Annotated in this window: 109 protein-coding genes, 2 pseudogenes and 1 riboswitch (2 of these 112 cut by a window edge); of the genes and pseudogenes, 76 read left to right on the top strand and 35 right to left on the bottom strand. The window is 36.6% G+C overall.

The annotated features are described in order from the left end of the window. The 4 genes from ACIQ7L_RS12975 to ACIQ7L_RS12960 form a co-directional block, all read right to left on the bottom strand. Window positions 1-761: the 5' portion of a glycosyltransferase family 2 protein gene (locus ACIQ7L_RS12975; RefSeq protein WP_400569640.1), read on the bottom strand. 178 nt of this gene lie to the left of the window's left edge; only the first 761 of its 939 coding nucleotides appear in the window; the start codon lies at window positions 759-761; its stop codon lies off the left edge, out of view. Between the two features lie 117 nt (window positions 762-878). Further along, window positions 879-3,560, bottom strand: a complete 2,682-nt coding sequence (locus ACIQ7L_RS12970) for a YfhO family protein (RefSeq protein ID WP_400569638.1) — start codon at window positions 3,558-3,560, stop codon at window positions 879-881. A 356-nt stretch (window positions 3,561-3,916) separates the two neighbouring features. After that, on the bottom strand, window positions 3,917-5,338 hold the full coding sequence (locus ACIQ7L_RS12965) for an oligosaccharide flippase family protein (protein WP_400569636.1): 1,422 nt from the start codon (window positions 5,336-5,338) through the stop codon (window positions 3,917-3,919). A gap of 93 nt (window positions 5,339-5,431) precedes the next feature. Next, window positions 5,432-6,412, bottom strand: a complete 981-nt coding sequence (locus ACIQ7L_RS12960) for a glycosyltransferase family 2 protein (protein WP_400569634.1) — start codon at window positions 6,410-6,412, stop codon at window positions 5,432-5,434. Here ACIQ7L_RS12960 and ACIQ7L_RS12955 point away from each other — a divergent pair. Both ACIQ7L_RS12955 and ACIQ7L_RS12950 read left to right on the top strand, forming a co-directional pair. Then, complete coding sequence (locus ACIQ7L_RS12955; RefSeq protein ID WP_400569632.1) at window positions 6,335-6,643, top strand: primase-like DNA-binding domain-containing protein; 309 nt, start codon at window positions 6,335-6,337, stop codon at window positions 6,641-6,643. The two genes, ACIQ7L_RS12960 and ACIQ7L_RS12955, sit on opposite strands and share 78 nt — an antisense overlap. A 28-nt stretch (window positions 6,644-6,671) precedes the next feature. Continuing rightward, window positions 6,672-7,964: a glycosyltransferase family 39 protein gene (locus ACIQ7L_RS12950; RefSeq protein ID WP_400569630.1), complete on the top strand. Its 1,293-nt coding sequence runs from the start codon at window positions 6,672-6,674 to the stop codon at window positions 7,962-7,964. A gap of 82 nt (window positions 7,965-8,046) precedes the next feature. Here ACIQ7L_RS12950 and ACIQ7L_RS12945 read toward each other — a convergent pair whose 3' ends face one another. The 3 genes from ACIQ7L_RS12945 to ACIQ7L_RS12935 all read right to left on the bottom strand — a co-directional run bounded on the left by ACIQ7L_RS12945 (window position 8,047) and on the right by ACIQ7L_RS12935 (window position 9,862). Next, window positions 8,047-8,391: a DUF2304 domain-containing protein gene (locus ACIQ7L_RS12945; protein ID WP_097894457.1), complete on the bottom strand. Its 345-nt coding sequence runs from the start codon at window positions 8,389-8,391 to the stop codon at window positions 8,047-8,049. 6 nt (window positions 8,392-8,397) lie between these two features. Beyond that, on the bottom strand, window positions 8,398-9,126 hold the full coding sequence (locus ACIQ7L_RS12940) for a glycosyltransferase family 2 protein (RefSeq protein WP_400569628.1): 729 nt from the start codon (window positions 9,124-9,126) through the stop codon (window positions 8,398-8,400). 223 nt (window positions 9,127-9,349) lie between these two features. After that, complete coding sequence (locus ACIQ7L_RS12935) at window positions 9,350-9,862, bottom strand: acyl-CoA thioesterase (RefSeq protein ID WP_400569626.1); 513 nt, start codon at window positions 9,860-9,862, stop codon at window positions 9,350-9,352. A gap of 475 nt (window positions 9,863-10,337) precedes the next feature. On the opposite strand from ACIQ7L_RS12935, the gene ACIQ7L_RS12930 reads away from it, so the two are divergent. Continuing rightward, window positions 10,338-11,651: a glycosyltransferase family 39 protein gene (locus tag ACIQ7L_RS12930; protein ID WP_400569624.1), complete on the top strand. Its 1,314-nt coding sequence runs from the start codon at window positions 10,338-10,340 to the stop codon at window positions 11,649-11,651. A 126-nt stretch (window positions 11,652-11,777) separates the two neighbouring features. Here ACIQ7L_RS12930 and ACIQ7L_RS28165 read toward each other — a convergent pair whose 3' ends face one another. The 3 genes and pseudogenes from ACIQ7L_RS28165 to ACIQ7L_RS12920 all read right to left on the bottom strand — a co-directional run bounded on the left by ACIQ7L_RS28165 (window position 11,778) and on the right by ACIQ7L_RS12920 (window position 13,852). Further along, on the bottom strand, window positions 11,778-12,479 hold the full coding sequence (locus ACIQ7L_RS28165; protein WP_483861805.1) for a methyl-accepting chemotaxis protein: 702 nt from the start codon (window positions 12,477-12,479) through the stop codon (window positions 11,778-11,780). Between the two features lie 51 nt (window positions 12,480-12,530). Then, window positions 12,531-13,046 (bottom strand): annotated as a pseudogene (locus ACIQ7L_RS28160) (protoglobin family protein); the annotation flags it as partial. A gap of 173 nt (window positions 13,047-13,219) precedes the next feature. Continuing rightward, window positions 13,220-13,852, bottom strand: coding sequence for a trimeric intracellular cation channel family protein (locus ACIQ7L_RS12920; protein ID WP_400569620.1), 633 nt, complete (start codon window positions 13,850-13,852; stop codon window positions 13,220-13,222). A 762-nt stretch (window positions 13,853-14,614) separates the two neighbouring features. On the opposite strand from ACIQ7L_RS12920, the gene ACIQ7L_RS12915 reads away from it, so the two are divergent. The 7 genes from ACIQ7L_RS12915 (at window position 14,615) to ACIQ7L_RS12885 (ending at window position 22,678) form a co-directional block, all read left to right on the top strand. Continuing rightward, the gene (locus ACIQ7L_RS12915; protein ID WP_400569618.1) at window positions 14,615-16,063 is read left to right on the top strand and encodes an O-antigen ligase family protein; all 1,449 of its coding nucleotides are present in this window, start codon (window positions 14,615-14,617) and stop codon (window positions 16,061-16,063) included. Window positions 16,064-16,161: 98 nt separating this feature from the next. Further along, window positions 16,162-17,271, top strand: coding sequence for a glycosyltransferase family 4 protein (locus ACIQ7L_RS12910; protein WP_400569617.1), 1,110 nt, complete (start codon window positions 16,162-16,164; stop codon window positions 17,269-17,271). A gap of 20 nt (window positions 17,272-17,291) precedes the next feature. Further along, entirely contained in the window at window positions 17,292-18,032 is a 741-nt protein-coding gene (locus tag ACIQ7L_RS12905; protein ID WP_400569615.1) for a WecB/TagA/CpsF family glycosyltransferase, read from the top strand. 183 nt (window positions 18,033-18,215) lie between these two features. Beyond that, entirely contained in the window at window positions 18,216-19,415 is a 1,200-nt protein-coding gene (locus ACIQ7L_RS12900; protein WP_400569613.1) for an MFS transporter, read from the top strand. A gap of 152 nt (window positions 19,416-19,567) precedes the next feature. Continuing rightward, window positions 19,568-20,284: a LytR/AlgR family response regulator transcription factor gene (locus ACIQ7L_RS12895; RefSeq protein ID WP_400569611.1), complete on the top strand. Its 717-nt coding sequence runs from the start codon at window positions 19,568-19,570 to the stop codon at window positions 20,282-20,284. A 122-nt stretch (window positions 20,285-20,406) separates the two neighbouring features. Beyond that, window positions 20,407-22,482 (top strand): carbon starvation protein CstA, encoded by a 2,076-nt coding sequence (cstA, locus tag ACIQ7L_RS12890; protein ID WP_400569609.1) that lies wholly within the window; start codon window positions 20,407-20,409, stop codon window positions 22,480-22,482. Next, the gene (locus tag ACIQ7L_RS12885) at window positions 22,475-22,678 is read left to right on the top strand and encodes a YbdD/YjiX family protein (RefSeq protein WP_400569607.1); all 204 of its coding nucleotides are present in this window, start codon (window positions 22,475-22,477) and stop codon (window positions 22,676-22,678) included. The genes cstA and ACIQ7L_RS12885 overlap by 8 nt, the downstream gene beginning before the upstream one ends. Window positions 22,679-22,927: 249 nt before the next feature. Here the strand turns inward: ACIQ7L_RS12885 and pdxK are convergent, their stop codons facing one another. Next, a complete protein-coding gene (gene pdxK, locus ACIQ7L_RS12880) occupies window positions 22,928-23,752 on the bottom strand; it encodes a pyridoxine/pyridoxal/pyridoxamine kinase (protein ID WP_400569605.1) in 825 nt (274 codons plus the stop codon). Window positions 23,753-23,910: 158 nt separating this feature from the next. Here pdxK and ACIQ7L_RS12875 point away from each other — a divergent pair, with 158 nt between their 5' ends. The 3 genes from ACIQ7L_RS12875 to ACIQ7L_RS12865 all read left to right on the top strand — a co-directional run bounded on the left by ACIQ7L_RS12875 (window position 23,911) and on the right by ACIQ7L_RS12865 (window position 26,975). Next, window positions 23,911-25,488: a GAF domain-containing protein gene (locus ACIQ7L_RS12875; RefSeq protein WP_400569603.1), complete on the top strand. Its 1,578-nt coding sequence runs from the start codon at window positions 23,911-23,913 to the stop codon at window positions 25,486-25,488. A 20-nt stretch (window positions 25,489-25,508) separates the two neighbouring features. Next, entirely contained in the window at window positions 25,509-26,156 is a 648-nt protein-coding gene (locus tag ACIQ7L_RS12870; RefSeq protein ID WP_400569601.1) for a response regulator, read from the top strand. A 192-nt stretch (window positions 26,157-26,348) separates the two neighbouring features. Continuing rightward, the gene (locus tag ACIQ7L_RS12865) at window positions 26,349-26,975 is read left to right on the top strand and encodes an FMN-dependent NADH-azoreductase (protein ID WP_400569600.1); all 627 of its coding nucleotides are present in this window, start codon (window positions 26,349-26,351) and stop codon (window positions 26,973-26,975) included. A gap of 121 nt (window positions 26,976-27,096) precedes the next feature. Here ACIQ7L_RS12865 and ACIQ7L_RS12860 read toward each other — a convergent pair. Further along, window positions 27,097-27,285, bottom strand: a pseudogene (locus ACIQ7L_RS12860) (transcriptional regulator YeiL); the annotation flags it as partial. Window positions 27,286-27,408: 123 nt separating this feature from the next. On the opposite strand from ACIQ7L_RS12860, the gene ACIQ7L_RS12855 reads away from it, so the two are divergent. Then, on the top strand, window positions 27,409-28,149 hold the full coding sequence (locus ACIQ7L_RS12855) for a YjjG family noncanonical pyrimidine nucleotidase (RefSeq protein ID WP_400569598.1): 741 nt from the start codon (window positions 27,409-27,411) through the stop codon (window positions 28,147-28,149). A 149-nt stretch (window positions 28,150-28,298) separates the two neighbouring features. On the opposite strand, the gene ACIQ7L_RS12850 is transcribed toward ACIQ7L_RS12855, so the two are convergent. Continuing rightward, window positions 28,299-29,543 (bottom strand): chloride channel protein, encoded by a 1,245-nt coding sequence (locus ACIQ7L_RS12850; protein ID WP_400569597.1) that lies wholly within the window; start codon window positions 29,541-29,543, stop codon window positions 28,299-28,301. 807 nt (window positions 29,544-30,350) lie between these two features. Beyond that, window positions 30,351-30,456: riboswitch (SAM riboswitch) on the top strand. 91 nt (window positions 30,457-30,547) lie between these two features. On the opposite strand from ACIQ7L_RS12850, the gene ACIQ7L_RS12845 reads away from it, so the two are divergent. From ACIQ7L_RS12845 to thrC, 4 genes are all read left to right on the top strand, one after another. Continuing rightward, window positions 30,548-31,846, top strand: coding sequence for a bifunctional O-acetylhomoserine aminocarboxypropyltransferase/cysteine synthase (locus tag ACIQ7L_RS12845; protein WP_400569595.1), 1,299 nt, complete (start codon window positions 30,548-30,550; stop codon window positions 31,844-31,846). Next, a complete protein-coding gene (metA, locus tag ACIQ7L_RS12840; RefSeq protein WP_400569593.1) occupies window positions 31,830-32,735 on the top strand; it encodes a homoserine O-acetyltransferase MetA in 906 nt (301 codons plus the stop codon). Before ACIQ7L_RS12845 ends, metA begins: the two co-directional genes overlap by 17 nt. Before the next feature lie 143 nt (window positions 32,736-32,878). Next, the gene (locus ACIQ7L_RS12835) at window positions 32,879-34,174 is read left to right on the top strand and encodes a homoserine dehydrogenase (RefSeq protein ID WP_400569591.1); all 1,296 of its coding nucleotides are present in this window, start codon (window positions 32,879-32,881) and stop codon (window positions 34,172-34,174) included. Further along, a complete protein-coding gene (thrC, locus tag ACIQ7L_RS12830) occupies window positions 34,174-35,232 on the top strand; it encodes a threonine synthase (RefSeq protein WP_400569589.1) in 1,059 nt (352 codons plus the stop codon). The genes ACIQ7L_RS12835 and thrC overlap by 1 nt, the downstream gene beginning before the upstream one ends. 36 nt (window positions 35,233-35,268) lie before the next feature. On the opposite strand, the gene ACIQ7L_RS12825 is transcribed toward thrC, so the two are convergent. Beyond that, on the bottom strand, window positions 35,269-35,883 hold the full coding sequence (locus tag ACIQ7L_RS12825) for a YczE/YyaS/YitT family protein (protein WP_400569587.1): 615 nt from the start codon (window positions 35,881-35,883) through the stop codon (window positions 35,269-35,271). Between the two features lie 119 nt (window positions 35,884-36,002). On the opposite strand from ACIQ7L_RS12825, the gene ACIQ7L_RS12820 reads away from it, so the two are divergent. The 5 genes from ACIQ7L_RS12820 to ACIQ7L_RS12800 are packed head-to-tail and all read left to right on the top strand — an operon-like array spanning window position 36,003 to window position 40,470. Beyond that, window positions 36,003-36,980 (top strand): LacI family DNA-binding transcriptional regulator, encoded by a 978-nt coding sequence (locus tag ACIQ7L_RS12820; RefSeq protein ID WP_400569586.1) that lies wholly within the window; start codon window positions 36,003-36,005, stop codon window positions 36,978-36,980. Between the two features lie 10 nt (window positions 36,981-36,990). Next, a complete protein-coding gene (locus ACIQ7L_RS12815) occupies window positions 36,991-37,872 on the top strand; it encodes an SGNH/GDSL hydrolase family protein (RefSeq protein WP_335358358.1) in 882 nt (293 codons plus the stop codon). Further along, complete coding sequence (locus ACIQ7L_RS12810) at window positions 37,869-38,786, top strand: ABC transporter ATP-binding protein (protein ID WP_400569583.1); 918 nt, start codon at window positions 37,869-37,871, stop codon at window positions 38,784-38,786. The genes ACIQ7L_RS12815 and ACIQ7L_RS12810 overlap by 4 nt, the downstream gene beginning before the upstream one ends. Continuing rightward, window positions 38,779-39,771: an ABC transporter permease gene (locus ACIQ7L_RS12805; RefSeq protein ID WP_400569581.1), complete on the top strand. Its 993-nt coding sequence runs from the start codon at window positions 38,779-38,781 to the stop codon at window positions 39,769-39,771. The genes ACIQ7L_RS12810 and ACIQ7L_RS12805 overlap by 8 nt, the downstream gene beginning before the upstream one ends. 21 nt (window positions 39,772-39,792) lie before the next feature. Then, the gene (locus tag ACIQ7L_RS12800) at window positions 39,793-40,470 is read left to right on the top strand and encodes a uracil-DNA glycosylase (protein WP_400569580.1); all 678 of its coding nucleotides are present in this window, start codon (window positions 39,793-39,795) and stop codon (window positions 40,468-40,470) included. A gap of 51 nt (window positions 40,471-40,521) precedes the next feature. Here the strand turns inward: ACIQ7L_RS12800 and ACIQ7L_RS12795 are convergent, their stop codons facing one another. From ACIQ7L_RS12795 to ACIQ7L_RS12785, 3 genes are all read right to left on the bottom strand, one after another. Further along, entirely contained in the window at window positions 40,522-40,812 is a 291-nt protein-coding gene (locus tag ACIQ7L_RS12795; RefSeq protein ID WP_400569578.1) for a DUF3817 domain-containing protein, read from the bottom strand. Window positions 40,813-41,207: 395 nt separating this feature from the next. Further along, complete coding sequence (locus tag ACIQ7L_RS12790; protein ID WP_400569577.1) at window positions 41,208-42,029, bottom strand: Cof-type HAD-IIB family hydrolase; 822 nt, start codon at window positions 42,027-42,029, stop codon at window positions 41,208-41,210. Between the two features lie 225 nt (window positions 42,030-42,254). After that, window positions 42,255-43,538 carry a purine/pyrimidine permease gene (locus ACIQ7L_RS12785; RefSeq protein WP_400569575.1) on the bottom strand — a complete coding sequence of 428 codons (1,284 nt, stop codon included), beginning with the start codon at window positions 43,536-43,538 and terminating at the stop codon, window positions 42,255-42,257. Window positions 43,539-43,826: 288 nt separating this feature from the next. Between ACIQ7L_RS12785 and ACIQ7L_RS12780 the strand changes: the two genes are divergently transcribed. The 3 genes from ACIQ7L_RS12780 (at window position 43,827) to ACIQ7L_RS12770 (ending at window position 45,545) form a co-directional block, all read left to right on the top strand. Next, on the top strand, window positions 43,827-44,807 hold the full coding sequence (locus tag ACIQ7L_RS12780) for a potassium channel family protein (protein WP_400569758.1): 981 nt from the start codon (window positions 43,827-43,829) through the stop codon (window positions 44,805-44,807). An 18-nt stretch (window positions 44,808-44,825) separates the two neighbouring features. Then, a complete protein-coding gene (locus ACIQ7L_RS12775; RefSeq protein ID WP_097898498.1) occupies window positions 44,826-45,113 on the top strand; it encodes a YwdI family protein in 288 nt (95 codons plus the stop codon). Window positions 45,114-45,176: 63 nt separating this feature from the next. After that, window positions 45,177-45,545: a DUF423 domain-containing protein gene (locus tag ACIQ7L_RS12770; RefSeq protein ID WP_097898497.1), complete on the top strand. Its 369-nt coding sequence runs from the start codon at window positions 45,177-45,179 to the stop codon at window positions 45,543-45,545. Window positions 45,546-45,575: 30 nt separating this feature from the next. Here the strand turns inward: ACIQ7L_RS12770 and gerQ are convergent, their stop codons facing one another. The 4 genes from gerQ to hemQ all read right to left on the bottom strand — a co-directional run bounded on the left by gerQ (window position 45,576) and on the right by hemQ (window position 48,888). Next, a complete protein-coding gene (gerQ, locus tag ACIQ7L_RS12765) occupies window positions 45,576-46,028 on the bottom strand; it encodes a spore coat protein GerQ (protein ID WP_400569574.1) in 453 nt (150 codons plus the stop codon). A gap of 27 nt (window positions 46,029-46,055) precedes the next feature. Next, window positions 46,056-46,478, bottom strand: coding sequence for a cell wall hydrolase (locus tag ACIQ7L_RS12760; RefSeq protein WP_400569572.1), 423 nt, complete (start codon window positions 46,476-46,478; stop codon window positions 46,056-46,058). A gap of 191 nt (window positions 46,479-46,669) precedes the next feature. After that, entirely contained in the window at window positions 46,670-47,950 is a 1,281-nt protein-coding gene (locus tag ACIQ7L_RS12755; RefSeq protein WP_400569571.1) for a serine hydrolase, read from the bottom strand. A 194-nt stretch (window positions 47,951-48,144) separates the two neighbouring features. Beyond that, on the bottom strand, window positions 48,145-48,888 hold the full coding sequence (gene hemQ / locus ACIQ7L_RS12750) for a hydrogen peroxide-dependent heme synthase (RefSeq protein WP_400569569.1): 744 nt from the start codon (window positions 48,886-48,888) through the stop codon (window positions 48,145-48,147). Window positions 48,889-49,177: 289 nt separating this feature from the next. Here hemQ and pta point away from each other — a divergent pair, with 289 nt between their 5' ends. Next, the gene (gene pta / locus ACIQ7L_RS12745) at window positions 49,178-50,149 is read left to right on the top strand and encodes a phosphate acetyltransferase (protein ID WP_097898492.1); all 972 of its coding nucleotides are present in this window, start codon (window positions 49,178-49,180) and stop codon (window positions 50,147-50,149) included. Window positions 50,150-50,181: 32 nt separating this feature from the next. On the opposite strand, the gene lipL is transcribed toward pta, so the two are convergent. Next, complete coding sequence (gene lipL, locus ACIQ7L_RS12740; protein WP_400569567.1) at window positions 50,182-51,027, bottom strand: octanoyl-[GcvH]:protein N-octanoyltransferase; 846 nt, start codon at window positions 51,025-51,027, stop codon at window positions 50,182-50,184. A 75-nt stretch (window positions 51,028-51,102) separates the two neighbouring features. Then, entirely contained in the window at window positions 51,103-51,768 is a 666-nt protein-coding gene (locus ACIQ7L_RS12735) for an RsfA family transcriptional regulator (protein ID WP_400569565.1), read from the bottom strand. Between the two features lie 279 nt (window positions 51,769-52,047). Here ACIQ7L_RS12735 and ACIQ7L_RS12730 point away from each other — a divergent pair, with 279 nt between their 5' ends. The 6 genes from ACIQ7L_RS12730 (at window position 52,048) to ACIQ7L_RS12705 (ending at window position 58,419) form a co-directional block, all read left to right on the top strand. Next, the gene (locus ACIQ7L_RS12730) at window positions 52,048-52,272 is read left to right on the top strand and encodes a YuzB family protein (RefSeq protein WP_335358351.1); all 225 of its coding nucleotides are present in this window, start codon (window positions 52,048-52,050) and stop codon (window positions 52,270-52,272) included. Between the two features lie 520 nt (window positions 52,273-52,792). After that, complete coding sequence (locus tag ACIQ7L_RS12725; protein ID WP_400569563.1) at window positions 52,793-53,848, top strand: FecCD family ABC transporter permease; 1,056 nt, start codon at window positions 52,793-52,795, stop codon at window positions 53,846-53,848. Then, window positions 53,845-54,861, top strand: a complete 1,017-nt coding sequence (locus ACIQ7L_RS12720) for a FecCD family ABC transporter permease (protein WP_400569561.1) — start codon at window positions 53,845-53,847, stop codon at window positions 54,859-54,861. The genes ACIQ7L_RS12725 and ACIQ7L_RS12720 overlap by 4 nt, the downstream gene beginning before the upstream one ends. Before the next feature lie 15 nt (window positions 54,862-54,876). Beyond that, on the top strand, window positions 54,877-55,689 hold the full coding sequence (locus ACIQ7L_RS12715; protein WP_400569559.1) for an ABC transporter ATP-binding protein: 813 nt from the start codon (window positions 54,877-54,879) through the stop codon (window positions 55,687-55,689). Window positions 55,690-55,887: 198 nt separating this feature from the next. Next, window positions 55,888-56,829, top strand: coding sequence for an ABC transporter substrate-binding protein (locus tag ACIQ7L_RS12710; protein WP_400569557.1), 942 nt, complete (start codon window positions 55,888-55,890; stop codon window positions 56,827-56,829). 285 nt (window positions 56,830-57,114) lie between these two features. Next, entirely contained in the window at window positions 57,115-58,419 is a 1,305-nt protein-coding gene (locus ACIQ7L_RS12705; RefSeq protein ID WP_400569555.1) for an HD domain-containing protein, read from the top strand. Between the two features lie 41 nt (window positions 58,420-58,460). Here the strand turns inward: ACIQ7L_RS12705 and ACIQ7L_RS12700 are convergent, their stop codons facing one another. Further along, window positions 58,461-58,646: a 2-hydroxymuconate tautomerase gene (locus ACIQ7L_RS12700; protein WP_001147172.1), complete on the bottom strand. Its 186-nt coding sequence runs from the start codon at window positions 58,644-58,646 to the stop codon at window positions 58,461-58,463. Window positions 58,647-58,758: 112 nt separating this feature from the next. Between ACIQ7L_RS12700 and ACIQ7L_RS12695 the strand changes: the two genes are divergently transcribed. Both ACIQ7L_RS12695 and ACIQ7L_RS12690 read left to right on the top strand, forming a co-directional pair. Beyond that, entirely contained in the window at window positions 58,759-59,433 is a 675-nt protein-coding gene (locus ACIQ7L_RS12695) for a site-2 protease family protein (RefSeq protein ID WP_400569553.1), read from the top strand. A gap of 25 nt (window positions 59,434-59,458) precedes the next feature. After that, entirely contained in the window at window positions 59,459-59,968 is a 510-nt protein-coding gene (locus tag ACIQ7L_RS12690) for a YwhD family protein (RefSeq protein ID WP_400569551.1), read from the top strand. Window positions 59,969-60,129: 161 nt separating this feature from the next. Here the strand turns inward: ACIQ7L_RS12690 and ACIQ7L_RS12685 are convergent, their stop codons facing one another. After that, window positions 60,130-62,181 (bottom strand): transglycosylase domain-containing protein, encoded by a 2,052-nt coding sequence (locus ACIQ7L_RS12685; protein ID WP_400569550.1) that lies wholly within the window; start codon window positions 62,179-62,181, stop codon window positions 60,130-60,132. Window positions 62,182-62,276: 95 nt separating this feature from the next. Next, the gene (locus ACIQ7L_RS12680) at window positions 62,277-63,002 is read right to left on the bottom strand and encodes a glycerophosphodiester phosphodiesterase (RefSeq protein WP_400569548.1); all 726 of its coding nucleotides are present in this window, start codon (window positions 63,000-63,002) and stop codon (window positions 62,277-62,279) included. Window positions 63,003-63,345: 343 nt separating this feature from the next. Between ACIQ7L_RS12680 and ACIQ7L_RS12675 the strand changes: the two genes are divergently transcribed. The 3 genes from ACIQ7L_RS12675 to speB all read left to right on the top strand — a co-directional run bounded on the left by ACIQ7L_RS12675 (window position 63,346) and on the right by speB (window position 65,930). Further along, window positions 63,346-63,768: a MerR family transcriptional regulator gene (locus tag ACIQ7L_RS12675; protein ID WP_400569546.1), complete on the top strand. Its 423-nt coding sequence runs from the start codon at window positions 63,346-63,348 to the stop codon at window positions 63,766-63,768. 185 nt (window positions 63,769-63,953) lie between these two features. Continuing rightward, window positions 63,954-64,781, top strand: coding sequence for a polyamine aminopropyltransferase (gene speE / locus ACIQ7L_RS12670; RefSeq protein WP_097897431.1), 828 nt, complete (start codon window positions 63,954-63,956; stop codon window positions 64,779-64,781). Between the two features lie 276 nt (window positions 64,782-65,057). Next, window positions 65,058-65,930, top strand: coding sequence for an agmatinase (speB, locus tag ACIQ7L_RS12665; RefSeq protein WP_097897432.1), 873 nt, complete (start codon window positions 65,058-65,060; stop codon window positions 65,928-65,930). 226 nt (window positions 65,931-66,156) lie between these two features. Here speB and ACIQ7L_RS12660 read toward each other — a convergent pair whose 3' ends face one another. Beyond that, on the bottom strand, window positions 66,157-67,194 hold the full coding sequence (locus tag ACIQ7L_RS12660) for a PTS sugar transporter subunit IIC (RefSeq protein ID WP_400569544.1): 1,038 nt from the start codon (window positions 67,192-67,194) through the stop codon (window positions 66,157-66,159). Between the two features lie 235 nt (window positions 67,195-67,429). Here ACIQ7L_RS12660 and ACIQ7L_RS12655 point away from each other — a divergent pair, with 235 nt between their 5' ends. Continuing rightward, window positions 67,430-67,786, top strand: coding sequence for a YxeA family protein (locus ACIQ7L_RS12655; RefSeq protein WP_400569542.1), 357 nt, complete (start codon window positions 67,430-67,432; stop codon window positions 67,784-67,786). A 27-nt stretch (window positions 67,787-67,813) separates the two neighbouring features. Here ACIQ7L_RS12655 and ACIQ7L_RS12650 read toward each other — a convergent pair whose 3' ends face one another. Beyond that, complete coding sequence (locus tag ACIQ7L_RS12650) at window positions 67,814-68,800, bottom strand: S66 family peptidase (protein ID WP_400569540.1); 987 nt, start codon at window positions 68,798-68,800, stop codon at window positions 67,814-67,816. A 205-nt stretch (window positions 68,801-69,005) separates the two neighbouring features. Between ACIQ7L_RS12650 and ACIQ7L_RS12645 the strand changes: the two genes are divergently transcribed. Further along, on the top strand, window positions 69,006-69,443 hold the full coding sequence (locus ACIQ7L_RS12645; RefSeq protein ID WP_400569538.1) for a YwiB family protein: 438 nt from the start codon (window positions 69,006-69,008) through the stop codon (window positions 69,441-69,443). Further along, a complete protein-coding gene (gene argS, locus ACIQ7L_RS12640; RefSeq protein ID WP_097897437.1) occupies window positions 69,443-71,113 on the top strand; it encodes an arginine--tRNA ligase in 1,671 nt (556 codons plus the stop codon). Before ACIQ7L_RS12645 ends, argS begins: the two co-directional genes overlap by 1 nt. 820 nt (window positions 71,114-71,933) lie before the next feature. Here argS and map read toward each other — a convergent pair. Further along, window positions 71,934-72,728: a type I methionyl aminopeptidase gene (gene map, locus ACIQ7L_RS12635; protein ID WP_400569536.1), complete on the bottom strand. Its 795-nt coding sequence runs from the start codon at window positions 72,726-72,728 to the stop codon at window positions 71,934-71,936. A 157-nt stretch (window positions 72,729-72,885) separates the two neighbouring features. Here map and ACIQ7L_RS12630 point away from each other — a divergent pair, with 157 nt between their 5' ends. The 4 genes from ACIQ7L_RS12630 to ACIQ7L_RS12615 are packed head-to-tail and all read left to right on the top strand — an operon-like array spanning window position 72,886 to window position 76,249. Next, the gene (locus ACIQ7L_RS12630; protein WP_400569535.1) at window positions 72,886-73,788 is read left to right on the top strand and encodes an ABC transporter ATP-binding protein; all 903 of its coding nucleotides are present in this window, start codon (window positions 72,886-72,888) and stop codon (window positions 73,786-73,788) included. After that, window positions 73,785-74,519, top strand: coding sequence for an ABC transporter permease (locus tag ACIQ7L_RS12625; protein WP_097897439.1), 735 nt, complete (start codon window positions 73,785-73,787; stop codon window positions 74,517-74,519). Before ACIQ7L_RS12630 ends, ACIQ7L_RS12625 begins: the two co-directional genes overlap by 4 nt. Beyond that, complete coding sequence (locus tag ACIQ7L_RS12620) at window positions 74,520-75,650, top strand: sensor histidine kinase (RefSeq protein ID WP_400569533.1); 1,131 nt, start codon at window positions 74,520-74,522, stop codon at window positions 75,648-75,650. Continuing rightward, window positions 75,647-76,249 (top strand): response regulator transcription factor, encoded by a 603-nt coding sequence (locus ACIQ7L_RS12615; RefSeq protein ID WP_400569532.1) that lies wholly within the window; start codon window positions 75,647-75,649, stop codon window positions 76,247-76,249. Before ACIQ7L_RS12620 ends, ACIQ7L_RS12615 begins: the two co-directional genes overlap by 4 nt. A gap of 222 nt (window positions 76,250-76,471) precedes the next feature. On the opposite strand, the gene ACIQ7L_RS12610 is transcribed toward ACIQ7L_RS12615, so the two are convergent. Beyond that, entirely contained in the window at window positions 76,472-78,229 is a 1,758-nt protein-coding gene (locus ACIQ7L_RS12610; protein WP_400569530.1) for a M4 family metallopeptidase, read from the bottom strand. Between the two features lie 169 nt (window positions 78,230-78,398). On the opposite strand from ACIQ7L_RS12610, the gene ACIQ7L_RS12605 reads away from it, so the two are divergent. Then, window positions 78,399-79,259, top strand: a complete 861-nt coding sequence (locus ACIQ7L_RS12605) for a helix-turn-helix domain-containing protein (RefSeq protein ID WP_400569528.1) — start codon at window positions 78,399-78,401, stop codon at window positions 79,257-79,259. An 87-nt stretch (window positions 79,260-79,346) separates the two neighbouring features. Next, window positions 79,347-79,493, top strand: coding sequence for a quorum-sensing peptide PapR (locus ACIQ7L_RS12600; RefSeq protein ID WP_400569527.1), 147 nt, complete (start codon window positions 79,347-79,349; stop codon window positions 79,491-79,493). Between the two features lie 42 nt (window positions 79,494-79,535). On the opposite strand, the gene ACIQ7L_RS12595 is transcribed toward ACIQ7L_RS12600, so the two are convergent. Beyond that, complete coding sequence (locus tag ACIQ7L_RS12595; RefSeq protein WP_400569525.1) at window positions 79,536-82,214, bottom strand: DUF4084 domain-containing protein; 2,679 nt, start codon at window positions 82,212-82,214, stop codon at window positions 79,536-79,538. Between the two features lie 228 nt (window positions 82,215-82,442). Then, window positions 82,443-83,636, bottom strand: coding sequence for a cardiolipin synthase (cls, locus tag ACIQ7L_RS12590; RefSeq protein ID WP_400569523.1), 1,194 nt, complete (start codon window positions 83,634-83,636; stop codon window positions 82,443-82,445). 254 nt (window positions 83,637-83,890) lie between these two features. Between cls and ACIQ7L_RS12585 the strand changes: the two genes are divergently transcribed. The 8 genes from ACIQ7L_RS12585 to pyrG all read left to right on the top strand — a co-directional run bounded on the left by ACIQ7L_RS12585 (window position 83,891) and on the right by pyrG (window position 94,009). After that, entirely contained in the window at window positions 83,891-85,999 is a 2,109-nt protein-coding gene (locus ACIQ7L_RS12585; RefSeq protein ID WP_400569521.1) for a (Fe-S)-binding protein, read from the top strand. 12 nt (window positions 86,000-86,011) lie between these two features. Further along, window positions 86,012-87,295 (top strand): acetyl-CoA C-acetyltransferase, encoded by a 1,284-nt coding sequence (locus ACIQ7L_RS12580; RefSeq protein WP_400569755.1) that lies wholly within the window; start codon window positions 86,012-86,014, stop codon window positions 87,293-87,295. Window positions 87,296-87,313: 18 nt separating this feature from the next. Then, complete coding sequence (locus ACIQ7L_RS12575; protein ID WP_400569520.1) at window positions 87,314-88,165, top strand: 3-hydroxybutyryl-CoA dehydrogenase; 852 nt, start codon at window positions 87,314-87,316, stop codon at window positions 88,163-88,165. A gap of 95 nt (window positions 88,166-88,260) precedes the next feature. Further along, entirely contained in the window at window positions 88,261-89,391 is a 1,131-nt protein-coding gene (locus ACIQ7L_RS12570) for an acyl-CoA dehydrogenase (protein ID WP_400569518.1), read from the top strand. 146 nt (window positions 89,392-89,537) lie between these two features. Then, window positions 89,538-90,677 (top strand): acyl-CoA dehydrogenase AcdA, encoded by a 1,140-nt coding sequence (gene acdA / locus ACIQ7L_RS12565; RefSeq protein ID WP_400569516.1) that lies wholly within the window; start codon window positions 89,538-89,540, stop codon window positions 90,675-90,677. A gap of 63 nt (window positions 90,678-90,740) precedes the next feature. After that, on the top strand, window positions 90,741-91,370 hold the full coding sequence (locus ACIQ7L_RS12560) for a TetR/AcrR family transcriptional regulator (RefSeq protein ID WP_335358455.1): 630 nt from the start codon (window positions 90,741-90,743) through the stop codon (window positions 91,368-91,370). A gap of 255 nt (window positions 91,371-91,625) precedes the next feature. Continuing rightward, the gene (gene rpoE, locus ACIQ7L_RS12555; RefSeq protein ID WP_400569514.1) at window positions 91,626-92,144 is read left to right on the top strand and encodes a DNA-directed RNA polymerase subunit delta; all 519 of its coding nucleotides are present in this window, start codon (window positions 91,626-91,628) and stop codon (window positions 92,142-92,144) included. 257 nt (window positions 92,145-92,401) lie between these two features. Further along, on the top strand, window positions 92,402-94,009 hold the full coding sequence (gene pyrG, locus ACIQ7L_RS12550) for a CTP synthase (RefSeq protein WP_400569513.1): 1,608 nt from the start codon (window positions 92,402-92,404) through the stop codon (window positions 94,007-94,009). 37 nt (window positions 94,010-94,046) lie between these two features. Here the strand turns inward: pyrG and ACIQ7L_RS12545 are convergent, their stop codons facing one another. Continuing rightward, window positions 94,047-94,574 (bottom strand): DUF2529 domain-containing protein, encoded by a 528-nt coding sequence (locus ACIQ7L_RS12545; RefSeq protein WP_400569512.1) that lies wholly within the window; start codon window positions 94,572-94,574, stop codon window positions 94,047-94,049. A gap of 205 nt (window positions 94,575-94,779) precedes the next feature. Here ACIQ7L_RS12545 and spo0F point away from each other — a divergent pair, with 205 nt between their 5' ends. From spo0F to ACIQ7L_RS12470, 15 genes are all read left to right on the top strand, one after another. Next, on the top strand, window positions 94,780-95,148 hold the full coding sequence (spo0F, locus tag ACIQ7L_RS12540; protein ID WP_400569510.1) for a sporulation initiation phosphotransferase Spo0F: 369 nt from the start codon (window positions 94,780-94,782) through the stop codon (window positions 95,146-95,148). A 209-nt stretch (window positions 95,149-95,357) separates the two neighbouring features. After that, window positions 95,358-96,215 carry a class II fructose-bisphosphate aldolase gene (locus tag ACIQ7L_RS12535; protein WP_017153575.1) on the top strand — a complete coding sequence of 286 codons (858 nt, stop codon included), beginning with the start codon at window positions 95,358-95,360 and terminating at the stop codon, window positions 96,213-96,215. 446 nt (window positions 96,216-96,661) lie between these two features. Next, window positions 96,662-97,951 carry a UDP-N-acetylglucosamine 1-carboxyvinyltransferase gene (murA, locus tag ACIQ7L_RS12530; protein ID WP_400569508.1) on the top strand — a complete coding sequence of 430 codons (1,290 nt, stop codon included), beginning with the start codon at window positions 96,662-96,664 and terminating at the stop codon, window positions 97,949-97,951. A gap of 161 nt (window positions 97,952-98,112) precedes the next feature. Next, complete coding sequence (gene glpX / locus ACIQ7L_RS12525) at window positions 98,113-99,078, top strand: class II fructose-bisphosphatase (RefSeq protein WP_400569506.1); 966 nt, start codon at window positions 98,113-98,115, stop codon at window positions 99,076-99,078. A gap of 383 nt (window positions 99,079-99,461) precedes the next feature. Further along, on the top strand, window positions 99,462-100,733 hold the full coding sequence (gene rho, locus ACIQ7L_RS12520) for a transcription termination factor Rho (RefSeq protein ID WP_097897460.1): 1,272 nt from the start codon (window positions 99,462-99,464) through the stop codon (window positions 100,731-100,733). Between the two features lie 355 nt (window positions 100,734-101,088). Then, entirely contained in the window at window positions 101,089-101,334 is a 246-nt protein-coding gene (locus tag ACIQ7L_RS12515; RefSeq protein WP_000643436.1) for a type B 50S ribosomal protein L31, read from the top strand. 109 nt (window positions 101,335-101,443) lie between these two features. Beyond that, window positions 101,444-102,028: a thymidine kinase gene (locus ACIQ7L_RS12510; protein ID WP_400569504.1), complete on the top strand. Its 585-nt coding sequence runs from the start codon at window positions 101,444-101,446 to the stop codon at window positions 102,026-102,028. Between the two features lie 351 nt (window positions 102,029-102,379). Beyond that, window positions 102,380-103,447, top strand: coding sequence for a peptide chain release factor 1 (prfA, locus tag ACIQ7L_RS12505; protein WP_400569753.1), 1,068 nt, complete (start codon window positions 102,380-102,382; stop codon window positions 103,445-103,447). Continuing rightward, window positions 103,447-104,298, top strand: a complete 852-nt coding sequence (gene prmC, locus ACIQ7L_RS12500) for a peptide chain release factor N(5)-glutamine methyltransferase (protein WP_400569502.1) — start codon at window positions 103,447-103,449, stop codon at window positions 104,296-104,298. The genes prfA and prmC overlap by 1 nt, the downstream gene beginning before the upstream one ends. Before the next feature lie 475 nt (window positions 104,299-104,773). Continuing rightward, complete coding sequence (gene spoIIR / locus ACIQ7L_RS12495) at window positions 104,774-105,667, top strand: stage II sporulation protein R (protein WP_400569751.1); 894 nt, start codon at window positions 104,774-104,776, stop codon at window positions 105,665-105,667. 50 nt (window positions 105,668-105,717) lie between these two features. After that, a complete protein-coding gene (locus ACIQ7L_RS12490; protein ID WP_400569501.1) occupies window positions 105,718-106,161 on the top strand; it encodes a GNAT family N-acetyltransferase in 444 nt (147 codons plus the stop codon). Between the two features lie 123 nt (window positions 106,162-106,284). Beyond that, window positions 106,285-107,328, top strand: coding sequence for an L-threonylcarbamoyladenylate synthase (locus ACIQ7L_RS12485; RefSeq protein ID WP_400569499.1), 1,044 nt, complete (start codon window positions 106,285-106,287; stop codon window positions 107,326-107,328). Window positions 107,329-107,431: 103 nt separating this feature from the next. Further along, window positions 107,432-107,980, top strand: coding sequence for a manganese efflux pump MntP (locus ACIQ7L_RS12480; protein WP_400569497.1), 549 nt, complete (start codon window positions 107,432-107,434; stop codon window positions 107,978-107,980). Window positions 107,981-108,019: 39 nt separating this feature from the next. Next, window positions 108,020-108,151: a hypothetical protein gene (locus tag ACIQ7L_RS12475; protein WP_400569495.1), complete on the top strand. Its 132-nt coding sequence runs from the start codon at window positions 108,020-108,022 to the stop codon at window positions 108,149-108,151. Window positions 108,152-108,236: 85 nt separating this feature from the next. After that, window positions 108,237-108,512: a DUF3935 domain-containing protein gene (locus tag ACIQ7L_RS12470; RefSeq protein ID WP_400569494.1), complete on the top strand. Its 276-nt coding sequence runs from the start codon at window positions 108,237-108,239 to the stop codon at window positions 108,510-108,512. A 254-nt stretch (window positions 108,513-108,766) separates the two neighbouring features. Here ACIQ7L_RS12470 and ACIQ7L_RS12465 read toward each other — a convergent pair whose 3' ends face one another. Together ACIQ7L_RS12465 and ACIQ7L_RS12460 are read right to left on the bottom strand one after the other, a co-directional pair. Then, entirely contained in the window at window positions 108,767-109,378 is a 612-nt protein-coding gene (locus ACIQ7L_RS12465) for a flavin reductase family protein (RefSeq protein WP_400569492.1), read from the bottom strand. Between the two features lie 196 nt (window positions 109,379-109,574). Beyond that, the gene (locus ACIQ7L_RS12460) at window positions 109,575-109,961 is read right to left on the bottom strand and encodes a DoxX family protein (RefSeq protein ID WP_400569490.1); all 387 of its coding nucleotides are present in this window, start codon (window positions 109,959-109,961) and stop codon (window positions 109,575-109,577) included. 381 nt (window positions 109,962-110,342) lie between these two features. On the opposite strand from ACIQ7L_RS12460, the gene ACIQ7L_RS12455 reads away from it, so the two are divergent. From ACIQ7L_RS12455 to upp, 6 genes are all read left to right on the top strand, one after another. Beyond that, a complete protein-coding gene (locus ACIQ7L_RS12455; protein WP_400569489.1) occupies window positions 110,343-110,840 on the top strand; it encodes a PTS sugar transporter subunit IIA in 498 nt (165 codons plus the stop codon). 458 nt (window positions 110,841-111,298) lie between these two features. Beyond that, entirely contained in the window at window positions 111,299-111,739 is a 441-nt protein-coding gene (locus ACIQ7L_RS12450) for a low molecular weight protein arginine phosphatase (protein WP_400569487.1), read from the top strand. Window positions 111,740-111,869: 130 nt separating this feature from the next. Then, window positions 111,870-112,313, top strand: coding sequence for a ribose 5-phosphate isomerase B (gene rpiB / locus ACIQ7L_RS12445; protein ID WP_400569485.1), 444 nt, complete (start codon window positions 111,870-111,872; stop codon window positions 112,311-112,313). Window positions 112,314-112,379: 66 nt separating this feature from the next. Beyond that, the gene (locus ACIQ7L_RS12440) at window positions 112,380-112,952 is read left to right on the top strand and encodes a TIGR01440 family protein (RefSeq protein WP_400569483.1); all 573 of its coding nucleotides are present in this window, start codon (window positions 112,380-112,382) and stop codon (window positions 112,950-112,952) included. Window positions 112,953-113,201: 249 nt separating this feature from the next. Further along, window positions 113,202-114,443 (top strand): serine hydroxymethyltransferase, encoded by a 1,242-nt coding sequence (gene glyA / locus ACIQ7L_RS12435; protein WP_400569481.1) that lies wholly within the window; start codon window positions 113,202-113,204, stop codon window positions 114,441-114,443. A 531-nt stretch (window positions 114,444-114,974) separates the two neighbouring features. Further along, on the top strand, window positions 114,975-115,343 hold the 5' portion of the coding sequence (upp, locus tag ACIQ7L_RS12430) for a uracil phosphoribosyltransferase (protein ID WP_003202275.1). It continues 261 nt past the right edge of the window; the window shows 369 of its 630 coding nt (coding positions 1-369); it begins with the start codon at window positions 114,975-114,977; its stop codon lies beyond the right edge, outside the window.

Raw genomic sequence — 115,343 nt, 5'->3', positions numbered from 1 at the left:
CCACTGATGATAATTTGTATAAATGTAGTGATTACATATAAAATCCCGACAAGTGTAGTTAGTAATCCAAGGTATATAGATAGGCGTAATGGTTTATTATTAAAGGAAATAACGCCGTCTATTCCGTAATTTAATAGTTTTGAAAAAGTCCACTTACTCTCTCCATCAGGGCGTAGCACATTTTCATATTCGATAATTAGCTCTTTAAATCCGATCCATGAAAATAAGCCTTTCGAGAAGCGATTGTATTCACTTAAAGATAGTAATGCATCAACGGCTTGTCTGCTTAAAAGTCTAAAATCACCGATGCCATCCACTAATTCAATATCAACAAACTTATTCATAACTTTGTAGTATAAACGAGAGATGACAGAACGTACAGGAGAATCACCTGTTCTCGTTCTCTTTGCAATAACTTGGTCATACCCTTCATTATAACCATCTAACATTTCTTTTATTAGAGAAGGCGGGTGTTGTAGGTCAGCATCCATGATAACAACTGCATCGCCTGTAGCATACTTTAGACCTGCTAGCATTGCAGCCTCTTTTCCAAAGTTTCTGCTAAACGATATATAATGTACAGCTGAATCCGAATTTGCTAAATCTCGTAGAATATCTAATGTACTGTCTTTACTGCCATCATTAACAAAAACAAATTCATAATCGGTAGTTAATTTATGGATTTCAAGAGAAGCCTCTGAGTAAAAAGCTCGAAGTACTTTTTCTTCATTGTAACAGGGTACTACTATTGAAAAAACCATCTTTGAACCTCCTTGTTTGTAATGGTTTATAGCAGTGATATAAATAGTGTGTCTTGTTATATTAGGTTCTGCCTTATGATTAGATAAAGGGAGAACCTAAATTTGTTTCATGTGCGTTTATTTTTTCTGAAAAAACATAAGTCTTGTATCTCTATTTTTATTTTCGAAAAATAGTAAAGTTAGGCAGATGATTAATGAAATGATAGATATAACCATACCCAATTTGAAGTAAGGTGTGACATAATTCATTTCAATTACATGAGCCCCTTTTTGAATTGGAACACCGATAAATGTAGAGTTTGCCTTCGTAAACTCTGTCTCTTTCCCATCTACCTTTATAGTCCAACCTTTACTATATGGTACTGATAGGTATAGTAATCCATCTTTGTTCGAGTTAACTTCACCTTTTAAATAGTTATTCTTATAAGAAATATTTTGGAGTCTATTCTCAGTTAATTTTTTTGTCTTTTCTTGGATATTTTCATAATTCACAATGTTTGCTTGTACGTCTTGTAACTCATATACACCTGGCCCAGGAATTGCATCACGAATAGAAATAGTTAATTCGTTAGGGCGATCATTTTTCCCTAAATTGTAAACGAACCTTTCCAATGGATATGAATATACACCAGTGTCAGTTCCTTTATACATATCTTTTCCATTAACAATGGCATGGAAGGAACCTTTATTTTTAATTTTTAATTCCACAATCAAGTCTCCTGGAATATTAGGAGGATCAATAGGTACGATTATACGTCCATCGTCATGAACAGTAAGCATATTGTTATTTTTTTCGATATTTTCGAACTTCATTTGCTCTCTTTTAATAGGTACTGGTTTAGAATCAAGTGTTTTTGTATCAAAGTGAGTTAATGAAAAATCCTTAATATTATCAACGACTACAGCATCTAATAATAGCTGATCCCTTTGAGCAAAGTTTAATTTAGAAAACTCCTCATCGCTTATACCTGATTGGTATACATATCCTAGTGGTAACGCATATTCGTTTTTGTAAATATTATAAGGACCTACTTGTTTTAATAGTTTATAGCCATAAGGAATGTTTGTCTGATCAGTATCTACACTTAATACGTAATACTTTACGCCTAACATGTTTTCAAGAAATAGTCGATGATCTAATTGGAAGAACATAGAAGGCGTATCGATTCCTTGAAAGACATTATATTTATTTTTCATAAAGTCATGAACATTAAAATTAATTAAGCTATGATAGGCACTTGTACCATGATATCCCTGAAGCATCGGTGTATTACGAATGCTATTTGGGTTAATAATGCGATAAAAGTCTTTATCATGATCTTGTATATAACGAATAGCAGCAATTTCATCGTTATTATCATATCCAGATGCATGTAGGGATTCCTCTGTAACATTTCGCTGTCCAAAAGCTTTGCTAAGTACATCTTCAGCATACATGTAATTGATAAAGATTATATTAACAAGGACATTTATAACAATTAAAAATTGTATGAAAATTTTAGATAAATAGCGCCATAGACATATTGTAAGAATAGAAATTAAGATGACACTTATCAACATGTTGTCAACTTCGTTTAAAGGTTGCTCGTTTATGTTTACTTTTCTGTTGAATGCATAGATGAATAAGCCAGTAGCTAATATCGTGCTTATTACATATGCAATTTTATTCTCTTTTTTATGAAGGAACATCCAATCTAAAATGTATGCAACTGCTTGGGCAACCACAAACGCAAATAAATAAAACCAGCGATATTGCATGGCAGAAAAGCCATTAAATACAGAATATGTATACGGAAGCATGTAAAGGACAAGCATAAAGAATGTAAATAATACCTTATTCAATACTAATTTATCACGTATAAATAGTCCGATCCCAATTAAGAATAAAATCAAGACAGGAAAAGCTAGTTGATAGTATTCCGCATTATTTATGAAGAAAATACTTTCCATTAAATTTTTATAAAAGGTATCTTCAAAGAATAAAGGAATATCAAATTTCTTTGATAGCCTATCGGCACTAAATACAGCATTTACAGACGGAAGAAAGCAAACAGCTGCTAGACCAAGCGATAATCCGTATAAAAAGGCAATCTTAATATAATAAGTCAGAAAAGATACTATAGTTTTATTTTGCTGTGTAGCAAAGTATTGAAAAAATGCATACATATAAATGAAAATACTTGTTATAAAAGCAAAGTAAAAGTTTGATGCTAGCATGAAAGCGGTAGCAAATAAGAATAGCCCTTTTTTTCTTTCTAGAATATATCTATCGAGCCCCCAGATTACTAATGGTAGAAAAACGATAGCATCTGCCATGAAATCCCAAAGCAGAGAGTGACGAATAAAAGTAATACAGCCGCCGTATATAACAGCAGCAATAAAAGATGAAAATACTGTTTTATTGTGATAACGCAAAGAGCCATACATAAAGAGCATTGCCAAAAAGCCTTTTAAAATACTCATGTATAATTTCAAATCATAAATTTGTTCAATATTTAATTTTGGGAGAAGTAATGTAATCCAAAAGAATGGGGCCGTACTATAGTAATAGCTGAATTCACCGAATAAATCTCCGCCTAATCCATAGTCCCAAGACCAAAAGAAATTCCCATCTTTAAATGCATGTTGCAGGAGAAAAGTAAAAAAACCAAATTGGGATAATGCATCCCCTGAACTAGAGAATATTTGATCTGATGTTAAAAAGAAGTAATGAAAAACAAAAGCACATAATAGTAATAATGGAACGATAATAAGAGTGCTTCTGTTGAAAAAGGTCTTATTATTGTGCTCTAAATCCATGGAATTCGTAAACCTCCTCTAAATAAGTAGTTGCGTATCCTATACAAATTATGTAAAAACATACCGTTGATGAAAAGGTGTGTTTTTTAGTTTTAGACATAAAAAAATACATTTTTCCCTTTATCGTATATATTTTACAATCATTGGTTTACATGGATTGCTCGTCTCTCAGTATAATCATTCCAAAAAAGTAAGTCAATTTAGCTTAGAAGGTAAAAGAACTTTTACGGATAGCTTATCTTACACGTATTTTTTTGTTGCTGCAATTTGAGCCGTAAATAGCGAAATGAATTACAAGTTATAAAAAAACTCCAAGTTCTTCTTCACAGTAATGAATGCGAAAAAGAACTTGAAGCTTAAGCTTTTTTACTAGCTAACTTTTTATTTACAAATCCTAAAATTAATCCACGTATTTGCGGATCAATTGCGAGACCAATAATACCGTATAGTACACCAGTAAGCGTTAAAGCAACTAGTGGTGGTAGGCTGATAAATACCGTACGATAAATACCGTAACTAATTACAAATGCTATGGTATTAAATATAACCCCTTTAAATAATAGTTGGAATCCTTTATGAACAAATAAAGTAAACCCTAATAATAAAGTAACTTCTGTAAGGACGGCAGCAACAGCAGCACCCATCATTCCGAATTTGCTACCTAATACGATATAGCTGATTACGGCAACAACTAAACCAATTGTCATTGTTGTCGTACGTTTCCACTGTTGGCCAATCGTTGTTAAATTGTCAGCAAGTGGATAGTTGATGGATTGCAAAATAACCATAAAGGCTAAAATAGCAAGAGCGTCACCTGCTGGTGCGTATTTTTCTCCTAATAAAGTAACAATCCAAAAGCTTGGATCAGCGATAAATGGAATAGAAATTCCCATTCCTAAGAAAGACATAAGCTTTAATTCAAAATGTGATAATTTTCTATGCTCATCAATATTTTTTTCATTTCCAAAAGCGAATAGTTTTGGGTAAAAGGCAGCTGCAATTACACCAGGTATTTGATAAAGTACTGCTGGGATTTTCGATGCAGCTCCAAAGAATCCAACTTGCTTTAATGTTGAAACCTTCTCTAATATAATTGGACCTAATTGCGGTAAGAGCATAATGATGATTCCATTGATTGTGAAAACAAGTAATTGATCTAAAATACCTCTATCCCAACCTTTATGAATGGTTGTATAGCGGATTACCATTATAAATGCGATAAGTCCTGTTACAAGGCTTGATATCCCATACATGGCTGCAACCATCATAAGTGACCATTTAAAGGACATTCCTAGTAAAAGAGCGGCAGCAGCTGTTAAACCTTGTAATACAGAGATGATAGCAGAGAATTGCATACGTTCTGTTACTTGGAAGTAAGCCATTCCGACGCCTTGTAAAGTTGCTCCGAACATTGTTGGTAACACGACCCAATATACCATTGCACGTAAATAAGCATCGGTATAGAAAAACTGTGCAAAAATAGCAAAGAGTACAGAAATCACGACAGCTAATACTAAACGGACGCGTAAATAGCTACTTATTAATTCGCTAATACTAGCACCTTGTTTCGTTCCTTCGCGCATAAAGGTATGTGTTAAACCTGCATCTGTAAAATAACAGATAACAGCTGAAACAGCTAATGCGGTTGTAAACATACCATAATCTGTTGGTGAAACATATCTCGCAAAGAGAATCGTAGCAATAGCGAGTACAAATTTAACGATAATATTTCCTACAAAGAGATAGGAAGCGTTTTTAAGGATTTTATTTGTTTTCATCGAAAATACCTTTCTATTCTTCAGGACATAGCTCGTCCTATTTGTAAGAGCGATTTATTTACAAAAAAGAATGTTTAGAATCATATTTTTTGTTTAAGAAAACATAAATTTAATTCGAACGAACCAAAGCATTGCATATAATTTTTTGCTTCGTTTTCCGTTTTTAGAATAAATCTTACGGCAATATTTCTTTAAGTCTTTTTTAATTAAGTTAATCTGTGATTTGTCTAATTTTGAATTCTCTTTAATATAGATACAGGCATTATTAATGACTGTATATGGAAATAGATAGGTCTCAAGAATTTGGATAAGCTCTTCAGAATCTGTTGTTATCAAATCTTGAGATTTCTGATGAACCCAGTCTTTCATCCGATTGAATACTTCTAATTCCTTTGTTGTTTTTAATTCATAATCTTTATATTTAGAAGAAAGATTTCCTTCTGATAAGATTCGATAATATGTTAAGTATTCATCTACATAGCATACTTGTGTTACACTCATCAGTTTAAATAAGAATTCTAAGTCTTCTCCCCAACTGCAACCAGGTGTAAAGCGAATGTCATGATCCATGACAATAGAGCGTTTAAAAATCCATGTGCTTGTTTGCGCAACAACTTGATGTGTTAAGAAAGCCTTTGTCATATCGCCTTTAATAAAGTTTGTTGTATGCTCAACTTTTTCTCCATTTTCTTCGTAGAAGTTCATATAACCGCAATAACAAGCATTCATATTGTTTTTATGCATGCTTTCAACTTGTTTTTCTATTTTTGTTGGATGCCATAAATCATCACTATCAAGAAAAGCAACATACTCACCACTAGCATTTTCAATTCCTGTATTACGAGCAACAGATACACCTTGATTTTTCTGATGAACGTATTTCACTTGCTCCGGATATTTTGTCTGAAGTTCTTTTACAATAGAAGTTGATTGATCTTTACTTCCATCATCTACAATTACAATTTCAATGTTTTTATATGTTTGATCTAATATCGATTGCATCGTTTCTTCAATATATTTCTCCGCATTATACAGCGGGATAACAACAGAAACGAGTTGTTTTTGGTCCATCATAGCATTTTATCTCCTCTAGTTTTTTATGTTTTGTATCATATATACAAGTCTTTTTTAAAGGACGACGATTACAAGAACATCTGTATAAGTTTACCGCATATAAACTTTGTAAATCAACTTTCTATCATAATTCTTCTCATGAAAAAATGGAAATTATATAACAAAATAGGTTATAATGACAAGAAATATGTAAATATTTCCAACCGGAATAATAAATCTAACAATAAATAGATTATATAAAAAGGGAGGAAAGCCTGAAATGTTACGTAAGTATATTCAAAGGTATGAATGGGTTTTATTAAGCATTATCTTAGTTATCGGTCTAGTATTTCGGCTAATGACCTTAAATACATATGGTGTAGATTTAACACTTGGTAGTGATGATTTAATGTATCAAAACAATGCAGTTAATCTATTAGAAACGGGTATGTTAACTTATCATGATCCGACAAAACCAACTATTCATATTATGCCGGGACAAGTATTTTTGTTAGCAGGTATATTCTTTATATTTGGACACGGTAGTTTAGGTGTTTTATGTGCAAAATTAGTCATGATAGCTTTTGGTATCTTAAGCATCTATATGACTTATAAGATTGGTACATATATTTTAAATCCAGCAGTGGGGTTAATTGCTGCATTGTTATTAGCGTTATACCCTCCCGAAGTGATAGTGGAGAATTTAACATTAACTGAAAGTCCATTTTTATTTCTTTCACTTGGATTGTTATACTGGAGTTTAAAATTAGCAGATACCCATTCAATGAAAGACTTCTATATTGTTTTATTATTCTACTTTGTAACGTTATATTTCAGAGTACAAATCGCTTTATATCCAATTCTTCTATTTGTATATCTTTTAATGAAACGTTATCCATTCCGCCTTATGATAAAACAGGCCCTTATTAGTGTAATGCTATTATTTGTTGTGCTTGGTCCTTGGTGGGCACGTAATTATATTCAATTTCACAAGTTTATTCCACTTACAGCAGGTGCAGGGAATCCGTTATTACTTGGTACATATCAAGGGGAAGGATATCCAGGTGGAAAGAGCATGGAGGAAATTGATGCAGAGATTCATGCGAAGTATCCAAATATAGAAGCACATGAATTGATGGAAAAGCAACAAGAAATAGCGATGGCCCGTATTAAGGAATGGTGGCATACAGATAAACGCTCAATGATAAAAAGTTATTTAGTTTTAAAGCCACAAATTTTCTGGGAAAAGGCATTCTATTATCCAGGCACTCCAATAAGTATTTTTAATATATCCGGAGAGGATATGAAGAATATTTATGAACCAATCAAGACTGGCTTCATAGTTTGCTCCATACTGGCATTTACTTTGTTCTGGAGAAGATGGAGAGAGTATTCATTCTTATGGATGATTGTTCTATTCCAAACTTACTTTAATTGTTTATACTTTGCATATGAGCGTTATACGTTACCATTGATGCCAATGTTATTTATAATGATAGGGGCAGGTATTGTGGTAACTGTAATGAAAGTAAGTGAACTCTTGTTTAAAAAAGAGATAGTTTTGAAAGGCTAATAGAAAAAAACGCCTTGATTCCTTCGCGGAAAATCAAGGCGCTTCTTCTGTTATATTAAATTTGTTAAAAGTAAGATGGATGTTACTCCTCATCCTTTACTTTTAACTTTTGTTTTAATAGTGCATAATCTTGCGTTAATGTAACAAGTTGATGATGAAGCTTAGAAATCTTTCGTGTTAAATCAAAAATTAAGATGAAGCAGAATAAAAGCCCAAATAAGAATAAAACGGATGGTGGATATTCTACTTTCAACAGTTTACCAATCCAATTTATGATCTTATCGGTAGAACTTAAAATAGCCATTGAGATACAAACAAAAATCCATAGAATAGCATATTTTGTTTCTAAAGCTCCACGGCGAATGGAATTAATAATTAGAAAAAATAATAATAGAATAAAGATAAATGAAAAGGTAATTACAGGCATTCATTATCAACCTTTCACGATTTTTTGCATTAATATAGCTAGACTTACTTTAATCATGTAATATGCAGATTTAAGCGGTGTGATAGAAGATTGTCCGCCTTGTCTCTCTTGCATATTTACAGATATTTCGTTAATACGAAGCTTTTTCTTTTTTAAATGGATGAGAACTTCTGGTTCTGGATAGTCTTTTGGATAATTATGTGCAAAAATCTTAATTACTTCGCGATTGATAGCACGGTATCCGGACGTTGGGTCCATAAATGTTTGGCTTGTTAATAATTTTAATAAAGCAGTGAAATAGAAAATGCCAATTCTTCGCGAAATACTACCTTTATATGCTGTTTTTTCTGTGAAACGGGAGCCTAATACCATATCGCATTGATCTTCAGCGATAGGTTGTATGATTTTGTATAAATCATCCGGATTATGTTGTCCGTCAGCATCGAACTGAATCGCAATGTCGTATCCGTTTTCATAAGCATATTTATAACCGGTTTGTACAGCCGATCCAATACCTAGGTTATATGGTAAGTTTACAAGGTGAACAGGGAAATCTTGTACGATTGCAGACGTTTTATCTTTTGAGCCATCATTAATGACACAAATACTAAGTTGTGTAAAGTGTTGTTTTAATTCTAATAATCTAGTTAATGTATCAGCAATTGCTTCTTCCTCGTTATAAGCGGGAATAATAATTAAAGTTTTTGGTATTGAAATTGGTACTTCAACAGACATTATCGCACCATCCCTTATGTATTTAATCAATCTTTATAGTCATAGTAAAAACACTTTATCTAATATACCATTAATAGTATAACAAAATAAAGAACAAGCTGGTGGGTTATTTTGTAAATTTAGAAGGGGGTGAAAAAAGTTTGTAGAGAAATTACCATCCTTTTAACAGTGGAAAAAGATACATGCAAAGAAGGATGAGAATCTTTGCATGCACAGAAGTGTATTACATGTTCCATGGCTTATTTAAGGTTAATACCGATGCCATTTCTTTACTTTTCAAACGACCTCTTTTGCGACTTTCTGCACGTTCCGATCCAGTCGTATATAACCAATGCTCTTCTTCAGTTTCTGGCAGCACTTGTGGCACAGAAGCAGGTTTTCCATCTTTTAATGCAACAAATGTAATGAAGCAAGTCGCAGCAATGCGACGCTCTCCTGATAGTAAATTTTCTGCAACGACTTTCACGAATACTTCCATAGATGATCTGCCCGTATAGCATACAAATGCTTCGTAACAAACAGAATCAGCTTGATGAATTGGAGTTAAAAAATCCACAGAATCAATAGATGCTGTTACGCAATGTTCACGGCTATGTCTAGCTGCTGCAATAGAAGCAATACTATCAATTTCTGCCAATAATTTTCCGCCAAATAATGTTTCGTGATTGTTTAAGTCATTTGGAAAAACACGTGTCGTTTTAATTGCTTTTGATTCTCTCATAAATTTTTTTTCCAATATAATCAACTCCTATTTTACGTTTTCAATCAGGATGACATGTTTTTAATGATATAAAAGGAAGGGTAGTTCCTATCGAATTTTACTTGATGTTTAGACGAGTAAAATATGTTAGGGAAGGTGCATAAATATATTTGTATTCGTATGCATGTAACTGAAAGAAATTTTATTTTGTCTAAATTGTAGTGTAAAAGAGATTTCGCTTACATTGCAAGTGAAAAATGATGACCATACATTTGTCATATAAATTCCCTATCAGCCGTGCGTCTATTCGTGATAGAATCGTTGTGTCATAAAGAGAAACTTTAATCAGTGTAGGCTGCACTGCAGCCCACACTGATTATTAGCTCTCACCAATCGTGCTTTTACTGGCAGTTCATTTCTCACCTAACTTCTTTGCCTTCGCTGAATTTTGAGGTGGGGGTGTTACTACTAGTTAATGCGGGATAAATGGAAATAGAGGTGCAATGGACATATGAAACACATACAAACGGGTTTTTCATCTTTTTTTAGTAAAATGATTATTGGAATACTGCTTGTGTTTTTCGGCTATTCTTGTTGGACGGCCTTTGAAGCAGGGAAGCAATTTTTTGGAGGAAGTACAACGAGTTTAACAATTGTATTAGCAATTTTCGTCATACTTCTATTACTGATTGCGTCTATTTTACAATATCGTTTTACAGATAAACAATTTCTCATTTTCCTTATTAGCGTATCTATCCTTGTTAGACTTGGTGTCGTTCTGTTTGTAGATACTCCACTTGTAGGTGATATGAGATCTATGTATGAGTCTGCAAAGCAAGTTGCGCTTGGGAATAATATAGATGTTGTTACGCAGTTGCCTTTTATTATTTATCAGTCCTTACTAATTCGTGTATTTGGCGATACAGTATTTATTTTACAAATATGTAATATTTTATTTTGTGCAGGAACGTCATTTTTCATTTATCGAATAGCTGCCATTATATTTCAGGAAGAGTGTGGCCGTATTGCTTCGGTATTTTATGCCTTGTATATTCCAAACATTCTTTTATGCTCGTTACTAACGGCAGAACCGCTGGCAATATTTTTATTTTACTTTGCGTGCTACATACTCTTACATAAAGGGCTAAATCATTCTTATATGTGGGTATTTTCTGCGATTTTGTTTGCTTTTAGTAATATGATTTATCCTGTAGGTTTGTTTTTACCTATTTTCATAATTGTATATGTGTTGCTGGTAGAAATGTTCCAAAGTGCAACAAAGCAAGGTGTGTTTTTAAAAATGATGGGGTTACTTGTTATATTTTATGCAACTCACTTTGGTGTGAATTATGGAATCAAAGCAATGGGGATGTCGCAATATACCATCTCTAATCAGGCATACGTACAATCCGTTCTAATTGGAGAACAAAGTAATAACCAGGAAAAAGTTCAAAATCAAAATATGAAAGAACGTATAGATCAAAAGTTAAACGAGATAGAGGCAGAGCGATTTGCTTTTCTTAAGCCGAGTATAGATCAATTATCAAGTGAAGGAATGAATTCTATACTTTTCAAAGGTGAAAAGCTTATATACATAGCTGTAACCTTATTTATGTCAATTGCGCTTTTACATCTTCTTATTAGGAAACAACAGAGTGAAGAGTATATGTTCTTTGTACTACTTATTATGGGGTATATTGGAATGGAACTTTGTAATACAAGTATTGCATACAGTAACCTAACAATACCAAGTTTGTTTATTTTACAAAGTTTTGGTGTTTATATGAGCTATTTTTATTGTCAAAAAATCTTTTTCAAAAAATAAAAGAATCCGTTCAGGATTCCTTTATTTTTTCTATGATTCATAGACAGTAATACTTTCGCTTTAAAATTCAAGCGGGTGCAAGGAAGTTAGGATGGGATAAAGTGCCCGTCTGATTAAAGTTGCATTTTACCTGCTTAATTCCGTTTGTAAACTATCAGCTGTTAAAGCCATTTGAGAAGAATCGTCTTGGATGCTCTTCACAACTTGAGATATGACTTCTAGTTCATTTTCAATTTTTTTGTTTTGTTCTTTTGAATTAGACATATCTTTAACGATTTCTTGGAAATATTGATCTGTCTCATGCATGCTGTCTGTTCCATCAGATACAAGAGAACTAATTTGTTCCACAGATGAAGAAACATGTATAATTTGTTCGTTTGTTTTCCCGACAAGTTTTGTGACGTTTGAGATAGATTCCTTTGTTTGTTCAGATAACTTCCGAATTTCTCCAGCAACAACGGCAAAACCTTTACCAAATTCCCCAGCGCGTGCAGATTCAATGGCTGCATTTAATGCAAGCAAGTTTGTTTGTTCAGCAATTGATTTCACGATATCAATAATTTCATTAATTTTTTTTGAGATATCAAGAAGTTCTCGGGTATCCTCAATAATTGTCTCCATATTAGATTGAATGCTTTCCATTCGCTTATTCTGAATATCTAGTTGCTCTTTTCCTTTATTCGCTTTTTCTTCTGATGTTGTGGCTAATGATGTACCTGTTTTTGCAATTTCAACAATATTTTCTGATTGAGTTGTTAATTGTTGAATGGAAGCGCTTGTTTTTTCAGAAACAGCTGCGAGCTCTGTTGCAATATGTGTAATTGTCATTGCTGTGATTTCTTTTTCTTTTTCATGTTCTTTTTGAATTCTTTCGTATTCGGACTCATAGGCGCTAATAACAAGCTCTTGTTCAAGTGTGAATAATTTATTTATCACGTTTACAGAATAAGAAAAGTCGTCCATTGTAGAAATTCTTGTTTTTAAAATCTTGAGAATGGAACGGAATAATTCTTGATAAGCGGCTGTATACCATTTTCTGTGTAAGCCAATTTTAACGTGTCTTCTTGCAATTTGAACACGTCGTTCAATAAAGCCTTGATCAATATCACCACTAAATAGTTCCTTAATATGTTGTTTTAAGGTTTGTTTTAATTTAGTTACTGAACTATAACGTTCAATGATTTCGATTAAGTGCGGTTGCTTTGTAATATTGGTATAAAATTGTTCTGTAATCCAGTCTAGTTGTTCGTAAATGAAGGGCTGCAATACTTTCACGATTTGTAAATCTTCTTTTGTAATGTGAAGCATGTCCATTTGTGTTTTTAATTCAGAATTAGCAGGCACATTGAATGTTATTTGCTGTGTTTTACTCAATTCAATGATACTTGTGTCCATGTTATCGTTCTTTTTTTTGAAAGCCCCAAACATTATTCTTCCCCCTGTTATATAAAGCGTTTTCAATTGTAGTTCTTTTTTAATTATACCTATTTATGTAAAATTACTCTATATAATTATCCCTATGTATATGTTGTAAAACATAAAATAAGAGAACTCCATTTGGAATTCTCTTATTGTCCCTTATCCATTTTTGCATGAGTTTTAAAGAAAACTGGGAAATGGACATTATATATAACAGTGACTACACGTATAGTGAACGTTACAAGTAAACAAACATAGAAAGCTAATACGTGTGCTCCCATTTCATATGTAATCAGGAAGCTAATTGCACCAAGAATAGAAGCAATTGCATAAATTTCTTTGCGGAATACATAGGGAATATCTTGTGTGCAAATATCACGCAGAATCCCTCCGCCAATACCTGTAATAACACCCATCGAAACAACTACAAATGAGGCGTTGATGTGATGTGACATTGCTGCATTTGCACCGACAGCGGTGAAAACGCCTAAACCAACAGCGTCAGAAAGCATAATAACAACTTGAAGTTTATTAATGCGCTCAAAAAACATACAAGTAAATAGTGCTGATAATACACTGACAAAGAAGTAAATCGGTTGTACAAATGCAACGGGAGGTAGGTTACCAATCATAATATCTCGAATAATTCCGCCACCGAGTGCAGTAGCTACAGCTAAACAAAGGACACCAAACAAATCTAGATCTTTCTTTAAACCAACTAATGTACCAGAAATGGCAGCGGCGACAAGGCCAATAAACGTAAATATTTCGATTAATAACATGGCTCTATTCCCTTCCTCCTAAAGATGTTCCAGAGAAAAAATATACACTAAAGTTTTGGAAATAACAATTACTTTTCGTTACATGTAAAAAAATGAAAGAAATACATGAAGAAAGCGTTTGAAAATGTGGAAAATAAGCTCTAGACACAAAGAGTTATTTTAATAAGAAAGTCAATGTTTATTCTGCAATATTTGATCCTTGAGGAAGAAAGCTTTGCTTTATTGGGGAATGTTGATTTGAAAAATGCAAATAAATAGATTTTAAATGTATGTAAGTTGATATTATGGTTGAAATCGGAAATTCATCCTGAGATTTGGAGGTAGTAGTAATCTCGTCTCACAATTTAATGAACGTAAGGTAATTATATAAATCCATTTTCATTTTTCGACATCTACATCCCTGCTATGCAGAATACAAAGTAACTTACACTCGTTTGCTCTTTCTGTTTTTACTTCGCATATGGCAGAAAAAGGCTCTGACTGCTTCTATGCATGGCCAGGTGCTCTCTCCCACCTAAAAAGAGGGGGGATGTCGGTTTTTTAATTGATGTATATATAGATGTGGATATTTTTCTTTTTAAAGGATAGATAGAAAGTAAGGAGATAATATCTTTATCATATTTGGAGAAAACTCTGTGATTAATGCTTGTATAAAAATATTTCTCAAATTAAATATGAGTTATGTTATAATTGCTAGGTGTATTTTAAATGATATAAACAATGTTTACATGATAATGTAATGATTTTTATGGAGGTCTAAGAATGTTGGCAAATCAAGCTAGGATTAGATTTGAGCAATTTTTGCTCTTTTTTATTATTTTACAGCCTGTTTTAGATTTATTAACGTCGCTTAGTATTATGGTATTAAAAATAAATGCGACATTTGGAATAATGGCAAGATTTCTTGTTATGGCAATCTGTGGTGTTTATATCCTGTTACAAGCAAGAGAAAAAGAAAATAGAAAGTTTTTGATTTATCTAGTAGTACTAGGAGTAGTACTATGTCTTGGATTTATTAATAATAAACTTAACAAGAGTCCAATTATAATGGGTGAAGAAGTTAAATTCATTGGGAAAGCATTGTATATATATATTATGTTGGGTTCATACATTTTAGCTTTAAAATCATTGAAGAAGATGACAAATATTAGTGATAAAGTTAGAAACAGCATTGTGTATTCTTCATTAATTATTAATATTGTTATGGTCGTTTCTATTACAACATCTACAGACCTTGGTAGTTACCAATGGATGAAGGTCGGTTCTCGTGGTTGGTTCTATGCTGGGAATGAGTTAGGATCAATTTTAGCGATTATCTTCCCGATTGTAGTACTATACTCTATTCAGAAAACAAAAGGTATTACTAGCGTTTTATACTGGATTCCATCTTTGTTAATGATTTATTCTTTAATTCAAGTTGGTACGAAAGTAGGAATGGGTTCAATTGGTGCAACTTTAGGTGCGGCAATTGTTATTATTCTACTTCAATTATTATTTGATAGAAGAAATCCGAACAAGAAGGTTCTTTTACTTAACGGAATAATTGCTATCGTCCTATTGGCTGGTGTTGTTGGGACGTTTAAAAAGACACCATTAGCGCAAAATATGGGTATTCATAATGGTTATTTAGCTGAGCAAAATGCAGCGCAGCAACAACAAAAAGAAAAAGAAATTAAAGAAAAGCTAAAAGAACAGCAACAACATAAGAAAGAGAAACCTGAAGAAAAGGCAAAAATTGAAGCTGAGGTTAAGAAAGAACTTGAGAAAGAGCAAAAGAAAGAAAATCAAGAAAATCTTATATTCAGTGGACGTCAAGTATATGCAGAAAGGCATAAGCAGTTCTTTAAAGAAGCGCCAATGTCACAAAAACTGTTAGGAATGGGTTATGCGGGTAACTATAAATACAATGCACAAAAACAGCCAGATCCAAAGCTAATTGAAATGGACTTCCATGATTGGTTTTATGATTTTGGAATTATCGGTTTTATATTGATGATGATTCCGTTCATCTATTATGGCTTAAAGATTTTACTAGCATTTATTACAAGATTTAAAGACATATTTAATATAAAATATGGAATGCTTGCAACGAGCTTATGTTTATCATTAGGTATTGCATATACTGCAGGACATATTTTAACAGCACCAGGGGTTGGAATTTACTTTATAGTGGTGTTAGCTTATCTAATTGTAGATCTAGAAATTGAATGATTAAAAATAAAAGCTAACTTTTGTTAGCTTTTATTTTTTAGTACAGTAAAATAAAAGGTAGATGGAAATGTGGCGAGGATTTAAAGGAGGAAAAAAGTATGAAGATATTGCATATGAATGCAGGAGCAGAAGATGGAGGAGGAAAGACACATATTATTTCACTTCTCGATCAGTTCCCAACCGATGAAGTAGAACTGGCGGTATTTGAAGACGGAATTGTTGCGAGGGAAGCAAGAGAGCTAGGGATCAAAGTTCATGTGTTTTCACAAAAATCTCGCTACGATTTATCCATTTTGAAGAATATAAGTGGATTCATCAATAAGGAAAAGTTTGATGTTGTCCACACACATGGCCCTAGAGCAAACTTTTATGTTTCTCTTATGAAAAAGAAGATTGCTGCAAAGTGGGTTACGACAATTCATAGTGATCCATTTCAAGACTTCACAAAGCAAGGCTTAAAAGGCTGGATTTTTACGAAATTAAATTTAAAGGCTTTAAAAAATATAGATTTATTCTTTGTTGTAACAAATCGATTAAAAGCGAGTCTAGCACAATTAGGCATTTCAAGCGAAAAGATGCACGTTATTTATAATGGAATTGAATATGACAAGGAAAAAGCACAAGGTTATAATAAAAAAGAAATGTTTAACATTGATGAGGATGTGTTTACGGCAATTCAAGTTGCGCGCCTTCATCCTGTTAAAGGTCATGAAGTGTTGTTTGATGCATTACAGCAGACGAACTTGACAAAAATTAAAGTATTATTGGTAGGCGACGGTCCATTAGAGAAAGAACTGAAGGCGTTAGCTGCGGAAAAGGGAATTGAAGATAAGGTTGAGTTTTTAGGACATCGTCAAGATGTGAAACAATTATTTGCATCGTCTCATATTAATTTATTAACATCTCATAGTGAAGGCTTCCCATTGGTTTTATTAGAAGCGGCGAATCAGCGTGTGCCATCTATTGTAACAAGAGCGGGAGAAATCGAGCCGTTAATTGTAGATGAAACGTATGGCTGGATTGTTCCAGTTGGAGATGGGAAGGCGTTGGCTGGCGCTTTAGAAGAAGCGTATAAAAAGTGGAAAACAGGAGAGCTAGGTGTAATAGGGAAACATATTTATGATCATGCTGTAGCGAATTTCTCATTACACAAGCTATATGAAGATACAAAAGAAACGTACAGACAATTAATAGCGAAAAACCTTTAATAATAGAGAGGATTGTAATTATGGCAGTACAAACAGTTGATATTTTAGGTGTCCCTTTCTCTACGATGACGATGGAAGAGACAATCCAATATCTTATGAAGCAGCTAGAAACAGAACAAACTCATACATTTCAAATTGTAACAGCAAATCCCGAAATTGTAATGTGTGCGAAAAAGGATCCAAGTTTTCATCAAACACTTTTGAAAGCAGATTTAATTACACCAGATGGCATTGGTGTTGTAAAAGCTAGTGGTATGTTAGGAACACCGTTAAAAGAGCGTGTAGCAGGCTTTGATTTGATGAGTGATTTATTCGCGGCGTTATCGAAAGAGAATAAATCTGTATCTGTTTTCTTACTAGGTGCGAAGCCACATGTTGTGAAAGGAGCTGCTGATCATTTAACAAAAACATATTCAGCTGTCTCCATTGTTGGTATGCAGGATGGGTATTTTAAACAAGAAGAGGAAGAGAATATTATTTCTCGTATTCAAGAAGCAAAGCCTGATCTATTACTTGTTGCTCTTGGTTTCCCAAGACAAGAAAACTTTATTCAAAATAATAAGCATCGCCTGCAAACGAAGATGGCTGTCGGTGTAGGTGGTAGTTTGGATGTTTGGGCTGGTGAGGTAAAGCGTGCACCAAAATGGATTCAAGCAATTCATTTAGAGTGGTTTTATCGCTTATGTAGTAACCCTACTCGTTGGCGTCGTCAGCTTGTGTTAGCTGAGTTTTTAAAAGAAGTAATGCGTTCGAAAAAGTAGCGAAACCTCGCTACTTTTTTTATTTTATAAACATTCATACAGTATTTCTCACTAATGGTAGCATCATCTTATGGGAAATTTAAAGGTAAACTTTATAATCAGTATCGCGATAAAATCATTTTACTTATGTAATACACACGTGTAAAATGATGTGTAAAGACACCTGTGTAAGGAGGGCTTCCAGTGGGGAAGGTAAAAGAAATTTCAAAGAGAAAGCTTCTTGGAATAGCGGGACTTGGCTGGCTATTTGATGCAATGGATGTTGGGATGCTTTCATTCGTCATCGTTGCACTGCAAAAGGAATGGGGCCTAAGTAGTCAAGAGATGGGGTGGATTGGCAGTATCAATTCCGTCGGTATGGCAGTGGGGGCGCTTTTATTTGGTATATTAGCAGATAGACTAGGGCGAAAATCGGTCTTTATTATAACTTTATTATTGTTTTCTATCGGTAGTGGTTTAACAGCCTTATCAACAACGTTAGCCGTGTTTCTTATCTTGCGCTTTTTAATTGGAATGGGGCTTGGAGGAGAATTACCAGTTGCATCTACGCTTGTATCTGAAAGTGTTGAGGCACATGAACGTGGGAAAATTGTTGTCTTGTTAGAAAGTTTTTGGGCGGGTGGCTGGTTAATTGCAGCCCTTATTTCTTATTTTATTATTCCAAAGTATGGCTGGCAAGTAGCGATGGTATTAAGTGCAATTCCAGCTATTTATGCTCTGTATTTAAGATGGAATTTACCAGATTCACCAAGATTTGAAAAGGTTGAAAAAAGACAGTCTGTTATTACAAATATAAAGGCGGTTTGGTCTAGAGAATATCGTAAAGCGACAATTATGTTATGGGTTTTATGGTTCTGTGTGGTCTTTTCTTATTATGGCATGTTCCTTTGGCTGCCAAGTGTAATGGTATTGAAAGGATTTAGTCTAATCAAGAGTTTTCAGTACGTGTTAATTATGACATTGGCACAGCTCCCAGGGTATTTTACTGCAGCTTGGTTTATTGAACGCCTTGGTCGTAAGTTTGTATTAGTTACGTATTTAATTGGTACAGCATGCAGTGCTTACATATTTGGGATAGCAGAGTCATTGACGACATTAATGATAGCAGGAATGCTCTTATCCTTCTTTAATTTAGGGGCGTGGGGTGCATTATACGCGTATACGCCTGAGCAGTATCCAACAGTAATTCGTGGTACAGGATCAGGCATGGCAGCTGCATTTGGGCGTATCGGCGGTATCCTTGGACCGTTATTGGTAGGTTATCTAGTTGCTTCACAGGCTTCTCTTTCGCTGATCTTTACAATCTTTTGTGCGTCCATTTTAGTTGGAGCATTTGCAGTGGTTGTACTCGGTCAAGAAACGAAGCAGCAAGAGTTAGTATAAGAAAGGGAGCCAAAATGGCTTCCTTTTTTGTTATTTTTAAATGGAATGATGGTATAGTAAATAGAAAATACGGTTAGAAAAAGGGATTATTTCCTACTAAAGCGAATGTATACAACAAGACATATGGTCAAAACAATTAGGTGGTTGGGCAAATGAAAATTTTACTTATCATGGAAGAGGTAGAACATAGAAATAGATTAATTAAGACATTTACAGAAAATATACGGAATGTAGAATGCTTTGAAGCGCGAACTGGAATGGAATCTTTACAAATAGCGAAAAAGCATACGCCGGATTTCGTTTTTTTAGATACGCAACTAACAGATGGTACGGGATTTGAATTTTCTAGCTTATTACAACAATTAAGTTGTTATGCAAAATTTGCCTTTATTGGTGAGGATATAGAAGGAGCAATTACAGCTTTCCGATTTCAAGCATTTTATTACTTATTGCGACCATTTCGTGAAGAAGATTTACAATTTCTCTTATATAGAATGGAGCAAGAGATAGGAAAGAAAACAAGAAGCCATTTACGTAAACTTCCGATTGAAAGCCATGAAGGAATCACATACATTTTTCCAGAGGATATTGTATATGTAAGTAAGAATAAAGAAAATAAAACAGTCTCAATTTATACAACAAATAATCAGTATATTTCAACATATACACTTCAAGAATTGGAAAATAAATTAACAGCATATGACTTTTTGCGTGTTCATAAGAGTTATTTAATTAATGTCACATATGTACAGGAATTAAAACCTTATTACAACGGGACATATAACCTTTATTTAGAAAGATATAACGAGCAGCCAATTCCTGTTAGCCGGAATTATGTAAAACGACTTCGAAATAAAATTGAACTATGACAAGTTGTGAAAGAATATCAACATGATAATATAGGAATCCTTCATGATAAGGAGGATTTAAGTTAAATATTCAGAAATTTTAGTACAATTTCTTCTAAGAAATGATATAGGGGGGATTGTATGTGAGGGCATTTAAGTCAATTTTACTTTGGGGTGTTATTGCAGCATTAGGAGCGACCGGATTTGGTATGCTTGCGTTATCACAGGGTGAAACGATTAATGCTGTATGGCTATTAGTAGCAGCTGTTTCTGTATATGCAGTTGCGTATCGCTTTTATAGTAGATTTATTGCAAGAAAAGTATTTGAACTAGATAATAATCGGCAGACACCTGCTGAGACGTTAAATGACGGGAAAGATTACGTTCCAACAAATAAATGGGTATTATTCGGTCATCACTTTGCAGCAATTGCTGGTGCTGGTCCATTAGTAGGTCCAATTTTGGCGGCGCAGATGGGATACTTACCAGGAACGATTTGGATTATTGTTGGTGTTGTCATTGCTGGTGCTGTACAAGATTTTGTTATCTTGTTCGCTTCAATGAGACGGAATGGAAAATCATTAGGTGAAATGATTAAGGATGAGATTGGTCCTGTCACAGGATTAATCGCGATGATAGGTATTTTAGGTATTATGATTATTTTATTAGCGGTATTAGCTTTAGTAGTTGTGAAAGCGCTTGTTGGAAGTCCATGGGGAATGTTTACAATCGCAGCGACTATTCCAATTGCTATTTTAATGGGAGTTTATATGCGCTACATTCGTCCGGGCCGAGTTGGTGAGGGATCAGTTATCGGTATTATTTTACTTATTTTATCCCTTGTGGGCGGGCAGTACGTAGCCGAAAATCCAACACTTGCAAGTATGTTTACTTTTAGTGGAGAAACGATTGCTATTATGCTTATCGTATATGGCTTTATTGCATCTGCATTACCAGTTTGGATGCTTCTTGCTCCACGTGATTACTTAAGCACATTTTTAAAGGTTGGTACAATTGTTGGGCTTGCAATTGGGATTGTAATTGTAGCACCAGAGTTAAAAATGCCAGCTGTATCTCAGTTCATTGATGGAACGGGACCAGTATTTTCTGGTAACCTATTCCCATTTTTATTTATTACAATTGCCTGTGGTGCTGTATCAGGATTCCATGCCTTAGTTTCCTCAGGTACTACACCAAAGATGATTGAACGGGAAGGACATGCACAGCCGATTGGCTATGGAGCGATGTTAATGGAATCTTTCGTTGCGGCAATGGCAATGATTGCAGCGTGTGTGTTAACACCAGGAACTTATTTCGCTATTAACAGTCCAGCAGCTCTTATTGGTACTGATGTATCCCAAGCGGCTCAGGTAATATCTTCGTGGGGATTTACAGTTACACCGAATGAATTAAAAGAAATTGCTGTCAATGTTGGTGAACAAACGATATTATCCAGAACAGGTGGTGCACCAACGTTAGCGATAGGGATGTCCTATATTTTTTCACAAGTCTTAGGTGGAACAGCGATGATGGCATTTTGGTATCATTTTGCTATTTTATTTGAAGCATTATTTATTTTAACAACAATTGATGCTGGTACACGTGTAGGTCGATTTATGATTCAAGATATTTTAGGGCATGTGTATAAGCCGTTTGCAAAAACAGATTCTACATTAGCGAATGTAATTGCAACGACACTATGTGTATTAGGATGGGGATATTTCTTATACCAAGGCGTAGTTGATCCGCTTGGCGGGATTAATACGTTGTGGCCGCTCTTTGGAATTGCCAACCAAATGTTAGCGGGAATTGCCTTATTACTTGGAACAACAATTTTGTTCAAAATGGGGAAAAAGGCATATGTTTGGGTAACGCTTATTCCAACAGTAGGATTGCTTATTGTCACAATGACAGCAGGTTATCAAAAACTATTTCATGAGAATCCGAAAATTGGGTTTTTATCACATGCAAAGGTATTTCAAACTTCCTTAGACAAAGGGAAGGTGTTAGCGCCAGCTAAAAACGTAGCACAGATGAAACAAATTATCTTAAATGATTATATTGATGCAGCACTTTGTGGGATTTTCATGTTAGTTGTTATCGCAGTTCTGATTTCTGCTATTCGTATTTGGATTCAAGTGTTGCAAAATAAGGCAATGCCATTAAAAGAAGCGCCATACATTTCAAGGGATGAAAGTGAGTCGAGAAATTATGCTTAAAAAATTAGGAAAGGTATGGAAAACGCGAAAGCAATTTATTAGTTTGCTTGTTGGAGTTCCAAGCTATGAAACATATGTGAATCATATGAAACTCCACCATCCTGAAGAGCCAGTTTTATGTCGGAAGGAATTCTTCGCTGAAGCACAAGAAGCTAGATTTAATGCAAAAGGCGGGAAAATATCACGATGTTGTTGATGAAAGGGCGAGTTTTCGCCCTTTTTTGTTTCCTTTGTTCCACGTGGAACAACAAAATATAAAAGCTTTTGGAATGATAGGGATTTTACATACAATGAGATAAGGAAAGAAGTAGTTTGAAAAGAAAAAGGTAGGTAGAATATTTTATTCAATCGGCGAATGAGTATACGATTCAAAAAGAAATGGCAGAAGGTAAGTTGAGCATCATAAAAAATCAAGCTATCCACGGATAGCTTGATTTTTTATTTCTTATACAAGTTCTTTTCCAGTAGCCAATTTACGATATGCACCGTGGTGTGTTGGTCCTACATATTCGTTAATTTTGAATGAATGACGGATTGCTGCAGTGATGAAATCTTTTGCAGTTTTTACTGCTTCTTTTACAGGTTTACCTTTTGCAAGTTCAGCTGTAATTGCGGCAGAGTATGTACAACCTGCACCATGTGTATTTGTTGTATCGATTTTGTCTGATTCTAAAAGATCAAATGTTTCTCCATCGTACAATACATCGATTGCAGTTTCTGTACCTAGTTTGCTACCACCTTTAATTAGTACATATTTTGCACCTAAAGCATGGATTTTCTTAGCAGCTTCTTTCATGTCTTCAAGAGAATTAATTTTCACACCACTTAGCTGATATGCTTCAAATAAGTTTGGTGTTACGACTAATGCTTTTGGGACAAGTACATCGCGTAAGCAGTCATTTGTTTCAGGATGCAATGCTTCATCTGCCCCTTTACAAACCATAACTGGGTCTACTACTACGTTTTGTAGATTGTGCTTTTCAATTGTTTCTGCAACCATCTCAATGATTTCAACAGACCCAAGCATACCTGTTTTTAAAGCATCTACGCCAACACCTTCAATTGTTGTTTCTAATTGTGGTTTTAGGGTAGAAGCAGGGATAGGGAATACGTTATGTGCCCAGCTATTATGTGGGTCCATTGTTACGATTGTCGTAAGAGATGTCATTCCGTATACACCAAGTTCTTGGAATGTTTTTAAATCAGCTTGTATCCCAGCACCGCCACTTGTGTCAGATCCAGCGATTGTAAGTGCTTTATTTAATGTCATTGTGAAAGCCCCCTTTAGGTCATATAATGAAAACTACATTTTTAATCATTATATCAATGTTATGAATAAGTACAAAGTGAAAAAGTAGATAGTTTGGTTGAAAGGATATTGAATTTGTTACAATAAGAAATATAAATATTGTATGTAGGAGACACATTATGTTTCAAGAGAATCGTACAAATGAATTGGTAATATTGAAAGAGATTGCAGAAACATTAAATACATCAAATGATACGTATCATGTTCTGCAGGCTGTATTGGAAAAGTTATTGCATATAACGGGTTTAACAACAGGATGGATCTTTCTTGCTGATGAAAATGGCAGATATACAAAATTAATTGATTATCATTTGCCAGCAGCGCTTACCTTTCAAAATAAAAAGCCAATGTGTGAAGGAGAATGTTGGTGTTTGCGCCGCTTTGTAGAAGGAAAATTAGAGCGAGCAGTTAATATTATTGAATGTAAACGAATTAATAATGCAATTGAAAATAATTGGGGTGATACAGAAGGAATTCTTCATCATGCAACAGTTCCGTTAAAGGCTGGCGGAGAAGAATTTGGAGTACTAAATGTAGCAAGCCCAGGAAAAACACATTTCTCTGAAGAAGAACTTGTGTTACTACAATCGGTTGCATTGCAAATTGGAACAGCTTTAAAACGAACGAAATTATATGAAAGTGAAAAGAGACGCGCTCATTATTATGTAAAACTAGAGCGTTTTATCCAGGCACTGAGAACGATTCATAAATTAAATACATTACCAGAAGAAGTTGTAAAACAAGTGGGAGATGTATTTCTATGGGAACAAGTCACCTTTTTGATTCAGGAAGAAAAGAAATTATCCATGCGAGCTTTCTATAAGAAGCATACATCACAAGAGGAAGTAGGTTTAGAGAGAGCGGCAAAAGAAGCGATAGAAAAGGACCGACCTGTCTTATTGAAAAGACAGATGGGAAATATTGTTCATCCGAATGGCTCTATTATTGCTGCCCCAATACATATTCGAAATCATATGTTTGGCGTTTTATGTGTGAGCTCAAATCAGGGTGATTTTGATACAAATACGATAGATATCGTACAAGCGTTAACGAATCACATTTCATTAATGATTGAGAATTTAAGATTAAATCAGCAGCGCCGTGAGCTTGTCCGAATGGAAGAGCGTAATCGTTTAGCAAGAGATCTGCATGATTCAGTTTCACAAAAACTATTTTCATTAACATTCATGGCGAAGGGCGCAGAAGCTGTTTTGAAGGGACAAAATGAAAAGGTGGATCAATCTCTTCATGAGATGAGGGAATTAGCGCAAGGTGCTTTAAAAGAAATGCGGACGCTTATTTGGCAGCTTCGTCCAGCAGGGCTAGAAAAGGGATTGCTACCAGCTTTAAAGCAGTATGGTGAAAACTTAGGATTGAACATTCGTGAGCAGGTCAAAGGTGTACGTGACTTACCACGTGTAGTAGAAGAAACTTTATGGCGTATTGGACAAGAAGCATTAAATAATGTAAGTAAGCATGCTGGTGTAAGAGAAGCGACAATTTATTTCAAAGTAACAGAGAAGGATGTATCCTTAGAGGTAGTTGATCACGGCATTGGTTTTATAGAAGCAAATGTAAGAGAGAAGAAATCGCTCGGTATGACAACAATGCGTGAACGAGCAGAATTAATCGGGGGATATATTAAGGTTGTAAGTGAAAAGAAACGGACAAGTATAAAAGTTATCGTGCCATTATGATGTGAAAATGAGGGAAACTTGTGAGAATAAAAGTATTATTAGTTGATGATCATACGGTTGTTTTAAAAGGGTTAGCGTTTTTCTTAAGCACACAAGAAGATTTGGAGCTAGTAGGAGAAGCAAATAATGGGAAAGAAGCGTTAACGAAAGTAGGAGAGACTCAGCCAGATGTAGTATTAATGGATTTATATATGCCAGAGATGGATGGTATAGAAGCAACAACGTATATTAAAAAGAAATATCCACATGTGAAAGTACTTGTATTAACTAGTTTTTCCGATCAAGCTCATGTGTTACCAGCATTAAAAGCAGGGGCGAGTGGATATATTTTAAAAGATGTGGAACCAGATCAACTTGTCGAAGCGATTCGCAGCGCATATAAAGGAAATATTCAACTCCATCCTGATATAGCAAATGCGCTTCTTTCCCAAACATTACCTCAAGAAGAGAAAGAGGAAACGTCAAATATTCATATAGATGTACTAACTGCGAGGGAGAATGAAGTGCTGCAGCTCTTGGCAAAAGGGATGAGTAATAAGGAAATTGCTTCCGTTTTAGTCATTACAGAAAAAACAGTAAAGGCTCATGTAAGTAGCATTTTAAGTAAATTAAATTTATCCGATCGTACGCAAGCGGCTTTATATGCAGTGAAAAAGGGAATTGTATAAGACAAAAGTCTTAGGACTAAGTTCGCCTTTAGAAGGTAGACTTTTTTTATGAAAAGATACGTCTATGTGAGGAAGAAATTGTTGGAATAAGAGGATAGAATATATTTGTAAGCAACAACAATTACAAGGGATTGTCCCTTTTTAACGAGTAAATAATAAACAACGTAAGAGTGAGTAACAGGAGGAAAAAGCATGACAACAGTGTTATTTGTAAAAGCTAACAACCGTCCAGCGGATCAAGCAGTTAGCGTGAAATTATATGAGGCATTTTTAGCAAGCTACAAAGAATCACATCCAAATGATACAGTGGTAGAACTTGATTTATATAATGAAGAATTGCCATACGTTGGTGTAGATATGATTAATGGTACGTTTAAGGCTAGTAGAGGGTTTGATTTAACAGTAGAAGAAGCAAAAGTAGTAGCTGTTGCGGATAAATATTTAGATCAATTCCTTGCAGCTGATAAAGTTGTATTTGGTTTCCCGTTATGGAACTTAACAATCCCAGCTGTACTTCACACATATATCGATTACTTAAACCGTGCTGGTAAAACATTTAAATATACACCAGAAGGACCAGTAGGCCTTATTGGTGATAAGAAAATTGCTTTATTAAATGCACGTGGTGGCGTATACTCTGAAGGACCAGCAGCTGAAGTAGAAATGGCTGTTAAATACGTAGCAAGTATGATGGGCTTCTTCGGTGCAAAAGATATAGAGACAGTAGTAATTGAAGGTCACAACCAATTCCCAGATAAAGCGGAAGAGATTATTGCAACAGGTCTTGAAGAAGCTGTTAAAGTAGCAAGCAAATTTTAATTAAAAGCATAATTTTTACTCAAAGAAAGCAGTATTAACGTTAATAAAATGTTAATGCTGCTTTTTATTATCTAGTAAGCTCGTCAGCTAGTTTTTTTAATTGATTTCTGTTTTGTATGTAATATATTTTTGCTTTTCCAGAGATTAAGTAATAGAGGTATGGGAAATCCTCTCCTTCACTACATATAGTTTCTTTCTTTTGAAAGGAGTGAAGTTCTATATACGGTAAAACATCAAAGGAAAAGAGTGTTTGGAAGTCGTAAGCTTGTACATAATTGTAAATTTCTTCTCTATTTTTTTCGATGTTCATTTTTTCACCTCATATTTAGTATGAGATATCTCCTATTATTTTTACAAGAAAGAATGATACGATTTAGATGAAGGTAAATTAAACTAGTTTTTGGTAGAAGAGAGGCAGAATGTGAAGGGGATTATGACAAAATTAAAGAAAAAGTATAAAACATTGTTATTTGATGTAGATGACACATTATTAGATTTTAAGAAAGCTGAAAAAAAGGCATTACGTAAGCTTTTTGAGGTGGGAAATATACCTTTAACTACTGAAATTGAAGCCCATTATAAAAAAATAAATAAAGGTCTTTGGAAATCTTTTGAAGAAGGGGAAATAGACCGTGATGAAGTAGTGAATACTCGATTTTCAATTTTATTTCAGGAATATGGTCAAGAGGTTGATGGGCCTTTATTCGAAAAAAATTATCGTAGTTATTTAGAAGAAGGAAATCAGCTTATTCATGGAGCGTTTGAATTCATACAAAATATTCAAGCCCAATATGATTTATATATTGTGACAAATGGTGTTTCTAAAACGCAAGATAAACGTCTGCGTAATTCGGGATTACATTCACTCTTTAAAGGTATTTTCGTTTCAGAGGATACAGGTTTTCAAAAGCCAATGAAAGAGTATTTTGATTATGTCTTTGAACGAATACCTAATTTTTCTGTAGAGGAGGGACTCATTATTGGAGATTCGCTAAGTGCGGATATTAAAGGAGGACAGTTAGCTGGGCTAGATACTTGCTGGTTTAATCCTGAAAAAAAGTTAAACGATAGCGGGATAGTTCCGACTTATGAAATCCAAACTTTTGATGAGCTATATGAAATTTTAACAGTACTCCAACAGAAGTCCCTTTCCTCAAGCACGTGCAGGGCATAGTCCAGGTGGTAGGGAGGGGATGAATGTTGGGCGGGCACAGCACGAAGTTTCTGTTTCCTTTTAATTAATAAAACAATCTTCACTCAATAAGCAGTACCAACACTTTTATAGCGGTGGTACTGCTTTTTTATTCATTTGTTAGTTTGTCTTTATACTAGTCCCTCTTGTTTATTCTCATTATGATTAGGGAGTGGAAATAGATTACCAATCATTGCAGCTCCAATCATTGGTAACAATAAATTAATTGGGAAGAACATAAGTAATAATAATGTAATAGCAATTGGTTTTCGTACTGCATAGCTTGAAATGGCTGTCGTTACAATTGCTACAGAAGCAACTGGATCTAACGATGGTATGACAGTAGCCACAGCATATCCAATACTTGCACCAGCAAATACAATTGGGAAAATATGTCCACCACGCCAACCTGTACTTAAACAAACTGCCGTTACACATAATTTTAAAACTCCTGAAAGAAGCAACATCCAAAATGATAATTCTGTCCACTCATGGACTAAGTCTTTTAATTGGTGTTCTCCTGAAAACATTGTATAAGGCAGTAAAGTTCCTGCAATTCCTAAAAGAATGCCACCTATAACTCCTAACGTTACTTTATATTCTTGAAAAGGATGAACTATTTTTTCCAGCATATGTTCTACTTTGAAATAAAAATAGCCTACACCAGCTCCTATACAAATTAGAGGTAAAAAGGCAAGCCATTCATGGAGTGAGAAAGACCCTTTCCCAAAATCAACAATAAAGGATCCTCGATTATCAAACTTACTAAGCAATAAATAAACAGAAAAGCCAGCAAAAGTAGTAGCGAGATATACAATAGTCTTTTTTCCTTTAGAAATTTCGTTAATTGATTTATTCTCATTTTCATTGGGAGCTAAATAACCGAATAATGGTGCATTAAAAATAACACTTAAAGTAGCGCCAATTCCAATTTCCGTTAGTCCCTTCATTCCTTTTAAAGCGAAATGAAAACGATCTCCAACCCATGTACAAAGTCCACCGATAATTCCAACAAGTGCTGCTTCCGGTCCTAAACTTGCACCAAATATTAAAACAATAATCGCTGTTAACGTAGATTTATGTACAAAACTATACTCAATTCTACCTGTTTTCTTATATTCCCCCATTACTTCTGGCATTAAACGCGGGTATGTACCAAAGTACTTTTGTGTCAGTCCGACAAGAATACCACCAATTGTTGTTACAAAAATTATGTAATACGGTGGTAATGAAAATTCTTTCGGTAAATACCCCCAAATAAGCTGAATTCCAGCGTTTGTGGTAACTAAAAATAACCAGACTGTAGCCCCAACTATAGCACCTAGAAAGATACCGTACATGATAAGTAAAGAGTGCATGCCTCTTCTAATAGTCATTTTTTATGTCTCCTTTATGTTATATTCTATTATGAAAAAGTTAGAGATTCTGATACGAAAACAATTGGATAACTAATTCAATATGCATATTATCTTTTTAAGAGAACGACTTATTCAAAATATATATACATCAATTAAAAAACCGACATAAACCCCCTCTTTTTAGGTGGGAGAGAGCATCTGACCATGCATAGAAGCGGTCAGGGCCTTTTTCTGCCACATGCGAAGTTAAAAACAGAAAGAGCAAACGAGTGTAGGTTACTTTTTATTCTGCATAGCAGGGATTTAGATACCGAAAAATTAAAATGGATCTATATATGACCTAAATCAGCATTATTATTTTATAAAGCTCCGAAACATTCGTAATTTTAATCATATATATACATCAATCAAAAAACCGACATAAACCCCCTCTTTTTAGGTGGAAAAGAGCATCTGGCCATGCATAGAAGCGGTCAGAGCTTTTTTCTGCCACATGCGAAGTAAAAACAGAAAGAGCAAACGAGTGTAGGTTACTTTTTATTCTGCATAGCAGGGATTTAGATGTCGAAAAATGAAAATGGATTTATATAGCATTGTTAAAAATAGTATGTTGATGGTCACTAAAATTAAATATAACTCTTTAATTTTACATAGTAAGTAAGGTTTTTAAAAGGCATTCTTTGTCTTTAGGTAGAGCATTTCCTTTTATATTTCAAATTTAAATTTTAAGAATAAAGAATCGAATTATTGACATTTGATTTAGAACATTCAGAAAAGTGATTGACATTAGGAAATGATTGCTATAAAATCAACGGTAATTGAATAGTCTTATCAAGAAAAGGTGGAGGGACAGGCCCTATGAAACCTTGGCAACAGCCGTATCACGGAATTGTGCCAAATCCTGCAGGTAATAAACCCTGAGAGATAAGAAAGAGACTCTAGAGCGTGTTTTTAAACTGCTTCTTTCTTGTTCAGGAAAGAAGCAGTTTTTTTATTTTTTATAAAAGAAAGGGGTATGGAAAATGAGTGAATCATGGGGGAAAGGAACAATATGTGTGCAAGGTGGTTATACACCAAAGAATGGTGAACCACGTGTTTTACCACTCTATCAAAGTACAACTTATAAATATGATACGTCGGATGATTTGGCAGCGCTCTTTAATTTAGAGGCAGAAGGTTACATTTATACACGTATTGGAAATCCTACACTTGCAGCATTTGAACAGAAGTTAGCAGAATTAGAGGGCGGTGTTGGAGCTGTTGCGACAGCTTCGGGTCAGGCAGCTATTATGCTTGCTGTTTTAAATATTTGCAGCAGTGGTGACCATTTACTTTGTTCTTCAACTGTTTACGGGGGAACATTTAACTTATTTGGAGTAAGTTTACGTAAATTGGGGATTGATGTTACGTTCTTTAATCCGAACTTAACTGCAGATGAAATTGTGGCACTTGCCAATGATAAAACAAAGCTAATTTATGCAGAATCGCTTGGGAACCCAGCGATGAATGTTTTAAATTTTAAAGAATTTTCAACAGCTGCGAAAGAGTTAGAAGTACCGTTTATCGTTGATAATACTTTAGCGACACCGTATTTATGCCAAGCGTTTGAGCATGGCGCAAATATTATTGTTCATTCTACAACGAAATATATTGATGGTCATGCAAGTTCATTAGGCGGGGTTGTCATTGATGGTGGAAACTTTGATTGGACGAATGGTAAATATCCAGAGCTTGTCGAACCAGATCCAAGTTACCGCGGTGTAAGCTATGTGCAGAACTTTGGAGCAGCAGCGTATATTGTAAAAGCGCGCGTTCAGTTATTAAGAGACTATGGAAACTGTATGAGCCCATTCAATGCGTATATTAGTAATATTGGTTTAGAAACATTACACTTACGAATGGAACGCCATAGTGAAAATGCTCTTGCAGTTGCAAAGTGGCTAGCCAATCATGAACGTATTGAGTGGGTGAATTATCCGGGGTTAGACAGTAATGAAAATTATCCATTAGCGCAAAAGTATTTAGCAAAAGGTGCGAGTGGTGTCTTAACGTTTGGTATTACAGGAGGGGTGGAAGCTGCGAAAGAGTTTATTGCAAATGTGAAATTGGCAACGCTTGTGACACATGTAGCAGATGCAAGAACATGCGTAATTCACCCTGCTAGTACAACGCACAGACAGTTAAATGAAGAGGATCAGCGCTTAGCTGGTGTTACATCTGATTTAATTCGCCTATCGGTTGGGATAGAAGATGTTTCTGACATTATTGCTGATTTGCAAACAGCTTTAGTTGGAGGAAAAGAACATGCCAATCATAGTTGATAAAGATTTACCAGCTCGTAAAGTATTGCAAGAAGAAAATATTTTCGTAATGACAAAAGATCGAGCTGAAACGCAAGATATTCGTGCTTTGAAAATTGCAATTTTGAACTTAATGCCAACAAAACAAGAAACAGAGGCGCAATTACTTCGGTTAATTGGTAATACGCCACTTCAATTGGATGTACATTTACTCCATATGGAGTCTCATGTATCCCGTAATGTAGCACAGGAGCATTTAACAAGTTTTTATAAGACATTTCGTGATATTGAAGGAGAAAAATTTGATGGGCTCATTATTACGGGAGCACCAATTGAAACACTTCCTTTTAAAGATGTAGATTATTGGAAAGAGCTTGAGCGTATTATGGAATATTCAAAAACGAATGTAACATCTACGCTGCATATTTGCTGGGGTGCACAGGCTGGTTTGTATTATCATTATGGAATCCCCAAATACCTACTTGAAGAAAAAATGTTTGGTGTGTTTGAACATGAAGTGCGTGAGCAGCACGTAAAGCTGCTGCAGGGGTTTGATGAACTCTTTTTTGTACCGCATTCTCGTCATACGGAAGTACGTGCGGATGATATTGAAAAGATAGAAGAATTAACGTTACTGGTAACGTCAGAAGAAGCCGGTGTTCATCTTGTTATCGGGCAAGATGGTAAGCATATTTTTGCTCTTGGTCATAGTGAATATAGCTGTGATACTTTAAAACAGGAATATGAACGAGATAAACGAAGAGGGCTGGATATTACAGTTCCAAAAAACTATTTTAAATATAATAATCCAGACGAAAAGCCGCTTGTAAGATGGCGGAGTCATGGGAATTTATTATTTTCAAATTGGCTGAATTATTATGTGTATCAAGAAACCCCTTATGTTTTGTAGATGATGATTATATAACACGTGGTAGCGTTTTCTTTGTAGAGATTAACTTATATTTTTCCGAATGTTCAAAATACATTGTTTTTCAGAAAAATAGCTTATATAATGGCATCTAAATACAAATTTCTAGAGGGGTGAACAGTATCATGAATGAAATTCAAGTGGGCTTATTAGGCCTTGGGACAGTTGGCAGCGGTGTGGTGCGCATTATTACGGACCATCAGGATCGATTGATGCACCAAGTAGGTTGCCCAGTGAAAATAGCAAAAGTATTAGTGCAAAGTATTGAGAAAGAGAGAGAGGTTCAAGTACCCTCTACTCTATTAACGAAAAATGCAAATGAAATTATAGATCATCCTGATATTGATGTTGTCATTGAAGTGATGGGTGGCATAGAGGAAGCGAAAGCATACATTTTACAGGCATTGAAAAATGGTAAGCATGTTGTTACTGCTAATAAAGATTTAATGGCATTACACGGAGCGGAGTTGCTCACTGTAGCAAAGGAGAATAACGCTGATTTATTTTACGAGGCAAGCGTGGCAGGAGGTATTCCGATTTTACGAAGCATTGTAGAGGGGCTTTCTTCAGACCTTATTACAAAGGTAATGGGAATCGTGAACGGTACAACAAACTTTATTCTAACAAAAATGTCTGACGAGGGGAGGGCATATGACGACGTGTTAAAAGAAGTGCAGCAGCTTGGATTTGCGGAAGCAGATCCAACATCAGACGTAGAAGGTTTAGATGCAGCAAGGAAAATGACGATTCTAGCTACTCTTGGCTTTTCTACAAATGTAGAGCTCGGAGATGTGAAGGTGAAAGGGATTACTTCCATTACAGAGGAAGACATTGTATATAGTAAAAGTTTAGGGTATACAATTAAATTAATTGGCCTCGCCAAGCGTGATGGTGAAAAGTTAGAGGTAACTGTTGAGCCAACGTTACTTCCTAATACGCATCCTCTCGCAGCTGTTCAAAATGAATATAACGCCGTATATGTATACGGTGAAGCGGTAGGAGAAACGATGTTTTATGGACCTGGTGCAGGAAGTTTGCCGACCGCAACAGCAGTCGTTTCTGATTTAGTTGCAGTGATGCAAAATGTGCGCCTTGGTGTAACTGGAAATAGTGCTGTTTCCCCGCAGTATGAGAAAGTGTTAAAAGAGCCAGATGAAATTTTTGTGAAAAAGTTTTTACGCCTACATGTAAGCGATGAGATTGGTGTATTTGCAAAAATTACATCCTTATTCTCTGAACGCGGTGTGAGCTTTGAAAAAATTATTCAAATGCCATTACAAGAGAAAGGAAAAGCTGAGATTGTCATCGTAACACATCGTGCATCTCTTGCAGATTATGAATATATTTTACATACATTACAAGCCTATGAAGAGATAGATTGTGTGAAAGCAAACTATCGAATTGAAGGAGATGCGAAGTAATGTGGAAAGGTTTGCTTGCTGAATATAAGGAATTTCTACCTATTACAGAAAAGACACCTTCTTTAACGTTACATGAAGGCAATACACCACTTATTTTATTAGAGAACTTGTCAGCTCGGTGGGGCGTGACGATTTATGGAAAAATAGAAGGCGCAAATCCAACTGGGTCTTTTAAAGACCGCGGTATGGTAATGGCTGTAGCAAAGGCGAAGGAAGCTGGAAGTGGTGCGGTAATCTGTGCATCAACAGGTAACACGTCTGCATCTGCAGCAGCCTATGCAGCTAGGGCCGGATTATCATGTATCGTTATTATTCCGAATGGGAAGATTGCATATGGTAAGTTAGCGCAAGCTGTTATGTATGGTGCTGAGATTGTAAGTATTGATGGGAATTTTGATCATGCGCTGCAAATTGTACGTAATCTGAGTGAGTCTTCACCAATTACGCTTGTAAATTCTGTTAATCCATATCGGATTGAAGGCCAGAAAACAGCTGCATTTGAAATTTGTGATGCGTTAGGAAAGGCTCCTGATATTTTAGCCATCCCAGTTGGGAATGCCGGTAATATAACAGCATATTGGAAAGGCTTTACGGAGTATCATGAAAGGATAGGTACCGGTTTACCAAAAATGCATGGCTTTGAAGCAGAGGGTGCGGCTGCGATTGTACGCGGGTATAAAATTGAAAATCCTGAGACAGTCGCAACAGCCATTCGTATTGGAAACCCTGCAAGCTGGAAGCAAGCTGCCTTAGCTACCGAGCACTCTCAAGGTAAGATTGACGAAGTAACAGATGTTGAAATTCTTGAAGCGTATGAATGGTTAGCGAAGTACGAAGGGATTTTTGCTGAACCCGCTTCCTGTGCATCTCTTGCTGGTGTTTATAAGCAATTGCAAAACGGAGAAATTGAGAAGGGAAGTCAAATCGTGGCCGTTTTAACAGGGAATGGTTTGAAGGATCCCGATATTGCTATTGATACGAAGAAAATTCAGCCAGTTGTGTTACCAAATGATGAGAAGGCTGTCTTTGATTATATTCAAGGAGCAGTCTTTCAATGAAATAGATGAAAAAGGACCTATTGGAGCTTTATTTGCTCAATAGGCCTTTTTTACGTGGAGAATTTTTGTACCCATATGAATAAATGCTTGAATAATCCATCCTGTTGTAAAGGAAAGAATAATGGTTCCAAAGTAAATAGGTCCATCTAATAAGAAACTAAGTGTCAAAAATAACAAAGCTAATGAAATTTCTGTTCTACGAAACGTCCATTTCTTCTTTTCAGCCATTGTTAAGACAAATGCTTCCTGTGGTGCTGCACATAATTGTGTGGAGACATAGATCCCAATTCCAGCGCCAACGAATAGATTTCCGCACACAAGTGTTATATATTTTGGAAGAGAGCGGATAGAATCCATAATAATAGTAATAGAACCAATCCAATCAACAAAAACAGAGATCAGAACCATAGTAACAATTGTTCCGATTGTAATATGCTTTTTATTCAAAAAGAGCACAATAAGTGTAAAAGCAAAGTTAATCATAAAAATCCAAAAGCCAATACTTATACCAAAATTTTGATATAGTGCAATAAAGAATGAATCATAGGGACTAAGCCCAAAAGAAGTGATGGTTGTCATCATATTAATTCCGAGGGAAAGAATGAGTAAGCCACCAATAAAAAATATATATTCTAGTTTGCAGCGTATCATATGTTACAAATCCTTTCTGAATGTGTTTGTTAGGAAAGGATATAATGTGGAAAGCTTACCAGGTCAAGGGAGAATTTTGAATGTAATTGATGTAAATGATGGGAAGGGAAGAATATAAGATGACAAATATAAAAAAGATTGCTGAAATTGCCGGGGTATCCGTTTCAACAGTTTCACGTGTGCTCAATAATCATCCTTATGTAAATGAGGAAAAGAGGAAAGAAATTTTAGCGATTATTGAAGAGTTAAATTATACTCAAAATGTCAATGCGATTCACTTAGTAAGGGGAAAAACAAATGTAATAGGTGTGCTATTACCACATGTAAATAATCAATATTACAGTGCTATTATTGAAGGAATCTCGAAGGAAACAGCAAAGAAAAATTATAATATGATGCTTTGTCAGACGAATTATAGCGCTGAAAGAGAACTTGAAATTTTACACATGTTAAAAATGAAAAAGCTTGATGGTTTGATTATATGTTCAAGGGTGAATCATCAAGAGAAAATTGAAGAATATACAAAGTTCGGGCCAATTGTAACATGTGAGGAAATAGAATCAAAATTAATTTCTAGCGTACATATTGATCACTATAAGGTGTTTTCACAAGGCATGAAATATGTACTAGATAATGGGCATACTCGCATTGGATATTGTATTGGAAGAAACAATAGTATTAATAGTAAAAAGCGAAAGCAGGCTTTTGAAGATGCACTTCAGGAAATTTCTACTGAGTCTCAAGCAGAATGGAAGTTTAAAGAATGCTTTACAGTGGAAGATGGACGTAATGTGACAAGGGAATGGATAAAGATGCCGTTGAAACCGACAGCCTTTCTCGTTTCGTGTAATCCAATTGCGGCAGGTATGGTAACAGAAGCGAAGAAGCAGGGCATTCGTATTCCAGAGGAACTCGCAATTATTGGATGTGATGATCAAGAAGTGGCTGATATATTAGGGATTACGACGATTGCTCATTCTAGTAAAGCTGTTGGTAGAAAAGCGTTTGAATTATTATATGAGAAAATTACGGATGAAAAAGTAATTGTGAAAAATATAGAGTTATTACCACAATTAACGGAGAGAGAAACAACATAATAGGGAAAGTGTGGAAATCGCTTTTCAAAAGGGCGTTTGGTATAATTATGGACAATCTATGAGGGCTAAAAGGGGTTTTGATATGAGATCAAAATTAGTTAAGGCAATTCTACTCATTACAATTGCATCTTTCTGTTTGTTTGCATACGGTTTTATTTCGGGTGTTAACGATGTATTGAATCCGAAAGCTTCAAAGTTAGTTACGAAAACAGAAGCGCAAGTTAAGGAGAAAAAAAAATCTGGAACGCTACAAGTAGTTAGTTTAGGCGATTCGTTAACGCGTGGCGTTGGCGATAAAGAGGGAATTGGTTATGTTGGGCGCATGAAAGAAGGATTGCAAAAAGATTATAAACAAAAGGTTGCGCTAACAAACTTAGCCGTTAGTGGTGCCAAGATGCCAGATTTGTTAAAGCAGATAGAAAGCAGTGGGGCTCAGTACTCTATTAAACAAGCGGATCTAATCGTTTTAACAATTGGAGGTAATGATTTATTTCCAGGCTGGGAATCACTTGGGAATATAGATCTAGAGAAATATCGCCCAGATACCGAAACATTTCAAAATGAAGCGAAGAAAATTATAACGGAAATTCGCAAGTTAAATTCAGATAGCCCTATCTTTTGGCTCGGGTTATACAATCCTTTTGAAGATGTGGAAGATTTAAAAGGTTCTTCAGCCATTGTTATTGATTGGAATGCTTCTTTAGAGAAATTAGCAGTAAATAATAAAAATGTATATATTACACCGACGTTTGATCTATTTCAAAATCGTGGAAAAGAGTTGTTATACACAGATCATTTTCATCCGAATGAAATAGGTTACTCATATATGGCCGAACGCTTATTACAAGATGTTGTAAGTAAGATGAAGCTAGATGAAGGAGGTGCCAAATGACGACGATACTTTCAGTACGGAATGTAAAAAAGGTAATTGGGAAGAAGACGCTTGTAGAAAATATTTCATTTGATGTTAAGCAAGGAGAAGTGTTTGGCTTCCTCGGTCCAAATGGAGCAGGAAAAACGACGACAATTCGGATGTTAGTGGGATTGATTAAAGCAACTGAAGGTGAGATTTCTATCGGTGGCTATCATATTAAAGAAAATTTTCGGGAAGCGATGCGACAGATTGGCAGCATCGTTGAAAACCCAGAGCTCTATACGTATTTAACAGGATTTGAAAATTTAAAGCAATTTGCACGGATGCTTGGTGGTATATCGGATGAACGTATTTTAGAAATTGCAAAAATGGTTCATTTAGATGAGCGTATTCACGATAAAGTAAAAACGTATTCTCTTGGTATGAAGCAGCGCCTTGGAATTGCGCAAGCTCTTCTTGGGAGTCCGAAACTTCTTATATTGGATGAACCGACAAATGGATTAGATCCTGCTGGTATAAGAGAATTGAGAGAGTTTATACATAAGCTTGTCAAAGAAGAAAATATGAGCGTATTTATTTCGAGTCATTTGCTGAGTGAAGTGCAAATGATATGTGATCGTGTCGCTATTATTCATAAAGGTAGAATGATTACAGTTGCACCTATTGAAGAGTTGATGAAAACCGCAAGTGATCGTGTTGAGTGGATTGTTACACCAATTTCAAAAGCAAAGGACATATTAAAAGCAGCAGAAGGAGTAAGTGAAATCAGTATAGACAATGAACGTTTATTGTGCCGTATGAATATTGCATCAATTAGTATGTGGAATAAGCGTTTTGTTGAAAATGGGATAGACGTACATAGTGTGAAAGAGCTTGTGTTTACGTTAGAAGATTTATTTATTGAACTCACAAGGAGTGAGCTGCATGCGTGAATTTGCAAATCTTGTTTTAAATGAATCGGAGAAAATTTATCGGAAGAAACGTATTTTTGTTGTCATGCTCATATTGGCAATCTTAATTCCTTTGTTTGTCTATGCCCAGTATCGTGAAATAGAAACGACGCAAAAGCGACTTGGTACAAGCGATTGGAAGGTCTCACTTCAACAGCAAATTGTTGATTCGCAAAATCGTTTGAACAACTCTAGATTGCCAGAAGAGTGGCGTGATTGGATCAAGGTAAGGGTGGAGCAACAACAATATTATTTAGATCATGATATTAATCCAACTGCACCAGGAGCACCGACGTTTGTCAGGGCATTTATTGAACAAGGAATTACCTTGTTTATTCCGCTTCTTGTAATGATTGTGGCAATCGATATTGTATCGGGAGAACGAAGTGATGGGACGATGAAAATGCTCCTGACGCGGCCGATTCGGCGCTGGAAAATCCTTCTTAGTAAGTATGTGACGATGCTATTATTTGTTTCACTTATATTACTCCTTGTAGGTATTTTTGCTTATGTATTATCGGGTGTTGTTTTTGGATATGCTGGATGGGATTTACCTGTGTTAACAGGGTTTGTGATCGATAAAGAAGCGTTGAATACAAATTTTGTTCACCTTATCCCGCAGTGGCAATATATCTTAATGGCATATGGATTGGCATGGTTTGTGGCAATTGTTGTTGGAACAATCTCCTTCATGGTTTCAATTCTAATTCGGAACACACCAGCAGGTATGGGAGTTATGCTTGCAGCGTTAATTGCAGGTGGCATATTAAGTTCCTTTGCAACATCTTGGGAAGGGGCAAAATATATTTTTAGTGTGAATTTATCACTGACAGATTATTTATCAGGGCAGTTACCAGCACTGCAAGGTTTATCGATGAGCTTCTCATTAATGAATTTAACAGTTTGGGCTGTAGCTGCCCTTATCGTTTCATTTGTAGTATTTACGAAGCAAGACATGGTCAATTAAGTGAATAGGAAGTGAAAAGAGATGGAACATATTTTAAAGAATGACTGGGAGCCATTACTCGCACCAGAATTTGAGAAACCATATTATCAAAAGTTGAGACAGTTTCTAAAAGAAGAATACAGTACACATGTGATATATCCAAATAAAAATGATATTTTTAATGCGTTACATTATACAAGTTATGAAAATACGAAGGTTGTCATTTTAGGACAAGATCCGTATCATGGGCCAGATCAGGCGCATGGCTTGAGTTTCTCTGTACAACCGGGTGTAAGAACACCGCCATCATTGCAAAATATGTATAAGGAATTACAGTCTGATGTTGGATGTGAAATCCCGAATAACGGTTATTTAGTGAAATGGGCAGAACAAGGCGTATTGTTATTAAATGCCGTATTAACTGTTCGTCAAGGTGAGGCTAATTCTCATAAAGGAAAAGGGTGGGAGCATTTCACAGATCGTGTAATTGAGTTATTAAATGAACGCGAAAAACCTGTGATATTTATATTGTGGGGACGCCATGCACAAGCGAAGAAAAAATTGATTACAAATTCTAATCACCATATTATTGAATCTGTGCATCCAAGTCCGTTATCAGCAAGACGAGGTTTCTTTGGAAGTAAACCGTTCTCAAAAGTAAATGAATTCTTATCTAGCATGAGTGAGAAGGAAATTGATTGGCAAATTCCAAATCTATAATGCAGCATAAAAAAGGTAGCTAACAAAATAGTTGTTAGCTACCTTTCATTATTATTGTTCATTTTTTAGTTTTGCATCTAGTACAAAAGTGCCAAATGGGATAACGGATGCGATAAGTGCACCAAGAGCCCATGAAGTGGATTTGTTATGTACGATTTTTACTTGAATCACTGCAAAGATGAATAGTATAAATAGAACGCCGTGAGCCATACCTGTAATTTTAACGGCTGTTGCAAACCCTGCGAAGTATTTTAACGGCATTGCTACGAATAATAGTATTAGAAAAGAAATCCCTTCAACTAATCCAATTGCTCTTAATCTTCCGATTGGTGTAGATAACATGAAATGGCCTCCTTAGAATATGAGCTTGTATATAGTAATTTTGAATTCTTATTTAAAATAAAATAGTCTGTTTGTTTCATTATATACAAAAACAAACTTTGCACTATGGAAATGGTGCAAAGTTCAAAATATCTTCACAAAGCTACTTGTATTTAAAGAAAAACCTATTTGAAGTATTTGACTTCAAATAGGTTTTGTGCACGGATTTATATAAATACGGATTGAAAAACTGATATAAAACCTCTCTTTTTAGATGGGAGAGAGCATCCGCCCATGTATAGAAGCGGTCAGTACCTTTTTTAGCCCCATGCCGAGTGAAAACAAAAGGAGAAAGTGAGTATAGGTCACCTTTTGTTCTCCCTAGCCGTGACTTGTATGTTGAAAAATCATATATATTAAACAAGAACTTCGGTTTTTAGTACAAATTTCTCTACAACTTTTGCAACACCATCGTTCATATTTGTATCAGTTACGTAGTTTGCAATTTCTTTAATATCATCTGGTGCATTACCCATCGCAACGCCAAGACCAGCGAATTCAATCATTGCTTGATCGTTATAGCTATCGCCCATTGCGATTACTTCTTCACGTTTAATACCAAGTTTTTGAATGAGTTGGTGTAAGCTTGTTCCCTTTGTAACACCAGCTTCCGTGAACTCTAAGAAGTATGGTTTTGAACGCATTACACTTAGTTTTCCTTCTAGTTGTTTTTGAAGTTTCTTTTCTACTTCTACAAGGCGTTCAGCTTCTTTATTCATTAATACTTTTACAACAGGCTCTTGTACAGCAGCGATAAAGCTGTCTACTTCAATAATTGGCATACCTGTAAGATTGCCTTCAATTTCTGTATATGGATTATTTTCTTCAGTTACAATATCATCGCCCATATACGTATGGATCCAAACATCTTCTTCTTTACTAATTTCATATAGATTATGAACGATTTCAGGAGATAGTGTACTGCTGAATAGTTCCTCATTTGTTTTACAATTAATAATTTTTGCGCCGTTAAATGATAGGATGAAACTTCCGTATTCTTCTAAACGAAGTTCCTCTGCAACATGACGCATACCAAATGTTGGGCGGCCAGAAGCAAGTACAACTTTTACACCTTGTTCTTGAGCGGTCATTAAAGCCTGTTTTGTACGCTCTGAAATCGTATGGTCATCACGTAGTAAAGTATCATCTAAATCTAAAACAATCATTTTATAAGACATATAGAAAGTTCCTTTCTTTGTTTAAATAATAATTGGTGTTGCTAAAAATTTTTGATGAAGAGATTGAGGAATAAATAATAAATAGTAAGACATCGAACCTCTTTAAATGAAGTTAAGAAGGTGACTGTATTGTTAGTATAAATTATCATGGGCGTATTGCCCATGATAATTTATACCTATCGTAACAACTCTGAAAATAGAGTGCAATAATGGAAGTTTTCCAATTTATGATGGTTGTTTTTCCTTTGAACGGGAAAATAAAACTTCAAGTAAAATAGCCATGACAGAACCGAGTACAAGGCCATTGCTTAAAAAGGATGCTAAAAATGGCGGAAGGGTAGAAAATGCCTGTGATGGAACAAACATAACTCCGATTCCTGTGAAGAGAGATAGGCCAGCAACGCGGAATAAACGCTCTTTATTTTCCACAGTGTCATATTCACGGAAAGCAAGACCAATCATACTTGCAAATACAGGATAAATGGCCGCATATCCAACAGCAACAGGAATCGCTGCAAAGAATGAAGTAATCTTTGGAAATATACTAATTAAAATGATGAAAATTGATCCTAACATAAAAGGAAGCCTCTTATAAATATTTGTTGTTGCGATAAATCCAGCTGATCCTGAAATAGCTACAGGACCAATCGCGGAGAAAAGTCCCCCTAGCAATTGATTAATCCCTGTTATAATACCAGCCTGTTTAAAGCGGTCTTGAACTGTATCTTCTTCATATTTAGAAACAACCTTTTGAACAACACGAATACTTGCTAACATGTTTGTTAGGAGAAGTAGTGTGACAAAGATAACGGTAATTGCCATATTCCATTCAATGCGAGGTGTTCCAAAAACAAATAGGGATGGGAGACGAATGATATCTGTTACAGGTGCAATTGGATTGGATAATCCAAAGCATGCAAATAAAATCCATCCAAAGACAATGCTAAAAAGAACAGAGTATTGCCCAATAATAGGTAGCTTCATAATGAAAAAAGATAGTAAAATAACAATGAGTGAAAGAATGAATACGTTTACTTGCACTTCAGTATGTTGTCCGTCAAGGCCAAACATTCCTTTTAAGAAAGAGCCACTAAGCTGAGCAACAAGAAGAAATAAATAAGTTCCAATTACTGTTGGTGTGAAATAACGAACGAGCTTATCAACAAGTCCAAAAATACTAAGGATAATACAAATGATACCGCTTAACAGGAAAGCGTACTGCAAGACGCGGAGTGTTTCATTATTTGATCCAAATAGTACGATTCCTAAACTTGTATAAAGAGAGAAGACACCCCACCAAAGACCAGCAGGACCTTCTTGAATAGGTAGCTTATGACCAAATATAGCTTGCAGGAGGCCCGCAAAACCAAGAACAAATAATGTTCGTTGTACAAATGCAATAGCTTCAGCGCCATCGAGTCCATAACTAGTGGCTACACTAATTGGTACAATGAGACTTCCGGCCAAAATAAATAATGCCCATTGCACGGCGGAAAGAAATGTTTTCATGATATCAACCTCTTTCATAGATTCCGTTTCTAGTATATACGTATTTCATTTCCTCTGGCAAAGATTGTATATATACATCAATTAAAAAACGACATAAAACCCCTCTTTTTAGGTGGGAGAGCGCATCTGGCATACATAGAAGCGGTCAGGGCACTTTTCTGCCACATGCGAAGTAAAAATAGAACGAGCAAACGAGTGTAGGCTACTTTTTATTCTGCATAGCAGGGATTTAGATGTCGAAAAATTAAAATGGATTTATATAGATAGGGAAAAGAGTTGAAGAACGATATGAATGCACGCAGGCAATTATTGATAGCAGTGATATGTATGTGTTTCGTTGTAACCCTTGGAACAACTGGATTTATGATAATAGAAGAAATCAGTTTGTTTCAAGCTTTTTGGATGACGATGATTACAGTATTGACGGTTGGATACGGGGATGCAGTTCCGCTAACGCAAGCTGGGAAGATTTTCGCACTTCTCATCATACCAGTTGGGGTAGGAATTGTTACATATGCAATCGGGGTAGTAGCGGCGATGATTATTGAGGGGAATTTATTTCATGCAGTGAGGAGGAGAAAAATGGATAAGCAAATCGCACAGTTACAAGATCATATTATTGTATGTGGTTGTGGTAGAGTAGGACTTCAAGTTGTAAACGAATTACAGGAAAAGAAGATTCCTTTTGTGGTTGTTGATAGAGATGGAGAGGTACTAGAGAAGGAAAAACTTTTGTATGTACATGGTGATGCTACTGAAGATCAGGTATTAATTAAGGCTGGAATTACGAGGGCTGCTGGCTTAGTGGCGATTGTTGCAAATGATGCTGAAAATGTATTTATTACATTAACGGCAAGGGGGCTTAATAGTAAGATTAAAATTGTAGCTAGAGCCGAAAAGCCAGAAACGGAAGGGAAATTACGTCGTGCTGGTGCGACTAAAGTTATTAATCCATCTAGTATGGCTGGAATCCATATTGCAAAAGGTATTGCAAATCCACTAACGGTTCATTATATTGATACAGTGCTTTATGGAATAGAGCAGTCCTTTGCGATAGAAGAAGTTCAAATTGGAAAAGGCTCTATTTTAATTGGAAAAACTTTGCTGGAAAGTAATGTAAGAAATCAATTTGATGTTACAATTTTAGCGATTTTAAGGGATGGGGATATTATCCATAATCCAACAGGGCAGGAAAAATTACAAGAACGTGATATGATAATAGTATTTGGTCCAGTAGAAAGATTGGAGCAATTTGATAAAGAACTATAAAGTAAGAGGTGACAAGGGATGCAAGTATCTAGCGAGAAGATTTTAAATAAAATGGCAAATGAAATTGCAAAAGCAAAAAGTAGTGAAGGACAAAAAGCGAAGGAACATCTATCAGTTGTTCGTGCTTTATGCGATTTACTGTTAGACGAACAGATTGATTCTAGTAGGTATGTAGAACCAAAACTACAGCCACAAGTGATAACATCTCATCCAATGACAACAACTCAGCAGGTAGTATCAGTTTCCGGAGAACCTGTATATATGAAAGAAGCAGATGCAAATGGGAGTTCTTTATTTGATTTTTAAAGGTTAAATTGTTTGGCTTATATGTGAAAATTTCTTATCATAAAGATAAAAAGGGGAATTCTAATGAAAATTTTCTTCTTATTAGGTTGTATTGCAGCTGGTTTATCTGTCGCATTAGGGGCTTTCGGGGCGCATGGCTTAGAAAACAAGATTTCTGCAAAAATGTTAGAAGTGTGGAAGACAGGAGTTACATATCAAATGTTTCATGCGGGGGGATTGTTCGTTGTTGCGTTATTAATGGATAAAATTCAATCTTCTCTTTTAAGTGCGGCAGGCTGGTTTATGGTAGCTGGAATTATCATGTTCTCTGGTAGCCTATATGCATTAAGTACAACGGGTATTAAATTTTTTGGACCGATTACACCGCTTGGTGGTGTAGCATTTATTGTAGGATGGATTTTACTAGGAACCGCAGTTGTAAAAGGTTTATAAAAACAAAAGCTGGCATTTGCCAGCTTTTGTTTATGATCTTGGAGCATAGGTTGCTGGTTGGGTAGGAAAATACGTAATTTCTCCAGGGAATTCTACATAATCCAAGTAAATCATAAGTAGTAAGTATCTTTTTCCGGATTTTGGTTCACTGACGATAATGTGATCACGTCCAGCTGCTTCAATAATACCTGTATAGGATTGTGTGCCAAGCGAACTACCGCGCTCATATGTCATAACAAAAGTTGCTGGTTTTCCTTTGTTTAAGCGAAGGATATTTTCAATATACGATTGTTCTAGTGGGAGCATACCTTGAGATGCTGCAAGTTGTGCTTGAGCAGTTGGTTGCTGCATAGCTTGTTGCTGCATAGCTTGTTGTTGCATAGCTTGCTGCTGCTGGGGCGTCATTTGTTGTTGTGGTTGCATATATCCCCCTGAAGGTTGATAAAACCCCGTTCCATAGTATGGATTTTGTTGCTGTGCCATTCAAAAATCCCTCCCTGTTTTCATTCTTTAATATACACCTGGGCAGTCCTCGCCGGATGGTTGAAAGAAGCAGTGGTTTTTAAAACGCCCTGAATTTTCCTGGTTATACCAAGTTGGTGGACAAGCACCAGCCGGACGAAAGAACCATAAGGCGAAATTTGCAGGCCAAAAGCGTTGCCCTTGAATTGTACGTCTTGCAAGGGCGATGTCTTGTTCTCGTGCCCGTTGATAAAAGTACCCTTTCTGAGTTGCTTCGAATCCACCAGGACTTTGAAAAACCATTTGGCGTAAATTTCGGATTGATTTAAAATCTAAACAATTTCCAAGAACGCGATTGACACCAACATTTCCAACCATCAACATGCCTTGTTGCCCTTCCCCTTCAGCTTCAGCACGCATAAGCCTAGCTAATAATTTTACTTCTTCGCCTGTATGGGCGATAACAGCCATTATGTCTCACCTCTCTTTTGGGATTGCATTAGAGAAAGAGGTTTATTTCTAGGTGAAGTGTGGAACAATTACTAGTTCATACGTATGAGGAAAAGGACTCAGATATGACAATCAAACAAACTTTTAGGGAGAGTAATTTTAGTATTAGAAGGAGAAACATAATAAAAAAGCTAGCAATGCTAGCTTTTTTATTATCCAAATAATTTTGACCACATATTTGAGAAGAAGCCACCAATGGACCGCATTGTTAATACGAACCAATGTGCCTTTTCTACTTCTTCTGTTGTTTTTGCAGTGATTTTCATGTTTTTACTTCCGTCTAGGAATCCATATTGATCAGTTGATTCTAAAACAAGTGAACCTACTTTTGCATCTTTTTTAATAGGTGCGACTAATTTCCCATCCTCAGCAAGTGATTGATCCGCCTCAGTAGAAATTTTGTAAGGTGGTTTGCTGCCCTTTTTTGTGATTACCGTTATTTCTTTTTCAGGTGTCACAGTTACATAATCTTCTTTCCCTTTTACAACAGGAATTGTGTTATTTCTATCTATTTTTAATTTCTGTTTTTCAAAGTTATTAAAACCGTAATCAATTAACGCACGAGATTCTGTGAAGCGTTCGTCCATTGATTTTGTCTTAATAATAACGGAGATAAGACGTAAGTCACCGCGTTTTGCGGTAATTGTAAATCCATACCCAGCTGTATCTGAACTTCCCGTTTTTAAACCGTCTGTCCCTTCGTAAGCAAAGGCAGCGCCTGGTAGCATCCAGTTCCAGTTTTCCATACGAATTGGAAGTGGGTGGTTATCTGGAAAGTTTCTAAATCTTTGTTTTGTATCCTCTAGTATTTCTGGATACTTTGTAATAATTGTTCTCGCTAAAATACCCATATCGCGAGCTGATAAGGAGTTTTCTCCGTTCGGATCTGTTCCTTCAGGGTGTTTTCCTTTTAAATCAGCATTATTTAATCCTGTAGCGTTTACAAATTTATATTTCTTTAACCCTAGTTTTTTCGCATGTTCATTTGCAAGATTCAAGAAATTTTTTTCACTTCCTGCAAGAAGTTCTGCTAGCGCAACACTAGATCCATTTGCAGAGAAGATAATAATAGAATGATATAATTCTCTCACTGTATATTGTCTTCCTTTTTCGAAAGGAACGTTCGAAAATTCATTGTTACGGGAAATTTCATAAGCATAATCAGAGATGTTTACTTTTGTATCCCAGGTAATTTTTCCTTCTTTAATCGCTTCTAAAACGGAATAAATAACCATGAGTTTTGACATACTAGCAATGGCCAGTAGTTCATCTGGGTTTTGTTCGTGGAGTACTTTTCCTGTGTCTGCATCGAAAAGAATAGTAGCGGCAGCGTCTATATGTATTTTTTCTTCTGCATGGGAGGTTGTTACTCCTAAGGAAGAAAATGACAATAGAAACACTAGTAAAATAGATAAGATTTTCCTCATATACATTATCACCTTCGCATCGTTATTAGCATATAGCTCGTACCATTTTAGCATAATTTTGAATATGAAAAGGTTATAATTTAACAGGAAATTTGACAAGATTTTGTCCATTCTTGTTTTAATTTGACGAAAATAGCGGATTTTTGGAGAAGAATTGTGGAATATAAAGAAAAAGGAACGAATTTCGTTCCTTTTTTGTATTATACGTATAAAAATTTTGCCACTTTTTCGCTTGGTAAAATGTTTCCAACGAAGAATGTTCCAAATTCACCATAACGAGCACTTACTTCATCGAAGCGCATTTCATATACAAGTTTTTTAAATTGAAGGATGTCATCAGCGAATAGTGTTACACCCCACTCATAATCATCAAAACCAACAGAACCTGTAATAACTTGGCGTACTTTACCTGCATATTGACGACCGATTTTGCCGTGACTGTACATAAGCTTTTTGCGTTCTTCCATCGGAAGCATGTACCAGTTGTCATCACCTTGACGACGCTTGTCCATTGGGTAGAAGCAAATGTGATTTGCTGCTGGTAATTCAGGGTATAAGCGTGCTAAGATTTGTGGGTTTTGGTATGGATCTTCATCAGCTGGAAGGTAGTTACTTAGTTCAACAACAGATACGTAAGAGTATGCAGGAACCATATATTCGGCTAATGTTGTTTTGTTTAATTCTGTTTCAATTTCATTTAATTCTTCCATTGTTGGACGTAAAATCATAAACATAATATCAGCTTTTTGACCAACAACGGTATACATTGCATGGCTACCTTGTTTTGCAGACGCAGTTTTATTCCATTTCTCGATGATGTTTAAAAATTCAAACATTGCTTGTTCACGTTCGTCACTAGATAATGTTTTCCATGCTGCCCAGTCGATAGAACGTAAATCATGTAAACAATACCAACCATCTAACGTTTTTGCTGCTTCGCTCATTCGATTCACCTCAGTTAATGATATTTTACACGTTAACTATAGCATATATAGTTTTAAAGTTACCTATGTAAAGCTTTGGTGCATAAAATTGTCACAATTGAAAATGCTAGAAAGAGGAGTGTATATGTCTTTATATCCATAGATAGATGGAAAATCAACCAACTGAATTTTGCGAAAATATAATCATTTTAATTTTGCCTATTTTTTAGGAGCTATAAGTTTAAAATATAGATGAAAAGAAGTATTCTTAAAGGTAGAGTTTTTTTAACATTTGTAGGAGGGTTTATTTGTGAGCGATTTATTTACAACAGTAAAAGAAAAAGTTCAAGGAAAAGGCATTTCTATTGTACTTCCTGAAGGAACTGATGAAAGAATCTTAGGCGCTGCAGAGCGTTTAGCAAAAGAAGAATTAGTAAAACCAATCTTAGTTGGTAATAAAGAAGAAATTAGCGCAAAAGCTGCTAGCATGAATTTAACATTAGCAGGCGTTGATATTTACGATCCAGCTACATACGAAGAAATGGATGCGATGGTAGCGTCTTTCGTTGAACGCCGTAAAGGTAAAGCAACAGAAGAAGATGCTCGCAAAATCCTTAAAGACGAAAACTACTTCGGTACAATGCTTGTATACATGGGTAAAGCACACGGTTTAGTAAGTGGTGCAGCTCATTCTACAGCTGACACAGTTCGTCCAGCACTTCAAATCATTAAAACAAAACCAGGCGTTACAAAAACTTCAGGCGTATTTATCATGGTACGCGAAGATGAGAAATATGTATTCGCTGACTGTGCAATCAATATTGCACCAAACAGTCAAGATTTAGCTGAAATTGGTATTGAAAGTGCAAAGACAGCTGAATTATTCGGCATTGATCCACGCGTTGCAATGTTAAGTTTCTCTACAAAAGGTTCTGCGAAATCTCCAGAAACAGAAAAAGTTGTAGAAGCAACTCGCATTGCAAAAGAAATGGCTCCTGAATTAACATTAGATGGAGAGTTCCAATTTGATGCTGCATTCGTACCATCTGTAGCTGAGAAAAAAGCACCAGGTTCTGTTATTAAAGGTGATGCTAACGTATTCGTATTCCCAAGCTTAGAAGCTGGTAATATCGGTTACAAAATTGCACAACGCCTAGGTAAATTTGAAGCAGTAGGACCAATCTTACAAGGCTTAAATATGCCAGTAAACGATTTATCTCGTGGTTGTAACGAAGAAGAAGTGTACAAGTTAGCTTTAATTACAGCAGCTCAAGCACTATAATTGAAAAACCCCGCTATGTAGCGGGGTTTTTCTTATTTCTCAAGATTAAGTGCTTTGTTATTACGATCGATGATACGCTGTAAATTCATTTCGTATAATGGAATTTCATCAACTGTTAATTGTGATGGTGTTAATTTTGGTGCGAAATGCTGTAATGTTTTTAAAAGGCGCATCATTAAGTCTTGAACGGTAATCGTTTCACCAAGTAGTTCAGATAATGAAGCCATTGTACTTGGTACAATTTCTGGATACGTAAATTTTGTTTCTTCACCTTGGATTGCTAAGTTGTAAAAATCACGAACAAGTGCCGCGCGTTCGGAGCCACTTCCTGTAGCACATAAGTAAATTTGTACAGCTACACCTCCGCGAATGCGGCGCTGTGAAATACCCGCGAATTTCTGATTGCGAATGCTTAAATCATAGCTGCCAGGACAATAAGAGCCAACGATTTCTTTTGCCTCGATATCGACATCGTAATCCTTTAACATTTCTTTGATTAAATGCCACATTGTATCGTATCCAAGGTCGATATCAATTCCCTTTTCTGTTTCTTGGAATAGAAGTGATACATTTAAAACCCCTTCATCAAGTACGACTGCAAGACCACCTGAATTACGAACAATAACATTGAAATTCTTCTGTTTTAAAAAAGAAATCCCTTCCTGTAAATGAGGAAGACGAGAATCTTGAATGCCAAGAACAATTGTATTGTAATGAACCCAAGAACGCATTGCTGAAGCAGAGGTACCATTTCCGATTGTCGTGCATAGTGTGTCATCCATTGCGAATGACTGCAGAGCATGAAATGTCGGTCCTAAGCTAGACTGATCAACAATACGCCACTCTGGTTGAGATAAAATCGAACGGGAATTGCTCATATAACTAACCCCTTATCTATAAAATGACAATCTTTATTATAACAAAATAAAAAGGATGCGGTTAGCGCATCCTTTTTATTCTGCAATTTTTTCTAAATTCCCGTTTCGGTCCATTCGGAAAGAAGTTTGTGCACGCTCTTCGTCATCCATTAATGCTAATTTACGAGCGCGGTTCATAATATTCATGAGCGTTTCATAATCTTCTTGTACTGTATTAGATTGTTGTTCTAGTTTTTCCAGTTTCGTTTCTAATTCTTCATTGCGAAGCACTTGTGCTTTTAATTCTTGTTTTAATCTCGTATTCTCGTTTTCAAGTGCCGTTACTTTTACGTTTGAAGATCCAACTGTTTGTAAGAAGTAAATGACATCTTGCATTGTTAGAGAAGTTTTAGAAACAGATGGCTCCGAATATGGAATAGCTTCTTTTGTAACTGGTTCGTCATGGGCAGTTATTACTGCTGAAGCTGGAGGGGTATAAAGCAGGCGTTTTTTCGCTTGTTCACCACCAGCAGAACGCATTTTATCTTTACGATGTTTTTTTGCTAGCTGAAGAGCTTGCTCATAGCTGTAGCGGACAACAGCGTTCCAACGAAAACCACAAGCCGCTGATGTACGATTTAATTGATCTCCAACTTCTTCAAATGCATTTAATTGTGTACTTCCCTCTCGAACATGGCGAAGGACGGTTTCAGCAAGTAATAAATCGTCTTCATCTGTCCAAGCATCTTGTCTTACTTTCATAGATTCAACTCCCTTTCTTTTTATGAACTTCCTATTTTTATAATGGGCAAAAAAAATTGCTTTTATACAAAGCTTTTAAAAATATGGTAGATTTTGATGAAGGTAAGAAATATATGTACGAATGACAGAAGCTTATGAAGGGAAAAATAAATGGAAAAGCAAGGGTTAGGACTACAATGGAAGACTTGCATCGAGCACCAAAGAGCGGTAAAATACCATTTAGTGTTTATTGTTAAATGTACTTGTGAAAAGTTTAAAATAGAGGAAGTGTTATATATAATGGGAAACGAATTTCGTGTGTGTGATGATTGTCAGGCAACGAACATTAAGACGTTGATACCAAAGCTCAAAAAGGTAGATTCATGTGCAAGTATTGAAGTTGGATGTCAATCTTATTGTGGGCCAGGTCGTAAAAAATCATTCGCTTTTGTGAATAACCGTCCAGTTGCAGCGCCAAATGAAGATGAACTGATTAAGAAAATCGAGGCAAAATTAAATAAGTAAGAAAAGGAAGAGTGAACATTTTACTCTTCTTTTTTTATGCAATTAAAGCTGGAAATCATTCCAAAACAAGGGGAAGAAAAAGGTAAATGGTATCAATTGGCGACGTATTAGCGGGTAAACTTTATATTATGAGATTGGTTTTATACCAAGTACATTAGTTTTATATTACAAAATAATGGTTGACAGTCTTTTGGAGTAATAGGTAGAATGAAGTATATGATCATGATAATCATTATCAAATGCATACATACATCAATTAAAAAACCGACATAACACTCCTCTTTTTAGGTGGGAGAGAGCATCTGGCCATGCATAGAATCGGTCAGGGCCCTTTTCTGCCACATGCGAAGTAAAAACAGAAAGAGCAAACGAGTGTAGGTTACTTTTTATTCTGCATAGCAGGGATTTAGATGTCGAAAAATTAAAATGGATAGTGGGTAATCCCACTTTTCTTTTTGGTGTTTATTGAGAATAAATCTCATTTTGTTAAATATACGTTGTTGGTTAGGATGGTTGAGGGATGGAAGCAAGCGCGAGGAGTATAGAACAACAAGAAGTGAATGTCAAAGAGGTTAAGAGTAGACCGCTCATTGCTTCTATTATTTTAATAGCAGGCACAATTTTATTAGCTTTAAGCATGGCTGTTTCTATTTCATTTGGAGCAGCAGATATTAGTTTGAAGACTGTATGGCAAGCTGTCTTTCAGTTTGATGGGTCTTTAACACATCACAATGTTATTTGGGAGCTTCGTATGCCTAGAGCAATTGGTGGCGTGGTCGCAGGTGCTTTTTTAGCTGTATCAGGTGCAATTATGCAAGGGATGACGCGAAATCCACTCGCATCGCCATCATTAATGGGGATTACTGATGGAGCTGTGTTTGGGATTGCAATTATGTATGCATTTTTCCCAAATTCGCCATATTTAATGTTTGTTATTGCTTCTTTCGTTGGAGCAGCATTTGGTGCAAGTATTGTATACGGTATTGGTGCTTCTTCACCAGGCGGATTAACACCTGTTAAGTTAGCGTTAGCTGGGGCAGCAATCAGTGCTTTACTTGGTGCTGTTTCTTCTGGAATTGCTTTGTATTTCAACCTTTCTCAAGAGGTGAGTATGTGGAATGCAGGCGGTGTTTCTGGTGTGAAGTGGGAAAGTATTGATATGTTATTGCCAATCGGAATGGTTTGTCTCGTTATAGCAATTATGATGTCGAGATACATTACAATTTTGAGTTTTGGTGAAGAAATTGCGATTGGGCTTGGTCAAAATACAACGCTTATCAAATTTATTGGAACAGTGCTTGTTCTTGTGTTAACAGGTTCAGCCGTATCAATGGCAGGATCAGTTGGATTTGTTGGACTTGTCATTCCGCACATGACGCGTTTTCTTGTTGGATCAGATTATAGGTGGGTTATCCCATGCTCAGCTGTATTAGGTGGGTTGTTAATTGAATGCGCTGATATGTTATCGCGAATTATTAATCCACCATTTGAAACACCAATCGGAGCGATTACAGCATTAATTGGTGTCCCATTCTTCCTCTACTTAGCTCGTAATGAAGGGAGAGGAAAAATGTGAGGATGAGTGTCTTAACAAAAAAGAACATTTCAATTTTAGCAATTTTAGCGGGATTAATCTTTTCCGTATTTCTGATTAGCTTAAATACGGGAACATTTAAAATACCACCAATAGATGTATTGAAATCATTGGTTGGACTAGGCGCAGAAGATCAGTCAGTTATTTTGTTTGAATTTCGTATGCCACGTATGATTATTGCTATCTTAGTTGGTTCAGCGTTAGCTGTATCAGGTGCAATTATGCAAGGCTTATCACGAAATCCACTCGCTGATCCAGGCATTATTGGTATTAACGCCGGAGCAGGATTAACGGTTGTCGTTTTCGTATATTTCTTTTTCGGAAAAGTTGGGACTGGTACGCTTTTATCTGTATTCATTCTTCCATTTTTCGCATTGGTCGGTGCCATATTAGCAGCAGTTATTATTTCCGTGCTGGCATGGAAAGACGGTGTTTCATCAACTCGTTTAATACTTGTTGGTATTGCAGTTGCAGCTGGATTTGGTGCTGTTAATTTAATCTTTTCGATGAAAATGACATCCAATGACTTCCGCTTTGCAACGATTTGGTTAGCAGGTAGTTTATGGGGAACAGATTGGAAGTTTGTATTAAGTGTACTTCCATGGATGCTCATCTTTTTACCACTTGCGATTCGTAAAGCGCATGTGTTAAATGTAATGAACCTAGGAGATTCAGCCGCAGTTGGTCTTGGGGTAAATGTAGAAAAAGAAAGACGTAAATTATTATTTATTGCAGTTTGTTTAGCTGGTGCATCTGTGGCGGTTGCGGGTGGAATTGGTTTTATTGGTTTAATGGCACCGCATTTAGCGAGGCGCCTTGTCGGTGGAAAACATCAAATTATGTTGCCAACAGCGGCATTAATTGGAACATTTCTGCTGCTATTTGCAGATTTGATTTCAAGAAGTGTACTAACGACGTCAGAAATACCAGTCGGCCTTGTTATCTCTGTAATTGGTGCACCATATTTCATTTATTTACTTATGAGGACAAAATAAAGGGAGGCTTTTTATATGGCAACTTTAGCGGTTGATTCGGTATCTGTTGGCTATAATGAAGGGTTAATTATTGACGGATTATCGGTGGGAATTCCAGAAGGGAAAATGACAACGATTATTGGACCAAATGGCTGCGGGAAATCAACGTTGTTAAAAACAGCTTCTCGTATTTTGAAGGCAAAACGAGGCACTGTTTATCTTGATGGGAAAGCAATTGAGAAGCAGCCGACAAAAGAAATCGCAAAAAAAATGGCGATTCTACCACAGACTGCAGAAGTGCCAACAGGTCTTACTGTGTTTGAACTTGTTTCGTATGGCCGCTTTCCTCATCAAAAGGGATTTGGCACGTTGAAAGAAGAAGATTATCGTTACATTCACTGGGCGCTTGAAGTAACCGGGATGACTGAATTTGCAAACCGTCCAGCGGAAGCTTTATCAGGTGGTCAACGTCAACGTGTATGGATTGCAATGGCTCTTGCGCAAGGAACGGATTTACTTGTGCTAGATGAACCGACAACATACTTAGACATGGCCCACCAGCTTGAAGTATTAAATTTATTGAAGAAGTTAAATCAAGAAGAAGGCCGCACGATTGTTATGGTTATCCATGATTTAAATCATGCATCTCGTTTTTCAGATCATATGATTGCATTAAAAGCTGGCAAGCTAATGAAACAAGGAACACCAGATGAAGTTATGACAAGTGAAACACTTCGTAAAGTGTTTGAAATTGAAGCACAAATTGTTCCATGTCCGGTGAACTGTAAACCGATTTGTTTAACATACGATTTAATGATGATTAATAATCAATTGCGTAAGAAAGCATAGATGAATGATTCCCCTCCTACTCTTAATAGGAGGGACCATTCTAATGGACGTTGAGCTTCTCGTTCGAGATGGGAAGTTGAACGCCCGTTAGGACGGGTTACATACAACAATTAGTAAATATATATCAACTTAAAGTTGTTTGTAGTTTCTTATAGTTATATACAACTTGTAAGAGAAATATCCAGAAGGAGTGGAAATATGAAGAAATTCAAAGCAGCATTACTAGCAATGGTACTAGTAGTTACTTCTGTACTATTTGTAGCTTGTTCTTCCGATAAGAAAGAAGAAAAGAAAGCAGATACGAAGGTTGAAGAGCACACTGTACAACATGCAAAAGGGGAAATTAAAATTCCTGCAAACCCAAAGAAAATTGCTGACCTTAGTGGTTCAACAGAAGAATTATTAATCTTTGGCATGAAACCAATCATTACTGCAAATACAACCCAAGAAAAAATCGATGCACATATTGCCGATCAATTAAAAGGTGTAAAACCAGTTGGATCTGCTTGGGGTGACCAAATTAACATTGAAGCAGTAGCGGCTGCAAAACCAGATTTAATTCTTGTAAACAATCGTCAAGAAAAAATTTATGATCAATTATCTAAAATTGCGCCAACAGTAATGTTAAAAACGCCCCTAGATCAATGGCGTCCAAAGTTTGAAGAACTAGGTAAAATCTTTGATAAAGAAAAAGAAACAACAGCATGGTTGAAGAAATATGATGAAAAAGCAAGCAAATTACATGATAAAATCATTGCAAAAACTGGTGATGCGAAATTCATGGAAATGGCTGCATATCCAAATGCATTCCGCGTATATGGTGACTATGGTTACGGTAGCGTAATCTTTAAAGACTTACAATTACCAGCAGTTCAAGGTACACCAACTGACAAACCGCTCGTACAAGTACAAAAAGAAGCATTAATCGATTACAACCCAGATTACTTATTCGTATTTACAACTGGCGATGGTTCTCAGCGCTTAAAAGAATTCCAAGAAGAAACAATTTGGAAGAACATGAACGCTGTTAAGAACAACCGTGTATTTACAATCAAGAATGAAGACCTAAACAAAGGATACTTCCCGCTTGGTAAAGAAATGGTTTTAGATGAAGTTGCTGATTTTGTTTTAGGAAAATAATATATAAAGAAAATCACTTTTGCTTTGGTAAAGGTGATTTTCTTTATATTAGGGGATTTATCCCGCATTAACGGGCAGTAATACTCCCACCTCAAAATTCGTCGAAAGCAAAGAGGTTAGGTGGGAGATAAATTGCCCGTAAAAGCCCGATTGGTTCAACTAATAATCAGTGGGGATGAAGAATCCCCACTGATTAAAGTTTCACTTTATATAGTCTTTCATTTCTTTCTCTTTCCTATTTCGTTTATAATAAAGTAAGAATGCGGTAAAGAAAGGGGGATGTCAATGGTATATTTAAATGACAAACTCAGCGAAACAAAAGTGTTTAAAGACCCAGTACATAAATATGTACACGTGCGTGATCGCGTGATTTGGGATTTAATCGGAACGAAAGAATTCCAACGTCTGCGCCGTATTAAGCAGCTTGGAACGACATTTTTTACATTTCACGGTGCGGAACATAGTCGCTTTACTCATTCATTAGGTGTATATGAGATTATTCGTCGTATGATTGATGATGTATTTGATGGCAGGCCAAATTGGAATGCAGAAGATAGATTGTTATGTTTATGTGCAGCATTACTTCATGATGTTGGACACGGCCCGTTCTCTCATTCGTTTGAAAAGGTTTTTTCATTAGATCATGAGAAGTTTACTCAAAAAATTATTGTTGGTAATACGGAAATCAATGATGTGTTAAGCCGTGTGGACCGTGAGTTTCCGCAGAAGGTGGCAGATGTCATTGCTAAGACTTCTAATAATAAATTAGCTATTAGTATGATTTCAAGCCAAATTGATGCAGATCGTATGGATTATTTATTGCGAGATGCTTATTTTACTGGCGTAAAGTATGGAAATTTTGATATGGAGCGTATGCTGCGTGTTATGCGTCCATATGATGATCAAGTTGTCATTAAAAATAGCGGTATGCATGCTGTTGAGCATTATATTATGAGCCGTTATCAAATGTACTGGCAAGTGTATTTCCATCCAGTAACGCGGAGTGCTGAAGTGATTTTAACAAAAATTTTACACCGCGCAAAAACATTGCATGAGCAGTATTACACATTTAAGTATCACCCTGTTCATTTCTATTCTTTATTTGAAGAAGAAGTAACAGTAGAGGATTATTTAAAGCTAGATGAGAACGTAATGTATTACTACTTCCAAGTATGGCAAGATGAAGACGATCAAATTTTAAGCGATTTATGTCGCCGCTTTATGAATCGCAATCTCTTTAAATATGTAGAGTTTACAGAGAAGCATGGTTTAGATAATTGGATGGAATTAAGTAGTCTATTCAAAAAAATTGGACTTGATCCAGAATACTATTTAGTTGTTGATTCAACATCGGATTTACCGTATGACTTTTACCGAGCAGGGGAAGAAGAGGAACGTCTTCCAATCTTACTTCTTATGCCAAACGGAGAGCTCAGGGAGCTTTCTCGTGAATCGGATATTGTCGAGGCGATTACCGGTAAGAAGAGAACGGATCAAAAGTTGTTTTATCCACATGATGTAATCTATGAAGGTGGAAGAAAAGGAAAATATAAAGAAAAAATCATTCAGCTATTAGAAGGAAAGAAATAAGAAGCAGTCTGAGGACTGCTTCTTATTAAAGAAACCTGAAATTATTTGTCGCTTAAGCGTTTTCCGCCAACTGCATAATGATTTTTAGACATTTCTTCGATGAAAACAACGATGTTTTCTTCAGGAGCACCAGTTGTTTCGCTTACTGCTGTAGTTACTTTCTCAGCGAGAGCTTTCTTTTGTTCTTCTGTGCGTCCTTCTAACATTTTCACTGTTACGTATGGCATGTACAATCGCTCCTTTTATGTAAGTTACAATCTTATTATAACGGATTCTAAGGAAGAACAATCGAAAAAACAAATATTTTCTTTTTTTGACAGAATGAAGAGGAGATGAAGTATGGATCAGTTATTTAGATATCCACTGCACCAAATTCCACTGGTAGCAATGGCGATTATTATTGCGTTATCTGTACATGAATTTGCACATGCATATGTTGCATATAAGTTTGGTGATGATACAGCGAAAAGACAAGGCCGTTTAACATTATCGCCAATGGCTCATTTAGATCCAATCGGGCTGATTGCTGTATTAATTCTTGGTTTTGGTTGGGCACGCCCAGTACCTGTTAACCCGTATAATTTCAAAAAGCCACGTCTTGCTGGTGTACTAGTTTCTATTGCAGGACCGATTAGTAATCTAATCCTAAGTGCTATCGGTTTAATTATTTGGTGCAGTTTGTTAAAGTTTGGAGTACTAGATGCTATTCCATTTGCGGTGGCAGATACATTAGGTCAATTCTTCCAAATTTTTATTTTCCTTAATATTGTGTTACTTGTTTTCAATTTATTACCGATTCCGCCGCTCGATGGGTATCGTGTAATTGAAGACTTAGCACCAGCAAATATTCGTACGAAAATGACCCAGTATGAAAAATACGGATCAATTGCGTTGTTAATTCTAGTTATTACACCACTTAGTAATTATACAATTCAACCCATTTTCAATGTAGTAATCCCGTATGTGTATGGGTTTTTACAAAATATCATTGCACCTATATTTGGGTTAATGTAATACATGAGTGAGGAGGAGTTTACATATGACAGAGAAAAAGAAAAAAATCGGTTTTAATATTGTGAAGAACGATTCAACAGATGGGCATGGTGGCTTTGGTGTTGGAGCGCTAAGCTTAGAAAATATTTCACCTGTTTTCGTAGATGTATTAGAGCAAAATGCATTCGTTGATATTGGCGCAATGCATGCGCGTAGCACTGTAGAAAAAGGAATTAAATTCTTAAAAAATAAAGATGAAGTTCCAAACGGAAAGCCGTATTGGCTTGTATGGGTAACGATTGAAAGAACGGCAAAAGGTGGTTATTATGCAGGTGTAACAGCTTGTGAGATGACAGTTGATCGTGAAATTCGCCGTGGTTATAAGTCACTTCCAGAGCACGTGAACAAGATGGATAAATCATTAAAGCGTCACATCATGGTTGACCATATGGATGATGCGTCTAAAAAGGTGCTTGGAACGTTCTTAAAAGAACATAATGAAGCAATTTGGAACGAATCTAGTGAAGAATTGCGTCATGCATTATTAGGAGAATAAAGTGAAACTTTAATCAGTGGTTTTTTAAAAATTCCCCGCTGATTTATCAGCCCTCATGAATCGGGGTAAATTTTTTAGGCTACCAGGGGTATTCCTGGTAGCCTTTGTTTTATTATTTATGCTGCATATTGCCTAGGCACCGATATAATGAGGGTACAAATTTACCACGGAAAATACTTTTTCCACCAGCTGTCCTTTTTCTTCTCTTTTCCAGCCTTCTCGAATTCTTCCTTATCATCGACATGATCCATACAATATTCAGTCGGTTCTGTTCCTTTTGTAAAATACATTTTTACAGAAGTCGGGCATCCTTTTGTTGCGATTTTCCCATTTTCAGGATTGATGTCTAAAGCTACAACATCACTTGGTTGTTTGAATTCTTTTTTAGGCTGACCGTCTAATCCTTTTTCCATCGTATCAGCCCAAATCTTCTTGGCATAGCCCTGTTCGGCTGGATTGGAAATAGATTTCGGCTTGTCGTATCCGACCCAGACGCCTGTTACGAGCTGCGGCGTGAAACCAATCATCCAGCTATCCGTTTCAGTGGAGCCAGATTTTCCTGCGTATGTGCGCGATAGCTTTGGAAGGAGTGATTGCCCTGTCACAGAAGCATATCCACTTAACTTTTGATTAAACATACCCGTCATCATTTCTTCCATGACAAACGTATTATTTTTATCGAGTACTTGTTTACTCTCTAAATGCGCATCGTATAAAATGTTTCCTTCGTGATCGACAACGCGGCGAATAAAGGTCGGTTTTATTTGTTTTCCTCCGTTGGCAAACATACTATAGGCGTTAACCATTTCAATTGGTTTTACAGGAGAAGTACCAAGGGCAAGGGATGGGACATCTTTTAATGAACTTGTAATACCAAATTGTTTCGCTGTTTTTGTGAGAGAATCTTCCCCTAAAAATAAATTTGTTTTTACAGCATATACGTTATCTGATACCGCGAGAGCTTGTGCCATTGTAACAAAATCATCCGCATAATAGTCTTTATAGTTTTTCGGTTTATATTTAGAAACACCATCTCCTAATGTAAACACGGTATATTCACTTTTTAAACGGGTTGCTGGTGTAAATCCTTTTTCTAATGCAGCGTAATATAGAAATGGTTTAAAAGTGGAACCTGGTTGACGAGCAGCTTGGATCGCTCTGTTAAATTGACTTGCTTCATAATCTTTTCCACCTACAAGTGCCGCTACTTCTCCCGTTTTCGGATTCATTGAGACAAGAGCCGTTTGTATATCCGTTGATTCTGGAATATTATCCTTAATGGATTGCTCTGCTATTGCTTGTAGCTTTGGATCTAGTGTTGTATAAATGCGAAGTCCACCGCGCTGTAATGCTTGTTCATCGAGCCCAGCATCGTGAAGGAGAGAGGCTTGTACAGCGTCTTGAAAATAAGGCGCCACTTCTGCGACTTCTTTCGTATCTAATGAAGCAAATGCAAGCTTCTCCTTTTTTGCAGAGGATGCTTGCTCTTTTGTAATATAGCCCTGCTCGACCATCTCATCTAAAATAAGGGATTGTCTTTGTTTCGCCCGTGCTTCCTTTAAATAAGGTGAATACAGGCTAGGCCCTTTTGGAACACCAGCGAGCATACTAGCTTCTGCTAATGTTAAGTCTTTTGCTGTTTTATTGAAATACATACGAGAAGCTGCTTCAATACCGTAAGCGCCGTGCCCATAATAAATCGTATTTAAATATCCTTCTAAAATATGATTCTTACTATAATTGACTTCAAGTCGAATGGTATACATTGCTTCTAATAATTTACGTTTCCATGTCTTATCATGATCTAAATACAGATTACGAGCGTATTGCTGTGTAATCGTACTAGCACCTTGTACCTTTGCCATTGCTTTTATATCTGCAATGATTGCACCGGCAATTCGCTTTATATCGAAACCATGATGGTGATAGAATCTTTGGTCTTCAATGGAAAGTGTTGCATCTTTAACATAAGGAGAAATTTGTTCAAGTGAGACGTTATAGCGTTTTTGTATGCCATTGCTTTGTCCCATAACAGTGTCATCATTAGCATAGAAGAAGCTCGTTTGTGGAACCGCAACGGGAGGAGGCCCCATGATTTTTGCCGCTATAATGATAATAAAAAAGGAAAAAACGAACAAAAGAACACATGAAAAAAGTGTGGTGAAGAAAAGACGTTTATATTTTTTTAGTTTTGGATTCACAGTTTGGTCCATCTTTTTCATCCCCTCATTATATCCTTTTACTAGTATTGAGGGTTTTTTCGTATTTTAAACAACGAAGTGTGCAAAATGAAAAAGAGCCCTTTCAATTAAGAAAGGAGCTCAAAAGCGCGTATAGGCCAATCTGTAATAATAACGTCTATGCCGTAATCAATCATGGTTTGTAAATCTTTATATTCATTGATTGTATAAGGACGGAAGACATATCCTTGCTGCTGGGCTGATTGAACAAATTCCTTTGTTAACAGCCGGAAATTAGGATGTAATCCAGCTGCTTCTCGTTTTTTTGCCTCAGCAATTGGATCGGCAAGGGGTTCATCGTATAAAATAGCTCTTGGAATTTCAGGAGCTATTTTTGCAAGTACGGAAACAGAATCATGGTTAAATGATGAAAATATAATTTGATTTGATAAATGGTACTCACGTACAAGCTCGATAACTTTCTCTTCGATCTTTGGATAGTGAATGACATCTGTTTTTAATTCGATATTTAATTGCAAATTTGTTGTGGAGAGCCAAGTGAATACTTCACGTAATGTTGGAATTTTTGCTTCGTGAAAAGAAGGATTTTTATGGCTACCAGCATCAAGAGCTTGTAATTCTTTCACTGTCTTTTCAGAAACAAGTCCCACTCCATTTGTTGTACGATCAACCGTTTCATCATGAATGACAACAAGCTCTCCATCTTTTGAAAGGTGAACATCAAGTTCGATGCCATCAGCACCAATAAGCTCGGCCTCTTGAAACGCAATCATTGTATTCTCTGGGTGTGTTCCTTTAACTCCGCGATGGGCAAAAATAAGTGGTTTTTTCATCTAAGAATCTCCTTATCGTTTCATTTCTTCCATTATGAAACTGCTATAAAAAAAATACAATCTATATATACATCAATTAAAAAACCGACATAAAACCCCCTCTTTTTAGATGGGAGAGAGCATCTATTCATGCATAGAAGCGGTCAGGGCCTTTTTCTGCCACATGCGAAGTAAAAACAGAACGAGCAAACGAGTGTAGGTTACTTTTTATTCTGCATAGCAGGGATTTAGATGTCGAAAAATTAAAATGGATTTATATATATGACAAACATTTACATATAATACTCGAATTAAAGTTAACGTTAACGTAAAATATAATAATGTAATGAGAGGAGGAATAAACATGTATAAAATTGATGAAGTAACAAAGCAAGTTGGATTAACAAAACGTACACTTCGTTATTATGAGGAAATTGGTTTAATTCATCCGCCAGAGCGTAGTGAAGGGAATATTCGTCTTTACACAGATGAGGACATTGCACGTATTAAAAAAATTGTAGAAGCAAAAGAAGTGTTAGGAATCACCCTTCAAGAAATGCAGCATTTCTTATCATTAAAAGAGCGTATGGAGCAAAGGCGAAATAGTGATAATCCAAGTGATCGTGAAGTTATTCGAGAAATTAAGAACATGCTCGAGAATCAAGTGCAAACACTAGATATAAAAATGAAGCAAATGCAGCGCGTGAAAGCAGAATTAGAGAATAGTTTAGAGCGCGCAAGTAAATTTTTGGAGGACACAAAAGGAGAGACAAAATCCCTTTCTTAAGAAAGGGTTTTCTTTGTTGTCATAGAAGGAATCTTTTTTATACACGAACAAAAACGGTCTGACTAAAATGTATTTTCGGTATTTTTGTACTTTTAACTATACTTTTTGTATGTTTTGTTTTATTTTTGTTAGGGGACATTAATGATGTCCTATTATAAATTTGCAGCGAAAGGCGTGATTGTACGATGGAACTATGGTTCACTGAAAAACAAACAAAACATTTTGGAATTACGGCGCGTATTAACCGCACGTTACATACGGAGCAAACAGAATTTCAAAAGCTTGATATGGTTGAAACAGAAGAATTCGGAAACATGCTTATTTTAGATGGCATGGTTATGACAACGGAAAAGGATGAGTTTGTGTATCATGAAATGGTAGCTCATGTACCTTTGTTTACGCATCCAAACCCTGAAAATGTATTAGTTGTAGGCGGCGGCGATGGCGGTGTTATTCGTGAAGTGTTAAAACACCCAAGCGTAAAGAAAGCAACGCTTGTTGAAATCGATGGTAAAGTAATCGAGTACTCTAAACAGTACTTGCCATCAATTGCAGGTGCGTTAGATAACGAGCGCGTTGAAGTGAAAGTAGGCGACGGTTTCCTACACATCGCAGAAAGCGAAAACGAATATGACGTAATCATGGTTGACTCTACAGAGCCAGTAGGGCCAGCAGTAAACTTATTTACAAAAGGATTTTATGCTGGAATCTCTAAAGCATTAAAAGAAGACGGTATTTTCGTTGCACAAACGGACAACCCTTGGTTTACACCGGAATTAATTTCAAATGTGTTTAAAGACGTAAAAGAAATTTTCCCAATTACACGTCTATACACTGCAAATATTCCAACGTATCCAAGTGGACTTTGGACATTCACAATTGGATCTAAAAAGCACGATCCATTAGAAGTAAGTGAAGAGCGTTTCCACGAAATTGAAACGAAATATTACACAAAAGAAATGCATAAAGCAGCATTTGTATTACCAAAATTCGTTGGGGATTTAATTAAATAGAAAAGTGGAAGCGGCTCGTTCAGAATAGGAAGAAGCGAAGCCACCGAGTATTCTAGCCGCTATAGCTGGACAATAGATGAAAGTGTAAGTAGCTCATTTAAGGTGCGCGTCCAAAAGATTTGAGCATGCTAGCTACTTACACTTCGATAAATAAAATAATCTTCTCGTCGCTAAAAGAAGATTGAGGTAAATCGAGAAAGAGGAGTACAGCGCTCCAAATTTGAGAAATAATGAAAGGTTGGGATACCTTAGGTTCCACATAAGGAGGAAAAGAATATGCGTTTTGATGAAGCTTATTCAGGTAAAGTATTTATTAAAAGTCATCCAAGTTTTGAAGAGGCAGAGGCAGTTATTTACGGGATGCCAATGGATTGGACAGTAAGTTACCGTCCAGGATCTCGTTTTGGCCCTGCACGTATTCGTGAAGTATCAATTGGGCTAGAGGAATACAGTCCATATTTAGATCGTGAACTAGAAGAAGTAAAATATTTTGATGCTGGTGATATTCCGCTACCATTCGGAAACCCACAGCGCAGTATAGACATGATTGAAGAATATGTAACAAAACTATTAGATGCCGGTAAGTTTCCACTAGGTCTTGGCGGTGAGCACCTAGTGTCTTGGCCAGTTTTTAAGGCAATGGCAAAAAAATATCCGGACTTAGCAATCATTCATATGGATGCTCATACTGATTTACGTGAGTCATATGAAGGAGAGCCTTTATCCCATGCTACGCCAATTCGTAAAGTATGTGATTTGATTGGTCCGGAAAACGTATATTCTTTCGGGATTCGTTCTGGTATGAAAGAAGAATTTGAATGGGTAAAAGAAGTGGGCATGAACTTATATAAATTTGAAGTGTTAGAGCCGTTAAAGGAAGTATTGCCAAAACTTGCAGGACGCCCAGTTTATGTCACAATTGACATCGACGTATTGGATCCAGCACATGCTCCTGGAACAGGAACACTAGAAGCTGGCGGTATCACATCTAAAGAATTATTAGATTCCATCGTAGCAATTGCAAATTCAGATATAAATGTAGTCGGAGCGGATTTAGTAGAAGTAGCTCCAATCTACGACCATAGTGATCAAACACCAATCGCAGCAAGCAAATTCGTGCGGGAAATGCTGCTTGGTTGGGTAAAGTAAAAGCGAAAGCGGCTTGTTCAGAATGGGAGGGGGATGGATCTTCAGACGTAGAGGCGATTTTTGCCTCGCAGGAAGAAGTGAAGCCACCGAGCATTCTAGCCGTTGTAGCTGGATAAGTAAAAGCGGAAGCGGCTTGTATCTCATATATCGATGCTTCCGCAAAGTTCGATATATGCTTATAAGAAAAAAGGAGCTAGTCTCATTATTTGAGACTAGCTCCTTTTTCCTATGCAGCTTTTTCTTTTGAAGTGATGCCGCGAATTTCATCAGCAGAACGAATTGGATATTTGCGGAAAACGATTGTTCCGATATAGCCAATGATTGTAGTGACGATTCCGCATAGTACAGCAGCAATTGCTACTTTCATTACATCGTTAAATCCAAAGAGAACAAGAAGTCCTGGAATTGGTGATGCTGTACCAGGTGCATTGTTTACCAGTTGGAATAAGGATGTAATAATACCAGCAAGTGCACCACCGACAAAATTTGTCGTATAGATTGGAATTGGATTTGCTGCAACAACATCAGCTTGTGTTAATGGTTCAATTGCTACCGCAATTGTATCTTTCTTTGAACAAATCTTTAAACGTTTAAAGAAAATAAAGTTCATTGGAGCAGAGGCCGCTACTGCAAGACTACCAATAGCCATTGGTAAACCTGTTAGTCCTAACATAGCAGTTAGTGCCATGGAGCTTAATGGAGATGTAGAGATAACTGTGATGAGCCCGCCAAGCATAATCCCCATAATAATTGGGCTTTCTGTAGTTGCGATTGAAATAATAGAGCCGATTTTTCCAAGCGTTGCATTTACAACGGGATCCATAAGCATGGCCATTCCGCGTGAAAGTGGTGCTGCAATGAATAAGATTGCTAAAAATTCTACACCAGCTGGCAATTTCTTTTCGAGGAATTTTACGACAAAGGCGCAAACATATCCAGCGAAAAAGCCTGGTAAAATACCAAATCCACTAGTGGCAATCCCAATTAAAACAGCATATACGGGGGATACACCAATTGCGAGTGCCACTAAAATGGCAGCTGCGACACCGCTCATACTACCGGAGGCTTCCCCAACCGATTGCAAAAAGCTGTTATGAAACATCTCGCCACCGATATAACGGTGAAATGCTTCAATAAGGAAGCTTGCGATTGCAGCGTTAGCTAAAGCACCCATTGCCTTCATTCCGTAAGGAGCACGGTAACTAAAGAGCGTGAAAAGAAAAAGTACAACAAGTAGTAGTGCTAAACCTTGCAAGATAGCCATTTGAAAACTGTCTCCTTTTTGATATTTGTTATAAAAATTTGTATTATTCAATAATAATACAGAATTTGCTCGAATGGAAAAATTTTTTATTAGGAAAATACTACAAAGAACATTTTTCTTACAATAGTGTAAGGAAAATGTAATACATTTCAATAGAGTATAGTATACCCTTTTCCGTATAATACAGATATGAGTATGTGAAGGATCAAAAGATATATCAACAGGAGGCGCATATATGAAATTGGTAATTCGAGTTTTAGCCGTTTTTGCTATCCTTTTAGGTGGTACGGCATATTATTTGCAAACAAAAACAGAAGGTGTCGGGGCTTTTGTCGATAATTTCTTTTCAAATAAAGAGATACAAGATTATTACGCGGTTATAAATAAGGGTGAGAAAAAAGACGATGAATATTTGTATACATTTAAAGGATATACAGAGGATGGAAAGCCGCAAGTCATCAAAAAAATGGTGAATCGTCAACTACATACAGGTGCTTTTATAAAAATTTATGCGAAGGGAATGCAGGGAAAAAGCTGGGCTGAAATTTCAAAAGAAGAAATTCCAGAAAAAGCTTTAAAGCAATTGCACTAAAAAAGGAGCGAATCATTCGCTCCTTTTTTAGTGAGTTAAAAGTGTAATGGATGTGTGTGTTTGGCTGGAAATGATTTTTACGCGTCCGCCAATTGGGAAGGTAAAAATCGGTGTTGTATGTCCAAAGTTGGCATTTGCAATTACAGGAATGTGAGAAAGTTCCTGTTTTGAATAGATCATTTCTTGGATATCTTCTATGACGGCTTCAGATCCTTTTTGTAGTCTTCCAATCACAATGCCTTTTATATGTTCAAAATCTGGTTGTTGAATGAGAGAGTGTAAGTAACGATCAAAAGTTTTAACCGTAGCTTTTCCTGAGAGAGCATCTTCTTCTAAAAATAATATTTTATCTCGTAAGCTCGGGATATATGCTGTGCCTTGTAGTAAATTAAAGGTACTCATATTACCACCAACAATTTCTCCAATTGCTTCACCTTCATGTATAGAAACATATCCTTTATTTTGGAAGAAAGTTCGATTTTCTTGGTCAATATACCAAGGGTCATCGCTCCACGTTTCAGCGGGATGTATTTCGATAGGTTCTGCAGAAGTCATGCATGTTAAAAAGTAATCTACTGTATAATCAAGCCCTTTCTCCATTCCAAATGAAGAGAAGTGAGGACCTGAATATGTAATGAGACCCGTTTTTGTATAAATAGCGTTGCTTAAAGCAGTAATATCAGAATAACCACAGAAAATTTTAGGATTCTTGCGAATTAAGTCATAATCTATATGCTGCAACAGTCCGTTGGAATTATATCCTCCAAGTGTTGTTAAAATTGCTTTTACATTGGAGTCGGCGAAAGCTTCATGAAGGTCTTGCACTCGTGAAGAAACGGAAGAAGAAGCAAAACGATCAACTTCTTCAGCGTTTTTTGAAAAGGTAATACGAAAGCCCATATCTGTGAGCCGCTTAATAGCAAGCTCACGATTATAATCGGAAACAATACTTAAACTACAAGCAGGTGAAATAACTCGAATTTCATCACCTTGTTTTAGTTTTGGTGGAATCATTTGGAGCACCCCTTTTTAATGAAAGAAAATTTTGATTTAAAAGATATTTTATCATGGAAGATAGAACTTTATAAATTGTTTTTTTTGTAACAGAGTTTTCCTGATTTTTCAGCAGACAGACATAGGTTTTTTTTGATATGATAGGAAAAGTGATTTATTATAAACTTTATCTAATATCTATAACATATTGAAAGGTGTGCAAGACGTGGAGAAACAACTTGCAGGCTTGCCAGTACACGTTCATTTCGTAACAGAAATCCGTGAAGGGGCACGAAAGGAAACAGTTGCTTTTGACGCACATGGTCAATACTATGTAAAAGGTCAAAGTACATATGTAACGTTTCAAGAGCCGAACGAACAAGGCGAAGTAAAGACAATCATCAAAATTCAAGGTGAACAAGTTCTCATCATGCGTTCAGGTGCTGTTTCCATGCGTCAAACACATGCAAAAGGTGAATGGACAACTGGTACGTATACGAGTGAACTTGGTACGTTTGCATTGCAAACGAAAACTGATAATGTTCTTTTTAAATGGTCGGACGAGAAGAAAAAAGGACAACTCTTTTTAACGTATGCATTGCTTCTAAGTGAACAAGAAGCGGGCCGATATACAATTACGATTAATTTGAAGGAGGCAAAATAATGAATTCTTTAGAACAAGTAAAAGGATTGATTAAAGAAGAAATTAAAGCTGCTGTATTAAAAGCAGAATTAGCAACAGAAGAACAAATTCCAAACGTTGTATTAGAATCTCCGAAAGATAAAACACATGGTGATTTCTCTACAAACATGGCAATGCAACTTGCACGTGTTGCGAAAAAAGCACCTCGTATGATCGCAGAAGAGTTAATTGCAAACTTCGATAAAGCAAAAGCTTCTATTGAAAAAATTGAAATTGCTGGTCCTGGTTTTATTAACTTCTACATGGATAACAGCTACTTAACAGATTTAATCCCAACGATTGTTAAAGCTGGTGAAGCTTACGGTGAGACAAACACTGGTAAAGGTGAAAAAGTACAAGTTGAGTTCGTATCTGCAAACCCAACAGGTGACCTTCACTTAGGACATGCACGTGGAGCAGCAGTAGGTGACACATTATGTAACGTATTAGCAAAAGCAGGATACGATGTATCTCGTGAATATTATATTAACGATGCGGGTAACCAAATTCATAACTTAGCTCTTTCTGTTGAAGCTCGTTACATGCAAGCGTTAGGTTTAGAAAAAGAAATGCCAGAAGACGGTTACCATGGTGCTGACATTGTTGGAATCGGAAAACGTTTAGCGGAAGAGTTTGGCGATCGTTATGCAAAAGCTGATGAGAAAGAAAGCTATGAGTTTTACCGTGAGTACGGTTTGAAATATGAACTAGCAAAACTGCAAAAAGACTTAGAAAGCTTCCGTGTTAAGTTTGATGTATGGTTCTCTGAAACATCACTATACAAAAACGGAAAAATTGACGAAGCTCTTGCAGTATTAAAAGAGCGCGATGAAATATTTGAAGAAGATGGAGCAACTTGGTTCCGTTCTATGACTTATGGTGATGATAAAAACCGTGTGTTAATTAAAAACGATGGTTCTTACACATACTTAACGCCAGATATCGCGTATCACCGTGATAAATTAGAGCGTGGTTTTGATAAATTAATCAACATTTGGGGTGCTGACCACCACGGTTACATTCCTCGTATGAAAGCGGCAATCCAAGCGCTTGGTTACGATAAAGAAACGCTTGAAGTAGAAATCATTCAAATGGTACAACTATACCAAAACGGTGAAAAAGTAAAAATGAGTAAGCGTACAGGTAAAGCAGTTACACTTCGTGAGCTTATGGAAGAAGTAGGCGTGGATGCAATGCGTTACTTCTTTGCAATGCGTAGTGGTGACTCTCACTTAGACTTTGATATGGACTTAGCTGTATCAAAATCTAATGAAAATCCTGTATACTATGCACAATATGCTCATGCACGCGTATGCAGTATCCTTCGTCAAGGTGAAGAACTTGGATTAGCTGCAGGCGGCGATGTAAATTACAAACTTGTTACTTCTGAAAAAGAAGTAGATTTACTGAAAAAGCTTGGTGAATTCCCAGCGGCAGTTGCAGAAGCAGCGCAAAAACGTCTGCCACACCGCATTACAAGCTATGCATTTGAGTTAGCAGCAGCGCTTCACAGCTTCTACAATGCAGAAAAAGTATTAAACCAAGATAACTTAGAATTAAGTAAAGCTCGTTACGACTTAATGCGTGCAGTGCGCATCACACTTCAAAATGCATTATCATTAGTTGGAGTATCTGCACCGGAGAAAATGTAATAAAGAAAAGTAGAAGCGGTTCGTTCAGAATAGGAGGTGGATGGGGCTCCTGACAGAGAGGCGGAGTTTGCCTCGGAGGAAGGCGCGAAGCCACCGAGTATTCTAGCCGCTGAGACTAGATAAAAAACAAAAAAAAGAGATCGCTCGCGGTCGCTTTTTTTGTTTTTTCCTCTTCCATTTTTTTATTTTCCTTGGCTGACAAAAGAAGACGGATAACGACTCCATTTTATATAAATCCATTTTAATTTTTCGACATCTACATTCCTGCTATGCAGAATAAAAAGTAACCTACACTCATTTGCTCTTTCTGCTTTTACTTCGCATGTGGCAGAAAAAGGCCCTAACCGCTTCTATGCATGGCCAGATGCTCTCTCCCACCTAAAAAGAGGGGGTTTATGTCGGTCTTTTAATTGGTGTATATATATTTTCTTTTTTGTATTTTCAATCAATACCCATTGAGAACTTAAAATATGCATATTTGCATATTTTAAGCAGGAATATGTATGCTATTATTTTAGATAAAGGTTCACTTTCTACTTTGAAAGTCCCTAAATTGCATGAATCTAGTGTACCCAAACTTTAGATTATGTAAAGAAAAGAGATCCTCCAGCTTAGGATTTCTTTTTCTTATTGCTTGAACCTTGTGAGCGTGATAATCATGTTCTCACATTTCATGATTATCATCAGTGATATATGTAAGGCATCCATATAAAAAGAGGAGACTGTTCAAATGATGAACAGTCTCCCCCCGTTAAAAAGGTGATACTTTGTGGTATCATCTTTTTATTTTTTTAAAATCACTATAACTCTGTATTTTTGCTTATATCTCTGTTAAGATAATTGGTTCGCCGCGCGTTACAACAATTGTATGTTCACATTGTGCAACAAGGCTATTATCTGGTGTTACGAATGTCCAGCCATCATCACCGCGTTCGATGATATGGTCAGCTTTCATAGAGATGAATGGTTCTACAGCGATAACAAGACCGTCTTTTAGAAGCGCATTATCCATTGGATCATAATAGCTTAAAATGTGATTTGGCGCTTCATGTAGGCTAAGACCAATTCCGTGTCCAGTTAAGTTTTGGATAACTGCATAGCCATTTTTATGTGCGAAATTAGAAACAGCACGACCAATTTGGTTTTGTTTTGAACCAGCTTTTACTTTTTTCATTGCTGCCCAAAATGCATCTACTGCAGCTTGGCAAAGTTTTTCTTTTTCTTCATCTTGTCCAAGAACAAAAGAAATACCTGTATCTGCATAATAGCCGTCAAGTGCTGCAGATACGTCAACGTTTACTAAATCGCCTTCTTTTAATACTTGATCTTTTGGAATACCGTGGGCAACTTCCTCATTCACACTAATACAAGTTACACCCGGAAAATTATATTCTTTTTCAGGTGCAGAAATAGCACCGTGCTCATCTAATATTTTTTTACCGATCAAATCAAGCTCTTTCGTTGTCATGCCTGGCTTCGCTTGTTTTTTCATTTCTTCGCGTGCAAGTGCAACGATACGGCCGATTTTTCGTAAACCTTCTAAATCTTGTTCATTACGAATAATCATGAAAACCACTGTCCTTCCTCGAATATCTATCTTACACGATTGTATCATGTTTATTTTTGTCCTGCTACTTGGGTGCGATATGCAAGTTGATTCCTCTCATAAAGAATATATGACAATTGTCATATGCATGTCATGACGCATCATACTGTTTCCTAACTTTTCCAGGGTATACAATGTAAATATAAGAAACGGCGGGGGTGGAGAGATGGAAAAGATTATTGAAGTAAATGGTGTTTCAAAAACATTTAAACATAAAAAAGCAGTAAATAACGTTTCATTTCATGTAGAGAAGGGGCAAATTGTTGCACTTCTTGGACCAAATGGTGCAGGGAAAACAACAACGATTTCGATGATGCTTGGGTTAAAAGATCCGTCAGAAGGAAGCATCGCGATATTTGGAAAGAGTCCAAAACATCGAAGTGTTCGTAATCGCCTTGGTGCAATGTTACAAGAAGTAAGTGTTATTGATAGCATAACAGTGGAGGAAGCAATCGAACTATTTCGCAGTTATTATACAAATCCAATTGCGAAAGAAACATTACTTCAGTTATCAAACTTAGAGTCCGAAAGAAAACAGAGATGTGAAAAATTATCAGGCGGTCAAAAAAGAAGGTTAAATTTTGCGCTCGCGCTTGCTGGAAATCCAGAGTTATTATTTTTAGATGAACCAACTGTAGGAATGGATATTACGTCTAGAAAAACATTCTGGGAGACGATTCGAAAGCTAGCAAGTGAGGGGAAAACGATTATTTTGACAACGCATTATTTAGAAGAGGCGGATGCATTAGCAGATCGAATTTTATTGTTTGCAAACGGAGAGATTATTGCAGATGGTACACCAGAGGAAATGAAAGCAACGATTTCTCGAAAAACAATTTCATTTTATTCGAAAGAAAAAATTCCTACAGGCCTGTTGAAGGAATTACCACATGTAACAGGAGTGCAGTCTCATGAAGGGCGCGTTATTTTAACAACAGATGATACGGATGCTACGTTGCAAGCAATCTTTAAGAAAGATTTACCTGTTACCGATATTTCAGTTGAACGAGGAAGTCTTGATGAAGCGTTTGAACAGTTTGTTGCAAATCAGAAGGAGGGAATCGCATGAAAGCATTATGGATGCAATGCAAAATAGAGATTTTACGTACATTCCGCAATAAATTATTTATCTTTTTCTCATTATTAATGCCAGTTATGTTTTATTACATTTTTACAAATGTTATTCAAGTACCACAAAACGGAGATGCATGGAAAGCGCATTATTTAATTTCAATGGCAACTTTCAGTATAGTAGGGACTGCACTTTTCAGTTTCGGTGTGAGAATCTCTCAAGAAAAAGGGCAAGGGTGGACACACCTTTTAAAGATTACTCCACTTCCAGAGGGAGCGTATTTAACGGCTAAAATTATTTCTCAAACAGTGGTAAATGCTTTTTCAATACTCGTGATCTTTATTGCAGGGATATTAATTAATGACGTATCGTTAACAGTTGGGCAATGGATTGGTGCTGGATTATGGTTATTATTAGGGGTTACACCATTTTTAGCGCTAGGAACAGTTATTGGTTCAATTAAGAAAGCAGACGCAGCTGCAGGGCTTGCTAACATTTTAAATATGAGTTTAGCAGTTCTAGGCGGTTTATGGATGCCAATTGAAGTATTTCCGAAAGTATTAAGATCTATTGGAGAATGGACACCGACATATCATTTCGGAAGCGGTGCATGGGATATTGTTGCTGGGAAATCGATAGGATGGGAAAATATCGCGATTTTAGGAGGTTATTTCCTTATATTTGTTGTAATATCAATATATATAAGAAAGAGACAGGAAGCGGTATAAATGATAGAAAAGAAGCAGTTTGAGATTTTTCCGAAACATATGGGATTTTTCCCATATATGTGGTTTGTGTATCTGTTATTTCCAATTTACAATTTAACGCAAGTATCAGGATGGAAGCTTTTAATAGGGATCGGTATGTTGATGATTTTCGTCGTCACATACCGTCAACTTTATTTTGTGAATAAGACGTTTATTTTATGGGCGTGTATTCAAATGCTACTCATATTTTTATTTGCTTTATTTTATAATCCTTTTATGATCTTTTTTGGCTTTTTTACGGCAAGTGCGATGGGATTTGCACCAAGTAAAAAAGTATTTCAAGTATTGTTCGGCCTTTTAATTGTAATGCTTGGGGCCTTTATATTTGTATATTTTAAGCAACTAACAACTACAAGTTTAGTTAATATAGTTCCAATGTTTATTTTAATGCTCCTTACACCATTTGGAATGCGTAATTTTAATCAAAAAAAGATGCTAAAGAATCAATTAAATCAAGCAAACGAACAAATTAAAGATTTAGTAAAGCGTGAAGAGCGTCAGCGAATCGCGAGGGACCTTCACGATACGTTAGGGCATACGTTATCTCTTATTACTCTAAAAAGTCAGCTTGTTGAGAAGTTGATTGTGAAAAATCCAGAGCGTGCAAGTGTAGAAGCAAAGGAGATTACACAAACATCACGTACAGCTTTAAAGCAGCTTCGTGAACTAATTTCTGATATGCGGATGATTACGGTAGAGGAAGAGCTTGAACAAATACAGGCAATTTTGCAAGCGGCTAATATTACGCTAGAAGTAGAACAGAAGGCGAGTTCTAGTGCATTGTCACCGCTTGAACAAAATATTTTAGGTATGTGTTTAAGAGAAGCTATAACAAATGTTGTCAAGCATAGTAAGGCGACGATGTGTACAGTTTCTATATTTGAAGCACAGGGAGAACTTATTTTGGAAGTTAAGGATAATGGTGTGGGATTACAAGGGCAAAGTCATGATGGAAATGGCATTCGCGGTATGAAAGAACGAATTGCACTTATTGATGGGGCAATTGAGCTAGACGCGGCACATCCTGGGACGCTTTTAACGGTAAAAGTTCCAATCGTAATTAGAACAGGAAAAGATGAGGTGAGGGCATGATTCGAATTATTATTGCTGAAGATCAACGAATGCTTCGCGGAGCACTAGGGGCCCTGCTTGATCTAGAAGATGATATTGAAGTAGTTGGGCAGGCGGCAAATGGGGAAGAAGCTTTAAAGTTAATTGAATCATTACAGCCAGATATTAGTATTATGGATATTGAAATGCCGATTCAAAGTGGCCTAGATGTTGCTGAAACATTGCAGAAGAAAAAATCATCATGTAAGGTAATGATTTTAACAACATTTGCACGTCCAGGATATTTTGAAAGAGCAATGAAAGCGGGTGTTCACGGGTATTTATTAAAAGATAGCCCAAGTGAAGATTTAGCAGCCGCAATCCGTAATGTAATGCAAGGGAAACGAGAGATTTCCCCTGAATTAATGTTTGGATTATGGCAAGAACAAAATCCATTATCAGATCGTGAGAAAGAAGTACTTCTATTAGCGAAAGAAGGAAAAACAGCAAATGAAATTGCGAAAACTCTTTATCTTTCCCCTGGTACAGTGCGAAATTATATTTCAGAGATATTAACAAAACTAGATGCTAAAAACAGAATTGAAGCGATCACGATTGCAGAGGAAAAGGGATGGATATAAAAAAAGATGTTTACCAGATATATTGGTAAACATCTTTTTTTATTATATAAATCCATTTTAATTTTTCGACATTTAAATCCCTGCTATGTAGAACAAAAAGTAACCTACACTCGTTTACTTCGCATGTGGCAGAAAAGCTCCTGACTGCTTCTATGCATGGCCAGATCCTCTTTCCCACCTAAAAAGAGGGGTTTTATGTCGGTTTTTTAATTGATATATATATTAGTTTCCTTTTTGTACTTCTACTACTTTATTTATGTTTGTTAAAGGTTTATATCCGTGTGCTTGGAATGCTTTTTCAAACTCTGCTGAAGTTGTATTACCATATAAGTCTTTAGTAGCTTGTACAATGTGAGATTGAAGTGACTCGAAATCTTCTGCTGAAGTTGCATAGTTTTGTAGAGCGCGCATAACGACTTTACTTACTTTGTTGTTTCCTTGTTTCTGAACAGATACACCGTTGTATGTTTTGCCTTCAGCTAATTGGTATAATACATGACTAATAATGCCTGAATTTACATGAGGTTCTTGATTATTTCCATCGTTATAAAAGTCTTGTAAATTTGTATATAGTTTACGTCCATGGTCACCGATTTCATTTGGAATATCTCGGGTCACTTCATCTAAACTGTCCCCCATTATCCAATTTCCCTTATCTTTTTTTACATAAATTTCAATCTGTGTACCCCAGAAATCGGCCAGTCCTTCGTTAAGGGCATCTGTTTCAGGATTTGGATATCTTACGACTTTGTTTTTTGTTGTACCACTAAATACAGCGTGTCCAAATTCGTGAGCTGTTACGTCCAAAGCAGATGTTAATTTTCCGTTTAGACCATCACCGAATACCATCTGATTCCAAGCTGGATGCCAAAATGCATTCACATAGTTTTCTTTAACGCCATCCTTCACATCAGCAGAATCAAATCCATGTACACTAGCAACGATTTTTGAATCTTTATTGTCATAGCTTTTTAAATTATGTTCTTTCTTAAAGTAATCGTAAATATTGCTCATATTTTTCATTACACCAGCTGCTTCTTTGTCTGTAAAATTAGCAGTGTTACTAGAGATAAGTGTACCTGGGTAACCAGCTTGACTTGTCCCATCCATTGCATCTGCATAATTTGCATTATAAATGTAAATACCATTTCCGCGAGATAGATCAGCTAAATAAAATTTTCCATCGGTTCCTTTTGCGATATGAAACGATACATTTTCTTGTAGTGCATTTATACCGGTTCCTTGTTCTTTAGCTGGAGATAACCGAGGAGCTGTTCCTTGATTAATAGATTTATGTTCTTTATTTTTAATAAATTTTTCTTGGAAGAGTACGTCACTATTTTTTAAATCAATGATTGCGTGACCGCTTATAATTTGAGCATCATTTTCATATGTAAATGTAATTACCTCTGCAAATGTATAATTTCCATCTTTTTTCGTATAAACGAAAGTTTCACTAGAAAATTCTTTTTCTACTGCATCATCTGGAATTTGAAGAGCATTACGTAATGTAGATTTCACTTCATTTTTCGACAAAAAATTTGTTATAGTAAGATTAGGGTGCTGTTCTAAATTTTGGGCTACTTTACCACTAACAGTTGTAATTACTCCATTTTTATCTACTTTAACAATGAGATCTTGACCGTATACTTTGTAATTTTTATATGTTTGTGCAAGACGTATTTCTGTTTGATTTTCTTTTGTTTCTTTGTTTGTAGGTTGAAAATCAACGTTTTTGTCAGTAGTAACTTGGTCTTGTTGTGCTTTGGCCCCGTTTACTTCACCTTTTAAGTATTTTTTTGCGATATTTTCTTTCGTATCATTTTGTGGTTCTGTTAACTTTCCGATTGTTAAACCGGGCTGAGCAATTTCAACTTTTACTTCCTCTTTATCAACTTCTTGGGCGTGAATCACTTCTGTGGATAAAGGGCAGAGAAGGCCAAAAGCAACAAAAGCACTAGCGATTTTTTTATAATTCATCTCTAACACTCCTAATCTTGTATTCATATGAGATGAATTGTATGAAAAATTTGCCGAATTATATATATATTATGCAATATTTCATATCAAAAATTGTCGGAAAGGCATTAATGTAGTGGTATGACAACTTAGAAAAAATTAGATTGCTGTAATGGGATGGTGAGCAAACATGCATGCAGAAAAGTTAGGAAGCGAAATAAAGAAGATTAGAATGATGAGGGGTTTAACGCAAAAACAGTTATCTGATAGTATATGTCATCAATCGGAAGTAAGTAGAATTGAATCAGGTGCAGTATATCCAAGTATGGATATACTACAAGGAATTGCAGCGAAATTACAAGTTCCCATAATTCATTTTTATGAAGTTCTCATTTATTCTGATATTGAAAGAAAGAAACAATTCAAGGATCATATTATATTATTGTGTAAGCAAAATAAGTATAAGGAAATTTATGATAAAGTTTGGACTGAATTAAAAAAGGATGAATATCATCCTGAATTTCAACAATTTCTTCATTGGCAGTACCATTTAGCAGCATATATGTTAAAAAAGATAAATTATGAATATTGTATTTTGGAATTAAAAAAATTATTGCATCAACAATTGGTAGGAATCGACATGTTTCAAAACTTGTACATAGAAAATACTATCGCTATTATTTATGCGGAGAATGGATATTTCAAAAAGAGTATTGAGTTATTTGAGGATATCTTGAAACAATTAGAATCCTTGCATAGCAATGAAGAGTTTGCTGTGAAGGTTAGATATAATCATGCTAAGGCATTATATAGAGATAATCAGTATGAGGAAGCACTTTACCAAGTTAAAAAGGCGATTGAAATCTCTTGCCAAATTAACAGTATGGTGTTGATTGGAGAACTATATTATCAAAAAGGTGAGTGTCTTGAAAAATTAAAATATGCAGAGGAAGAAATTCATGAGTCTTATGAAAAAGCGTGTTTCTTTTTCGATTTATTAGAATTACATGCCTATAAAGATGTACTTTTAAATAAAAAGATAAATAAATAATTAACTAAAATTGGATATGCATAATTGCATGCGATATAGATAAGTTTTAATGATATACTAAAATAAACAATATGAGGGGGATGGAATATGAAAAAATTACTTATTGGCAGCTTGTTGACGTTAGCGATGGCATGGGGTGTTTTTGCAGGAGGTACAGCTTTAGAAAAAAATCATGTAATCTCTGATAATAATCAAGAGGTACAATTAGCTTCTGACCTACCTTTTGTACACTAATTTCTGATTTATCTTTTAAATATTAAAAACAACCGTCTAAATTTAGACGGTTGTTTTTTGTTGAAGTAACATCCGGACATTTTTACTAGAAACAGGTTTACTAATTAAAAATCCTTGAATGTGGTCACAATTTTGATTATGTAAGAATGACCATTGTTCATGTGTTTCAACGCCTTCAGCAATAACATTCAGCTGTAGTTTTTTCGCCAATGTAATAATAGAAGAAATAATCGCTTCTTCTAGAGGACTATTTTTAATTTCACTAATGAATTCTTTTGCAATTTTTAATGTATTAATAGGATATTTTGTTAGATAAGATAAAGAACTATAGCCAGTTCCAAAGTCATCGATTGAAATTTGAATACCAAGTTTCTGAAGTTGTTCTAGTTTTTCGATGACAGATTGCTTTTTATTGATGGCAATGCTTTCTGTAATTTCAATGTCCAATGCTTCTGGAATTAATTCTGTTTCCTCTAATACTTTTGAAATAGTTGGAATGAGATCTGCATGATTAAATTGTACGACAGATAGATTCACACCAACTTTTAAATGAGTAAAACCTTGATTGTGCCATCTTTTCGCTTCTAAACAAGCGGTACGGAGAATCCAGTTTCCAAGCTCAATAATAAATCCTGTTTCCTCTGCTAGCGGGATGAATTGTGCTGGGGATACAGTACCGAGCTTTGGATGTTTCCAACGAATTAATGCTTCAAATCCAATGATTTGTTTTGTTTTCATATTGACTTGAGGCTGGTACTCAAGGAAAAATTCATTTTGTTGTAGCGCTTTAGAAAGCTCGCTTTCTAAAAAGTGTATTTCATTTTCGGCAATGCTCATTTCTTTTGAGAAGAAAATATATGTATTTTTTCCGCTTGCCTTTGCACGATACATAGCCATGTCTGCATGCTTCATTAATTCTGTAGCGTGAGTGCCATAATCGGGATACATTGCAATGCCAATACTTGGTGTAATAGAAAGTTCTTCATCTTGGATAAAGAATGGCTTGTTTAATACTGTTAATATTTGATCAGCTATAAAAGCGGCACTTTTCTCAGAATACATATCTGGTAGTAAAATTGTGAATTCGTCCCCGCCTTGACGTGCAACAATATCTTTTGAACGCAGACAACCTCTCAACCGTTTTGCTACTTCAATTAATAATAAATCCCCAACATCATGTCCTAGACGATCATTAATTTTTTTAAATCGGTCTAGATCAAGGAATAATACAGCAACATCGTTTAAATTCGTTTGTGCCTTCTCTAAAACAGAGCGTAAGTCCTTTTCGAATTTTCGACGATTTGGTAGTCCTGTAAGTGCGTCATGAAATGCTAAATGTTCGACTTGTTTTTGTTGCTCATATAAAGCTGTAATATCACGAGCAATACCAAACATCCCAACCACTTCTTTTTCAATTGAAATTGGAATGAGTGTAACCTGAAGATAATAGTAATAGCCTTCTTTTTTCTTTGTTCGTACTTCTAGTGTTTGGGGCCTACCTTCTTTTGTAATTTGTAATGCTCTATTTAGAAGTTCATGGTCTTGTGCATCAATAAAATGTAAAAGAGAATAGCTGGTTACTTCACAGTAGTAGGCTGTAAAGAGACTTTCACAAGCTTTATTCGAACTCTGGAAAATTCCATCCATATCTAGTGAAAATACAGCATCAGGATGATCCTCAAATAGCGATTTATATCTTTGCTCACTTTTAGAAAGAGCGAATGCTCCTTCTTCGACCTTACCTTCTAATTGTGTAGTCAACTTTTCATATGTATTAATTAGTTTTTGATTAGCTTTCCACATATATAATTGTCTTAAGAATAATAAGATAAGAGATAGTGCAAATCCAATTAACATAGGTTTTTTGTCTGCAAACTCTGAGATTATAAAGATAAAAGTTATGATTAGACTAAAGTACGGCAAAATAAATCGTATATAATCAAATGGATAATATTTCATCTTTGTTTCATGCTGAATTGGTTTATTAAATACATACAGTAGTGAGGATAAACCAATTGAGAGTATAGAAGCGGTATGGATGAAATAAGTAAATTCAGCAGAGATTTCTAAACCTCTATTTAGTTGGAAAATATAAATATATCCATAAATAAGTATAATAGAAAAACCGATAATTAACGCAATTCTACTAGAAGAATGCTGCTCTCTTCTATATAGGCTAATGACAGCATATATCATTAATGATTGCGCAATGAAGTACCCTGTTATAACCCACATTTCGTTTGTTATTTCGCTAAATCGTGAAATGTTGAGTACGATAGTAAGGATAAAATAGATATTCATAATAATGATAAATATGCTATCGAATAAAAACTGAGAAAGACTTTTAATAGAATAATTTTTTGTGAATGTTATTGCAAAACCAGTAAATAATAAAATGTATTGTATGATGAAAAAAGGAACTGCCTTGTATGAAAGTATAGATTGTTGATAAATAGAAAAAGACTGTAAAAATAAAGTGATTTCCATTATGGAACCGCATAAACATGTACATAAGATTAAGATCCAAAATAATTTTTCTCCACTTTTCATCTTGTGGATAGCTTTATACAAACAAGCGCAGGAGAAAATAGTAGCGAAGGAAAATAAGAAGATAATGCCAAACTCTTTTCCGCTCCAGCTCTTAGGAATAAACGTAATCCAAAGGAAAAATATAAGAACATACATGATAACAAAATTTATATACTTTCTGTGATTAATCATATTATTACTCCGTTTCAATAAAGTTGAATCTAAGGGGGAAATGCCAATTTAAATAATAGCATATAAAGTAAAGGTTTTGTCATTATAAAAACTACGTCTTCTTTTAACATAAAGCAGTGCAACACTACAATTTACCATTGTAACGTTGCGCTGCTTTTACGTTTTATTCTCCTTATAGAAGAGAGCCAAATTCTTTTGCTTACTCTCAATGTTATTTCATAAGTTGTCCTATAAGAAAAATGCTAGTATCGTCCCCATCCATTCTTTTCCTTTATCAACAATAGTGAGGGAGGTAACATCCTTCCTAGAAAGTAATGTAGATGCTTCTATATCCTTGTTAATTTCGTTTTTAATTTTCTTTATAAAGGTCTTATCATATAAGAGGCAATTTATTTCGTGATTGAGATACAAGCTTCTCATATCAACATTAGCTGTTCCGATATCGCAAATATGGTTATCTACCATGATGATCTTTGCATGAAAAAATCCTTTTTGAAATGAGTAAATATCGCAACCAGCTTGTATGAGTTTTCGGCAATATGGCAGCCGTGCCTCTCGAACGAGAGGATGATCGGCTTTATGAGGAACAAGAATGGTAACATGAACGCCTCGCTCTTTCGCTTGTAATAAGGCATCCATAATTTTTTTTCCGGGAATAAAATAAGGTGTTCCTATGTATAGTTCTTTCTTGGCACTCTCAATCAAGTTTAAGAATGTTTGTTGTAAGTAAGCGCCATCTGTTGGAATAAAACGGTGTAGCATGGTGCCTGGTTGTTGTTTTGGAAAATAAATCGCATTTTCTAGTAAATCTTGAGAAGTGTCATCGCGCCAGTCATGTAAAAATTGCTTTTGTAAATCTTGTACGCCTTCTCCAGTCAGGCGTAAATGATAATCGCGCCATAACCCTAATTTAGAATTGTGCCCTAAATACTCCTCACCGATATTGAAGCCGCCGATATAACCAATCTTCCCATCAATAATCGTAATTTTTCTATGATTTCTTTGATTCGCTGAAAAAAAGAGAAATGGTAATTTTACTTTGTGACAAAACGAAAAAGAGACACCGTTTTTTTGTAACGAGCGAATGGATTCTCTCGATAATTGATGACTCCCGATACGATCAAGGAGGAGACGTACTTCGACTCCTTGTTTTGCTTTGTTAATTAGTAATTGTAAAAAGGTTTGACTTATTTCATCGTTTTTAACAATAAAAAATAAAATATGGATATGGTGTTTTGCTTGTTTGATGTCATGAAATAAATCATCGTATAAGTTTGTTCCATATGTATAAAGTTGAAAGTCGCTTCGTCGTAATGGAAAAGCGCGAGGTTTTAGTCGCTTTAAATGAAGTATTCTTCCATACAAAAGGTCTATTATGAACCAAAGGACAAAACATATTAGTAAGAGAGATAAAAAGACCATTACTAAGCTCCTTCCCTCGTATTTATTTTCACTTTGCTAGTTGTGGATTGAAAGACCGTTACGAATTAAAGTTTCACTTTGTAGTTTCACCTAAATAAACAGCTTTATGAAAAAAATGTGTTGTTGTATAACAAAAAACTGTTGACTGAATGCTCACTCATTATATAATGGGAATAGGGGATATAATTCAGAAAATTTTATATTTTTGAAGATTCTAAAAGAAAGAGGGCTTACAAAGAGAGGGGTAGCATAAAATGAATAGCTTACTAATCGTAAATTGGCTAGCTGCCATTGCCGTTATTGCTTATGCGGGATATTTGTTTGTATATCTTATACGAACGAGGATGGCCTACATACAATTAGGAAAAAAAGTAGAATTTGACCGCCGCTTTAAAGAGAGATGGGATATTCTCAAGGTCAACGTTTTCGGTCAAAAAAAATTACTGAAAGACAAAAAAAGCGGTATCATGCACGTTATGTTTTTTTATGGATTTATTCTTGTCCAATTTGGAGCAATTGACTTCATTTGGAAAGGACTAGCACCAGGATCACATCTTCCACTTGGACCACTATACCCTGCATTTACATTCTTCCAGGAAATTATCACACTTATGATTTTAATCGCAGTTTTTTGGGCTTTTTATAGAAGATACGTTGAAAAACTTGTTCGTTTAAAACGTAATTTTAAATCAGGCCTTGTTCTTATTTTTATCGGAGGCTTAATGCTTTCTGTACTACTTGGTAACGGAATGGGCATTATATGGCATGGCGAGGAGCTTTCATGGAGCGAACCAATTGCTTCTGGAATCGCTTACGTTTTTTCAGGGATAAATGAAACCGTAGCTATTTCGGTATTCTATTTCTCTTGGTGGGTGCATTTACTTATTTTGGTAACATTTTTGGTTTATGTTCCACAATCAAAGCATGCACATTTAATCGCTGGACCGGTCAATGTGTTTTTTACACGCCTGTCTAATCCAGGAAAACTTGAAAAAATTGATTTTGAAGATGAAACACAAGAAACATTTGGTGTTGGAAAAATTGAAGACTTTAGACAGACACAACTTATTGATTTATACGCTTGTGTAGAATGTGGTCGCTGTACAAATATGTGCCCGGCAACTGGGACAGGCAAGATGTTGTCACCAATGGATTTAATTGTAAAGCTTCGCGATCATTTGACTGATAAGGGGGCAGCGGTGACATCAAAAGTACCATGGGTCCCGGCAGTTGCGTTTAACAATACGCAAGGAAATCAGCTAGCGATGATGGCAGCGGGGCAAGGACAACAAGAATCGGCAGCAGCACTTTCTTATGATCCAAGCTTAATTGGAGATGTCATTACAGAAGAAGAAATTTGGGCATGTACAACGTGCCGTAACTGTGAAGATCAGTGTCCAGTTATGAATGAACACGTTGACAAAGTCATTGATTTACGTCGTTATCTTGTTTTAACAGAAGGTAAGATGGATGCGGAAGCGCAGCGTGCCATGACAAATATTGAACGCCAAGGGAACCCGTGGGGGCTAAATCGTAAAGAGCGTGAAACATGGCGACAAGGCGATGATGAAGTAACGGTTCCGACTGTGAAAGAGAAAACAAAAGCTGGCGAAGAATTTGAATATTTATTCTGGGTTGGCTCAATGGGATCATATGATAATCGCAGTCAGAAAATTGCAATATCATTTGCGGAGCTGATGAATAAAGCAGGCATTTCGTTTGCGATTCTTGGTAACAAAGAGAAGAACTCCGGCGATACGCCGCGCCGCCTCGGAAATGAATTCGTGTTCCAAGAGATGGCGACGAAGAACATTGAGGAGTTTGAAAAAGCAGGTGTGAAGAAAATCGTTACGATTGATCCGCATGCTTATAACACGTTTAAAAATGAGTATCCAGACTTTGGCTTACAAGCAGAAGTCTATCACCATACAGAATTATTAGCACAGTGGGTGAAAGAAGGGCGTTTAACGCCAGTTCACCGAATTGAAGAAACAATTACGTATCATGATTCCTGCTATTTAGGAAGATACAACGAAGTATATGAGGCGCCGCGCAGCATTTTAAAAGCGATTCCAGGCGTAACTGTTGTTGAAATGGAGCGTAATCGCGAAACAGGTATGTGTTGTGGTGCAGGTGGCGGACTGATGTGGATGGAAGAAACAACAGGTTCACGTATTAACGTTGCACGCACAGAACAAGCACTTGCTGTGAAACCATCAATTATTGGTACGGGATGTCCGTATTGCTTAACAATGATTAGTGACGGTACGAAAGCAAAAGAAGTAGAAGAACAAGTTCAAACGCTTGATGTAACGGAGATTTTAGAACGATCTGTTATCGGGCCGAAGAAAGAAGCAATGTAACCATATGTAAGAATTCATACAACTTTAGATAGAGGTGCAAGATTTGCACCTCTTCTCAACGTAGCAATATCGAGCGGGCGCTCAGCGCCGAAAAAAGAAATGGGGGAAAGAAACTTGGTCAGAACAGTTATTTTAAGTGCTGCAAGAACACCGGTTGGAAAGTTTGGGGGATCTTTAAAGGATGTAAAAGCAACGGAACTTGGAGGAATTGCGATTAAAGCTGCGCTTGAACGAGCAGATGTTTCTGAGGGCGACGTTGAAGAAGTTATATTTGGAACGGTTATTCAAGGAGGACAGGGGCAAATTCCTTCGCGTCAAGCCGCGAGAGAAGCAGGACTTCCATGGGAGACGCGTACGGAAACTGTGAATAAAGTTTGTGCATCAGGCCTTCGTGCTGTGACGCTAGGCGATCAAATTATTCGCACTGGAGATCAAACGCTTATTGTAGCAGGCGGAATGGAATCGATGAGTAATAGTCCTTATATTTTGCGAGGCGCGCGCTGGGGATACCGGATGGGCCATAACGAAGTTGCCGATTTAAATATAATAGATGGCTTAACATGTTCATTTTCCGGCATACATATGGGTGTGTATGGTGGAGAAGTTGCGAAGGAAGATGGGATCTCTCGCGAAGCGCAAGATGAATGGGCGTATCGTAGTCATCAGCGTGCAATTGCTGCGCAGAAGGAAGGGCGATTTGAAGAGGAAATCGTACCTGTATCGGTACCGCAGCGAAAGGGAGACCCTATTGTTGTTGCCAAAGATGAAGCGCCGCGTGAAGATACAACGGTTGAAAGGTTAGCGAAATTAAAGCCTGTATTTGATAAAACGGCAGCAGTAACAGCTGGGAATGCGCCAGGACTAAATGATGGCGGAGCGGCACTCGTATTAATGAGCGAGGATAGAGCGCGGCAAGAAGGAAGAAAACCGCTAGCAACGATTTTAGGGCATACCGCGATTGCAGTAGAGGCGAAAGATTTCCCAAGAACACCAGGTTATGCGATTAACGAACTTTTGAAGAAAACTGGTAAAACAGTAGAAGATATTAATTTATTTGAGATTAATGAAGCTTTCGCAGCAGTTGCAATTGCCAGCGCAGAAATCGCAGGGATTGATCCTGAAAAGATCAATGTAAACGGCGGTGCAGTTGCGATGGGGCATCCAATTGGAGCAAGCGGTGCACGTATTATCGTTACGCTTATTCATGCGCTGAAGCAGCGCGGCGGCGGAATTGGAATCGCATCGATTTGTAGCGGCGGTGGCCAAGGCGATGCAATTATGATTGAGGTTCATTAATTAAAAGGGGGAGAAAACATGAGTGTACAAAAAATTGTTGTAATTGGTGCGGGGCAAATGGGATCAGGTATTGCACAAGTATGTGCAATGGCAGGTTATAACGTGTATATGCAAGATTTAAAGCAGGAGCAATTAGATAGAGGATTAGCTATTATTACAAAAAATTTAGCACGCCAAGTAGAGAAGGGCAGAATGGATGAAGCTTCTAAGGAAGCAACGTTAAATCGTCTTACAGCAACGATTGAATTGGATTGTGTAAAAGAGGCTGATTTAGTTATTGAGGCAGCTGTTGAGAAGATGGATATTAAAAAGAAAATTTTTGCGAATTTAGATGAAATTGCTCCAGAACATGCAATTTTGGCGACCAATACATCTTCTTTACCAATCACAGAAATAGCTGCGGTAACAAAACGTCCAGAGAAAGTGATTGGTATGCATTTTATGAATCCTGTTCCAGTTATGAAGCTTGTTGAAATTATTCGAGGGCTTGCAACAGATGATGTGGTATACGAAACAATTGAAGATATTACAAAGAAAATTGGTAAAGTACCTGTTGAAGTGAATGATTTCCCTGGCTTTGTATCCAACCGTATTTTATTACCGATGATCAATGAAGCGGTTTATACGTTATATGAAGGTGTGGCAACAAAAGAAGCGATTGATGAGGTGATGAAGCTTGGTATGAATCATCCAATGGGGCCATTAACATTAGCAGACTTTATCGGTTTAGATACGTGTTTATACATTATGGAAGTATTGCATGAAGGGCTAGGAGATAGTAAGTATCGTCCATGTCCGTTATTACGTAAATATGTAAATGCGGGTTGGTTAGGTAGAAAAACAGGTCGTGGCTTCTACGTATACGAATAGGAAACAAGGAAAGGTAGGTCTCCCTCTTTTTTTTACAAAGTAGTGGTCTTACCCGGTGATTGAAAAAAGATATATAGCAAATGGAGGCGGGGCATATGAATTTTCATTTTACAGAAGAACAGCAAATGATGAGAAAGATGGTTCGAGATTTTGCACAAAAGGAAATCGTTCCCTTTGTTCCAAATATGGAACAAGGGGTGTTTCCTAGAGAGATTTTAACGAAAATGGGTGAGCTTGGATTAATGGGGATTCCAGCACCAGCAAAATATGGTGGTGCGGAAATGGATTTTATTTCTTATATATTAGCTATTGAAGAGCTATCGAAGGTGAGTGCAACAATTGGTGTTATTTTGGCGGTACATACATCGGTTGGAACAAATCCAATTTTATATTTTGGAACAGAGGAACAAAAGCAGAAATATGTTTCTAAACTAGCAACGGGTGAATATTTAGGTGCATTCGCTTTAACGGAGCCGAGTGCAGGATCTGATGCAGGTAGCTTGAAGTCAAGAGCCGTAAAACAGGGCGATCATTATGTGATTAACGGATCAAAGGTTTTTATTACAAATGGAGGTGAGGCAGATACATATATCGTGTTTGCTTCTACAAATCCAGATGCAGGGAAAAGTGGGATTTCCGCGTTTATTGTGGAGAAAGATACACCAGGTTTAATCGTTGGAAAAGATGAGCATAAGATGGGGTTACTTGGTTCTCGTACTGTACAGCTTACATTTGAAGATATGAAGGTGCCAGCAGAAAATTTACTTGGTGAAGAAGGACAAGGTTTTAAGGTAGCGATGGCAAATTTAGACGTTGGTCGTATTGGCATTGGGGCACAGGCACTTGGAATTGCTGAAGCAGCGTTAACTTGTGCGGTGGATTATGCGAAGGAGCGTGAGCAATTTGGGAAGCCAATTGCCGCGCAGCAAGGACTTGGTTTTAAGTTAGCGGATATGGCGACAAGTGTAGAGGCTGCGAGGTTACTTGTATATAGGGCGGCATCGCTTAGAGCACAAGGGCTTCCGTGCGGAAAGGAAGCATCTATTGCGAAGTTATTTGCTTCTAAAACAGCGGTTGAGGTTGCGATTGAGGCAGTGCAAGTATTCGGTGGATACGGGTATACAAAAGATTATCCGGTTGAGAGATTTTTCCGAGATGCAAAAATTTGTGAAATTTATGAAGGAACGAGTGAAATACAAAGGCTTGTGATTAGCAGGGCTTTATAAAGCGAAACTTTAATTAGTTGAATCAATCGGGCTTTTACGGACAGTTGATCCGTTACCTGACTTCTTTGTTTTTGCTAAATTTTAAGGTGAGGGTCTTACTGATTGTTATTACGGGATAAAGGTTAGAAAGTGGGGAGGAAAGAAACATGCATTTTAAATTATCAGAAGAACATGAAATGATACGAAAAATGGTTCGAGATTTTGCAAGGAATGAAGTGGCACCAACAGCGGCAGAGCGTGATGAAGAGGAGCGATTTGACCGTTCTTTATTTGACCAAATGGCGGGACTCGGTTTAACAGGGATTCCATGGCCTGAAGAATACGGCGGAATTGGAAGCGATTACTTGGCTTATGTGATTGCGGTGGAAGAGTTATCACGTGTCTGTGCTTCGACAGGTGTAACGCTATCTGCGCATACTTCACTTGCTGGATGGCCTATTTTTAAATTTGGGACAGAGGAACAAAAACAAAAGTTTTTACGCCCAATGGCGGAAGGAAAGAAAATTGGTGCATACGGTTTAACAGAGCCGAGTTCTGGCTCGGATGCGGGTGGAATGAGAACAACAGCGAAGCGAGATGGCAATCATTACATTTTAAATGGTTCAAAGATTTTTATTACAAATGGTGGAATCGCTGATATTTATGTTGTTTTTGCATTGACTGATCCAGAATCGAAGCAGCGCGGAACAAGTGCATTTATTGTAGAAAGTGATACACCAGGATTTTCGGTTGGTAAGAAAGAAAGTAAACTTGGAATTCGCTCTTCACCAACGACAGAAATTATGTTTGAAGAATGCCGCATTCCTGTAGAGAATTTGCTTGGCGAAGAAGGACAGGGATTTAAAATTGCTATGCAGACACTAGACGGTGGACGTAATGGCATTGCGGCGCAAGCTGTTGGTATTGCGCAAGGGGCTTTAGATGCTTCTGTTGATTATGCGAGAGAACGACATCAATTTGGGAAGCCGATTGCCGCGCAGCAAGGAATTGGTTTTAAACTAGCAGATATGGCAACGAATGTAGAAGCAGCGCGGCTACTAACCTATCAAGCTGCTTGGCTAGAATCAGAAGGGCTTCCATACGGGAAAGAATCCGCAATGTCAAAAGTGTTCGCTGGGGATACGGCGATGAAGGTAACGACTGAGGCGGTACAAGTATTTGGCGGTTATGGTTATACGAAGGATTATCCAGTAGAACGTTTCATGCGTGATGCAAAGATTACGCAAATTTATGAGGGAACACAAGAGATACAAAGGCTTGTCATTTCCCGTATGTTAACGAAATAAGAGAGAAGGCGTAGGTATTTTCCTACGCTTTTTCCTTCCAAATAGTAGAGAGAGGTGAAGGGGATGGTTAAACATAATGTGCATGCATCTGTAAAAGATGAGAAATTAGTTGCACTAAGACGCGAGCAGATGATTAAAGGAGCTGTGCAACTTTTTAAGCAAAAGGGATTTCCTCGTACAACAACGAGGGAAATTGCCAAGGCAGCAGGTTTTAGTATCGGTACACTTTATGAATATATCCGTACGAAAGATGATGTTTTGTATTTAGTATGTGATAGCATTTATGAACATGTAAAAGAACGATTAGAAGAAGTGGTCTGCACAGAAAAAGGAAGCGTTGAAAGTTTAAAAATAGCGATAACAAATTATTTTAAAGTAATGGACGAACTGCAGGAAGAAGTATTAATTATGTATCAAGAGGTTCGGTTTTTACCGAAAGAATCTCTCCCATACGTGTTAGAAAAAGAGTTTCAAATGGTGGGAATGTTTGAGAATATTTTAGAGCAGTGTACGAAAAATGGGACGTTTACATTAACGAAGAAGGAAATTCAGCTACTTGCTCATAATATTTTTATTCAAGGACAAATGTGGGGATTTAGACGATGGGCTCTGCAAAAACTTTACACCTTAGAGGAATATACAGAGATGCAAATAAGGTATGTATTGCATGGAGCACATATGCTTCCGAAATAAAGTGAAATGATTTGAAGGTGCTGGGCTTACTTTCAATTGGTACTTCCTTGATTGAAGCACGAAATAAAAAGCTAGTTACGAAAAGGTTGCTCTCGTAAATTATAATCCGTAATAACTTTTATTACTCTCTTGTGAAAGTTTCATGTTTTTTTTGTAGCATATTTGTTGGAGTTTTGTTTATAATGAATAGTATGGATTTTTTTAAACAGGTCGTTATATATAGGATTATATTTTAAGAAAGGAAGTGCCGCATAAGTGGATTTTAAGCAATATTCACCAGAAGAGCTACAAGAATTTTCCATGATTGAAGTTGTACATAGTGTTTTAGAGGATAAAAGACAAGCAACGTCATTCCAGGATTTAGTTCAAGAAATCGCTCAAGTGCTGGGACTATCTCAAGAGCAAGTTAATGCGAAAATCGCACAATTTTATACAGATTTAAATATCGATGGACGTTTCATTAATTTAGGAGAAAATCGTTGGGGCTTGCGCAGCTGGTACCCATATGAGCAAATTGATGAAGAAATCCTACCACAACCAAAACCTAAGAAAAAGCGCAAAGTTGAAGAAGATGACTTTGATGACTACATTGAAGAAGATGAAAACGACTTCGATGATGAAGACGAAAATGATGACGATGCAGAAGATTTGGACGAGGTTCTTGAAGAAGATGATGATCTTGACGATTTAGATGACGAAGATGATGATGAAGACTTCGCCGATGAAGAACTTGAGTATGATGAAACAGAAGAAGAGGAAGAGGAACAACTGTAGTTCTTGACTTTTCATTATCGTCCATGTAGAATCATTTTTGGGCTCTTTAAAACAGGACGATAATACTTTTAAAGTGTAAATATAAAAGAAAATTGCTCCCTACTTATTACTTTTTGTAATGAGGGGAGCAATTTTCTTTTTTGTTTTTTGTTTAGAAAATAAAAAGAGTCTAACAATAAGATAGATATAGTGTTATCTACATACGTTGCGCTCTGCAACGGTGATTATATAACAACAAAGTAGAAGGGAGTATTTTCATGACTAAGTATATTTTTGTAACAGGCGGTGTAGTATCGTCTTTAGGAAAAGGGATTACAGCAGCATCTCTTGGGAGACTTTTAAAAAATCGTGGTTTAAACGTAACAATTCAAAAGTTTGACCCATACATTAACGTAGACCCAGGGACAATGAGCCCATATCAACACGGTGAGGTATTCGTAACAGATGATGGCGCAGAAACAGACTTAGACCTTGGTCATTATGAGCGTTTCATTGATATTAACTTAAACAAATACAGCAACGTAACAACAGGTAAAATTTACTCTTCAGTTCTTCAAAAAGAGCGTCGTGGTGAATATTTAGGAGGAACAGTTCAGGTTATTCCTCATATTACAAATGAAATTAAAGAACGTGTATATCGTTCTGGTCGCGAAACAAATGCAGACGTTGTTATTACAGAAATCGGAGGAACAGTTGGGGATATTGAGTCTCTACCATTCCTAGAAGCAATTCGCCAAATTAAGAGTGATATTGGCCGTGACAACGTAATGTACATCCACTGTACATTAATCCCGTACTTAAAAGCAGCGGGTGAAATGAAAACAAAACCAACGCAACATAGCGTTAAAGAACTTCGTAGCTTAGGTATTCAACCAAACATTATCGTTGTTCGTACAGAAATGCCTGTTTCTCAAGATATGAAAGACAAGCTTGCTTTATTCTGTGACATCGATCAAAAAGCAGTTATCGAAGCGCGCGATGCAGATACATTATATGCAGTTCCATTATCTCTTCAAGAGCAAAACATGGACCAAATCGTTTGCGATCACTTAAAACTAGACAACCCAGCTGCAGATATGACAGAGTGGACTGCTTTAGTAGAAAAAGTACGTAATCTTTCTAAGAAAACAAAAATCGCTCTTGTTGGTAAATATGTAGAGCTTCAAGATGCATATATTTCTGTTGTAGAAGCACTTCGTCATGCAGGTTATTCATTTGATACAGATGTAGAAGTGAAATGGGTAAACGCTGAGCATGTAACAGCAGAAAACGTAAAAGAATTAGTTGGCGACACAGACGGTATCCTTGTGCCAGGTGGCTTCGGCGATCGTGGTGTAGAAGGAAAAATCGTTGCAATTCAATATGCACGTGAAAACAAAGTCCCATTCTTAGGAATTTGCTTAGGTATGCAACTTGCATCAATCGAATTTGCACGTAACGTATTAGGACTAGAAGGAGCTAACTCTTCTGAAATCAATCCTGACACGCCATATGCAATTATCGATTTATTACCAGAACAAAAAGATGTAGAAGATCTAGGTGGTACACTTCGTCTTGGTCTATACCCATGTAAGCTTGCTCTAGAAACAAATGCTTACAATGCGTACAATGAGCCAGTTGTTTATGAACGTCATCGTCATCGCTATGAGTTCAATAATCAATTCCGTCAAGATATGGAAAACGCTGGATTCATCTTCTCTGGTACAAGCCCAGATGGTCGCTTAGTAGAAATCATTGAATTACAAGATCATCCTTGGTTCGTGGCAGCACAGTTCCACCCAGAACTTGTATCTCGTCCAAACCGTCCACAACCATTGTTCCATGATTTCGTAAAAGCTTCTATTACGAATAAAGAAGGTAAGTAAAAAAAGAAAAGGCGTCCTGAACGGCGCCTTTTTTGTTTTATTCATATTCATTAATCATTTCGTCAATTGTAAATTTTAAGCCGTGATAAGCCAATAAAGATAAGATTAAACTTGGGAATCCATAACGGTTGCCTTCATCGTCTGGAATTAAGCCTTTTAATAGCCTTGTATCAATATGTACATCTGTATATTGTTCTAGGGATTCAGAGCCTTCTTGAACGGCTGAAATCCCAACAATAGATTGGCCTTCTTCTTGCAATTTCTTTGCGATTGAAACAATTTCTCCATCTGTTGAAAATCGACTGATGAGAAGTACGCGGTCTGCGGAGGTAACTTCTGTTTGTTTTCCATTATCTATCAAGCGTTTTGCTTGTTTCATTGGCTCTGCGCCGCATAAGGCTTCAGAGACAACGCCTTCCATTTCGTTTGTACCGTGTAAATAAATGATGCCATCACCAACTAATGCTTGAGCAAGTAGACGGGCACTATCTTCTATATTCATCTCTTCTTTTTGAGAAATTCTTGTGAAATAGCCACTTAGCTGAGTAGAAAAAATTTTTAACATTGTACTGCTCCTTTCGATTGTGTTAGGCGGCTTTCATTATAGCCTATTTTTGTAGAAAGGCGAAGTAATAGGGGTAGCATATCAAAATAGGAAACGGTAAAATAAGAAATAATAGGAAGGAATTTGGTAAAGAATATCGAAAGTAAATCGGATAAGATATAAGAAGCTTTTAATCTTGTACTTACAATAGAAAGGTTGGGGGATTATGGAAGGGAAAATTTTAATCGTTGATGATCAATATGGCATTCGTGTGTTATTGCATGAAGTGTTCCAAAAAGAAGGTTATCAAACGTTCCAAGCTGCAAATGGATTTCAAGCTTTAGATATCGTGAAAAAAGATAATCCAGATTTAGTTATTTTAGATATGAAAATTCCAGGTATGGATGGTATAGAGATTTTAAAACATGTAAAAGAAATTAACGAAGATATTAAAGTTATTTTAATGACTGCTTATGGAGAACTTGATATGATCCAAGAAGCAAAAGATTTAGGGGCTTTAATGCACTTTGCTAAGCCGTTTGATATTGATGAAATTCGCCAGGCAGTGAGAAGTGAAATCACTGTAGAGGCATAAAAATGAATTTTTTATAAAAAATATGAAAAAAAGCGTTTACATGGACTGATGAGCAGGTGAATACAGTTGAGTTTTTGAGTACAAGTTGTTATCCTATTGAGTGTAGAAAAAAGTCCGGTATGTTGATATACATATTTTTCCTTATTCTGGTCATACTACCAGCGATAAGAACTTATCGGATACAAAAAACGTTTTTAGGAGGATTCATCATGCCTTTAGTTTCCATGAAAGAAATGCTAAACAAAGCACTAGAAGGAAAATACGCAGTTGGTCAATTCAACATGAACAACTTAGAGTGGACTCAAGCTATCTTAGCTGCTGCGGAAGAAGAAAAATCTCCTGTAATCTTAGGTGTATCTGAGGGTGCAGCTCGTCATATGACTGGTTTCAAAACAGTTGTAGCTATGGTTAAAGCTTTAATCGAAGAAATGAACATCACTGTTCCTGTAGCGATTCACCTTGACCATGGTTCAAGCTTTGAAAAATGTAAAGAAGCAATCGATGCAGGCTTTACATCTGTAATGATCGACGCTTCTCACCACCCATTCGAAGAAAACGTAGAAACTACTAAAAAAGTAGTAGAATATGCACACGCTCGTAATGTATCTGTAGAAGCTGAGCTTGGAACAGTTGGCGGACAAGAAGATGACGTAATCGCTGAGGGCGTTATCTACGCTGATCCTGAAGAGTGTAAACACCTTGTTGAAGCAACAGGTATCGATTGCCTAGCTCCAGCTTTAGGTTCTGTACACGGTCCTTACAAAGGTGAGCCTAACTTAGGATTTAAAGAAATGGAACAAGTTCGTGACTTCACTGGTGTACCTTTAGTACTTCACGGTGGTACTGGTATCCCAACTGCTGACATCACAAAAGCTATTTCTTTAGGTACTTCAAAAATCAACGTAAACACTGAGAACCAAATCGAGTTTACAAAAGCTGTTCGTGAAGTATTAAATAAAGACCAAGAAGTTTACGATCCTCGTAAATTTATCGGACCTGGCCGCGAAGCTATCAAAGCAACTGTTATTGGTAAAATTCGTGAATTCGGTTCTAACGGTAAAGCGTAAGAATAAAATTCCGTTTTGGAAACCGTCTAGTCTTTTAGACGGTTTCCTTTCGTTGTATAATGAAAGCGTGAACAAGTCTTAAGATTAATTAAATTTATACATTTCTTCATATTACCTATATATGATAGAGATTTTTTTACTTCTTTTATAAATATAAAGTGGAACATAATGTGCATAGTCCTATTAATAAATGTGATAATGTATCTAAGGCAATCGATGAACAAAGCTTGATAGGCAGTTAGTCTTCATCTATTTCTTTAAGGCATAACCATTTTCAGGTGAGGTCTTACTGCTTGTTAAGTTTAGGGCGGGGAAGAAATAAAAACGAATGGAAGCTTTATGTTGCTAGTTTGCTGAACGAATGAGATTCTTAAGGAAAGATTTTCGTTTTTCTTTATTAAAAAGAAAAGCCGAAAGGAAATACATTCATAAGAAGGGAGCTCAACATGGAAAAATTGTTGATTGAAGGTGGAAGACCTTTAAACGGATCGATTCGCGTGAGCGGTGCAAAAAACAGTGCTGTTGCTCTAATTCCAGCGACAATTTTGGCTGATACTCCAGTAACCATCGGTGGTGTACCTAATATTTCAGATGTGAAGATGTTAGGAGACCTATTAGAGGAAATTGGAGGAGTTGTAACGTATGGTCAGGAGGAAGAGATGACGGTTGATCCTTCCCAAATGGTTGCGATGCCTTTACCAAATGGAAAAGTAAAAAAATTGCGTGCTTCTTATTACTTGATGGGCGCGATGCTTGGTCGTTTCAAAAAAGCTGTAATTGGGCTTCCTGGTGGATGTCATTTAGGACCAAGACCAATCGATCAGCATATTAAAGGGTTTGAAGCGCTAGGTGCACATGTTACAAATGAGCAAGGTGCCATTTATTTAAGAGCAGATGAACTAAGAGGGGCGCGCATTTATTTGGATGTTGTGAGTGTGGGAGCTACGATTAACATTATGCTGGCAGCTGTACGGGCAAAAGGCAGAACTGTGATTGAAAATGCGGCAAAAGAGCCGGAGATTATTGATGTAGCTACATTGTTAACAAGTATGGGTGCGAGAATTAAAGGTGCTGGTACAGATGTGATTCGTATCGAGGGTGTAGATTCCTTGCACGGCTGTCACCATTCTATTATTCCAGACCGTATTGAAGCGGGTACGTATATGATTTTAGGAGCCGCATCTGGCGGAGAGGTAATGGTTGATAATGTCATTCCGCAACATCTAGAGTCAATTACTGCAAAACTAAGAGAAGCTGGTGTGCAAGTTGAAACGAATGATGATCAAATTACGGTGAATGGCAATCGTAGGTTAAGGACGGTTGACATAAAAACACTTGTATATCCAGGTTTTCCGACGGATTTGCAGCAACCTTTTACAACGCTTTTAACAAAGGCACATGGAACTGGAGTTGTAACGGATACAATTTACGGTGCTCGTTTTAAACATATTGATGAATTGCGCCGAATGAATGCACAAATTAAAGTAGAAGGCCGTTCTGCCATTGTGACGGGCCCGGTATTGTTACAAGGAGCAAAGGTGAAAGCTAGCGACTTGCGAGCAGGAGCTGCGCTTGTAATCGCAGGATTAATGGCTGATGGAATTACAGAAGTGACAGGTCTCGAACATATTGACCGAGGCTATGAAAATATAGTAGACAAGCTTAAGGGGCTTGGTGCAAATATTTGGCGGGAACAAATGACGCAGCAAGAGATTGAAGAAATGAAAAATGCATAATAGTGTATTTTTTACTAGCTAGTAAAAAATACAAATGAAGTGGTGGTGCTTCCGTTAATGGGGAACGAAGAATCACTACTGACGGAAGCTGCACTTTATATAGAAAGAAACAGTTCACAAAATACGGCATAAATATTCAGACTTAAAGGAGAGGGATTATTGTGGAAAGAAGTTTATCTATGGAGTTAGTACGTGTAACAGAGGCTGCAGCATTATCATCAGCGCGCTGGATGGGACGCGGGAAAAAAGATGAGGCAGACGGTGCAGCAACATCAGCAATGCGTGATGTATTTGATACAGTTCCGATGAAAGGTACAGTTGTCATTGGTGAGGGAGAAATGGATGAAGCGCCAATGCTATACATTGGAGAAAAATTAGGTACAGGATATGGCCCGCGTGTCGATGTTGCAGTTGATCCATTAGAAGGTACAAACATTGTAGCAGCTGGAGGCTGGAATGCACTTGCTGTTATTGCAATCGCGGATCACGGCAATTTGTTACATGCTCCTGACATGTACATGGATAAAATCGCGGTTGGCCCAGAAGCGGTTGGTGCGGTCGACATTGATGCACCTATTATTGATAACTTACGTGCCGTGGCAAAGGCAAAAAATAAAGATATTGAAGATGTTGTGGCAACAGTTTTAAATCGACCACGTCATCAAGCGATTATTGAAGAAATTCGCAAAGCGGGTGCTCGTATCAAGTTAATCAATGATGGAGACGTAGCTGGGGCAATTAATACAGCATTTGATCGTACAGGTGTTGATATTTTATTTGGTTCTGGTGGCGCACCTGAAGGGGTTCTTGCAGCTGTTGCATTAAAATGTTTAGGCGGAGAAATTCACGGGAAACTTCTTCCACAAAATGAAGCAGAGTTAGCACGTTGCAAAAAAATGGGTATTGAAGATATAAATCGTATCCTTCGCATGGAAGACCTAGTGAAAGGTGATGATGCAATCTTTGCAGCAACAGGTGTCACAGATGGTGAATTACTACGCGGTGTTCAATTTAAAGGCAGCGTTGGTACAACAGAATCCCTTGTTATGCGTGCAAAATCTGGAACAGTTCGCTTCGTTGATGGACGCCATAGCTTAAATAAAAAACCTAATTTGGTTATTAAGTAAAAAGCGGAGGCGGCTCGTTTAGAAGGGAAGGGCATTGGAACTCCTGACGAAGAGGTGCTTTTTGCCTCGCAGGAAGGGGTGAAATGACCGATCCTTCTAGCCGCCGGATCTGGATTAAATAAAAGCGGAAATGGCTCGCACAGCCTTCTGCAAAATGAGATAAATAGAAAAAACAGAAGCAATATAAAAAGCGGAGACAAAATTTCTTGTCTGCGCTTCTTGTATTTGTGTTACAACGTATTGATTAAAACTAGACAAAAAGGTTACAATAGTGAATATTACCCTACTTGAACTTATTGCCTTTCATTACCATGTATTTGCCTTCCGTATTTTTTCCCCTTTACCCATGTGAAAAGAGAATAATATTAAAGTGTGGTGTCTAAATGAATTTGTCAATTGCAGCATTAGAAAACATGAAATTAAAAGAGTTATATGAGCTTGCAAAAGAGTTCAAGATTTCGTATTACAGCAAATTAACAAAGAAAGAGTTAATTTTTGCTATATTAAAAGCTCGAGCAGAAAAAGAAGGTTTCTTTTTCATGGAAGGTGTACTGGAGATTATCCAATCAGAAGGATTTGGATTCCTACGTCCAATCAATTATTCTCCAAGCTCAGAAGATATTTATATTTCGGCTTCGCAAATTCGTCGCTTCGATTTGCGTAATGGAGATAAAGTTTCTGGTAAAGTACGACCACCGAAAGAAAACGAACGCTATTTTGGATTGCTGCAGGTTGAAGCGGTAAATGGTGATGATCCAGAATCAGCAAAAGAGCGTGTGCATTTTCCTGCATTAACACCGTTATATCCAGATCGTCAAATGAAATTGGAGACGGAGCCGAAGAAATTATCAACACGCATCATGGATTTAATGGCACCAGTTGGATTTGGACAACGTGGTTTAATTGTTGCGCCTCCAAAGGCTGGTAAAACAATCTTGTTAAAAGAAATTGCTCACAGTGTCACAACGAATCATCCAGAAGCGGAATTAATTGTACTTTTAATCGATGAACGTCCAGAGGAAGTAACGGATATTGAACGTTCTGTTAAAGGTGACGTGGTAAGTTCTACATTCGATGAAGTGCCAGAGAACCATATTAAAGTGGCTGAGCTTGTATTAGAACGTGCGATGCGTCTTGTAGAACATAAAAAAGACGTTATTATTTTAATGGATAGTATTACCCGTTTAGCGCGTGCTTACAACCTTGTTATTCCACCAAGTGGACGTACATTATCGGGTGGTATTGACCCAGCTGCTTTCCATAGACCAAAACGATTTTTCGGGGCTGCTCGTAATATCGAAGAAGGCGGTAGCTTAACAATTTTAGCAACAGCACTTGTTGATACAGGGTCTCGTATGGATGATGTGATTTACGAAGAGTTTAAAGGAACAGGTAATATGGAACTTCATTTAGATCGCTCGTTAGCTGAGCGTCGTATCTTCCCAGCGATTGATCTTCGCCGTTCTGGTACGCGTAAAGAAGATCTATTAATTCCGAAGGAACATTTAGACAAGCTATGGGGCATTCGTAAAACAATGCGCGATACACCAGACTTTGTTGAAAATTCCTTACGTAAGCTACGTCAAACGAAAACAAATGAAGAATTTTTACAAAACATTGTTGCAGATTCCAAAAGATATGTAACAACGAAGTAAAGGGAAATGATGAGGACTCGCTTATTATATTAAGCGAGTTTTTTTATGCTTTTTGTAAGAGAACCTTCGCCGGTTAGAGCGAAGCGAGCTGTCTCCACTTTTCACTTTATATCCAGCCATTTTTCTCCCTCATTTGAAGAAAAAAGCGCTTCTCTGTTGTGAGCTTCAATGTCCTGTGATTCTAAACGAGCCGCCTTCGCTTTTTATTTATAAAAAGACAAAAACAGGTAGTTGCAAAATGAAGTGAGCCTTGTTATAATTTCATCATATGTGTTTCATCAATATAGTTGTGATTGCAGCTAAAGATGAAAAACTCTGTTTCGAAAATGATTCAGGGCGGAAGGAGATGAAAAGAATGAAAGCAGGAATCCATCCAGATTACAAGAAAGTTGTATTTATGGACACAAACACAGGCTTCAAATTCTTAAGCGGATCTACTAAAGGTTCTAGCGAAACGGTTGAGTGGGAAGATGGAAACACTTATCCATTACTAAAAGTTGAGATCAGTTCTGATTCTCACCCATTCTACACTGGACGTCAGAAGTTTGCTACTGCAGACGGACGTGTTGACCGCTTCAATAAGAAATACGGTCTTAAGTAATAAAAAACATAAAACAGGCAAGTGTATGTATTCGCTTGTCTGTTTTTTTTGCGAAAATATTAACCTTTACCCTACTTTGGATAAGAAAAGTAGATGAAAGGAGAGCTCAATGTACTTAATAAATCAAAACGGTTGGATTGAAGTGATTTGCGGGAGTATGTTTTCTGGAAAGTCAGAAGAGCTCATCCGCCGTGTACGCCGTACACAATTTGCAAAGCAACATGCGATTGTATTTAAACCATGTATTGATAACCGTTATAGTGAAGAAGATGTTGTATCACATAATGGGTTGAAGGTGAAAGCAGTTCCTGTTTCAGCTTCAAAAGATATATTTAAACATATAACAGAAGAAATGGATGTTATTGCAATCGATGAGGTGCAATTTTTTGATGGGGACATTGTGGAAGTGGTGCAAATATTGGCAAATCGTGGCTATCGTGTCATCGTAGCCGGTTTAGACCAAGATTTCCGTGGTCTACCATTTGGACAAGTTCCTCAGCTGATGGCGATTGCTGAACATGTAACAAAGCTGCAAGCAGTTTGTTCTATATGTGGGTCTCCAGCAAGCCGTACACAACGTTTAATCGATGGGGAACCAGCTGTATTTGATGATCCAATTATTTTAGTTGGCGCTTCAGAGTCGTATGAGCCGCGCTGTCGTCATTGCCATGCAGTACCTCTAAAACAAAGATAAGTGAAACTCGCTTCATAGAGCGGGTTTTTTTCGAAAATAGATGAAGAGTGGTACGAGTCGGCTCCGCTTTTAAAGGTATCCAGCTCCAGCAGCAAGCTCTTCGCATCTAAGAACCTTCCACACAAAAGGAAAAGAACACCTTGTGTGCGGAAGAACCTTAGCTGGTCAGAGCTGAACGAGCTGCTTCCGCTTTTAAATATATCTAGCTCCGGCGGCAAGAATGGTCGGTGGCTTCGCTTCTTCCTCCCATTCTGAGCGAGCCGCCTGCGCTTTTAAAATAATAATTTGCGTTTTTTTGATTTTGTACCATATACTAATAATATTAGATACTAGGATGTTGAGGTGAATGATGTGTTAGATCGTTTGCAAGCTGTAGAAAATCGTTATGAGAAGTTAAACGAATTATTAAGTGATCCAGAGGTTATTAGTGATTCGAATAAGCTTCGTGAATATTCAAAGGAACAATCTGATATTCAAGAAACGGTAGAGGTATACCGTGAGTATAAGGATGTTCGTGAGCAATTAAAAGATGCAAAAGCAATGTTAGAAGATAAGTTAGATGCTGACATGCGTGAAATGGTAAAGGAAGAAGTTTCTGAGTTAGAGCGGCAAGAGAAGGGATTATCAGAGCGTCTGAAAATTTTACTTGTTCCAAAAGACCCGAACGATGATAAAAACGTTATCGTGGAGGTACGTGGTGCTGCTGGTGGCGATGAGGCTGCTTTATTTGCTGGTGATTTATACCGTATGTATAGCCGTTATGCTGAGGTGCAAGGTTGGAAAACTGAAATTATCGAGGCAAGCTATACAGAATTAGGTGGATATAAAGAGATTATCTTTATGATTAACGGTAAAGGTGCTTTCGCAAAATTGAAATTTGAAAATGGTGCACACCGTGTGCAACGTGTTCCGGAAACAGAGTCTGGGGGACGTATCCATACTTCTACAGCAACTGTAGCTGTATTACCAGAAGCGGAAGAAGTAGAGATTGATATTCATGAAAAAGATGTTCGTGTTGATACGTTTGCTTCTAGTGGACCTGGTGGACAAAGTGTTAATACAACGATGTCAGCGGTGCGTTTAACGCATTTACCGACTGGTGTAGTTGTATCTTGTCAGGATGAAAAGTCACAAATTAAGAACAAAGAAAAAGCAATGAAAGTATTACGTGCGCGTGTTTATGATAAGTTTCGACAAGAAGCTCAGGCTGAGTACGATCAAAACCGTAAGCAAGCTGTTGGTACAGGAGACCGTTCAGAACGTATCCGTACGTATAACTTCCCGCAAAACCGTGTTACAGACCATCGAATCGGTTTAACGATTCAAAAGCTAGATCAAATCTTACAAGGTAAGTTAGATGATTTCATTAACGCCTTAGTGATGGAAGATCAAGCGCAAAAGATGGAGGCAGCTGAGTAATGCGTGTCTATGAAGCCCTGAAATGGGCTTCTTCTTTTTTACAAGAAAATGGACGAGATGAAAATGCGGGAGAAATCGTCCTTTGTCATGTATTAAAAACGAATCGAACAGGTTTAATGATGAACATGCGTGAAGAGATATCTGAGGAACAAGAGAAGACTTTTACAGAATTTATCCACAAACATGTTGATGGAATTCCTGTTCAATATATGCTTGGATACGAAATGTTTTATGGTCGTTCATTTTTCGTAAATGAAGAGGTATTAATACCAAGGCCAGAAACAGAAGAGCTTATCGTAGGTGTATTAAATAGAATCCAGCGTAAGTTTGGTAAGCAGGAACTTCATGTAGCTGACATTGGAACGGGAAGCGGAGCGATTTCAATTACACTTGCTTTAGAAAGTAAAGATCTTCATATGTATACAGTAGATATTGCACAGGAATCAATTGAGGTTGCGAAAGAAAATGCAAAGGCGTTAGGAGCGAATGTGACGTTTTATCATGGTGATTTATTATCGCCATTTTATGAAACGGGGCAAAAGTTAGATGTTGTTGTTTCAAATCCTCCATATATACCAGAAGAGGACTGGAGAGGGCTTTCTTCGGTTGTGAAAGAGCATGAACCAAAGCGTGCACTTGTTGGTGGAGAAGATGGGCTTGATTTTTATCGTCGCTTTATGGAGGAGCTACCGAGGGTGTTACAGAAAAAAGCAATTGTTGCTTTTGAAGTAGGTGTAGGGCAAGGGGAAGATGTAAAAGGGTTATTGGAGCAGGCCTTTCCACAAGCTTGTGTAGAAGTTGTTTTTGATATTAACGGAAAAGATCGTATGGTATTTGCGGAAATGGAGTAAGGTAGAACCTTACTCCATTTTTCTATATAAATCCATTTTGACTTTTCAACACATAAGTCGCTGCCACGAAGCACAAAAGGTGACCTGTACTCGTTTTCTCTCTTTGTTTTAACTTGGCATGGAGCAGGAAAAGGAACTGACCGCATATATGCATGGCTGGACGCTCTCTTCCAATCAAAAAAGAAAGGTTTTATATCGTTTTTTCAATTTGTATGTATAAATAAATATTAACTAACATACAAGTCGCGACTATGAAAGTAAAAGAATACCTCCACTCATTTTCTCCCTGTATTTTCACATGGAATGGGGCCAAAAAAGGCCCTGACCGCATCTATGCATGGCCGGACGCTCTCTTCCACCAAAAAAAGGTTTTATATCAGTTTTTCAATTTATGTACTTGAAAGTTTTTCTATAGATTTAGAATTTAATAGTTTAGAAAGAAGTAAGTGTGTCTACACTGTTTACAGAAGGGACGGTGCAGAGGATGAAAAAACAAGTGATTGCATATTTTCTTTTATTATTAATTGGTGCACAGTTACTTGTGCAGTTTGGATATATGAAAGCCGATGCAAAGGGACCTGCTGTTATTCCAAAGGAAGCGGTTCGATTACGCATTTTAGCGAATAGCGATTCAAATGAAGATCAAGCGCTAAAACGTAAGGTGCGCGATGAAGTAAAAATGCAAATTGATAGTTGGGTAGCCAATTTAAAATCGTTTGAAGAAGCACGCCAAGTCATCCAGAGTCACATCCCAGAAATTGAAAAAACAGTTGCGAGTACGTTAAAACGAGAAGGAAGTAAAGAATCATTTCAAGTTACATTTGGAAAACATATAAAATTTCCTACAAAAGTATACGGGAATTTCATTTATCCGGCAGGAGAATACGAAGCGGTGCTGATTACAATTGGTAAAGGTGAAGGAGCAAATTGGTGGTGTGTATTGTTTCCGCCAATGTGCTTTCTAGATTTCTCTAGTGGAACAGCTGTAAAGAAAGAAGAGCATGTTGTAAAAGCAGAATCCGTTGAAGAAGAACAAGTAGTACCACAACAAGAAAAAGAAGAAGTATCGAAAAAAACAAATACAAAAAATACATCACAGCAAGAAGTAAGAAAACAAAATAAGGAAGTTGTTCCAAAGCAAGAAACAGAAAAAGAAATTGCTACAAAAGTGCAAACCGCCGTGGAAGTGAAAAATGAAAAGATTGCCCAAGAGAGAAGTGAAAAACTAGAAGAAAAAGAAGCTGTGGAAAAAGCAGAACAACCTGTGAAGCAGAAACAAAAACAAACGGTGGAAACAGAAGAGCAAGAAAAAGAGCCGGAAGTAAAACTGTTTATTGTAGAAGCATTTTCTTCTTTATTTTCTAAATAAGTACTACTTGTACATCCCTTCTCATATATAGAAATGAGGAGGGATTTATTGTGAAAAAGACTTACTTTGCTACAAACGCTGATATTGAAAGATTACATTCTTTTTTCGGACAAGCTAACAAAAAAGATGATAAAATAAATGAGTTGTATGAGCAATTTATGATATTGGAAGATGAGGGAGAAATACAGGCTGTCATTGGTTATGAACAAAAAGGAATGAATGCACTTGTTCGCTCTTGCTTGTTCACACTTGCTGTGGATAATAAGACCTTCTTATATTTTTTTGAAATGTTTTTGCAGTATATGAAAGAAAAAAGTATGCAGCAATTATATTTACTCACAAATCATCCACAATCCGTGACAATCTTTCAGTTTTTTGACTTTACAACTGTGGAAAAGGATAAAGTTCCAGATGATATTAAACAGCTAGAACATTTTTGTGAAAATATAAAACAGCAGAATGTAATAATACTAAATTGTCAGCTATTCACATAGTTATCCACTGATTAATCAGGTTTATCCACATTTTGTGGATAAACCTTGTTTGTCTTTTGGATAAATCTCATAGTAAACTACAAATAGACAAGTATTTCATGGAAGAAAAGGACGTGGAAAAAAATGCATACAAATATGTGGGTTGTGGATAATGTTGTGGAAACAAAAAAAGATTATCCACAATTACAAGAAGCAGCAAGATTATTAAGGGAAAATGAAGCAGTCGCCTTTCCTACAGAAACGGTGTATGGGCTAGGGGCAAACGCCATGAACGATGAAGCGATTGTGAAAATTTTTGAAGCAAAGGGAAGACCAAGTGATAATCCATTGATTGTCCACATCGGTGCAAAATCACAATTAAGTGGGATTGTAAGAGAAATTCCACCAGTTGCGGAAGTATTAATGAAGCACTTTTGGCCAGGGCCATTAACAATTATTTTACCTAAAAAAGACGGGATTTCAGAGAAGGTTACAGCAGGACTAGATACAGTTGGGGTTCGAATGCCTGATCATGAAGTGGCACTGGCCCTTATCGAAGCAGCAAATGTTCCTGTGGCAGCACCGAGCGCTAATCGTTCTGGACGACCAAGTCCGACGCTTGCTTCTCACGTATATGAAGATCTAAATGGAAAAATTGCTGGTATCGTTGATGGCGGTGCAACAGGCGTTGGTGTTGAATCAACAGTCATTGATTGTACGAGTGAAGTGCCAACGATTTTGCGTCCGGGAGGGATTACGAAGGAGCAGTTAGAAGAAGTAATCGGAACAGTTTCTTTAGATCCTGCATTAAAGGATGAAACAGAAAAACCGAAAGCGCCAGGAATGAAATATACGCATTATGCGCCGAAAGCACCTCTTAGTATTGTCGAAGGGTCTCGTGATTTCATTCAACAACTTGTGGATAAGAAGAAAGAACAAGGATATACAGTCGGTATACTAACGACAGAGGAATATCAACATGTGTATAAAGCGGATGTTGTATTATCTTGTGGGGTAAGAAGTGATTTGGCAAGCATTGCGACTAAATTATATGATGTACTTAGAACATTTGATGCAAGCAAAGTAGATGTTATTTTTAGTGAATCATTTCCGAATGAAGGAATTGGGAATGCGATTATGAATCGCTTAACGAAAGCGGCAGGACATCACATTATTACTGAAGAGTAGGTGAGTATGTAACTCGTCTTTCTAATAAATAGAATACTTTCATAGATTCTATTTCTCCTCGGATGAGCATATTTTGAAGTAGCACGTCCGAGGAGGGACAAGGATGACGGTTGAACAACTAGTACCTTTAATTATTATGGCATTCGCTTTAGGGATGGATGCATTTTCTGTAAGCCTCGGCATGGGTATGGTAGCATTAAGAATGCGGCAAATTATTTATATCGGTGTGATAATAGGGGCGTTTCATATTTTTATGCCATTTCTCGGTATGGTTCTTGGACGCTTTTTATCGGAAAAATTTGGCCAAGTTGCTACGATTGCCGGGGCTATTTTATTAGTTGGATTAGGTTTTTATATTGTTTACTCTTCTATTTTAGAAAGTGAAGATACAAGGTCTACTCCTGCTGGGATTAGTTTGTTTGTATTCGCATTTAGCGTGAGTATCGACAGCTTTTCGGTTGGATTAAGTCTTGGGATTTATGGAGCGCAAATGATTATAACAATATTGCTCTTTGGATTCATTAGCATGATATTAGCATGGATTGGTTTGTTAATTGGGAGACATGCAAAGCGTATGCTCGGTACATACGGTGAAATACTTGGCGGTATCATTCTTGTCGGTTTTGGATTAATCCTTCTTTTTCCGGTATAACCCTGTTATGGTGTAAGAAAATGGGAAAAGGTGAGGGGTATGAAGAAATTGTTGGAATGGTATATTAAACTGTTAACTTTTTTTCCAAGGTGGCTGCGTAGATTAATCATTTGGAGTGTTATTTTACAAATTGCAGTGCTCGGTTGGATTAACTTAATTCGTGAATGGTAAGATAAGTTCCTTTCTGTATGACATATTGTTTCTATTCATATTCGTTATAATAAAATAACCCATATACATAGAAAGGATGATATGAATGACAAGAATAAAACAAATTTTTGGTATCATTATTAGCTTTTTCGTATTCTGGTTTAGTATGCTCGGTGTGCAGATGTTTGCTGAGTTCTTAGATATAGATTCTTTAAAATTTATTGTGGGTAAAACAGAAACAGCACGTATGTTTTCTTCGCCGTATCCCTTCTTAATCGTTTTTCTAATTACATTACTTTCTTTATATTTCTTCGTTGTAAGGCTTGGAAAGCCAAAGAAAGAGAATGTACCTACGTTCGAAGAGAAGCGTGAGAAAGTATAATTAAATAAAAAAATCGTGTGTAATAAAGGAGCAGAAACTGTGAAGTTGAAAAGTATATCTGTTATCGATAACCAATGATAGCTAGAGAGGTCGATGGCCAATTCTGATTCTTTTTTGTCTTCTTATATGAATCCCCCGCCTATAATGGCGGGGGATTTTTCATATGAGATTTGAGGTGTATTCGGTTCAAGCCGCAAGCGCTTCTCTGTCGGGAGCTCCAATGTCCTGCGATTCTAAGCAAGCCGTCTCTACTTTTAAATTGGCCTTACAAGTTCAAATTGTTCTCCTAGTTTTGCGTAGTTGTGCCCTGCTAGTCGGCTTACTGGTTTTAGTTCCTCTGCATGAATGCGTCCATTTTCGTATAGATGTTCTGCAATGTGGAAACGGACAACGCGGCCGATTAATAGGTCGCATGCTGGAGAGTCTTCTGTTCCACCGAGCGGAATGGCACGCTCTAATACACATTCCATTCGAATGTTTGCTTCTTTTACACCTGGAACTGAAATAACATCACTGTCGATAGGAGTTAGTTTTGCTAATTCAATTTCACTTTGATTTGGAGGGAGATTTGCAGCTGTTTCGTTAATAGCCTCCACATAGGATTCATCAGAGATATGTACAACAAATTCCCCTTTTTCAATTGCATTTCGTGAAGTATCTTTTCGCACACCTTCTTTTCGTTGTACAGAAATAGAGATGAGCGGTGGATTAGCAGCAACAATATTAAAGTAGCTATATGGAGCCCCGTTTAAAACACCATCTTTTGTCATAGAAGTCACAAATGCCACTGGTCGCGGAATAATACTCCCTGTTAATAGTTTATAATTATCTTTTTCTGTTTGTTCATTTGGATTAATCGAAAGCATATTTGTAATCTCCCTTCCTTCATATGAATACTTCTTTGTTTGTTTACAAGATAATGAAGGGAAATTCCTGCTAAAAAAATATTTTTTTGACGCTTTTTGTAAATGGTTTAAAAAGAAAAAGAGCAGATCCCTATCTTGTATAGAATGGGGGCTGCTCTTTTAGGATTTATAAATATTTTGAAACTGAGATAGTTGATTAAAGTAAAACGTAAGCACCAGGTCCAGTTAATGCAACACCAACTGCAATAGCAATTAAGATCATGTTATATTCAAACCCGTTTTGTGTTACCCAGTAGCCGTTTTTACCGTGAACTGTAAAGATTGCAACTAGCATTGTACCAATGATAAATAATGCACCAACCCAAGTGAAGATACCTGCTGCGAATAAGAAACCACCTAATAGTTCAGTCGCTCCAGCCATAAATGCCATAAATACGCCAGGACGTAAGCCGAGTGATTCCATCCAGCCACCTGTTCCTTTCAAGCCGTAGCCACCAAACCAACCAAATAATTTTTGAGTACCATGACCCATGATTGTAATTCCGATAATAAGACGAATAATAAGAAGACCGATATCCATCATTTATAAAACCTCCAAAAAGTTATTTACTTATCTTATGTAAGTTATAATAAATCAGTTACTTACTTTAGTCAAGTTGCTTTCGATCGAGACAGGAAGAAATTTTACAAATCATTTATAAAAAACAAATATACTGTCAAGATATCTAGAAAAGTAGGGAGAAAACAGAGAAGATATAAGATAAGGAGTTAATTGTTATTCAGATAATCTGAATTGACTGGAATTTTGCAAAGCGATACAATAAGATTCTATTGGTAATGATGCGATTTATTTCGAAAGCGTTTTTACAGTATAGTATTTGAAGTATGAAGTCTTACGTATATCTCAATCTTTACTATAGATTGAAATATACGTTTTCAAGCCAATTATAAGGAGGACTATCCTATGTTTAAAAAATTATTCGGTTTTGGTTCAAAAACAAATGCAGAAGCAATCGTAGCTCCATTAACTGGAGAAGTGAAAAATATTGAAGAAGTACCAGATCCAGTATTCGCTGGTCGTATGATGGGTGACGGTGTTGCAATCGTTCCAACTGAAGGTGTTGTCGTATCTCCAGTAGATGGCGAAATCGTACAATTATTCCACACAAAACATGCTGTTGGAATTAAAGCGAAAAACGGTACAGAAATCTTAATCCACGTTGGATTAGAAACTGTAAAAATGGAAGGTGAAGGTTTTGAAGCTCATGTAGCTGAAGGACAAGCTGTTAAGAAGGGCGATAAATTAATTTCTTTCGATTTAGAATTAATTCGTGAAAAAGCAAAGAGCACAATCACACCAATCGTTATTACGAATACAGATGCAGCGGAATCTATCGATACAACCATAGGTGTATCAGCTACAAAAGGTGCAACAGAAGTAATGAAAGTTACAATGAAATAATGATTTTTTGTAAGGAATCTATGTTTATATGAAATGGATTCCTTATGTTATTTATATAAATCCATTTTAATTTTTCGACATCTAACTTCCTGCTATGCAGAATAAAAAGTAACCTCCACTCGTTTGCTCGTTCTGTTTTTACTTCGCATGTGGCAGAAAAATGCCCTGACCGCTTCTATGCATGGTCAGATGCTCTCTCCCACCTAAAAAGAGGGAGTTTATGTCGGTTTTTTAATTGATGTATATATAATAATTGTTTTTTTGTGAGATGTTTCAGTTAAGTGTGATACTATATTGAGGGCACTTGAAACTAGGGTTTCACATATATGTGGATAAGGCGTATTTCTCTTAGAAAAAATAAAAGGGAAATACGCCTTTTATATATTCACATTTCTTTTGTTCCATTGTAATGTACGTTATGATAAATATAGGACATTTGGCATAAGGAGTGGATTTGGATGAAGCGAGTGTTATTTGTTTGCACTGGAAATACATGCCGGAGCCCGATGGCAGAGGCGTTACTCCGTCACTATGGAGAAGGGAAATTTGAAGTGCAGTCTGCTGGCGTTTTTGCCAATCCTGGAAGCGATGCATCTTTGTATGCGAAGGAAGCGTTAGCGACAAAGGGAATTTCAATAACGCATGCTTCAAAGCAAGTAACAGAAGCATTACTTGAATGGGCTGATATTGTATTGACGATGACAGGAAATCATAAACAGCTTGTGCTGAGGTATCATCCAAAGGTGGAAGAGAAGTTGCATACATTATATGAATTTACAGAGGGTATAAGTAAGGATATTTCAGATCCATTTGGAGGTTCGCTCTCCATTTATCAAACGACATTAGCAGAGATGGAAAAACTTGTACAAACTTTATTGGGAAAACATTCAGAAAGCTAATGTTTCGTGTATAATACGATATTGGAGATAGACTTGTTTAAATGAGCAAGTTTTAGGTTGTGTAACCATATATCAGTGGTGTAAAACAATCCATTGATAAAAGTTGTATTAAAATTTTGGAGGGGTAAAAATGAAAGTAGTAGTAGCATCTGATCACGGTGGCATGAATATCCGCAAAGAAATCGTAAATTTATTAGAAGAATTAAATATTGAATACATTGATTTAGGGTGCGAGTGTGAAGCAGGATCTGTTGATTACCCTGATTTTGCATTTCCAGCAGCAGAAATGGTTGCAAACGGTGAAGTAGACCGTGGTATTTTAGTTTGTGGAACAGGCATTGGTATGTCAATTGCAGCAAATAAAGTACACGGTATTCGTTGTGCGTTAGTTCATGATACATTTAGTGCAAAAGCAACGAGAGAGCATAATGATAGCAATATGTTAGCTATGGGCGAGCGTGTAATTGGAGCAGGTTTAGCACGCGATATCGCAAAAATTTGGTTAACGACTGATTATGAAGGTGGACGTCACGAAAATCGTGTAGGAAAAATTAAAACATACGAAGCGAAGTAATAGATTCTAATTTCTATTGAAACATAATATAATTTGTTGAATCAACCTGTGAAAGGAAGAGGCGTAATGATGGAAATAGTAAAAGTGAAAGAGCAGCTACAAACATCGCTTTCTGAATTTCAAGAGCAAGCTTCTTTACAAAGCGGTCAAATTTTTGTAGTAGGCTGTAGCACGAGTGAGGTGCTAGGGGAGAGAATTGGGACATCAGGGACGATGGAAGTGGCAGAAGCAATTTTTTCTGAGCTAACACAATTTCAAAAACAAACGGGTATAGAATTAGCGTTTCAATGTTGCGAGCATTTAAACCGCGCTTTAGTGGTAGAGAGAGAAGTGGCAATGAAATATCAATTTGAAATTGTAACCGTTACGCCTGTCAGATCAGCGGGTGGTGCATTAGCAACATATGCCTATCATAATTTGAAGGATCCTGTAGTAGTGGAATTTATTAAAGCCGATGCAGGAATGGATATTGGTGATACATTCATTGGTATGCATTTAAAACATGTGGCTGTTCCGATTCGCACAAGTGTAAAGGCAATTGGTAATGCACATGTAACGATGGCTAAAACTCGTGCGAAACTTATTGGGGGAGCACGCGCTGTATATGCGGTAGTAGAAGAAACTGTTACTTGTCGTTAAAAATGAAGAACTTGGATATAATATACCTTTATATCATCTTGTACGGAGGTATGTTGTCTGACTTTATAATAGAAGAAAGAAAAGACCAAACTTGGTCTTTTTTTCTTTTATGATATAGAAAGTCATGTTAGAATGTATTTGAAAACATGAAGGTTTGAAAGAATTACAACTTGAATTTTCGTTTTTTCTGAATAAATAGGAAAAAACTATTAGGAATTGATGTAGTTCGTTCAGAAAAGGGGGATTATGGTGGATCATTTAAAACGTCAAGATGAAAAGGTATTTGCTGCAATTGAAGCAGAACTAGGAAGACAACGTTCAAAAATTGAGCTAATTGCTTCAGAGAACTTCGTAAGTGAAGCGGTAATGGAAGCACAAGGTTCTGTTTTAACAAATAAGTATGCTGAAGGTTATCCTGGTAAACGTTACTATGGTGGTTGTGAGCACGTAGACGTCGTAGAGGATATTGCACGTGATCGTGTAAAAGAAATTTTTGGCGCTGAACATGTAAATGTTCAACCACATTCTGGTGCACAAGCAAATATGGCTGTATACTTTACGATTTTAGAACATGGCGATACAGTACTTGGTATGAACTTATCCCATGGTGGTCACCTAACACACGGAAGCCCTGTTAACTTCAGTGGGGTACAATATAATTTCGTAGAATATGGAGTGGATGCTGATTCTCACCGTATCAATTATGATGATGTGTTGGCAAAAGCAAAAGAACATAAACCAAAATTAATCGTTGCAGGTGCAAGTGCGTACCCTCGTGTGATCGATTTCAAGAGATTCCGTGAAATCGCAGATGAAGTAGGGGCATACTTAATGGTAGATATGGCTCATATCGCAGGTTTAGTTGCGGCGGGCTTACATCCAAATCCAGTGCCACATGCACATTTCGTTACAACAACAACACATAAAACATTACGTGGCCCACGTGGTGGTATGATTTTATGTGAAGAGCAATTTGCAAAGCAAATCGATAAATCAATCTTCCCGGGTATTCAAGGTGGTCCACTTATGCATGTAATTGCTGCAAAAGCTGTTGCATTTGGTGAAGCACTGCAAGAAGATTTTAAAACATATGCACAAAACATCATTAATAATGCACAGCGCTTAGCAGAAGGACTTCAAAAAGAAGGACTTACACTTGTTTCTGGTGGAACGGACAACCATCTTATCCTAATCGATGTTCGTAACTTAGAAATTACAGGTAAAGTGGCAGAGCACGTATTAGATGAAGTGGGTGTTACAGTGAACAAGAATACAATTCCATTTGAAACAGCAAGTCCATTTGTAACAAGCGGTGTACGTATTGGTACAGCGGCAGTAACATCTCGCGGTTTCGGTTTAGAAGAAATGGATGAAATTGCAGCAATCATTGCTCATACGTTGAAAAATCATGAGGATGAAGTTGCATTAGAAGAGGCACGTAAGCGTGTAGAGGCATTAACAAACAAATTCCCAATGTATACAGATTTATAATAGATTGAACAAAGACTGCTGGAGCTCATAATGTTCCAGCGGTTTTTTTATCCCGCTATTTGCGGGCAGTAATATCCCCACTTCAAAATTTGGAGAAAGAAAAGAAGTTAGGTAGGAGAGAAATTGCCCGTAAAAGCCCGATTAGTGAGGGCTAATAATCAGTGAGGGAAGAAACCCTCGCTAATTAAAGTTTCACTTTATGTTTCATGAAATGATATATGTTTTTTAAAAATACTTTTTACGTGATGTAGAAATGTAGAGCTATGTTTGAAATAAATTTAGGCAAACGAGTAATTAGGAGAAAATAAGACAGATATTATGTTTCAAGTATGTATACAAATCGTGAATAAATTTTGGAGATATAATGAAGGATACTACTTCCATAATTGGTAAATATATTAGGTGAGTTTAGTATGAAGTTAATATTTTTCCAAATTTGCCCTTGAATATTAGTAGCGTTTTCTTTAAAATCGTAAATAGTGCAAAATGGCGTGTACGCACGCATAAATATCATCTGAAGGAGAGATTCACATGGGAAAACTGTATGTATTTGATCACCCGTTAATTCAACATAAGATTACATATATTCGCGATAAAAATACAGGTACAAAAGAATTTCGTGAATTAGTGGATGAAGTAGCAAGCTTAATGGCTTTTGAAATTACACGCGATCTTCCACTTGAAGAGATTGAAATTGAAACACCTGTAAGTAAAGCGAAAACAAAAGTGATCGCTGGTAAAAAACTTGGTTTAATTCCGATTTTACGTGCAGGTTTAGGGATGGTAGATGGGATTCTGAAATTAATTCCAGCAGCAAAAGTGGGACACGTTGGTTTATATCGTGACCCTAAAACATTGCAACCGGTAGAATACTATGTGAAGCTTCCAACGGATGTAGAA

The organism is Bacillus sp. NPDC094106, assembly GCF_044764345.1.
Classification (GTDB): Bacteria; Bacillota; Bacilli; order Bacillales; family Bacillaceae_G; genus Bacillus_A.
Note: the sequence above shows the minus strand (reverse complement) of the source record. Positions and strands in the feature narration are given on the sequence as shown.

Excerpts from the sequence above, each read along its gene's own strand:
- spo0F (WP_400569510.1), top strand. The coding sequence starts at position 94,780 with ATGGAAGGGAAAATTTTAATCGTTGATGATCAATATGGCATTCGTGTG.
- ACIQ7L_RS12910 (WP_400569617.1), top strand. The coding sequence starts at position 16,162 with ATGAAGATATTGCATATGAATGCAGGAGCAGAAGATGGAGGAGGAAAG.
- ACIQ7L_RS12965 (WP_400569636.1), bottom strand. The coding sequence starts at position 5,338 with ATGAAAACAAATAAAATCCTTAAAAACGCTTCCTATCTCTTTGTAGGA.
- ACIQ7L_RS12480 (WP_400569497.1), top strand. The coding sequence starts at position 107,432 with ATGACGGTTGAACAACTAGTACCTTTAATTATTATGGCATTCGCTTTA.
- ACIQ7L_RS12440 (WP_400569483.1), top strand. The coding sequence starts at position 112,380 with ATGATGGAAATAGTAAAAGTGAAAGAGCAGCTACAAACATCGCTTTCT.
- metA (WP_400569593.1), top strand. The coding sequence starts at position 31,830 with ATGCCAATCATAGTTGATAAAGATTTACCAGCTCGTAAAGTATTGCAA.
- ACIQ7L_RS12805 (WP_400569581.1), top strand. The coding sequence starts at position 38,779 with ATGCGTGAATTTGCAAATCTTGTTTTAAATGAATCGGAGAAAATTTAT.
- prmC (WP_400569502.1), top strand. The coding sequence starts at position 103,447 with ATGCGTGTCTATGAAGCCCTGAAATGGGCTTCTTCTTTTTTACAAGAA.
- ACIQ7L_RS12960 (WP_400569634.1), bottom strand. The coding sequence starts at position 6,412 with ATGATGGACCAAAAACAACTCGTTTCTGTTGTTATCCCGCTGTATAAT.
- ACIQ7L_RS12725 (WP_400569563.1), top strand. The coding sequence starts at position 52,793 with ATGGAAGCAAGCGCGAGGAGTATAGAACAACAAGAAGTGAATGTCAAA.
- rpiB (WP_400569485.1), top strand. The coding sequence starts at position 111,870 with ATGAAAGTAGTAGTAGCATCTGATCACGGTGGCATGAATATCCGCAAA.
- ACIQ7L_RS12485 (WP_400569499.1), top strand. The coding sequence starts at position 106,285 with ATGCATACAAATATGTGGGTTGTGGATAATGTTGTGGAAACAAAAAAA.
- ACIQ7L_RS12460 (WP_400569490.1), bottom strand. The coding sequence starts at position 109,961 with ATGATGGATATCGGTCTTCTTATTATTCGTCTTATTATCGGAATTACA.
- ACIQ7L_RS12785 (WP_400569575.1), bottom strand. The coding sequence starts at position 43,538 with ATGAAAACATTTCTTTCCGCCGTGCAATGGGCATTATTTATTTTGGCC.
- pdxK (WP_400569605.1), bottom strand. The coding sequence starts at position 23,752 with ATGACATTAAATAAAGCACTTACAATCGCTGGATCTGACACAAGTGGC.
- ACIQ7L_RS12705 (WP_400569555.1), top strand. The coding sequence starts at position 57,115 with ATGGTATATTTAAATGACAAACTCAGCGAAACAAAAGTGTTTAAAGAC.
- ACIQ7L_RS12575 (WP_400569520.1), top strand. The coding sequence starts at position 87,314 with ATGAGTGTACAAAAAATTGTTGTAATTGGTGCGGGGCAAATGGGATCA.
- ACIQ7L_RS12615 (WP_400569532.1), top strand. The coding sequence starts at position 75,647 with ATGATTCGAATTATTATTGCTGAAGATCAACGAATGCTTCGCGGAGCA.
- ACIQ7L_RS12680 (WP_400569548.1), bottom strand. The coding sequence starts at position 63,002 with ATGAAAAAACCACTTATTTTTGCCCATCGCGGAGTTAAAGGAACACAC.
- ACIQ7L_RS12825 (WP_400569587.1), bottom strand. The coding sequence starts at position 35,883 with ATGATACGCTGCAAACTAGAATATATATTTTTTATTGGTGGCTTACTC.
- ACIQ7L_RS12770 (WP_097898497.1), top strand. The coding sequence starts at position 45,177 with ATGAAAATTTTCTTCTTATTAGGTTGTATTGCAGCTGGTTTATCTGTC.
- ACIQ7L_RS12970 (WP_400569638.1), bottom strand. The coding sequence starts at position 3,560 with ATGGATTTAGAGCACAATAATAAGACCTTTTTCAACAGAAGCACTCTT.
- ACIQ7L_RS12595 (WP_400569525.1), bottom strand. The coding sequence starts at position 82,214 with ATGATTAATCACAGAAAGTATATAAATTTTGTTATCATGTATGTTCTT.
- ACIQ7L_RS12470 (WP_400569494.1), top strand. The coding sequence starts at position 108,237 with ATGACAAGAATAAAACAAATTTTTGGTATCATTATTAGCTTTTTCGTA.
- ACIQ7L_RS12715 (WP_400569559.1), top strand. The coding sequence starts at position 54,877 with ATGGCAACTTTAGCGGTTGATTCGGTATCTGTTGGCTATAATGAAGGG.
- hemQ (WP_400569569.1), bottom strand. The coding sequence starts at position 48,888 with ATGAGCGAAGCAGCAAAAACGTTAGATGGTTGGTATTGTTTACATGAT.
- ACIQ7L_RS12475 (WP_400569495.1), top strand. The coding sequence starts at position 108,020 with ATGAAGAAATTGTTGGAATGGTATATTAAACTGTTAACTTTTTTTCCA.
- ACIQ7L_RS12835 (WP_400569591.1), top strand. The coding sequence starts at position 32,879 with ATGAATGAAATTCAAGTGGGCTTATTAGGCCTTGGGACAGTTGGCAGC.
- ACIQ7L_RS12625 (WP_097897439.1), top strand. The coding sequence starts at position 73,785 with ATGAAAGCATTATGGATGCAATGCAAAATAGAGATTTTACGTACATTC.
- ACIQ7L_RS12850 (WP_400569597.1), bottom strand. The coding sequence starts at position 29,543 with ATGACTATTAGAAGAGGCATGCACTCTTTACTTATCATGTACGGTATC.
- ACIQ7L_RS12710 (WP_400569557.1), top strand. The coding sequence starts at position 55,888 with ATGAAGAAATTCAAAGCAGCATTACTAGCAATGGTACTAGTAGTTACT.
- ACIQ7L_RS12690 (WP_400569551.1), top strand. The coding sequence starts at position 59,459 with ATGACAGAGAAAAAGAAAAAAATCGGTTTTAATATTGTGAAGAACGAT.
- ACIQ7L_RS12885 (WP_400569607.1), top strand. The coding sequence starts at position 22,475 with ATGCTTAAAAAATTAGGAAAGGTATGGAAAACGCGAAAGCAATTTATT.
- map (WP_400569536.1), bottom strand. The coding sequence starts at position 72,728 with ATGATACAATCGTGTAAGATAGATATTCGAGGAAGGACAGTGGTTTTC.
- ACIQ7L_RS12905 (WP_400569615.1), top strand. The coding sequence starts at position 17,292 with ATGGCAGTACAAACAGTTGATATTTTAGGTGTCCCTTTCTCTACGATG.
- ACIQ7L_RS12930 (WP_400569624.1), top strand. The coding sequence starts at position 10,338 with ATGAAACACATACAAACGGGTTTTTCATCTTTTTTTAGTAAAATGATT.
- ACIQ7L_RS12800 (WP_400569580.1), top strand. The coding sequence starts at position 39,793 with ATGGAACATATTTTAAAGAATGACTGGGAGCCATTACTCGCACCAGAA.
- ACIQ7L_RS12865 (WP_400569600.1), top strand. The coding sequence starts at position 26,349 with ATGACAACAGTGTTATTTGTAAAAGCTAACAACCGTCCAGCGGATCAA.
- ACIQ7L_RS12560 (WP_335358455.1), top strand. The coding sequence starts at position 90,741 with ATGGTTAAACATAATGTGCATGCATCTGTAAAAGATGAGAAATTAGTT.
- ACIQ7L_RS12455 (WP_400569489.1), top strand. The coding sequence starts at position 110,343 with ATGTTTAAAAAATTATTCGGTTTTGGTTCAAAAACAAATGCAGAAGCA.
- murA (WP_400569508.1), top strand. The coding sequence starts at position 96,662 with ATGGAAAAATTGTTGATTGAAGGTGGAAGACCTTTAAACGGATCGATT.
- ACIQ7L_RS12585 (WP_400569521.1), top strand. The coding sequence starts at position 83,891 with ATGAATAGCTTACTAATCGTAAATTGGCTAGCTGCCATTGCCGTTATT.
- ACIQ7L_RS12685 (WP_400569550.1), bottom strand. The coding sequence starts at position 62,181 with ATGGACCAAACTGTGAATCCAAAACTAAAAAAATATAAACGTCTTTTC.
- ACIQ7L_RS12630 (WP_400569535.1), top strand. The coding sequence starts at position 72,886 with ATGGAAAAGATTATTGAAGTAAATGGTGTTTCAAAAACATTTAAACAT.
- ACIQ7L_RS12760 (WP_400569572.1), bottom strand. The coding sequence starts at position 46,478 with ATGGCTGTTATCGCCCATACAGGCGAAGAAGTAAAATTATTAGCTAGG.
- ACIQ7L_RS12810 (WP_400569583.1), top strand. The coding sequence starts at position 37,869 with ATGACGACGATACTTTCAGTACGGAATGTAAAAAAGGTAATTGGGAAG.
- acdA (WP_400569516.1), top strand. The coding sequence starts at position 89,538 with ATGCATTTTAAATTATCAGAAGAACATGAAATGATACGAAAAATGGTT.
- ACIQ7L_RS12820 (WP_400569586.1), top strand. The coding sequence starts at position 36,003 with ATGACAAATATAAAAAAGATTGCTGAAATTGCCGGGGTATCCGTTTCA.
- ACIQ7L_RS12875 (WP_400569603.1), top strand. The coding sequence starts at position 23,911 with ATGTTTCAAGAGAATCGTACAAATGAATTGGTAATATTGAAAGAGATT.
- ACIQ7L_RS12545 (WP_400569512.1), bottom strand. The coding sequence starts at position 94,574 with ATGTTAAAAATTTTTTCTACTCAGCTAAGTGGCTATTTCACAAGAATT.
- ACIQ7L_RS12600 (WP_400569527.1), top strand. The coding sequence starts at position 79,347 with ATGAAAAAATTACTTATTGGCAGCTTGTTGACGTTAGCGATGGCATGG.
- ACIQ7L_RS12450 (WP_400569487.1), top strand. The coding sequence starts at position 111,299 with ATGAAGCGAGTGTTATTTGTTTGCACTGGAAATACATGCCGGAGCCCG.
- ACIQ7L_RS12660 (WP_400569544.1), bottom strand. The coding sequence starts at position 67,194 with ATGGCTATCTTGCAAGGTTTAGCACTACTACTTGTTGTACTTTTTCTT.
- ACIQ7L_RS12755 (WP_400569571.1), bottom strand. The coding sequence starts at position 47,950 with ATGTATATGAGGAAAATCTTATCTATTTTACTAGTGTTTCTATTGTCA.
- ACIQ7L_RS12535 (WP_017153575.1), top strand. The coding sequence starts at position 95,358 with ATGCCTTTAGTTTCCATGAAAGAAATGCTAAACAAAGCACTAGAAGGA.
- ACIQ7L_RS12570 (WP_400569518.1), top strand. The coding sequence starts at position 88,261 with ATGAATTTTCATTTTACAGAAGAACAGCAAATGATGAGAAAGATGGTT.
- thrC (WP_400569589.1), top strand. The coding sequence starts at position 34,174 with ATGTGGAAAGGTTTGCTTGCTGAATATAAGGAATTTCTACCTATTACA.
- ACIQ7L_RS28165 (WP_483861805.1), bottom strand. The coding sequence starts at position 12,479 with ATGACAATTACACATATTGCAACAGAGCTCGCAGCTGTTTCTGAAAAA.
- ACIQ7L_RS12510 (WP_400569504.1), top strand. The coding sequence starts at position 101,444 with ATGTACTTAATAAATCAAAACGGTTGGATTGAAGTGATTTGCGGGAGT.
- ACIQ7L_RS12895 (WP_400569611.1), top strand. The coding sequence starts at position 19,568 with ATGAAAATTTTACTTATCATGGAAGAGGTAGAACATAGAAATAGATTA.
- ACIQ7L_RS12920 (WP_400569620.1), bottom strand. The coding sequence starts at position 13,852 with ATGTTATTAATCGAAATATTTACGTTTATTGGCCTTGTCGCCGCTGCC.
- ACIQ7L_RS12695 (WP_400569553.1), top strand. The coding sequence starts at position 58,759 with ATGGATCAGTTATTTAGATATCCACTGCACCAAATTCCACTGGTAGCA.
- ACIQ7L_RS12945 (WP_097894457.1), bottom strand. The coding sequence starts at position 8,391 with ATGCCTGTAATTACCTTTTCATTTATCTTTATTCTATTATTATTTTTT.
- cls (WP_400569523.1), bottom strand. The coding sequence starts at position 83,636 with ATGGTCTTTTTATCTCTCTTACTAATATGTTTTGTCCTTTGGTTCATA.
- lipL (WP_400569567.1), bottom strand. The coding sequence starts at position 51,027 with ATGAGCAATTCCCGTTCGATTTTATCTCAACCAGAGTGGCGTATTGTT.
- ACIQ7L_RS12675 (WP_400569546.1), top strand. The coding sequence starts at position 63,346 with ATGTATAAAATTGATGAAGTAACAAAGCAAGTTGGATTAACAAAACGT.
- speB (WP_097897432.1), top strand. The coding sequence starts at position 65,058 with ATGCGTTTTGATGAAGCTTATTCAGGTAAAGTATTTATTAAAAGTCAT.
- ACIQ7L_RS12780 (WP_400569758.1), top strand. The coding sequence starts at position 43,827 with ATGAATGCACGCAGGCAATTATTGATAGCAGTGATATGTATGTGTTTC.
- ACIQ7L_RS12950 (WP_400569630.1), top strand. The coding sequence starts at position 6,672 with ATGTTACGTAAGTATATTCAAAGGTATGAATGGGTTTTATTAAGCATT.
- ACIQ7L_RS12605 (WP_400569528.1), top strand. The coding sequence starts at position 78,399 with ATGCATGCAGAAAAGTTAGGAAGCGAAATAAAGAAGATTAGAATGATG.
- ACIQ7L_RS12735 (WP_400569565.1), bottom strand. The coding sequence starts at position 51,768 with ATGAAAGTAAGACAAGATGCTTGGACAGATGAAGACGATTTATTACTT.
- ACIQ7L_RS12650 (WP_400569540.1), bottom strand. The coding sequence starts at position 68,800 with ATGATTCCACCAAAACTAAAACAAGGTGATGAAATTCGAGTTATTTCA.
- argS (WP_097897437.1), top strand. The coding sequence starts at position 69,443 with ATGAATTCTTTAGAACAAGTAAAAGGATTGATTAAAGAAGAAATTAAA.
- ACIQ7L_RS12915 (WP_400569618.1), top strand. The coding sequence starts at position 14,615 with ATGTTGGCAAATCAAGCTAGGATTAGATTTGAGCAATTTTTGCTCTTT.
- ACIQ7L_RS12465 (WP_400569492.1), bottom strand. The coding sequence starts at position 109,378 with ATGCTTTCGATTAATCCAAATGAACAAACAGAAAAAGATAATTATAAA.
- ACIQ7L_RS12775 (WP_097898498.1), top strand. The coding sequence starts at position 44,826 with ATGCAAGTATCTAGCGAGAAGATTTTAAATAAAATGGCAAATGAAATT.
- ACIQ7L_RS12790 (WP_400569577.1), bottom strand. The coding sequence starts at position 42,029 with ATGTCTTATAAAATGATTGTTTTAGATTTAGATGATACTTTACTACGT.
- ACIQ7L_RS12855 (WP_400569598.1), top strand. The coding sequence starts at position 27,409 with ATGACAAAATTAAAGAAAAAGTATAAAACATTGTTATTTGATGTAGAT.
- gerQ (WP_400569574.1), bottom strand. The coding sequence starts at position 46,028 with ATGGCACAGCAACAAAATCCATACTATGGAACGGGGTTTTATCAACCT.
- ACIQ7L_RS12730 (WP_335358351.1), top strand. The coding sequence starts at position 52,048 with ATGGGAAACGAATTTCGTGTGTGTGATGATTGTCAGGCAACGAACATT.
- ACIQ7L_RS12655 (WP_400569542.1), top strand. The coding sequence starts at position 67,430 with ATGAAATTGGTAATTCGAGTTTTAGCCGTTTTTGCTATCCTTTTAGGT.
- ACIQ7L_RS12515 (WP_000643436.1), top strand. The coding sequence starts at position 101,089 with ATGAAAGCAGGAATCCATCCAGATTACAAGAAAGTTGTATTTATGGAC.
- speE (WP_097897431.1), top strand. The coding sequence starts at position 63,954 with ATGGAACTATGGTTCACTGAAAAACAAACAAAACATTTTGGAATTACG.
- ACIQ7L_RS12845 (WP_400569595.1), top strand. The coding sequence starts at position 30,548 with ATGAGTGAATCATGGGGGAAAGGAACAATATGTGTGCAAGGTGGTTAT.
- ACIQ7L_RS12610 (WP_400569530.1), bottom strand. The coding sequence starts at position 78,229 with ATGAATTATAAAAAAATCGCTAGTGCTTTTGTTGCTTTTGGCCTTCTC.
- ACIQ7L_RS12940 (WP_400569628.1), bottom strand. The coding sequence starts at position 9,126 with ATGTCTGTTGAAGTACCAATTTCAATACCAAAAACTTTAATTATTATT.
- pyrG (WP_400569513.1), top strand. The coding sequence starts at position 92,402 with ATGACTAAGTATATTTTTGTAACAGGCGGTGTAGTATCGTCTTTAGGA.
- ACIQ7L_RS12795 (WP_400569578.1), bottom strand. The coding sequence starts at position 40,812 with ATGTTATCTACACCAATCGGAAGATTAAGAGCAATTGGATTAGTTGAA.
- rho (WP_097897460.1), top strand. The coding sequence starts at position 99,462 with ATGAATTTGTCAATTGCAGCATTAGAAAACATGAAATTAAAAGAGTTA.
- ACIQ7L_RS12620 (WP_400569533.1), top strand. The coding sequence starts at position 74,520 with ATGATAGAAAAGAAGCAGTTTGAGATTTTTCCGAAACATATGGGATTT.
- ACIQ7L_RS12700 (WP_001147172.1), bottom strand. The coding sequence starts at position 58,646 with ATGCCATACGTAACAGTGAAAATGTTAGAAGGACGCACAGAAGAACAA.